The 83806-nt window shown below is 67.4% G+C and carries 76 protein-coding genes and 3 pseudogenes (1 of these 79 only partly in view); 40 read left to right on the top strand and 39 right to left on the bottom strand.

The features are described from left to right. Positions 1-1094: 1094 nt before the first annotated feature. The 4 genes and pseudogenes from N8A90_RS16660 to N8A90_RS16645 form a co-directional block, all read left to right on the top strand. Positions 1095-1493 carry a hypothetical protein gene (locus tag N8A90_RS16660; RefSeq protein WP_262076082.1) on the top strand — a complete coding sequence of 133 codons (399 nt, stop codon included), beginning with the start codon at positions 1095-1097 and terminating at the stop codon, positions 1491-1493. Between the two features lie 193 nt (positions 1494-1686). Then, entirely contained in the window at positions 1687-2604 is a 918-nt protein-coding gene (locus N8A90_RS16655) for a PAS domain-containing protein (RefSeq protein WP_262076081.1), read from the top strand. Between the two features lie 341 nt (positions 2605-2945). Further along, positions 2946-3572, top strand: coding sequence for a chemotaxis protein CheB (locus tag N8A90_RS16650; protein ID WP_262076080.1), 627 nt, complete (start codon positions 2946-2948; stop codon positions 3570-3572). Positions 3573-3727: 155 nt separating this feature from the next. Beyond that, positions 3728-4267, top strand: a pseudogene (locus tag N8A90_RS16645) (MFS transporter); the annotation flags it as partial. Between the two features lie 257 nt (positions 4268-4524). On the opposite strand, the gene N8A90_RS16640 reads toward N8A90_RS16645, so the two are convergent. The 5 genes from N8A90_RS16640 to N8A90_RS16620 all read right to left on the bottom strand — a co-directional run bounded on the left by N8A90_RS16640 (position 4525) and on the right by N8A90_RS16620 (position 9978). Then, entirely contained in the window at positions 4525-5007 is a 483-nt protein-coding gene (locus N8A90_RS16640; RefSeq protein WP_262076079.1) for a GreA/GreB family elongation factor, read from the bottom strand. A gap of 258 nt (positions 5008-5265) precedes the next feature. Then, entirely contained in the window at positions 5266-6711 is a 1446-nt protein-coding gene (locus N8A90_RS16635; RefSeq protein WP_262076078.1) for an IS1182 family transposase, read from the bottom strand. A gap of 363 nt (positions 6712-7074) precedes the next feature. Continuing rightward, the gene (locus N8A90_RS16630; RefSeq protein WP_262076077.1) at positions 7075-8076 is read right to left on the bottom strand and encodes an LLM class flavin-dependent oxidoreductase; all 1002 of its coding nucleotides are present in this window, start codon (positions 8074-8076) and stop codon (positions 7075-7077) included. 59 nt (positions 8077-8135) lie between these two features. After that, positions 8136-8993, bottom strand: a complete 858-nt coding sequence (locus tag N8A90_RS16625; protein ID WP_262076076.1) for a ChbG/HpnK family deacetylase — start codon at positions 8991-8993, stop codon at positions 8136-8138. Further along, complete coding sequence (locus N8A90_RS16620) at positions 8968-9978, bottom strand: glycosyltransferase family 2 protein (RefSeq protein ID WP_262076075.1); 1011 nt, start codon at positions 9976-9978, stop codon at positions 8968-8970. The genes N8A90_RS16625 and N8A90_RS16620 overlap by 26 nt, the downstream gene beginning before the upstream one ends. Before the next feature lie 76 nt (positions 9979-10054). Between N8A90_RS16620 and N8A90_RS16615 the strand changes: the two genes are divergently transcribed. Continuing rightward, entirely contained in the window at positions 10055-11581 is a 1527-nt protein-coding gene (locus N8A90_RS16615) for a glycosyltransferase family 39 protein (RefSeq protein WP_262076074.1), read from the top strand. A gap of 10 nt (positions 11582-11591) precedes the next feature. Here the strand turns inward: N8A90_RS16615 and N8A90_RS16610 are convergent, their stop codons facing one another. Further along, positions 11592-12086 (bottom strand): Lrp/AsnC family transcriptional regulator, encoded by a 495-nt coding sequence (locus N8A90_RS16610; RefSeq protein ID WP_262076073.1) that lies wholly within the window; start codon positions 12084-12086, stop codon positions 11592-11594. A gap of 64 nt (positions 12087-12150) precedes the next feature. On the opposite strand from N8A90_RS16610, the gene ilvB reads away from it, so the two are divergent. Together ilvB and arsA are read left to right on the top strand one after the other, a co-directional pair. Beyond that, positions 12151-13959 (top strand): biosynthetic-type acetolactate synthase large subunit, encoded by a 1809-nt coding sequence (gene ilvB / locus N8A90_RS16605; protein ID WP_262076072.1) that lies wholly within the window; start codon positions 12151-12153, stop codon positions 13957-13959. Between the two features lie 110 nt (positions 13960-14069). Beyond that, positions 14070-15911, top strand: coding sequence for an arsenical pump-driving ATPase (gene arsA, locus N8A90_RS16600; RefSeq protein ID WP_410087695.1), 1842 nt, complete (start codon positions 14070-14072; stop codon positions 15909-15911). 78 nt (positions 15912-15989) lie between these two features. On the opposite strand, the gene ssb is transcribed toward arsA, so the two are convergent. Further along, complete coding sequence (ssb, locus tag N8A90_RS16595; protein ID WP_262076071.1) at positions 15990-16523, bottom strand: single-stranded DNA-binding protein; 534 nt, start codon at positions 16521-16523, stop codon at positions 15990-15992. Positions 16524-16635: 112 nt separating this feature from the next. Here ssb and N8A90_RS16590 point away from each other — a divergent pair. Together N8A90_RS16590 and N8A90_RS16585 are read left to right on the top strand one after the other, a co-directional pair. Continuing rightward, a pseudogene (locus tag N8A90_RS16590) lies at positions 16636-18005 on the top strand (chloride channel protein). Between the two features lie 156 nt (positions 18006-18161). Next, on the top strand, positions 18162-18836 hold the full coding sequence (locus tag N8A90_RS16585; protein ID WP_262076070.1) for a GntR family transcriptional regulator: 675 nt from the start codon (positions 18162-18164) through the stop codon (positions 18834-18836). A gap of 15 nt (positions 18837-18851) precedes the next feature. Here the strand turns inward: N8A90_RS16585 and N8A90_RS16580 are convergent, their stop codons facing one another. Genes N8A90_RS16580 through N8A90_RS16555 form a run of 6 tightly spaced genes read right to left on the bottom strand, consistent with a single transcriptional unit; the run spans position 18852 to position 22245 of the window. Continuing rightward, the gene (locus N8A90_RS16580) at positions 18852-19772 is read right to left on the bottom strand and encodes an ornithine cyclodeaminase family protein (RefSeq protein ID WP_262076069.1); all 921 of its coding nucleotides are present in this window, start codon (positions 19770-19772) and stop codon (positions 18852-18854) included. Between the two features lie 18 nt (positions 19773-19790). Then, positions 19791-20540 (bottom strand): sulfite exporter TauE/SafE family protein, encoded by a 750-nt coding sequence (locus N8A90_RS16575; protein WP_262076068.1) that lies wholly within the window; start codon positions 20538-20540, stop codon positions 19791-19793. Continuing rightward, on the bottom strand, positions 20537-20836 hold the full coding sequence (locus tag N8A90_RS16570; RefSeq protein ID WP_262076088.1) for a 2Fe-2S iron-sulfur cluster-binding protein: 300 nt from the start codon (positions 20834-20836) through the stop codon (positions 20537-20539). The genes N8A90_RS16575 and N8A90_RS16570 overlap by 4 nt, the downstream gene beginning before the upstream one ends. A 32-nt stretch (positions 20837-20868) precedes the next feature. Continuing rightward, entirely contained in the window at positions 20869-21162 is a 294-nt protein-coding gene (locus tag N8A90_RS16565; RefSeq protein WP_262076067.1) for a ferredoxin, read from the bottom strand. A 15-nt stretch (positions 21163-21177) separates the two neighbouring features. Then, positions 21178-21483, bottom strand: a complete 306-nt coding sequence (locus N8A90_RS16560; RefSeq protein WP_262076066.1) for a (2Fe-2S)-binding protein — start codon at positions 21481-21483, stop codon at positions 21178-21180. Positions 21484-21513: 30 nt separating this feature from the next. Beyond that, positions 21514-22245 (bottom strand): TenA family transcriptional regulator, encoded by a 732-nt coding sequence (locus tag N8A90_RS16555; protein ID WP_262076065.1) that lies wholly within the window; start codon positions 22243-22245, stop codon positions 21514-21516. 209 nt (positions 22246-22454) lie between these two features. On the opposite strand from N8A90_RS16555, the gene N8A90_RS16550 reads away from it, so the two are divergent. Genes N8A90_RS16550 through N8A90_RS16535 form a run of 4 tightly spaced genes read left to right on the top strand, consistent with a single transcriptional unit; the run spans position 22455 to position 26267 of the window. After that, a complete protein-coding gene (locus tag N8A90_RS16550; RefSeq protein WP_262076064.1) occupies positions 22455-23915 on the top strand; it encodes an aldehyde dehydrogenase family protein in 1461 nt (486 codons plus the stop codon). A 30-nt stretch (positions 23916-23945) separates the two neighbouring features. Beyond that, complete coding sequence (locus N8A90_RS16545; protein ID WP_262076063.1) at positions 23946-24425, top strand: GlcG/HbpS family heme-binding protein; 480 nt, start codon at positions 23946-23948, stop codon at positions 24423-24425. A 33-nt stretch (positions 24426-24458) separates the two neighbouring features. Continuing rightward, positions 24459-25466, top strand: coding sequence for a 2Fe-2S iron-sulfur cluster-binding protein (locus N8A90_RS16540; RefSeq protein ID WP_262076062.1), 1008 nt, complete (start codon positions 24459-24461; stop codon positions 25464-25466). Between the two features lie 21 nt (positions 25467-25487). Beyond that, positions 25488-26267, top strand: a complete 780-nt coding sequence (locus N8A90_RS16535) for an SDR family oxidoreductase (protein WP_262076061.1) — start codon at positions 25488-25490, stop codon at positions 26265-26267. Between the two features lie 16 nt (positions 26268-26283). On the opposite strand, the gene N8A90_RS16530 is transcribed toward N8A90_RS16535, so the two are convergent. From N8A90_RS16530 to N8A90_RS16515, 4 genes are read right to left on the bottom strand one after another with little or no spacing between them, the layout of a single operon-like run. Continuing rightward, on the bottom strand, positions 26284-26976 hold the full coding sequence (locus N8A90_RS16530; RefSeq protein ID WP_262076060.1) for a cysteine hydrolase family protein: 693 nt from the start codon (positions 26974-26976) through the stop codon (positions 26284-26286). A 23-nt stretch (positions 26977-26999) separates the two neighbouring features. After that, positions 27000-27854: an ABC transporter permease gene (locus tag N8A90_RS16525; protein ID WP_262076059.1), complete on the bottom strand. Its 855-nt coding sequence runs from the start codon at positions 27852-27854 to the stop codon at positions 27000-27002. Between the two features lie 21 nt (positions 27855-27875). Then, on the bottom strand, positions 27876-28682 hold the full coding sequence (locus N8A90_RS16520; protein WP_262076058.1) for an ABC transporter ATP-binding protein: 807 nt from the start codon (positions 28680-28682) through the stop codon (positions 27876-27878). Further along, the gene (locus N8A90_RS16515) at positions 28682-29713 is read right to left on the bottom strand and encodes an ABC transporter substrate-binding protein (RefSeq protein WP_262076057.1); all 1032 of its coding nucleotides are present in this window, start codon (positions 29711-29713) and stop codon (positions 28682-28684) included. Before N8A90_RS16515 ends, N8A90_RS16520 begins: the two co-directional genes overlap by 1 nt. Before the next feature lie 300 nt (positions 29714-30013). Between N8A90_RS16515 and N8A90_RS16510 the strand changes: the two genes are divergently transcribed. The 7 genes from N8A90_RS16510 to N8A90_RS16480 all read left to right on the top strand — a co-directional run bounded on the left by N8A90_RS16510 (position 30014) and on the right by N8A90_RS16480 (position 40064). Continuing rightward, positions 30014-31549 (top strand): hypothetical protein, encoded by a 1536-nt coding sequence (locus N8A90_RS16510; protein ID WP_262076056.1) that lies wholly within the window; start codon positions 30014-30016, stop codon positions 31547-31549. Beyond that, the gene (locus N8A90_RS16505) at positions 31546-32997 is read left to right on the top strand and encodes a gamma-glutamyltransferase family protein (protein WP_262076055.1); all 1452 of its coding nucleotides are present in this window, start codon (positions 31546-31548) and stop codon (positions 32995-32997) included. Before N8A90_RS16510 ends, N8A90_RS16505 begins: the two co-directional genes overlap by 4 nt. Positions 32998-33088: 91 nt before the next feature. After that, complete coding sequence (uvrA, locus tag N8A90_RS16500) at positions 33089-36124, top strand: excinuclease ABC subunit UvrA (protein ID WP_262076054.1); 3036 nt, start codon at positions 33089-33091, stop codon at positions 36122-36124. Between the two features lie 384 nt (positions 36125-36508). Further along, the gene (locus tag N8A90_RS16495) at positions 36509-37543 is read left to right on the top strand and encodes a PDR/VanB family oxidoreductase (RefSeq protein WP_262076053.1); all 1035 of its coding nucleotides are present in this window, start codon (positions 36509-36511) and stop codon (positions 37541-37543) included. Positions 37544-37589: 46 nt separating this feature from the next. Further along, positions 37590-38666: an acetamidase/formamidase family protein gene (locus N8A90_RS16490; RefSeq protein ID WP_262076052.1), complete on the top strand. Its 1077-nt coding sequence runs from the start codon at positions 37590-37592 to the stop codon at positions 38664-38666. 44 nt (positions 38667-38710) lie between these two features. Next, positions 38711-38950 carry a LysR family transcriptional regulator gene (locus tag N8A90_RS16485; RefSeq protein WP_316044023.1) on the top strand — a complete coding sequence of 80 codons (240 nt, stop codon included), beginning with the start codon at positions 38711-38713 and terminating at the stop codon, positions 38948-38950. 127 nt (positions 38951-39077) lie between these two features. Further along, positions 39078-40064, top strand: coding sequence for a helix-turn-helix transcriptional regulator (locus N8A90_RS16480; RefSeq protein WP_262076051.1), 987 nt, complete (start codon positions 39078-39080; stop codon positions 40062-40064). Between the two features lie 142 nt (positions 40065-40206). Here the strand turns inward: N8A90_RS16480 and N8A90_RS16475 are convergent, their stop codons facing one another. The 12 genes from N8A90_RS16475 to mgrA all read right to left on the bottom strand — a co-directional run bounded on the left by N8A90_RS16475 (position 40207) and on the right by mgrA (position 54603). Then, the gene (locus tag N8A90_RS16475; protein WP_262076050.1) at positions 40207-40698 is read right to left on the bottom strand and encodes a VOC family protein; all 492 of its coding nucleotides are present in this window, start codon (positions 40696-40698) and stop codon (positions 40207-40209) included. Positions 40699-40775: 77 nt separating this feature from the next. Further along, complete coding sequence (locus N8A90_RS16470) at positions 40776-41597, bottom strand: DODA-type extradiol aromatic ring-opening family dioxygenase (RefSeq protein ID WP_262076049.1); 822 nt, start codon at positions 41595-41597, stop codon at positions 40776-40778. A gap of 38 nt (positions 41598-41635) precedes the next feature. Continuing rightward, complete coding sequence (locus tag N8A90_RS16465) at positions 41636-43159, bottom strand: ABC transporter substrate-binding protein (protein WP_262076048.1); 1524 nt, start codon at positions 43157-43159, stop codon at positions 41636-41638. Positions 43160-43193: 34 nt separating this feature from the next. After that, positions 43194-44006, bottom strand: coding sequence for a TauD/TfdA dioxygenase family protein (locus N8A90_RS16460; protein WP_262076047.1), 813 nt, complete (start codon positions 44004-44006; stop codon positions 43194-43196). Between the two features lie 129 nt (positions 44007-44135). Next, positions 44136-46040 (bottom strand): ABC transporter ATP-binding protein, encoded by a 1905-nt coding sequence (locus N8A90_RS16455; protein WP_262076046.1) that lies wholly within the window; start codon positions 46038-46040, stop codon positions 44136-44138. A 4-nt stretch (positions 46041-46044) separates the two neighbouring features. Next, the gene (locus N8A90_RS16450) at positions 46045-46926 is read right to left on the bottom strand and encodes an ABC transporter permease (protein ID WP_262076045.1); all 882 of its coding nucleotides are present in this window, start codon (positions 46924-46926) and stop codon (positions 46045-46047) included. Then, positions 46923-47999: an ABC transporter permease gene (locus N8A90_RS16445; RefSeq protein WP_262076044.1), complete on the bottom strand. Its 1077-nt coding sequence runs from the start codon at positions 47997-47999 to the stop codon at positions 46923-46925. The genes N8A90_RS16450 and N8A90_RS16445 overlap by 4 nt, the downstream gene beginning before the upstream one ends. A gap of 32 nt (positions 48000-48031) precedes the next feature. Further along, positions 48032-49270: an aromatic ring-hydroxylating oxygenase subunit alpha gene (locus N8A90_RS16440; RefSeq protein ID WP_262076043.1), complete on the bottom strand. Its 1239-nt coding sequence runs from the start codon at positions 49268-49270 to the stop codon at positions 48032-48034. Between the two features lie 294 nt (positions 49271-49564). Continuing rightward, on the bottom strand, positions 49565-51091 hold the full coding sequence (locus N8A90_RS16435) for an ABC transporter substrate-binding protein (protein ID WP_262076042.1): 1527 nt from the start codon (positions 51089-51091) through the stop codon (positions 49565-49567). A 68-nt stretch (positions 51092-51159) separates the two neighbouring features. Beyond that, the gene (locus N8A90_RS16430) at positions 51160-52014 is read right to left on the bottom strand and encodes a TauD/TfdA dioxygenase family protein (protein WP_262076041.1); all 855 of its coding nucleotides are present in this window, start codon (positions 52012-52014) and stop codon (positions 51160-51162) included. Positions 52015-52187: 173 nt separating this feature from the next. Beyond that, positions 52188-53360 (bottom strand): porin, encoded by a 1173-nt coding sequence (locus tag N8A90_RS16425; protein ID WP_262076040.1) that lies wholly within the window; start codon positions 53358-53360, stop codon positions 52188-52190. Between the two features lie 199 nt (positions 53361-53559). Further along, positions 53560-54603 (bottom strand): L-glyceraldehyde 3-phosphate reductase, encoded by a 1044-nt coding sequence (gene mgrA, locus N8A90_RS16420; RefSeq protein ID WP_262076039.1) that lies wholly within the window; start codon positions 54601-54603, stop codon positions 53560-53562. Positions 54604-54806: 203 nt separating this feature from the next. On the opposite strand from mgrA, the pseudogene N8A90_RS25410 reads away from it, so the two are divergent. The 5 genes and pseudogenes from N8A90_RS25410 to N8A90_RS16395 form a co-directional block, all read left to right on the top strand. Next, a pseudogene (locus N8A90_RS25410) lies at positions 54807-55023 on the top strand (hypothetical protein); the annotation flags it as partial. A 190-nt stretch (positions 55024-55213) separates the two neighbouring features. Next, positions 55214-56209, top strand: coding sequence for a taurine ABC transporter substrate-binding protein (gene tauA / locus N8A90_RS16410; RefSeq protein ID WP_410087694.1), 996 nt, complete (start codon positions 55214-55216; stop codon positions 56207-56209). 29 nt (positions 56210-56238) lie between these two features. Further along, positions 56239-57027, top strand: coding sequence for a taurine ABC transporter ATP-binding protein (locus tag N8A90_RS16405; protein ID WP_262076037.1), 789 nt, complete (start codon positions 56239-56241; stop codon positions 57025-57027). Beyond that, positions 57020-57901, top strand: a complete 882-nt coding sequence (locus N8A90_RS16400) for an ABC transporter permease subunit (protein ID WP_410087693.1) — start codon at positions 57020-57022, stop codon at positions 57899-57901. Before N8A90_RS16405 ends, N8A90_RS16400 begins: the two co-directional genes overlap by 8 nt. A 94-nt stretch (positions 57902-57995) precedes the next feature. Next, positions 57996-58775, top strand: coding sequence for a TerC family protein (locus tag N8A90_RS16395; protein WP_262076036.1), 780 nt, complete (start codon positions 57996-57998; stop codon positions 58773-58775). Between the two features lie 19 nt (positions 58776-58794). Here the strand turns inward: N8A90_RS16395 and N8A90_RS16390 are convergent, their stop codons facing one another. Next, positions 58795-59184 (bottom strand): VOC family protein, encoded by a 390-nt coding sequence (locus N8A90_RS16390; RefSeq protein ID WP_262076035.1) that lies wholly within the window; start codon positions 59182-59184, stop codon positions 58795-58797. Positions 59185-59373: 189 nt separating this feature from the next. On the opposite strand from N8A90_RS16390, the gene N8A90_RS16385 reads away from it, so the two are divergent. Together N8A90_RS16385 and N8A90_RS16380 are read left to right on the top strand one after the other, a co-directional pair. Beyond that, a complete protein-coding gene (locus N8A90_RS16385; protein ID WP_262076034.1) occupies positions 59374-61794 on the top strand; it encodes an McrB family protein in 2421 nt (806 codons plus the stop codon). A gap of 15 nt (positions 61795-61809) precedes the next feature. Next, positions 61810-63129 carry an McrC family protein gene (locus N8A90_RS16380; protein WP_262076033.1) on the top strand — a complete coding sequence of 440 codons (1320 nt, stop codon included), beginning with the start codon at positions 61810-61812 and terminating at the stop codon, positions 63127-63129. Positions 63130-63225: 96 nt separating this feature from the next. Here the strand turns inward: N8A90_RS16380 and N8A90_RS16375 are convergent, their stop codons facing one another. After that, the gene (locus tag N8A90_RS16375; RefSeq protein WP_262076032.1) at positions 63226-64752 is read right to left on the bottom strand and encodes a PLP-dependent aminotransferase family protein; all 1527 of its coding nucleotides are present in this window, start codon (positions 64750-64752) and stop codon (positions 63226-63228) included. Between the two features lie 238 nt (positions 64753-64990). On the opposite strand from N8A90_RS16375, the gene N8A90_RS16370 reads away from it, so the two are divergent. The 13 genes from N8A90_RS16370 (at position 64991) to N8A90_RS16310 (ending at position 75482) form a co-directional block, all read left to right on the top strand. Further along, positions 64991-65356 carry a nuclear transport factor 2 family protein gene (locus tag N8A90_RS16370; protein WP_262076085.1) on the top strand — a complete coding sequence of 122 codons (366 nt, stop codon included), beginning with the start codon at positions 64991-64993 and terminating at the stop codon, positions 65354-65356. 14 nt (positions 65357-65370) lie between these two features. Beyond that, positions 65371-66771, top strand: coding sequence for an NAD(P)/FAD-dependent oxidoreductase (locus tag N8A90_RS16365; protein ID WP_262076031.1), 1401 nt, complete (start codon positions 65371-65373; stop codon positions 66769-66771). Next, positions 66771-67688 carry an EamA family transporter gene (locus tag N8A90_RS16360; protein WP_262076030.1) on the top strand — a complete coding sequence of 306 codons (918 nt, stop codon included), beginning with the start codon at positions 66771-66773 and terminating at the stop codon, positions 67686-67688. Before N8A90_RS16365 ends, N8A90_RS16360 begins: the two co-directional genes overlap by 1 nt. A 37-nt stretch (positions 67689-67725) precedes the next feature. Continuing rightward, a complete protein-coding gene (locus tag N8A90_RS16355) occupies positions 67726-68607 on the top strand; it encodes a DMT family transporter (RefSeq protein WP_262076029.1) in 882 nt (293 codons plus the stop codon). Between the two features lie 180 nt (positions 68608-68787). Next, entirely contained in the window at positions 68788-69999 is a 1212-nt protein-coding gene (locus tag N8A90_RS16350) for an ABC transporter substrate-binding protein (RefSeq protein WP_262076028.1), read from the top strand. Positions 70000-70132: 133 nt separating this feature from the next. Continuing rightward, entirely contained in the window at positions 70133-71053 is a 921-nt protein-coding gene (locus N8A90_RS16345) for a branched-chain amino acid ABC transporter permease (RefSeq protein WP_262076027.1), read from the top strand. Further along, positions 71050-71991 carry a branched-chain amino acid ABC transporter permease gene (locus N8A90_RS16340; protein ID WP_262076026.1) on the top strand — a complete coding sequence of 314 codons (942 nt, stop codon included), beginning with the start codon at positions 71050-71052 and terminating at the stop codon, positions 71989-71991. The genes N8A90_RS16345 and N8A90_RS16340 overlap by 4 nt, the downstream gene beginning before the upstream one ends. After that, positions 71988-72743, top strand: coding sequence for an ABC transporter ATP-binding protein (locus N8A90_RS16335; protein ID WP_262076025.1), 756 nt, complete (start codon positions 71988-71990; stop codon positions 72741-72743). The genes N8A90_RS16340 and N8A90_RS16335 overlap by 4 nt, the downstream gene beginning before the upstream one ends. Next, the gene (locus N8A90_RS16330; RefSeq protein WP_262076024.1) at positions 72740-73450 is read left to right on the top strand and encodes an ABC transporter ATP-binding protein; all 711 of its coding nucleotides are present in this window, start codon (positions 72740-72742) and stop codon (positions 73448-73450) included. The genes N8A90_RS16335 and N8A90_RS16330 overlap by 4 nt, the downstream gene beginning before the upstream one ends. A gap of 109 nt (positions 73451-73559) precedes the next feature. Continuing rightward, positions 73560-73880 carry an ArsR/SmtB family transcription factor gene (locus tag N8A90_RS16325; protein WP_262076023.1) on the top strand — a complete coding sequence of 107 codons (321 nt, stop codon included), beginning with the start codon at positions 73560-73562 and terminating at the stop codon, positions 73878-73880. Between the two features lie 2 nt (positions 73881-73882). After that, positions 73883-74317 carry a YeeE/YedE family protein gene (locus N8A90_RS16320; RefSeq protein WP_262076022.1) on the top strand — a complete coding sequence of 145 codons (435 nt, stop codon included), beginning with the start codon at positions 73883-73885 and terminating at the stop codon, positions 74315-74317. Between the two features lie 13 nt (positions 74318-74330). After that, entirely contained in the window at positions 74331-74768 is a 438-nt protein-coding gene (locus N8A90_RS16315) for a DUF6691 family protein (RefSeq protein WP_262076021.1), read from the top strand. Between the two features lie 9 nt (positions 74769-74777). Then, positions 74778-75482 (top strand): DUF599 domain-containing protein, encoded by a 705-nt coding sequence (locus N8A90_RS16310; RefSeq protein ID WP_262076020.1) that lies wholly within the window; start codon positions 74778-74780, stop codon positions 75480-75482. Here N8A90_RS16310 and N8A90_RS16305 read toward each other — a convergent pair. The 8 genes from N8A90_RS16305 to N8A90_RS16270 form a co-directional block, all read right to left on the bottom strand. After that, entirely contained in the window at positions 75460-76272 is an 813-nt protein-coding gene (locus N8A90_RS16305; RefSeq protein ID WP_262076019.1) for a PPK2 family polyphosphate kinase, read from the bottom strand. The two genes, N8A90_RS16310 and N8A90_RS16305, sit on opposite strands and share 23 nt — an antisense overlap. A 28-nt stretch (positions 76273-76300) precedes the next feature. After that, positions 76301-77428, bottom strand: coding sequence for an NADH:flavin oxidoreductase/NADH oxidase (locus tag N8A90_RS16300; protein WP_262076018.1), 1128 nt, complete (start codon positions 77426-77428; stop codon positions 76301-76303). Continuing rightward, positions 77425-78318 carry an acyl-CoA thioesterase gene (locus N8A90_RS16295; protein ID WP_262076017.1) on the bottom strand — a complete coding sequence of 298 codons (894 nt, stop codon included), beginning with the start codon at positions 78316-78318 and terminating at the stop codon, positions 77425-77427. Before N8A90_RS16295 ends, N8A90_RS16300 begins: the two co-directional genes overlap by 4 nt. A gap of 103 nt (positions 78319-78421) precedes the next feature. Further along, on the bottom strand, positions 78422-79771 hold the full coding sequence (locus N8A90_RS16290) for an FAD-dependent oxidoreductase (RefSeq protein WP_262076016.1): 1350 nt from the start codon (positions 79769-79771) through the stop codon (positions 78422-78424). Next, on the bottom strand, positions 79768-80733 hold the full coding sequence (locus tag N8A90_RS16285) for a Bug family tripartite tricarboxylate transporter substrate binding protein (RefSeq protein ID WP_410087692.1): 966 nt from the start codon (positions 80731-80733) through the stop codon (positions 79768-79770). The genes N8A90_RS16290 and N8A90_RS16285 overlap by 4 nt, the downstream gene beginning before the upstream one ends. 26 nt (positions 80734-80759) lie before the next feature. Then, positions 80760-81752, bottom strand: a complete 993-nt coding sequence (locus tag N8A90_RS16280; RefSeq protein WP_262076014.1) for a Bug family tripartite tricarboxylate transporter substrate binding protein — start codon at positions 81750-81752, stop codon at positions 80760-80762. A 102-nt stretch (positions 81753-81854) separates the two neighbouring features. Continuing rightward, the gene (locus N8A90_RS16275; protein ID WP_262076013.1) at positions 81855-83126 is read right to left on the bottom strand and encodes a 3-hydroxybenzoate 6-monooxygenase; all 1272 of its coding nucleotides are present in this window, start codon (positions 83124-83126) and stop codon (positions 81855-81857) included. 25 nt (positions 83127-83151) lie between these two features. Further along, a protein-coding gene (locus tag N8A90_RS16270; RefSeq protein WP_262076012.1) for a fumarylacetoacetate hydrolase family protein crosses the window boundary here: on the bottom strand, positions 83152-83806 show its 3' portion. Its footprint extends 50 nt past the window's final position; the window shows 655 of its 705 coding nt (coding positions 51-705); its start codon lies off the right edge, out of view; it ends in the stop codon at positions 83152-83154.

The raw sequence follows: 83806 nt of genomic DNA, 5'->3' as shown, positions 1-83806 counted from the left end.
GGCAACTCGCCAGTCAGGCCATCTCGGTGACGGCCTGACTTAAACCAAACAGCCTCCGCGAATGCCGGGGCGATTCATGGCAGCGGGTGTCCAATCCATGATGCAGGTCAATCCTTGATGCTGCGAAGGGCGCCAAATCGCTCCTTATTACACGGAAAATGGGTGGCTCATGAGCCAAGGAATCCTCAAACGTATCCAGGATGGAAAGCTACCGACGCACTTCCTCCTCCGTACGGACGTTGACCAACTTCAAGACTTGAGGGATGCCGGCTATCTCAAGGTCAGCTTTGGACCGCTCGAGCACGAACATCGGACCTCCGCCACGGTGACGGAGGTCACCCCGCTAGGCCGGACAGCGATTCGATATTTCGGGTTTGAGATTGGGTCGCCGAGTTCGAGGCCTAACCAGTGACCGGGCGCAGCGCGCTCTGTGTTGTCGTCCGGAAATTAGGGCTGAGCGACTTCTTGTGGATGCTGATGAGGAAGCAGAGCAGCACCGGCCTTGCTGAATGCGTTGCTGCCGCATCGAACCATTCTCGGACTATGACCAGGCACTTGATGCCGGCTTTGTGGCGCTCCAGGAGTTCTGCGCTTGACCGCTCCTCTCGCTCAAGGTACGGCAGCGTTCAGACCGGCGCCGGGATGGGGAAGCATGCTTCGAGATGCGGGCACCTGTGCTGGCGTCCGGAGGTGTGGAGTTCGGTTGGGTGACCGGCCGAGTCGAGTTTTACCAAGCTGAGGAGCAAGCGATGCCCATGCGACTACTTGAGCGCCTTTGTTGCACGGCCCTTCCGATGAACATCGACGCAGACGACGACATCGAGAAGTGCGCGGTGCTTCGCGCTGCCAGGCTTATAGAGGCTGATATCCCTCCCGTTCTGCATCAGCGAGGGCGGACCACATACGCAGGACACGTCACGGTGATGTGCGTCACCGCGAACGGCAGAGCGGCGTCGGGAATTCGCACTCGTGCGCCGGCGTATTCGGCAGACTACTTCCCGCGCCCAGTCACTTCAGCCGAACCTTCAGGGGGGACCAAGCTGGGGGTTGATGCCGCGCGAGCGGAACACCGCACTGCGGGCCTGGTATGACCGATGGATTCCATCACTCACTTCGAGCCTGAACTGGACCGCTGCTTCGTCAGGCTGGCTCGGTTTGAAGCCAGCGTCCCGGGGGCGCGAGACGTCGTGTCCAGGATGTACGCGAGTCCCATGATGCACGCGTACATGCGCTACTCCTGGTTCAAGGCCTCCACGCCTGGACAACCTGCGCTGTGTCTGACCAATATCATCGTGGCGGACGGCGCCAGAGGCCAAAAGCACTTTGCAGGATTCATCGAGCGATTCCTCGACGGCAACGAGGACTTGGACGCCCGCGTGCTCTATCTTGAGAACATAGTCAGCCCCAGATTCGGGTACTCGCTCCTTCGAGCGGGGTTCCAGCGCTGTGCGCATGGAACGGGCGAATTCCCCACCTACTACCTGGTGCGGTAGTGCAAGCGCTCAGCCCTTGGGACCTCGGCTGCATCGTCCGGAAAACCGGAGACCACTACGCAGCGACGTGCCAGCGACTGTGGGCACCTCCGCGCAGCTTCTCGACAATGGTAAGACTGCTGGCGACCGATGATTCGACCTCGCTCGTTGGCTCTATTTCGCTTTGGTCAACCTGCCAAGTGAGGTGAACACCGTGCGGTACGCCAATGAAGATGAATCAACGGACCCGGTATGGGCAATCCTCAACGAGGTGCCCTCGATGCTCGCATACTGGGACAGCAACCTGTTGTGCAGGTTCGCGAACAGGGCCTACGAGCGTTGGTTTGGAGTCAAAGGTTCGAGCCTCTTCGACACGTCGCTTCAAGACCTGTTGGGGCCTGAGTTGTTCGCTGCAAACGAACCTTTCATCCGTGCAGCGCTACGAGGCGTGCCGCAGGAATTTGAACGCGTCGTCCCGCACCCTGATGGAACGTTGAGGCCGAGTCTGGCTCGCTACCTTCCACATGTGGTGAATGGAAAAGTGCTTGGGTTTGTGGTCGAGGTGACGGAGGTCACCAGCCTCCATGAGGCGAGGGAACAACTCAGACGTCACGTCGAAGACCTCGAACGGACAAATGCACTGCTGTCGAGGAGCCAGGAAGCCTTGCGCCTTGCGCAACGTCTCGGCGGAGTTGGCAGTTGGGAGTTGGAGGTGGCGTCTGGCATCGTCACGTGGTCCGAGCAACTCTACGAAATATTCGGACTCGACCCCCGCATGCCGGCTCCAACGTACGCGGCGCATCACGCGTTCTACACCTCGGAAAGCTGGGAAAGGCTGCAGGGGGCTATCCACCGCGCCATCCAGTTTGGTTCGCCCTACAAACTCGACCTGGAATACATCCATCGCAGCGGCCGGCGCGGTTGGCTGGATGCGCGCGGCAATGTGCAACGCGACGCTCAAGGTCTGGTCACCATGCTCTACGGCACGGCACAGGAAATCTCTGTTCGGCGCGTGGCCAGAGAATCTGCTTGGCAGGCGCAACGCATTGCGGAACTCGAGCAGAGCCTCATGACAGAGAGGGCCATGAATCAACGACTCAAGGACGAATTATCGACGACGCGTCGTTCTTGAAGTCCGATGGCCCGCCCGTCTGGGAGCAGCTTGGGGCTGCCCGGCGAAAACCACGCAGTTGCGGTACGGCCGCGCACGGATGGGGCAGACGGGCAACGCGAAGCCCTTGAACGTGGCTTGCCCGACGTGTCGTCGCTGGCGGCCGGCACGGCGCATCGTCGATGCCATACCTCAAGTTCGCTGCGGGGCTGTGCCGCGGGCCGATGCTCAAGGCGGCTAGGTTGACGCGTGTCAAGAGACGGGCAACGAAAGCCTCGCAGCCCTTGGCATTGCCCCCCACTTGCAGTGCAGAATCAAAAAGCTCTGTCCGGGTCTGACCCGCGCAGTGATTGGAGGTAAAGATGCGAAGCGACGAAGGCAGGCTCCGGCCCGCGATTCACTGGCTCGTGGTGATGGCGGGCGGCAAAGGCGCAGCGCAAGCCGCATCCGCCATTCTTTGCAGTCTGCCCATTGACTTTCCTGCTCCGATTATTCTTGCTCTTTCACTCGAAGAGCGAAGCCGAGAATTCATTCGAACTCTCAAGTACCATAGCGGGCCTCGAATGACCATCGCCCTTCAGGGCTTGACTCCGGCAGCGGCGCACTTCTATGTCGCACCTGCGAACAACAGCATTCTTATCGAGGCTGATGGGACTTTGGGGCTTTCAAAATCGACCCGGGACACCGCCGCCCCCGCCGACCTTGCGCTAGGTTCAGCCGCGGCGGTCTATGCGGAGAGAGTGATTGGGGTAGTGCTCAGTGGCGAAGGCCATGATGGTACCGGAGGCCTCACGGAGGTTACCAGGCACGGTGGTGTACGAATCGTACAGAGTCCCAGTGACTCGCAGCGACCTCAGATGCCGTCCAGTGCCGTGCTGGGTGACCATCCAAACTACGTCGCAATGGTCCACGACATCGCGCCGATTCTGATGCGGCTTGTGCAGTCGCCGATACGTCACCCTATGGGCGATTTTCCCGCAGCGGAGTAGCCGACCCGAAGGTCGGATGCGTTCATGGCGTGGTCCGCGAGCGTCTGAAGCGATGCGATATTGTTGCTGCAACGCGGCACCGAATGGCGCAGTGGAACACGTCGTCGAAGGTCCGCAGTTGGCCGACTGTAGTCGGCCTGCGCAGCGGTCGCCCTTGGCTGATGTTCGCCGTCTTCAACATTTTCTGGAGTGCTCTCGCGTTGCCGCTCACTGCGCCACCGCTCTCGCTGTCACATTCAGCCGTCGGGGCGTTCGGGTTGCTTGGCGCTATCGGCGCCTTCTTCGCGGGGCGCGCAGGACGTTGGGCTGACCAGGGGTGGGGCGAGCGCACGAGCGCTGCTGCGCTGGTCCTGCTGCTTCTGGCATGGCTACCTCTCAGCTTCACGGCGTCGTCGCTGTGGTGGCTGGCTGTCGGCAGCCTGATGCTCGACGCGGGCGGCCAAGCCCTGCATGTCACCAACCAAGCGTTGATTCTCCGAGGACCGGCCGAGTCGCATGGCCGCCTCATCGGGTGCTACATGCTGTTCTATGCGGTGGGCAGCGGAGCGGGGGCACTCGCATCGACAGTGGTGTACGCGCACGTTGGGTGGTCGGGCGTGTGCATCCTGGGCGCATTCGTGAGCTCAATAGCGCTCGTCTTCTGCGCCTCAACGTGGGCGCGTCCTTCCCGTAGCACGACATGGGTGCAGCCGTGAGGAGCAACGTTCCGCGTGGCAGGGCGATGTGGCAGGTCACAGTGGACGCGCCTGCAAGGCGGTGTCGGGAAGCCAGTGACGTACAGCCAGTTTTTGGGGTTGCTGCCGGTGATGGCGGCAACGGTCATTAACGCACCAGTGTCATCTCGGACCCAGTGGCCGGTTTCAAAGTACTGCTGAACTCGCCAGACAGCCGGTACGTTCACGACGCCTGCACTCTGCTGACCTCGGCCTTTCGGCGTGAACTTGCTTGCAGCTTAGTGAACCCGCAGCACCTCAAACTGCTGTCGGGTTGGAGCGACCTGTATCGAAACCTCATCGCCCTCGCATTTGCCCAGCATGGCCCTGCCCAAAGGTGCTTCGCTGCTGACGACCTGAACGAGCTGAGTGCCACTGAGCAACTTCATGCTGCCCCCATCCGGGCCGAGAAAGAGCTGTTGCTGCTTGTCATCGGAATCGACGAGGCAGACCAGCGCGCCAAGCTGTATACCTTTGCTGGCGTCGTAGGGACGCGGGCGGAATTGGCGCCAATTAGCCATTGCTTGGCGGATGGCCTCGGCGCGCCGAGCTTGGCCCGTGGCCAGGTAGGCGGCTTCGAGTCCCAATGTGTCGTATTTGTTTTCGGCGATGTTTTCTTCGTGGGTCGCCGTCTCGTGGGCCGCCCGCACTGCTTCTTCGGCTTGCAGCAGGTCTTCGGCGAGCCGTTCCAGCACCTGCTGTTGCAGCAAGAATTTATCCATGGCGAAAGGTAGGCATCTCGAAAAAGCAGGAGATAGGTCTTGATTATGAAGGGGCCCACCAGCCTTCGACGCCTCTGTTCGCTGCAGGTTGACTTCAGCTATGGGCCGAGGCTGTGTGTAAACACCCTCGGCGCACTTGTACGCCGAGCGCGCACGTTGTGGGTTGTGTGACGGGCCTCACAGGCCATTCAGTAAGCGGTTGATCGCGCCCGGTGTTTCCTATCGCGCTGCACGCTGGCAAGGCCTTACGGAAGAGGCTCACGCCCCCACCGGTCGCATTGCCTTCAATGTTCCCGCAATTCCCAAGATGCTCATCACTCGCTTGAGGTTGTAGGCAAGCACGTGAAGACTCATCTCCGTCCCAACGTGATCCATCGTCTTCATCAGGAAGTGCGTCGAGCCCATCCAATGCTTCAGCGTTCCGAATACATGCTCGATGGTCGCGCGCCGCAACGTCATTGCATCGGGCCTACGGTCCAAGCGCTGCTGCATCCGATCGATCACGGCTTCATGTTCCCAGCGGCGAATGCGTCGGGCGGATGAGGTCGTGCACTGATCCCTCAGCGCGCAACCTGGACAGGCACTGGGCCAGTAGAGACGCAGATCCAGGTTGTCTTCCCATCTACTAAACCGGTAGATGGCTCGCTGCCCGGCGGGGCACAGGTATTCATCGTCCTTTGCGATATAGATGAAGTCGGCCTTGCCGAAGCGGCCGTGCGCCTTCGCATTGGAGGTCATTGGCTTGGGAACGAAGGCAGTGATTCCGGCGTCCTCGCAGGTCTTGATCTCCAAGCTGTTGAAGTAGCCGCGGTCGGCGAACGCCTGCAGCTTGGTCTTGCCCATGGCCTGGCGTGCGGCCACTGCCATCCTAGTGAGCTGAGTTCGATCGTTGCCGATGTTCGTGACCTCGTGGGCGACGATGAGGTGGTGCTTGCCCTCGACTGCCGTCTGGACGTTGTAGCCGACCAAGCCTGTGCTCTTGCCGGACTGAAGCATCGAGCGCGAATCAGGATCGGTCAGTGAGCGCTGTTGGCCTGGCTCGCCTTTGAGCTGCTCCTTGGTCTCGTCAAGTTGCCGCATCCGTTCGCGCAGCTTGCCGATCTTCTCCTGCAGGCGATCGGTCTTGGCTTCGAGGTCAACGGGCTGGACGCGGTCCGCGGTTTCCAGTGCGTCGAGGTAGCGCTGAATGCTTTGCTCGATCTGCTCCTTGCGAGCATCGATCTTGCCCGGCGAGAAGTTGCGATCGCGGCTGTTGACGGCTTTGAACTTGCTGCCATCGATGGCTACCACGGCTTGCGAGAAGAGCTTCATTTGCCGGCACAGCACGATGAAGCTGCGGCACACGTTGCGGATGCCTTTGCCGTTGTCACGACGGAAGGCGGCGATGGTCTTGAAGTCCGGTGTCAGGCGGCCGGTCAGCCACATGAGTTCGACATTGCGCTGCGCCTCGCGTTCCAGCCGGCGACTGGACTGGATGCGGTTGAGATAGCCGTAGATGTACAGCTTGAGCAAGACCGAGGGGTGGTACCCGGGGCGACCTGTGGTTGCGGGGTCCGCGTCGTCGAAGCCGAGGGTGGTTAGATTCAGTTCGTTGATGAACGCATCGACGACGCGCACCGGGTTTTCCTCTCCGACGTAGTCGTCAAGGCACTCGGGCAACAACGTGACCTGGTGTCGGTCCGCGCCTTCGAGGAATCGCTTCATGGGCCACCTCGCTGGAAACGGGTGACCTCCTTTTATTTTTTAGAGAGCGAGTGGGGGAAGCGTTTTCACACAGCCTCGGCCCGGTGCAGACATACACCTCCCCCAAAAGCTGCCGTCCGACCAAGCGACATTCAGCTCTTCATTCTGCAGTTCCATGTCTCTGGCTTCGAGCGTGCTCAAGTGCTCCGCAGCCCACGGTCACTTTGCTGCGCATCCAGGCCGAGGGCGGAGGGTGACCCCTGCAGCGAGGTCAAGGAGGAGGAGCAGCCGAAGGCTGCGACGGGGGACACGAGCGGAAGGGGTCACCCTTCGCCCTCGGCCCGACCACACCGTCAGAGCTTTAGTGCCGGAAACCCACTGCCCTCAGCCCTTGGCCGTCGCAACCTCTTCCTTGAGCGACGCCACGATCTCATACGACCGCAACCGCGTCGCATGGTCATACACCTGCGACGTGATCATCAGCTCGTCCGCACCCGTGCGCTCGATGAACGCCGCGATGCCGGCGCGCACCGTCTCGCGCGAGCCCACGGCCGAACACGACAGCACCGAGTCGAGCAGCGCCCGCTCCGACGGGCCGACATTGGCGTAGTAGTCCTTGACCGGCGGCGGCAGGCGGCCCGGGCGGCCGCTGCGCAGGTTCACGAAGGCCTGCTGCCACGAGCTGGCGCGGAACTGTGCTTCTTCGTCGGTCTCGGCGGCGAACACGTTGAAGCCCAGCATCACGTAGGGCTTGGCCAGTTGGGCCGAGGGCTTGAAGGTCTCGCGGTAGAGGCGGATGGCCTGCATCATCTGCTGCGGCGCGAAGTGCGACGCGAAGGCATAGGGCAGGCCGAGGTGCGCGGCGAGTTGCGCACCGAAGGTGCTGGAGCCGAGGATCCAGATCGGCACCTCGAGCCCGCGGCCCGGCACCGCCATCACCGGCTGGCGCGGCGACTTGCTCATGAAGTCCATCAGCTCGACCACGTCCTGAGGGAACTGGTCCGAGTCGGATTCGAGGTTGCGCCGCAGCGCCTGCGCGGTGCGCTGGTCGGAGCCCGGCGCACGGCCCAGGCCCAGGTCGATGCGGCCGGGGTAGAGCGATTCCAGGGTGCCGAACTGCTCGGCGATCACCAGCGGCGAGTGGTTGGGCAGCATCACGCCGCCGGCGCCGATGCGGATGGTCGAGGTGCCCGCGCCCACATAGGCCAGCAGCACGGCCGTGGCCGCGCTGGCGATGCCCGGCATGCCGTGGTGCTCGGCCAGCCAGTAGCGGCGGTAGCCGTGCTTCTCGCCGTGCTGGGCGAGCGCGAGCGAGTTCTTGAACGACTGCGCGGCATCGCTGCCTTCGCAGATCGGGGACAGGTCGAGGATGGAGAACGCGGTCATGGGCGGATCATCCCCCGCCCGGCGCACCGCCGTTGGTCCGGGGCCTTTTCCCCTGACGCTCAGACGGGCGTTGCGCGGCGCGTCAGGACGCCCACCCGCGCGCCGTGCTTGCGCAGGCTCTCGGCGAAGGCGTCCGACGCGAGGTAGGCGTATTCGACCATCCGCGCGTCCGCGATCGCGTCGCCGTCCACCCGCGCGTTGGCCGGATGGCACATCAGCAGCGTGCCGTCGTGGCTGGCCGTCAGCCACCGGTCCATGTGCCGGCCGTACGCAGCCGGCGTGGCTGCGTCGAAACCGTAGACCCCGGCGAAGTCCGGGTTGTGCGGCACGCCGTGTGCCGCCAGTTGCCGCCGCAGTCGCCACCCGCCCAGCAGCGCCAGCACGCCGGCCTTGCCCGCGCCCCATCGCCAGGTCGCAGGCACGGTCGCGCGCACCCACGGTGCCGCCGGGCCGTAGCGTTCGGCCAGCACATCCAGCAGCACCTCGCGCACGCCCGGCAGCTGGTGCACATGCTGGTGGCCGTCGATGAAGTCGGGCGGCGTGCCGAGCACCTGCTCGAAGTCGTCGAGCTGGCGCGTCAGCTGCGCGCGCACCTGCATCTGCGACAGCTGGCGCGCATAGGCGCCGCGCAGCACCGCGCCCAGCGTCGGCGCCGGCTGGCCGTGGCCTTCGGTCATGTTCAGGTGCAGGCCGCGCGCCAGGGCGGGCACGGCCGCCAGCAGGCGTGCCGCCTCGGCCCAGCGGGGCGAGGTGGTCATGCAGCTGGTGGCGCTGAGCCGGCCCTGCCGTGCCAGGTCCACGACGGCCTCGTCCACCGCGGGATGCAGCGCGTAGTCGTCTGCGCAGAGCAGCACGCGCTTGCCGTCGGTCGCCGCCGCGGGCGTCAGCAGTTCATGCATCGCGTGTCGGCGCGTCATCCGTCGCGGCCTTCAGCGCGCTGTGGTCGAGGTCCTCGGCCACCAGATAGAGCGGCCGCATCTTCACCTCGGTGTAGATGCGGCCGATGTACTCGCCGAGGATGCCGATCGACAGCAGCTGCACGCCCGAGAATAGCATCAGGCCGGCGGCCAGCGTCGGCCAGCCGGCCAGCGAGTTGCCGAACACCATCGCCTCGACCGCGATGAAGAGGCCATAGCAGATGGCCAGGAAGGAGATGATCAAGCCGGCGGCGCTCCACACCCGCAGGGGCAGCGAGCTGAAGGAGGTCAAGCCCTCGAGCGCCAGCATGCTGAGCTTGCGCAGGCTGAAATGCGACTGGCCGCTGCGTCGCTCGTCGGGCGTGAAGGGCAGCGCCACCGAGCGGAAGCCGACCCAGGCATAGAGGCCCTTCATGTAGCGGTTGCGCTCGGGCATCCGGCGCAGGGCTTCGACCACGCGGCCGTCCATCCACCGGAAATCGCCGGCGTGCCGCGGCATGTCGACCGAGCTGCCGGCGCGCAGCAGACCATAGAAGAGCCGGGTGCCGACGCGCTTGGTCCAGGCCTCGCCGGCGCGCTCGGCGATCACGCCGTAGACCATGTCGTAGCCGCTGTGCCACAAGGCAGCCATCTCGGGCACGAGCGACAACGGATGCTGGAAGTCCGAGTCGATCAGCAGCACCGCATTGCCGCGCGCATGGGCAAGGCCGGCCGTCAGTGCGGCCTCCTTGCCGAAGTTGCGCGACAGCTCGATGTAGCGCAGGCCCAGCCGGGGGCCGAGTTCGCGCGCGATCGCCTGCGTCGCGTCGCGGCTGCCGTCGTTGACGACGATGATCTCCACGTCGGGCGTCAGCGCCTTGAGCGTGGCGTGGAGCGCCTCCAGGAAAGGGGCGAGGTGATCGGCCTCGTTGTAGGCCGGCACCACGCAACTCAGGCGAAGCGGCGGCCGCACGACCGGCGCGGCGGCAGGGGTAGGAAGGGTCATGGTCTCGGTCTGAAGGAGGTCGGGGCCGGCGGCGCGCTCCGGGGGACATGTACGCTCGCTACCCATGGACATATCCGTGAATTCTCGCCGCAAGGCCGGCGCGCCGGCCCGGGCCTTCGGCATCTTCGTCGCCCTGCATGTGCTGGTGTGGACCCTGCTGCCGGTGCTGCTGACGTACAACCTCCCGCTCGACACCATCGAGGCCCTGAGCTGGGGCCGTGAGTGGGCCGCCGGCTACGCGAAGCACCCGCCGATGTCCGGCTGGCTGGCCGAGCTGTTCCGCTGGGGCACGGCCGACTGGCCGCTGTTGTTGCTGCCGCAGCTGGCGGTGGGCGTCGCGTTCTGGGCCGTGTGGGACATGATGGGCGACGTGCTGTCGCCCCGGGCGGCGCTGGTTGCCGCGATGGCGCTGGAGGGCGTGCACTACTACAACCTCACCAGCCTGGAGTTCAACGCCAACGTCGTGCAGTACCCGTTCTGGGGGCTCGCGGCCCTGGCCTTCTGGCGCGCCGTGCGCCGCACCGACGGTGCCGGCCTGGGCTGGTGGGCGCTGCTGGGCCTGGCCTGTGGCGGCGGCCTGCTGAGCAAGTACTCCTTCCTGCTGTTGCCGGCCTCGATGGTGCTCGCGCTGATCGCCGTGCCGGCCCTGCGCAACCAGTGGCGCGGCGCCGGTCCCTGGCTCGCGCTGGCGATCGCGGCGGCGATGTTCGCGCCGCATGTGCTCTGGGCACAGGCCCACGACTACCCGACGCTGCGCTACGCCACCGGCCGCGGCGAATCGGCGGTCGCCAACCCGGTGTTGAGCCGCCTCGAGGTGCTGCTGAGCTTCAGCGCTGCGCAACTGGCCGCGCTGGCGCCGATGCTGGTGCTGCTCTGGGCGGCGGGCGGTCGGCCCGGCGCAACCACGGCCGAAGGCGGGGGTCCCTGGCGCCTTCCCGCCCGCGACGGCTGGGTGCTGCTGGCCATGGGCGGCGGGCCGCTGGCGGTGTACCTGGTCGCCGGCGTGGCGGGCGTGCGCCTGCACGACATGTGGGGGTCGCCGGTGCTGCTGGTCGCCGGCCCGGCGCTCGCGATGGCGGGGGGACTGCAGCTGCGGCACCCGAAGCGCTTCGCCCGCGTCTTCGGCGTCTGGGCACTGATCCTGGTCACGCTGTACGGCGCACTGGCCATCGGCGGGCCGCGGCTGCGGGGCAACCTCTCGCGCATCCACTACCCGGGGCGGGAACTGGCCGCGGCGGTGTCGCACGGGTGGCAGCAGGCGCGCGGGGCCGGCGTGCCGGTGCCGATCGTCGCGGGCGACATGTGGGCGGCCGGCAATGTCGCCGCCTACCTGCCGCCGCAAGCCGGCGGCCGCCCCCCGGTGTACATCCAGGTCGACCCCGTGGCCGCGCAATGGCTGGACGACGCGAAGACCCGTGCACGCGGTGGCGTGTTCGTGTGGGAAGCGGCGCCCGGCCGCGCGCTGGACGCGCCGCCGGCCGACTGGCTGGCGCGCTTCCCCGCGCTGCAGGTGCAGCCGCCGCTGACGCTCGACGTGCGCCGCTTCGGCCGCGACTTCACGGTGCGCGCCGGCTGGGCCATCCTGCCGCCGTCGGGGCCTTGATGCCCGGCCATCACCCCAGCGGCACGCTCGCTTCCTTCAGCACGCGCAGCACGAAGTGCGACTGGCTGTGGCGAATGCCGGGGATCTTGTAGAGCTTCTCGCGCAACAGCCGCTCGTAGTCGCGCGTGTCGCGCACGGCGATGCGGATGTAGTAGTCGTAGTCGCCGGACACCAGGTACGCCTCCTGGATCTCCGGGATGGTCGCCAGCACCCGGCCGAAGTCGTAGAGCGTCTCGTCGGTGTGGCTTTCCAGCGTGACCTGCACGATGACCGAATCGTGGTAGCCGAGCTTGGCGGGGTCGATGTCGACCGTGTAGCGCCGGATCACGCCGTGCGCCTCGAGGCGCTTGATGCGGCCCCAGCAGGTGGTGGGCGACAGGCCGACCTCGGTGCCGATGTCCTGCAGGGTGCGGCGCGAGTCCTTCAGCAGGATCGCCAGGATGGCCAGATCGGTCTTGTCGAAAGAATCTTCGGACGATTTGCCTGTTTCTCGATTGGCTTTCAATTTATGCCCCGATTCAGTCGAAAGAATGAAGCACATTCTGCCCCGACACCGGAAGAATCGAGGCATGAACCTCACCGCCACCGCCATGACGGCACCCACGCATGACGCACCCGCCACCGCACACCCCGGCGCACGGCCTCCACCGCCGCGCAACGGCGCCGAGGCCCTGCTCGACACCCTGGTCGCCTGCGGCGTCGACACGCTCTTCGGCTACCCCGGCGGCGCCGCGCTGCCGCTGTACGACGCGCTGCACGGCGAGCCGCGCCTGCGGCATGTGCTGGTGCGCCACGAGCAGGCGGCGGTGCATGCGGCCGAAGGCTATGCGCGCAGCACCGGCCGCGTCGGCGTGGTGCTGGTCACCTCGGGGCCGGGCGTAGGCAACACCATCACCGGCCTGCTCGACGCCATGAGCGACTCGGTGCCGGTGCTGTGCATCAGCGGGCAGGTGGCGACCGCCGTGATCGGTACCAACGCCTTCCAGGAAAGCGACGCGCTGGGCATGTCGCGGTCGGTCACCAAGTGGAACCACCAGCTGCGTGCGCCCGACGACGTCCCGGCCGCTGTGCGGCGCGCGCTGCAGATCGCCACCTCGGGCCGGCCCGGGCCGGTGCTGCTCGACGTGCCGAAGGACGTGCAGCTGATGCCGTTGACCGGCGCCGCACCGGCCGTGCCGACCCGCGCGCGCCGCGACGAGGGCCGCACCGCGCGCGCCCTGCCGCCGCGCGGCAGCCTGCAGCGCGCCGCGGACCTGCTGTCGACCGCGCGCCGGCCGGTGCTCTACGGCGGCGGTGGGCTGGTCAACGCCGGGCCGGCGGCGTGCGAGGCCTTCACGCAGCTGGTGCGGCGCCTCGGCGCGCCCTGCACGCTCACGCTGATGGGCCTGGGCGCCTTCCCCGCGTCCGACCCGCTCTTCATCGGCATGCTCGGCATGCACGGCACGCTCGAGGCCAACCTGGCGATGCACGAGGCCGACCTGGTGGTGTGCGTCGGCGCGCGCTTCGACGACCGCGTGACCGGCAAGCTCGACGAGTTCTGCCCGCACGCGCGCAAGATCCACATCGACATCGACCCGAGCAGTATCAACAAGGTGGTGAAGGTCGACGTGCCGATGGTGGGCGACTGCGGCGTCGTGCTCGACGCGTTGTTGGCCATGCCCGAACTCGACGGCCTCGCGCCCGAGCGGCTCGCGCCCTGGTGGGAACGCATCGCGCGCCGCCGTGCGGTCGACTGCCTGGCCTACGCGCCGCGCGCCGATTCGATCCTGCCGCAGCAGCTCATGGCCACGTTGCAGCAGCAACTCCAGGGCCGCGACGCGATCGTCTCCACCGACGTCGGCCAGCATCAAATGTGGGCCGCGCAGTACCTGCGCTTCGACCGGCCGCGCCGCTGGCTCACCTCCGGCGGCGCCGGCACCATGGGCTACGGGTTGCCCGCCGCGATCGGCGCACAGATCGGCCACCCCGAGGCGCTGGTGGTGTGCGTCAGCGGCGACGCGTCGGTGCTGATGAACATCCAGGAACTGTCGACCGCCGTGCAGCACGGCACCCCCGTCAAGCTGGTGCTGTCGAACAACGGCTACATGGGCATGGTGCGCCAGTGGCAGGAGCTCAAACACGGCAACCGCCTCTCCCACAGCTGGAACGAAGCGCTGCCCGACTTCGTCGCGCTTGCCAAGGCCTTCGGCTGGGGCGCGGCCCGCGTCAGCGACCCGGCCGAGCTCGACGCCGCGCTGGCCACATGCCTGGCCTACGACGGCCCCTTCTTCCTCGACGTGCAGGTGGCCGCGCAGGAGAACTGCTTCCCGATGATGCCGGCGGGCCAGGGCCATCACCGCGTGATGCTCGCCAAGGACCGCTGGCACGAGGAAGGCTGAACGCGCCCGAGCGCATGGGTTGACTCAGCGCAAGCCCCGGCGCCCGGCGCTCCGGCACGCTTGCAGGCATGGCTGCCGTGCAGCCCTCCACCCCGCTCAAGGATGTCTCCATGGAAATCAAGGTTCCCGGTTCGCACGCGGAGGGACGAGGCCGGCCGGCGTCGGCACCGCCGCCGATGGGCTTTCTCGGCCATGCCACGCGGTATCTGTTCTTCACGGGCAAGGGGGGCGTCGGCAAGACCTCGCTGTCGACCGCGGCCGCGCTGACCCTGGCCGATGCCGGCCAGCGTGTGTTGCTGGTCAGTACGGACGCCGCGTCGAACCTCGACGAGATGCTCGGGATCGCGTTGCGCAACATCCCGACCGCCGTGCCCGGCGCGCCGCGTCTGTCGGTCCTGAACATCGACCCCGACACGGCGGCCGAGTCCTACCGGCAGCGTGTCCTGGCGCAGATGGGCGCGGACGCCAGCCCCGCCGAACGGTCGACGGTGCGCGAGCAGCTGTCCGGCGCCTGCACCACGGAGATCGCCTCGTTCGACGAGTTCGCCACCTTGCTGTCCGAAGACGACGCGCGCTTCGACCACATCGTGTTCGACACGGCGCCCACCGGCCACACCTTGCGGCTGCTGAGCCTGCCCAAGGCCTGGAGCGGCTTCCTCGAAGGCAACGACCGCGGCGCCTCCTGCCTCGGCCCGCATTCAGGCCTGAAGATGCAGGAGGAGCGGTTCAAGGCCGCGCTGGCGGCACTGAGCGATCCGGCCCGCACGACCGTGGTCCTGGTGACGCGGCCGGACCAGGGCGCCATGGCCGAGGCAGCGCGCAGTTCCGAAGAGCTGAATGCGCTGGGCCTGCACAACCAGCGTCTCGCGATCAACGGCGTGTTCCATGCCAGCGACCGCAGCGACGCCGTGGCGGGTGCCATCGAGGCGCTGGGACAGCAGGCGTTGAAAGACATGCCCGCGTCCCTGCAGGCCTTGCCCCAGGACACGATCCCGTTGCGGGCCTTCGACACGGTCGGCCTGCCGGCCCTGCGCGCACTGCTTTCACCCCGGCAAGCGGCGGTCGCCGTGGCCCCGCCCGTCGCCCTGGCGCCGATCGCCGCCGACCATGACCTGGCGACATTGGCCGATGCGCTGGCCGCCGTCGGCCATGGGCTGATCATGGTGATGGGCAAGGGCGGCGTGGGCAAGACCACCATTGCTGCGGCACTCGCGCTGGGGCTGGTGCAGCGCGGCAAGACCGTGCACCTGAGCACCACCGATCCGGCGGCGCATCTGGAAAGCACCCTTGGTGGCGCATTGCCCGGTCTGCGCCTGGACCGCATCGACCCCAGGGTGGAGACGCAGCGCTATGTCGACAAGATCATGGCGGCCAGGTCGCCGAGCCTGGACGCCCAGGAGCGCGCGCTGCTGCTGGAAGACCTGCGCTCGCCCTGCACCGAGGAGGTGGCCGTGTTCCACGCCTTCTCGCGCATCGTCAACGAAGCACGCAGCGCCTTCGTGGTGCTGGACACGGCCCCCACGGGGCACTCGCTGCTGCTGATGGACGCCACCGGCGCGTACCACCGCCAGATGATGCGGGAGTTCGAGGGCAAGAATGCCGGGCATGTCGTGACGCCCCTGATGCGGCTGCAGGACGGCAACTACACCCGGATCATTCTGGTGACCCTGCCCGAAGTGACACCGGTGTCGCAGGCCGCTGCACTGCAGGACGATCTGCGTCGCGCCGGCATCGAGCCCTATGCCTGGGTGCTCAACCGGAGCGTGCTGGCGGCCGGCACCCACGACCCTTTGCTGGCCGCGCGGCTGGTCGGCGAGCGCAAGCAGATGGCGCGCATGGCCGATGGGCTGGCCAAGCGCAGCTTCGTCGTGCCGTGGCTGACCAGGCCGCCCATCGGCATCGCAGAACTGACCAGGATGGTGAGCGCGCCGAAAGCCGGTGACGCGGAATGAAGAAGGCCCGTGCTCCAGCGTGGAGCACGGGCCTTCTTCGCGCGACAGGACACTGTCGGCGCAGGTTTTGGGCAAGTTTTAGAACGGAATGTCGTCGTCCATGTCGTCGAAGCCCGACGACGACTTGGCGGGGGCCGGGGCCGGACGCGCGGCCGGTGCGCGCGGCGCCGCGGCGGGGGGGCGCGAGTAACCGCCACCGCCACCGCCACCGCCACCACCTTGCGAATAGCCGCCGTCGTCGTCACCGCCGCCACCGCCCGACGGGCCGCCCATGCCCTGGCGGCTGCCCAGCATCTGCATCTGGTCGACGCGGATGTCGGTGGCGTACTTCTCGACGCCGTCCTTGTCCTGGTACTTGCGGGTGCGGATCTGGCCTTCGACGTAGATCTGCGAGCCCTTGCGCAGGTACTGCGCGGCGATTTCGGCGAGGCGGCCGTTGAACACGAGGCGGTGCCACTCGGTCGCCTCCTTCATCTCGCCGCTCGCCTTGTCCTTCCACTTGTCGGTGGTGGCCAGCGTCACGTTGCAGATCTGGTCGCCGCTCGGGAAGGTTCTGGTTTCTGGGTCGCGACCGAGGTTGCCGACGAGGATGACTTTGTTGACCGATGCCATGTGCACTGCCCCTGATGAAGGAATGGAAGGGAAGGAAAAAGAGAACCGGTGATTATCCACGCCGCGCGCCCGCCAGGGCCGCGGGCGGCGAGGAACATTCAGAATCGACGCGGTGAACCACGAACCCGACTTCTTCCAGAATCTCCGCGCCGAGCTCTCCAGCTTTCGCCTGTGGGTCGACCGCGCCATCGTGCTGGGCTACGCGGTGACGGCCGGGCTGTTCGTGGTCGGCTTCACGATGGCGAGCGAATGGGCCTTCTCGCACTTCCAGTCGCTGTACGGCCGCCATCCCTGGGCCGTGCTGATCTGGACGCCGGCACTCACCGCCGCCATCGTCTGGGCCACGCGCCGGTGGTTTCCCGGCGCCTCGGGCTCGGGCATTCCGCAGGTCAAGGCGGCGCTGGACCCCGACCTGCCGCCCGAGCAGCGCGGCCTGTTCGCCTCGCTGCGCCTCACGGTCGCCAAGATCGGCCTGGGCGCGGCGGGCTTCCTCGCCGGCCTGTCGATCGGCCGCGAAGGCCCGTCGGTGCAGGTGGCGGCGGGGGTGTGCAGCACGCCAGGCGCTGGCTGTCGCCGCACAGCACCATCGACACGCGCTCGCTGCTGGTGGCCGGCGGTGCGGCCGGCATCGCGGCCGGCATCGCGGCCGCCTTCAACGCACCGCTGGCCGGCGTGGTGTTCGCCATCGAAGAACTGAGCGGCCGGCTGGAGGCGCGCTCGAGCGGCGTGATCATCACGGGCATCGTGCTGGCCGGCCTGGTGGCGGTGTCGGCCTTCGGCAACCTGAGCTACTTCGGCGTGATCCGGGTGCCGCCGGTCGGCTGGAACCTGCTCGGCCCCGGCCTGGCGGTCGCCTTCGCCAGCGGCGTGGCGGGCGGGCTGTTCGCCCGGCTGATGATCGCGTCGCTCACCGGCGCCCCGCAGCGCCTGAACCGCTGGCGCGCCCGCTGGCCGGTGCGCTTCGCGGCCGCCGGCGGCCTCGCCATCGCCGTGATCGGCCTGGTCACCGGCGGCGTGACCTTCGGCGCCGGCTCCGAGGCGGTCAAGCAGATGCTGGCCGGCCACGACGAGCTGACGCCGCTCTACACGCTGCTGAAGTTCGTCGTCACCTGGCTCTCGGCCTGGGTCGGCGTGCCGGGCGGCATCTTCGCGCCCGCACTGTCGATCGGCGCGGGCATCGGCGACGGCATCGCGCAACTGGCGGGCGCCGACCTCGGCCCGGCGCTCATCGCCATGGGCATGGCCGGCTTCCTGGCCGCGGTGACGCAGGCGCCGCTCACCGCCTTCATCATCGTCATGGAAATGGTCGACGGCCACTCGATGGTGCTCAGCCTGATGGCCAGCGCCATGCTCGCGAGCCTGGCGTCGCGCATGATCAGCCGGCCGCTGTACGAGGCACTGGCCGAGCACATGGTGGCGGCCGCCGCCGGACGGTGGACCGAGGCGAAAGCCGTCCCGGAAGGCCGCTCGCGCACGGACTGAATCGCGCCTGGGCGCATCGTCCGGCGGACAGTGCGGGCACAATGGGCGCCTGTTCCCTGCGCGGCGAACGAACACAGGCCACACGGAGCGGCCCGACGCCGCGCAATGGACCTCCACCAGCCGGCCCACACCGGGTTCCGGCGACGCATGATGGCTATGGATTCGACGACTGATAGCAAACTGGGAGAGCGCCACGCGCCACTCACCACGCTGGTCCTGACCGCCCTGCGCGAACGCATCCTGAGCGGGGCGCTGGCGCCGGGCGAACGGTTGGTCGAAGGGCGACTCTCCGAGGAGCTGGGTGTCTCGCGCATGCCGGTGCGCGAGGCGCTGCGCGCGCTGGCCGCCGAAGGCATCGTGGCCATCGAACCGCGGCGCGGTGCCACGGTCACCACCTTCACGCAGGCACAGATCAAGGAGATGGTCGAAGTGCGCGCGACGCTCGAGGCGCTCAACGCCAAGCTGGCGGCACGGCGGCACGACCCGGCGCAGATCGCCAGGCTCGAGCGCATCCTGACCGAAGGTTCGCAGCTCACCAGCGACGACGACCTGACGCGGATCTCGGCGCTCAACCTGAGTTTCCACGAGGCGCTGGGCAATGTGGCCGCCAATTCGGTGCTGCAGGAGATCATGCGTTCGCTGCGCGAGCGCACCGCCCTCTTCTTCACGGTGAACAACCGGGAACGCATGCGGCAGAACTGGGAAGAGCATGCCGCCATCCTGCGCGCGGTGGTGGCGGGCGATGCCGAACTCGCCGCCTTGCTGGCGGCGCGCCATGTCTACAGCGCCGCGGAGCTGCCGCCGTCGGTTCAGCCGCCGACGCCGGCTTGAACGCAGCGGCGGCGCTCAGCCGCCGCGCTCGCCGAGCCGGCGCCAGGCCAGGCCGGCCAAGGCGACGTCCTCGAGACCCACGCCCACCGATTTGTAGAGCGTGATCTCCTCGCGGGTGCGGCGGCCCGGCACACGCCCGGCCACCAGTGCCGCCAGTTCGACGATCTTTCCGGGCGGCAGCACCCCTTCACCGGCCTGCACCAGTTCACCGGCTTCGCGCAGCGACTGCACGCGCCATTCGACCGCCACCAGCGAAGCCCGTGCGAGGGCGACATCGTCCAGTTCACGCGTGTGCGGCAGGCTGGAGCCGATGGCGGCGACGAAGACGCCCGCCGGCAGACGTTCGCCAGCGAACAACGGCGTGACGGCACGCGAGGCCGTGACCACGATGTCGGCGCCGTCCAGCGCTTCGTCGACGCCGCACAGCCGCACCGGCACGCCGCATTGCGCCGACAGGCGAGCGGCCAGATCGGGCGCCGGGTTCGGCGTGCAGACGCGGATGTCCTCCAGCGCGAAGGCGGCCGCCATCTGGATGGCGTGCGCCTGCCCCTGCGCGCCCGCCCCGAACAACGCCAGGCGGCGCGCGTCGCCCCGCGCGAGGTGGCGCGCGGCGAGCACCGAGCACGCGGCGGTCCGAAGCCGGGTGATGGCGCCGGCGTCGAAAGAGGCCAGCGGGCGGCCGTCCTCGGTGGAGAACAGCAGGATGACGAAGGAGAACTGGCCCTTGATCGTGGTGTAGACCTTGGCGCCCGCCACGCCCTGGCCCGGGATCACGGCGCCCAGCGTCGACAGCTTGACGCCGCCCGCCTCGGTGCGGATGCGCGCCTGCATGGCGGCCGCGCCTTCGTCGAAGCGCACGAATGCATCACGGAGCACCGCCTGCGCATCGGCCGGGGTGACGAGCGCATCGATCATCGCGTCGGAAATGTGTTGCAAGAAATACTCCTTGGGGAATCAGGCGCCGAAGGCTTCGCGCAACAGCAACGCGGTGGCCCCGAAGGCCGACAGGCCCAGCAGGACGCCGCGCACGGCACGGCGCGAGACGCGGCGGTTGAGCGGCCCCGACAGGGCGAAGCCGGCCACCATGAGCGGCAGCAGCCAAGCACTGAGCCACACCTCATGGCGCCCGAAGCGCCCCACGCTCGCCAGCATCACGAGCGAGAAGGCGGCGCCGACGAAGAACACGCAACCGAGCGTGGCACGCAGCCGGGGCGGCGGCAGGTACTGCATGACCAACGCGAAGGGCGGCGCACCGGCGGACGTGATGGTGCCCATCAGCCCGGACGCGATGCCGGCGCCGACCATGTTGCCGCGCGACGCCTCGATGCGGCGCCCGCTCAGGCTCAGCGCCACGCCGGCGAGGATGAAGAGCGCGAACAGCACCGTCAGCAACTCGCCCGGCAGCAGCAGCAGGCACACGGCTGCGCCGAGCGTGCCGACCACGCGGCCGATCAACGCGACGGCGGCGGCGCCCCAGTCGATCTGGTCGAACTCGCGCAGTGCCGACATCAGGGCCAGCGGCCCGCCGAGCGCGAGCAGCGGGCCGGGTGCGAGCTCGGGATAGAAGAGTGCGGCGATGGGCGCGGAGAACATCGCGAAGCCGACGCCGCCGATCCCCTGAAGGCAGGCACCGACCAGCACCATCGCGGCCATGCCGGCGTAGTGGCCGAGGCTCATGCCGTCCGGCAGCAGCGCGGCGATCATTTCCTGGCGTCGCGCGGTTGCCAGGACACGGCGATGTCGCCGTTGACGAAGGTCTGGCAGGCCATGCGGTAGCCCTGCGTCACCTCGGCCTCGGTGAGGTGCTTCTTTTCCTTGGGCTTGATGGCGTCGGTGTGCTCGATGCCCGTCTCGACGAGGCACTTGCAGGTGCCGCACAGGCCGCCGCCGCACTTGAAGGGGATGCCGCCCTGCTCGCGCAGCGAGATGCGCAGCAGGTTGCCGCCCGCCGCCGCGGACACGACCTTGGCGTCGTTGCTCAGAAAGGTGATCCGGATCATGGAGGCGGGTGCCCCGGGCGTCGCCGCGGTGTTCATGTGCGCACCAGCGTCACGTCGGCATCGCCTTCGCGCACCAGCTGCCGCAACGCATCGCGTGCCAGCGACACGGTGTCGAACTTCTCGAGGAACTTGGTGGGCACGTGGTTCACGACTTCGGGCGGCGTCTCGTCGATCACCGTCACCTTGCACGGCGCCTGAAGCTCGGCGATCACGAAGCGCGCCTTGCAGCGGCCGAAGAAGAGGTACTCGAAGGATTCGACGGGCCGAAGGCCGTCGACGGGTTCCGTGCGGAACTGCCCGGGCTTGCTGGTCAATATCACGTACATGGGGAGGCTTCGATCTCAGGCGGTCACGGCGTCGTCCTGGGCCAGCTCGATGTCCTGCTGCACCCAGAGTTGGCAGGCCAGCCGGTAGCCGGCGGCGAGCCGCTCGCCCAACTGCTTTTTTTCCTTCCAGTTGGGCGGCGGCAGGTGCTCCATGCCCGCGATCACGCGGCAGGCGCACTTGGAGCACTTGCCCATGCCGCACTCGTAGCGCAGGTGCGGATAGGGGAACTGCTTGATGCCCGCGCGCACCACGAGGTTCGTGTTGTCCTTGACCTCGTCGCGGTAGACCTGGCCGCCTTTGTGGAAGGTGATGATCGGCATGCGGGCTCGGCGGCGTGGCGGGGGCGGGGCTCAGGCGGCCTGGAGCACCGGCTGCGCGGCTTCCTCGGCCATCACGTAGTCGTGATAGAGCGCGGTGGTGTAGAGCAGCCGCATCTGGGCGCCGATCTCGCAGATCTTCAGGCAGCGCTGTTGCAGTTCGACCGTGTTGGCGTGTTCCAGCACGATCTGGTAGCCGCGCTCGCCGTGGATCTCGTCCGAGACGATGTGCAGGTCGAAGAACTCGACCTCCTCGTCGCTGAAGCCGTACTTCTCGCGCAGCGTGGGCGTCTGCTTGCGGTAGATGGACGGCACCTGCGATTCCAGGCCGACCACCAGGCCGGCCACGGCGACCACGGGGTCTTCGCGCATCGCCACGGCATAGCACCAGCTTTGCAGGCCGCGGGTGGTGGGCGACATGTTGTCGGGATCGACCACGCGCTCGCGGGTGGTGCCGCAGGCTTCGGCGAAGCGGATCAACAGGTCGGTGTGGCGATCGCCGCCGATTTCCTCTTCATACATGTTGGCCAGCAGGAAGTCCTTGGCCTCGGTCATGTGGTCGGGCGTGCGGGCGTACAGGTAGCCCAGGTAGTCGGCGAAGGGGCCGACGTAGTGGTAGTGGTTCTCGGCCCAGCGGGCCAGATGGGCGCGGCTCAGGGTGCCGCCGGCCCAGGCCAGGCTGAAGGGGGACTTGTTGGCGCTCTTGCCCTTGATGGCGTTTTCGAGGGCGGTGCGGAATTCATCGCGGTTCATGAGTGCGGACATGGCGGAGGCTCCAGGAATGGCGGGAGTGGGTTGGCGGACGAAGTACGGCAAGAGCTCGCATCTCGTTGGTATACTGTATCCCAACATGCCAGCCAGTGCAAGCGCCGCCAACTCCCCCCTCGCTCCGCTACGGGCTTGCCGGCGAGCGGCTTGAAAAGCATATTGGTATACAGTATTCTTCTCGTCGCCTCATCTTAAGCCGACGACCCATGACCCTCGCTCCCGCCCCTCTTTTCCAGAACCACATCGATGGCGCCTGGGTGTCCAGCGCAACCGGCCAGACCTTCGAGAGCACGAACCCGGCCGACGCCCGCGAGGTGGTCGGCCGCTTCCAGTCCTCGTCCGCCGAGGACGCCAGCGCTGCCGTCGCCGCCGCGCAGGCGGCATTCGACGGCTGGAAGAAAACGCCGATCTCCAGGCGGGCCGCGATGCTCAACGCTGCGGCGCTGTACCTGGAGACGCATGCGGCGGCATTCGCGGAAGAACTGACGCGCGAAGAGGGCAAGCCGCTCGCGCAAGCCAAGGACGAGTTCCTGCGCTCGGCCCAGACGATCCGCTTCTATGCGGTGGAGGGCCAATCCTTCTCGGGCGAGACCTTCCCGCAGGACGATCCGGACATGGTGGTCTACAGCCAGCGCGAGCCACTGGGCGTGGTCACCGTCATCAGCCCCTGGAATTTCCCGGTGTCGATCCCGGCGCGCAAGATCGCCCCCGCGCTGATCACCGGCAACACGGTGGTCTTCAAGCCGTCGTCCGATGCGCCGCTCTCGGGCCTGCGTCTGGCCGAAGCCTTCATCCAGGCCGGCCTGCCCAAGGGCGTGCTGAACTTCATCACCGGCCGTGCGTCGGAGGTCGGCCCCGTGATCACCGAGTCGCCGGCGGTGCGCGCCATCTCCTTCACCGGCTCGACCGCCGCCGGCGAACAGATCCATCGCGCCGCCGCCATGACCACGCGCACGCAGATGGAGCTGGGCGGCAAGAATCCGCTGATCGTCATGGACGATGCCGACCTCGACAAGGCCGTCGACCTCGTCATCAAGGGCGGCCTCTCGCTCAGCGGTCAGGCCTGCACCGGCACCAGCCGTGTGCTGGTGATGAAAAGCGTGAAGGCCGCTTTCACCGACAAATTGCTGACGCGGGTGCGCGCGCTCAAGATCGGCAGCGGCATGACGCCCGGCATGGACCTGGGCCCGCTCGCGACGAAGAAGCAGCTGGAGACGGTGCTCCGCTATATCGCCATCGGCCGATCCGAAGCCACGCTGCTGTGCGGCGGCGAGCCGCTCACCGACGGCGACTTCGCCCACGGCTTCTACGTCACACCGGCCGTCTTCACCGATGTGACGCAGCAGATGCGCATCGCGCGCGAAGAGATCTTCGGCCCGGTCATCGCCCTCATCGAAGTCGACGACTACGACGACGCGATCGCCAAGGCCAACGACACCGAGTACGGCCTGTCCGCCGCCATCGCGACCACCAGCCCCGTGGTCGCGCACCGCTTCGCGCACGACATCCAGTCGGGCACGGTGAAGATCAACCGAACCACCACCGGCAACCTGATCAATGCGCCCTTCGGCGGCCTGAAGCGCTCGAGCACCTCGACCTTCCGCGAATCGGGCCGCACCGGCCTGGAGTTCTATACGCAGATCAAGACCGTCTATCGCGGCTGCTGATCCCCCGACCCTCCTCCTGCAAAGACCCGCATGAAAACCGCACTCAAGCTCGAACTCGAAGAAGCCCGACTGATGATCGACGCCGCCATCCGCAAGGCGAAGGAGATCGGCGTGCTCGAGACCATCTGCATCGCCGACGACGGCGGCTTCCCGATCGCCATGGACCGGATGAACGGCGCGCGCATCACCGGCCCGCAGATCGCGTGGAACAAGGCCTTCACCGCGGCCGGCCACAAGCGCTCGACCCACCTGTTCACCACGCCACCCAACGGCCCGGCCCTGCCGGGCAACGAGGCCTTCGGCATCCAGCTGAGCTTCGAGGGGCGCTTCGCCGCCTTCGTGGGCGGGTTCCCGATCGTGGTGGATGGCGAGGTCATCGGCGGCGTGGGCCTGTCCGGCGGCAACGGCGAGCAGGACACGGCGTGCGGGCTGGCCGCGCTGCAGGCGCTGCATGAACGGCTCCAGGGCCAGGGCCACACGGTGACGGTCCAGGCCGACATCAAGAAATAAGGCGCGCGCGCCCCGACGACGAAGGACCGCCCCATGGCCTATCGCATCCGGCTGCTGGAGACGGCAGAGACTTTCGATGCCGAGCCCGGCGAATCGGTGCTGGACGCCGCACTGCGCCAGGACCGGCGGCTGCCCCACGAATGCCGCTTCGGCGGCTGCGGCACCTGCCGCATCCAGCTGGTCGAGGGCTCGGTGACGTATGACGAGTTCCCGCCCGGCCTCACGCCCGAAGAGGCCGCCGAGGGCTACGCGCTGGCCTGTCAGGCGCGGCCGGCGAGCGACCTGGTGATCAGCGCCGCGCGGCGCCTGCCGCCCTGCTCCGAGCCGGCGCGCCACATGGCGACGGTGAAGGCCGTGCGCCCGCTCGGCCACGACGTGCTGCACCTGGCCCTCGAGCTCCCGGCCGAGGCGCAGCTGCTCTATCGGGCCGGCCAGTACATCAACATCCTGCTGCCCGACGGCCAGCACCGCAGCTTCTCGATGGCCTCGCGGCCCCATCCGCAGGCGCTCGACTTCCACATCCGCCGCATTCCCGAAGGCCGCTTCACCAGCGGCCACGCGGCGCGACTTCAGCCCGGCGACCCGTTGCCGGTGGAGCTGCCGCACGGCACCTTCTGCTACCACGCGGAGGACTACCGGCCGTTGATCATGGTCGCGACCGGCACCGGCCTGGCGCCGATCAAGAGCATCCTCGAGTCGCTGATGGACGACGACGACTGCCCGCCGGTGAGTCTCTACTGGGGCATGCGCACCGAGGCCGACCTGTACCTGCACGAAGAGATCGCGTCGTGGGGCGATCGCCTGTGCGACTTCCGCTACGTGCCGGTGCTCTCGCGCGCTGGCGCCGACTGGGAGGGCCGGCGCGGCCATGTGCAGGACGCGGTGCTGGCGGACCTGGACGATCTGTCGGAGCACGCCATCTACCTCTGCGGTTCGCCGACGATGATCGGCGATGCGAAGCGGGCCTTCCTGGCCCACGGCGCGAGCATCGACCACCTGTACAGCGACAGCTTCACCTTCCAATCCCCGCTCGCGGCCTGACGGGCCGCAAGGACACGATCCATGGACCTCGGCATCGCGCAGCGCACGGCACTGATTTTCGGCGGCAGCCGCGGCATGGGGCGCGCCTGCGCACGGCAGCTCGCGCTCGAAGGCGTGCGGGTGACCATCGCCGCACGCACCGAAGCCACGCTGCGCCAGACCGCGGCCGAACTGTCGGCCGAGACCGGCACACCAGTGGCCTTCGCCGTCGCGGACATCACGACCGCGGCAGGGCGCGACGCCGCGCTGGCCGCCTGCGCTGCGCCCGACATCCTGATCAACAACGCCGACGGCAGGCCGCCGGGCGACTTCCGCGACTGGTCGGCGGACGACTGGCACGCGGCCCTCGACGCGATGATGCTGGGGCCCATCGAGATGATCCGCCGCACCGTCGACCCGATGATCGAACGCGGCTTCGGCCGCATCGTCAACATCGTCTCGCGCAGCGTGAAGACGCCGCAGGCCGAACTGGGGCTGTCGAACGGCGCGCGCTCCGGGCTGGTCGGCTTCGTCGCCGGCCTGGCGCGCCAGACGGTGCGGCACAACGTGACGATCAACAACCTCCTGCCGGGCGTGTTCGCGACCGATGCGCAACGCCACCACATCGACGCCCTGGTGAAGACCGAAGGCAAGACCTTCGAGCAGCTGTGGGACGAGCGCGGCCGCAACAACCCGGCCGGCCGCTTCGGCCGTGCCGAGGAAGTCGGCGCGTTGTGCGCCTATGTCTGCTCGGCGCATGCCGGCTACATCACCGGACAGAGCCTGCTGATCGACGGCGGTGCGTATCCAGGCACGTTCTAGGGGGCCGCCGGCCTGCTCAGGCCAGGGCGGTCGCCTGCTCCAGCGCCTCCAGCCGGCTCGCGACCTCGTCCACGCTGAGCACGTCACCGAAGAAGAGCATCCAGTTGTGCAGCGACTGCACATGCTCCTCGGGGGTCACGGCCGAGAGCGCGTCCTCGACCATCACGGTGGCGTAGTTCATCATCATCGCGTCGCGGGCGGTCGACTCGCAGCACACGTTGGTCACGGTGCCCCCGATCAGCACCGTCTCGATGCCGCGCGCCTTCAGCTCGTCGTCGAGCGTCGACGAGCCCGGCACCAGGGCGCTGTAGCAGCGCTTGATCACGCGCGGGTCCCCGGGCTGCGCATCGAGCCCGGGCGCGATCTCGAAGCCCGCATGCGTGCGGCCGAGTTCGAGCAACCGGCGCGCGCTGCGCTCGGGCGTCAGCATGGAGGCGTGGTGATGCGACCAGAAGCGGTCGGCGCCATCGGCGCAGGTCAGCACCCAGATGACCGTGCCGCCCGCCTCGCGCAGGGCCGCGGCCAACTGGTTGACCTTGCCGAAGGTGGCACGCGCCGGCGCGCACTCACCCATGAAGCCCGGCTGCGTGTAGTAGTTCTGGAGGTCGACCACCACGAAGGCCGTGCGACGGGCATCGAAGCGCGGGTACGGGTGCAGGCTTCCCTGCCGCGCCATCACGCGGTCGACGATCCATGCGGGAAATTCCATGTGTTCTTTCGTTCGGGGAGAGATCAGCCGTAGCGGCGCGACAGGGCGTGCTCGACGCGAGCGATGACCAGGTACATCAGGGCCGACATCAACGCCAGCACGACGATCGCGGTCATCACGATGTTGAGCTTGAAGACCTGGCTGCCGTTGACGATGAGGAAGCCCAGGCCCTCGCTGGCGGACTGGAACTCGCCCACGATCACGCCGACGAGCGACAGGCCGATGTTCATCTTCAGCGCCGCGATCAAGGTGGGCACGCTGCCGGGCAGCACCACCATGCGCAGTACCTGTGCACGGCTCGCGCCGAGCGTGGTCGCCAGTTTGATCTTGTTGGGGTCGGTCGACTGGAAGCCTTCGTAGGCCACCATGATGGTCACGAAGATCGCAATGGCCACGGCCATGCCGTACACCGAGTACTCGGAGCCGAGCCAGATGTAGAAGATCGGCACGAAGGCGATCTTGGGCATGGCGTTCGCGACCACCAGGAAGGGGTCGAGCACCTTGTTGGCGAAGCGCGACCACCACAGCCCGGCCGCGATGGCGATGCCGAACACCATGCTCAGGACGAAACCGACCAGGGTCGCCTTGAAGGTCGCCCAGGTGTGCGTCAGCAGGTTGCCGTGCAGCAGCAGGTCGACGAAGGTCGGCCACAGTGCGCTCGGGTAGCTGGTGAGCATCGGGTTGACCATCTTGGTCTTGGCGAGAATTTCCCAGAGGCCGAAGAAGGCGACCAGCAGCAGCAGCCGGCATGCGAGCACCAGCGTCTTTTCGCGGCGCTGGCGCGCAAGCCAGGTCGCATAGGCGGCGCTCGGTGCCTTCACCGGCGCGGCGGCCGATGCCGAAGCGGCCACGTGGGGGATCGTCAGGGTGGGGGGCATGTTCATCTTTGCGCTTGCGTTTCAGCCTTCGACGTGGACGTCGAGTTCGTCCCAGAGCGTGCTGAAGTAGGTGTTGAATTCGGGAAGGCCACGTGCTTCGAAGGGCGTGGGCCGCTTGCCATGGCTGGGGAACTGCATGAGGTGCTCCGACTTGATGCGCCCCGGGCGGCGCGACAGCACCACCACGCGGTCGGTCATGGCGATCGCCTCGCCGATGTCGTGCGTCACCAGCACCACCGACTTGCCTTCGCTGCGCAGCACCTCGACCACCTCGTCGGCGATCGCCAGGCGCGTCTGCGAGTCGAGCGCGGAGAAGGGCTCGTCGAGCAGCACCACGTCGGGGTTGGTCACCAGCGTGCGCGCCAGGGCCACGCGCTGGCGCATGCCGCCGGACAGCTGGCGCGGGTAGTGGTGCAGGAAATCACCCATGCCGCACTTGTGCAGCAGGTGGATGGCGCGCTCGCGCGCCTCGCGCATGTTGCGCTTCTGGATCTGCGCGCCGAGCAGCGCGTTGTCGAGGATGCTGCGCCACTCATAGAGATAGTCCTGCTGCAGCATGTAGCCGATGCTGGGCGATGGCCCCGTCACCGGCCTGCCGTCGACCGCCACGCTGCCGCTCGACGGATCGAGGATGCCCGCGATGATCGACAGCAGCGTGCTCTTGCCGCAGCCCGACTGGCCGATGATGCTGACGAACTCGCCCGGTGCCACGGCCAGCGAGATGTCGTCGAGCGCCTGCGTCTCGCCCTGCAGCGTGAAGTAGCGCAGCGACACGTTGCGCACGTCGATGCGCGGGCGCCCAGGCGCCGGAATGCCTGCCGCCGCCATCACTTGGCCTTGGTGGCGAAGTCGGTCACCACGACCTGCTCGTACTTCACGCGCTTGGCGCTTTCGAGCACCCCGCTGGCCGTGAGCATGTCCTGCAGTTGCTCGACGGCCGCCTTCTCCACCAGCGGCGAGGTCTTCCACAGCTTGTAGCCGCGGTAGCGGTCAATGGCCTTCACCAGCTCGGGCTGCGACATGCCGGGGAAGTACGCCGCGATCTGCCGGGCCAGGTCGGCCGCCGGCGCGGACTGCACGTACTTCTGTGCGCGCGCCACCGCGTTCGTCCAGGCCTGCAGCACCTCGGGGCTCTTCTGCATGAAGGTGTCGGTGGTGGTGAACACCGTGTAGTCGACGGGGCCGACCTCGCTGCCGATCGATGCCATCACGTAACCGTTGCCGTCCTTCTCCAGGTTGCCGGCCTCCGGCTCGAGGAAGATGGCGTAGTCGTTCTGGCCGGCCATCCAGGCGCCGGTGCGCGCAGCCGGGCCGATGTTGTTGACCAGCTTCAAGTCCTTCTTCGGGTCCAGGCCGTGCTTGCGCAGAGCGGCCTCGAGAAAGACGTCCGGGTTGGAGCCCGGGCGGAAGGCCATGACCGATTTCCCCTTGAGCTGGTTCCAGTCGAACGGGCCGGTGACCGGCTTGCGCGCCATCAGCAGGAAGCCGTCGGTGGCGGTCAATCCGGCGAAGATCTTCGGCTTGGTGGGGGATTCGCTGTTGGCCACATAGATGGAGGCCTCCGGCCCGATCAGCACGATGTCGGCACTGCCCGAAAGCAGGGCGGCCATGCCTTTGTCGGTGCCCTGCGATGTCTTCATGCCCACGTCCAGGCCGGCGTCCCTGAAATAGCCCTGGTCGAGGGCGACGTACATCGGCACGTACAACACCGAGCGGATGACCTCCTCGTAACGCACCTTGACGAGCGGCTTGGCCGGCTGGGCCGCGGCTCCGCCCACGCAAGCGAGCAGGCCGGCCACCACCGCAAGGGCGGGCATGAGGCGGGCGAGGGCCGACGGACGGCGCAGAAACAGGGACATGGCGATGACTCCTCAGTTGAATTAGTCAATACAGTATGCAAAACGCGAGCCAGAAAGCAACCTTGCGCTGCAGCACGAAACCCGCCCGGCGCGCCGTCCGACGCACTGAAAGGGCGCCTGTCCACCAAATATTCCCTCTGATAGAGCGTCCCCATGGGGGGAATTTGCACCATCGCGACGCACGCCGGACGGGCTCCACCGTGTTTACCCCGTGGCCTGTTTTTTGCGTACTTGGAATACTGTATACCGTTTGAGTTGCCGTTTTCTACAGAACAATCCACCCCTCACGAGGTCCTTCCCATGGATTCCATCACCATCACCGCTGCCCACTGGGTCTACCTGCTGGGCGTCGGTGCCATCGTCCTGACGATGATCTTCCGCGCCAATGTCGTCGTGCCGTCCATCATCGCCACCTTCTGCGTGGCCCTGGCGTGGACGCACAGCCCCATCGCCGCGCTCGGCAGCATCTTCAATGCGAGCTTCGTCGCCGCGAAAGAACTGTTCAACATCTTTCTGGTCATCGCGCTGATGACCGCGCTGCTGAATGCACTGAAGACACTGCAGTCCGACATTCGCATGGTGGAGCCGTTCCGGGCGATCATGAAGAACGGCCACATCGCCTACTTCGTTCTCGCCGGCATCACGTATGTGATCTCGCTGTTCTTCTGGCCCACCCCCGCCATCCCGCTGGTGTCGGCCGTGCTGCTGCCGGCGGCCATCGCTGCCGGGCTGCCGCCACTGGCCGGGGCTGTCGCGATCGCCATTGCCGGCCAGGGCATGGCGCTGTCGTCGGACTACGTGATCGGCGTCGCACCAGGCATCAGCGCTCGCGCGGCCGGCGCCTCGGCCATCGTGGTGGCCGACCGCGCCCTGGTGCTTTCGCTCATCACCGGCGTCATCGCATTGCTCATCGCCTATTTCACGCTGCGCCGCCAGATCCTGCCGGCGAGCAACGCGCTGCTGGTGAAGTGGCAGGCACAGACCGCCAATGGCGAGACCGTCGCCCTCGAGGCTGCAGGTACCTTCGACAAGGCAGAGATTGCGCGCGGCACCAGCCGTGACGCCCCCTTCCTCAGCGAGGCGCAGATCGAGAAGACGCTGACGACCGTCGACGTCCGCCGCGCCCTGTGGTCCAAGGTCTTCGCCGTGCTCACCCCGCTCGCCTTCCTGGCGGTCATCGCCACCATGGTGCTGCCCAAGTTCATGCCCTCGCTCCCTGAACTCAAGGGCGGCGCCGCTGCAACGCTGGTCGGCGGCATGGCCGCCATGCTGATGATCCTGGCCACACTGGCGGCCGAAGGCCCGCGCCAGATGCTCGACGTCAGCGCCGACCACATCACGGACGGCTTCGTCTTCGCCTTCAAGGCCATGGGCTCGGTGCTGCCGATCGCCGGCTTCTTCTTCATCGGCGCGGGCGAAACGGCCGGCCCGATCCTCGGCATGGCCGCCGACGTGAAGCCACCCCACCTCCTGTTCGAACTGATCCAGAGCGCCCAGCACCTGATTCCCCACAACCATGCCTTCGTCGCCTTCGGCGTGCTGATCGTCGGCATGATCACCGGCATCGACGGCTCGGGCTTCGCAGGCCTTCCGCTCACCGGCACGCTCTCCGGCGCGCTGGCGCCGGCCGCCGGCATGGATCCCGCCACGCTGGCCGCCGTCGGGCAGATGGGCGCGGTGTGGACCGGCGGCGGCACGCTGATCGCCTGGTCGTCGCTCATCGCCGTGGCCGGCTTTGCGCGGGTCCCGGTGCTGGCCGCGGTGCGGGCGCTGCTGTTCCCGGTGGTCACCGGCCTCGTCGTGGCCACGCTGTGCGCGGTGGTGCTCTGGTCGTGACCGACGGGGTCCGCGGCGCGCGCTGCATGGTCGCCACCGGCCACCCGCTGGCGGCCGACGCCGCGCACCGCATGCTGCGCAGCGGCGGCAGCGCGGTCGACGCGGCCATCGCGGCCGACGCCGTGCTCGGCGTCGTCGAGCCGATGGCCACCGGCATCGGCGGCGACCTGCTCGCCATGCTGGTGCGGCCCGAGGGTGGTGCAGAGAGCTACAACGGCACGGGCCGCGCCCCGGCCGCCTTCCACCCCGGACTGCTCGACACGCTGCCCGAAGGGCGCATCCCCCAGCGCCATCCCCTGTCGGTCACCACGCCCGGTGCCGTGCAGGGCTGGTGGGATCTGCACCGCGCGCACGGCCGCCTCGACTGGGCACACCTCCTGATGCCCGCCATGCAGGTGGCCCGCAACGGCTTCGCCGTGGCACCGGTCGCCGCGCGCGAATGGGCGCTGTTCGAGCCGGTGTTGCGGCAAGACCCGGCATGCGCCGCCCTCTACCGTGCCGGCGGCGTGCCGAAGGCGGGCGAACGTTTTGCCAACCCGGCGCTGTCCGATGTGCTGGCCGCGATCGCCCGCGAAGGCCCCGACGCCTTCTACCGCGGCATGCCCGCGCAGGCCGCAGCCGCTGCGGTGCAAGGCATGGGGGGCGTGCTGGACGCCGCGGACTTCGTCGCGCACCGCGGCAACTTCTGCGAACCGCTGTCGCAGGGTTTTCGCGATCTGCAGGTGCTGGCCTGCCCACCCAACACGCACGGCATGGCGGTGCTGGATGCGCTGGCCCGCCTCGACGGCCTGCCCCTCGCGGCGAGCGACCCGCAGGTCTTCGTGCAGGCCGTCGGCGCCATGGGCGCGGCCATGCGCCGCGCCAAGGAGACCGTGGCCGACCCGGCCGGCAACACGGTCTGCACCGTGGTCGTCGATGCCGACGGCCTGGCCATCTCGCTGATGAGCAGCATCTTCAAGCGCTTCGGCTCGGGCATTGCCGTCCCGGGTTGCGGCTTCGTGCTGCAGAACAGAGGCTTCGGCTTCTCGGCGCCCGGGCACATCAACGGCCCGGCCCCGGGCAAGCGCCCGTACCACACCGTGGTGCCCGGCGCGGCCCTGAAGGACGGGCGCTTCTACGCCGCCTTCGGCGTGGTCGGCGGCGCCATGCAGCCGCAGGGCCAGGTGCAGCTGCTGCTGCGCATCGCGGCGTGGGGCGAGGCACCGCAGGCCGCTCTGGACGCGCCGCGCTGGCGGCTCGAGTCCGACACCGCGCTCGCCATCGAGGCCGGCATGCCCTCGCCCGTCGTCGAGGCCCTGCGCGCCGCAGGCTACACGGACCCCGTCGGTTCCGGCGAACTGGGCGGCCGCAGCGATTTCGGTGGCGCCCAGTGGGTGATGCGCGACGTCGACGGCGGCCTGATCGGGGCGTCGGACAAGCGCAAGGACGGCCTGGCCCGCAGCGAATAGACGACCGCAGCATGCGGGCGCGGCCGCGCGCCACCGCCCGAAATCCGCCCGGGCACTATCATGCTCGGTTGCCCCGAACGGACCGCCCCCAGTGAATTCGCCCCCCGATGACGTCTACCTCGGCGCCGTGCTCGCGCAGCAGCGCATCAGCATCCGCGGCGCGCGCACGCACAACCTGAAGAACGTCGACCTCGACATTCCGCGCAACAAGCTGGTGGTGATCACCGGCCTGTCGGGCTCGGGCAAGTCGAGCCTGGCCTTCGACACGCTCTACGCCGAAGGCCAGCGCCGCTACGTCGAGAGCCTGTCGGCCTATGCGCGGCAGTTCCTGCAGCTGATGGACAAGCCCGACGTCGACGTGATCGAGGGCCTGTCGCCCGCGATCAGCATCGAGCAGAAGGCGACCAGCCACAACCCGCGTTCGACCGTGGGCACCGTCACCGAGATCCACGACTACTTGCGCCTGCTGTATGCCCGCGCCGGCACGCCCTTCTGCCCCGAGCACCAGCTGCCGCTGCAGGCGCAGACGGTGTCGCAGATGGTGGATGCGACCCTGGCGATTCCCGATGAACCGCGCCTGATGATCCTGGCGCCGGTGGCGCGCGAGAAGAAGGGCGAGTTCCTCGAACTCTTCGCCGAGATGCAGGCGGCCGGCTACGTGCGCTTCCGCGTCGACGGGCAGACCTACGAATACAACGACCTGCCCAAGCTCAAGAAGACCGAGAAGCACGACATCGACGTGGTGATCGACCGGCTGCGCGCGCGCCCCGACATGCAGCAGCGCCTGGCCGAGAGCTTCGAGGCCGCGCTGCGCCTGGCCGATGGCCGCGCCATCGCGATGGAGATGGGCGACGAGGGCGCGAGCGGCAAGGAACATCTCTTCAACGCCAAGTTCGCCTGCCCGATCTGCCACTACTCGCTGGCCGAGCTGGAGCCGCGCCTCTTCTCCTTCAACTCGCCGGTCGGTGCCTGCCCGAGCTGCGACGGCCTGGGCCACCGCGAATTCTTCGACCCGGCCCGTGTGGTCGCCTTCCCGTCGCTGTCGCTCGCCAGCGGCGCGATCAAGGGCTGGGACCGCCGAAACGGCTACTACTTCAGCATGGTCGAGTGCCTGGCCAGGCACTACAAGTTCGACGTCGACGCGCCCTTCGAGTCGCTCGCGCCCGAAGTGCAGCACGCGCTGCTGCAGGGCTCCGGCGAGGAAGAGATCAAGTTCAGCTACACGATGGAGTCCGGCGCCTCGGCCGGCAAGAAGCTGACGAAGAAGCATCCCTTCGAGGGGATCATCCCGAACATGGCGCGGCGCTACCGCGAGACCGACTCCACGCTGGTCCGCGAAGACCTGGCGCGCTACCGCAACCTGCAGCCCTGCCCCGACTGCGGCGGCTCGCGGCTGCGCATCGAGGTGCGCAACGTGTTCCTGGTGGACGAGACGGTGCAAGCGGACGGCAGCATGCCCGAGCGCAAGGCGATCTACGAAGTGAGCCACCTCACGCTGCGCGACAGCCTCGCCTACTTCAAGACCCTCAAGCTGCGCGGCGCCAAGGCCGACATCGCCGACAAGGTGGTGCGCGAGATCGGCCTGCGGCTGCAGTTCCTCAACGACGTGGGCCTGAACTACCTGAGCCTCGACCGCAGCGCCGAGACGCTGTCGGGCGGCGAATCGCAGCGCATCCGGCTCGCCTCGCAGATCGGCTCAGGCCTGACCGGCGTGATGTACGTGCTCGACGAGCCGAGCATCGGCCTGCACCAGCGCGACAACGACCGGCTCATCGGCACGCTCAAGCACCTGCGCAACATCGGCAACAGCGTGATCGTGGTCGAGCACGACGAAGACATGATCGCCGCCGCCGACCACGTGATCGACATGGGCCCCGGCGCCGGCGTGCATGGCGGCCGCGTGATGGCCGAGGGCACCTACGAAGAGGTCAAGGCCAACCCGAACTCGCTCACCGGCCAGTACCTCTCGGGCGTGAAGAAGATCGAGGTGCCGAAGCACCGCACCGCGTGGCTGCCGGTGGTGGCCAAGCCGGCCTTCAACGAAGGCAAGAAGGCCTCGCGCTTTCCGCAGAGCCCGGCGGCCGAACGCCGCGCCGCGCGCGAAGCCGCGCACCTGGCCACGCAGACCGACCTGCAGGAAATCCGCGTGGTCGGCGCGAGCGGCAACAACCTGAAGAACGTGAGCGTCGCGTTCCCGGTCGGCCTCTTGACCTGCGTGACCGGCGTGTCGGGCTCGGGCAAGTCGACGCTGGTGAACGACACGCTCTACAGCGCGGTCGCACGCACGCTCTACCGCGCACACGACGAGCCCGCCGAGCACGAGGCCATCGAAGGCATCGAGTACTTCGACAAGGTCATCAACGTCGACCAGAGCCCCATCGGCCGCACCCCGCGCAGCAACCCCGCCACCTACACCGGCCTGTTCACACCCATCCGCGAGCTGATGGCCGAGACCAACACCGCGCGCGAGCGCGGCTACGGGCCGGGGCGCTTCAGCTTCAACGTGGCCGGCGGCCGCTGCGAGGCCTGCCAGGGCGACGGCGTGGTGAAGGTCGAGATGCACTTCCTGCCCGACGTGTACGTGCCCTGCGAAGTCTGCCACGGCCAGCGCTACAACCGCGAGACGCTCGAGGTCCAGTACAAGGGCAAGAACATCGCGCAGATCCTCGAGATGACGGTCGAGGCCGCGCACGAATTCCTGAAGGCGGTGCCGACAATCGAGCGCAAACTGCACACGCTGCTCGACGTGGGCCTCTCCTACATCAAGCTCGGCCAGGCCGCGACGACGCTCTCGGGCGGCGAGGCGCAGCGCGTGAAGCTCGCGCTGGAGCTGAGCAAGCGCGACACCGGCCGCACGCTCTACATCCTCGACGAGCCGACCACCGGCCTGCACTTCGCCGACATCGAGCTGCTGCTGAAAGTGCTGCACCAGCTGCGCGACGCGGGCAACACCATCGTCGTGATCGAGCACAACCTCGACGTCATCAAGACGGCCGACTGGCTGATCGACATGGGGCCGGAGGGCGGTGCCGGCGGCGGCATGGTGGTGGGCGAAGGCACGCCGGAAGACATCGCGGCGAACGAGGCGAGTCATACCGGGCGCTACCTCAAGCGCTTGCTGTCATGAAGACGCGGGCGTCTGCGCAGTCAGGGCGTCAGCCGCGCCACCTGCTCGACTGAGCAACCCGCATCGGTCAGTGCCTTGCGCGTGTGCTGCTCCAACGCCGGAGCATCGAGTATCACGCGATCGGGCTCGGTCGCGAACTTGATCGGATTGCCCAGGCTGCATCGTCGCCGGTCTCGGATTCGATGCGCATGTCACGCACCGCGAGTTGCGAGCAGCCTGGGGCTGCTGGGCTTCGTGTACTTGCTGGGCGCCGGACTTCGTTGAGGCCGGCAGCAAATAAGTGGGGCATCAAGACGTGGTGCACCCACGCGCAAGATGGCGCGAAGCCTCCCCCCCTAGGATCACCTCACCGTGATCCAAGCGACCTTCCAGCCCCTTCGCCACATGTCTTTAGCGCCCCACGTCCAGCGCTCCGCCGCGCCCGGATCCCTGATCGATCCGAGCCAATGGTTTGCACTGCAGGTGATGGGCCGGCGCCACGAGACACGTGACATCGTCGTTTTTGACTTGGCGCTGGCCGATGGCGCGACGCTGCCGGACTTCACGGCCGGTGCACACCTCGAAGTGAAGGTCGGCGGGCTGATCCGCCACTACTCGCTATGCAGTTCGCCCGAAGACCGCGCGCACTACCGCATCGCGGTGCAGCGCGAGACGGCCGGGCGCGGTGGCTCGGTGCTGCTGTGCGACACGTTCGGCCCCGGCGACACGCTGGAGGTGCGCGGACCCTTCAACCACTTCGCGCTGCAGTGGTCCGCCGCGCAGCCGCCGCTGTTGCTGGCCGGCGGCATCGGCGTGACGCCCCTGCTGTGCATGGCGCTGGAACTGACGGCTGCGGGGCTCGACTTCGAACTGCACTTCAGCGGTCGCTCGCTGGAGCACATGGCCTTCCTGCCGCTGCTGCGCTCGGGCGTGTTCGGTCACCGCGTACACCTGTACGCCGACGACGGCCGGGGCGTGGCGCCGATCGACCTGCCGACGCTGCTGGGCAGCGGCATGCCCGGACGGCACCTCTACGTGTGCGGGCCGGGCGGGATGATCGATGCGGCCGACCGCATCGCGCGCGCGCAAGGCTGGGTCGGCGACCACATCCATTTCGAGCGCTTCGGCGCACCAGCCGCTCAGCCGCCCGCCGCCGCCGACAGCAAGGCCTGCGAGGCCTTCGAGGTCGAGGTCGCCTCTACCGGCAGGCGCATTCCGATCGCGGCGGACCAGAGCATCGTGCACGCACTGGCCGCGGTCGGCGTGCACATCCCGATGTCGTGCGAGGTCGGTGTCTGCGGCAGTTGCCGCACCCGGGTGCTGGCCGGCGTGCCCGACCACCGCGACCTGCTGCTTAGCCCGGAGGAGCAGGCGGCGAACACCGAATTCACGCCCTGCTGCTCGCGCTCGAAGACACCGCTTTTGGTGCTCGACCTCTGAGAGCGCGAAACCCCTCCTTGATTTTCAACACATCACGAGCATCCCGATGGCCCTGATTTGCGAACACAACCAACGCCGTGCCCACGTCGAACCCACCGCCCTGCACACGCTGCGCGCCACGCCGCAGAACGTGCACTGGGGTTACTTCGACCCAGCCCAGGCGCCGGCCCTGACGGTGAAGAGCGGCGACCTGATCTACGCCGAGGCCATCACGCACCACGCGGGCGACGCACCCGAGCTAATGATGGACGACGCGGTGTGGAAGATCTTCAAGGAGATCCCCGAGGAGGACCGCAACCCCGGCGTGCACATCATGACGGGGCCGATCTTCGTCGAGGGCGCCAAGCCGGGCGACATGCTGGAGGTGCGCTACCACCGCATGACGCCGCGCAACAACTACGGCTCCAACCTCGCGGCCAACTGGGGCTACCTATACAAGGAGTTCGACGAGAAGGAGCGCGTGACCATCTACGAACTGGACCCGAACTCGAACAACGCGCGCGCGATGTATGCCTATGACTTTCCCGGCAAGTACCTAGTGCCGGGCACCGTCACCGAATGCCCGGTGTGCGACCGGCAGGAGGCGCTCAAGGGCGTGCGCGTGCCGGTGCGCCCCCACCTGGGCACGGCGGGCGTGGCACCCAACGTGCACGGCCGCGTCAGCACCATCCCGCCGGGCCTGCACGGCGGCAACATCGACAACTGGCGCATCGGCGCCGGCGCGACCATGTACTACCCGGTGCAGGTCGACGGCGCGCTGTTCTCAATCGGCGACCCGCACGTGTCGCAGGGCGACGGCGAGATCAGCGGAACCGCCATCGAGAGCTCGCTCAACGTGACGATGCAGATCATCCTGCGCAAGGACTTCTTCTTCCCCTCGCCACTGCTGGAGACCGACGACTCCTTCATCGTGCACGGCTTCGACCCCGACCTGAACGTGGCCACGCGCAACGCCGCGCTCGACATGCTCAAGCTGCTCAACGAGCACCACGGCCTGTCGCGCAACGACAGCTATTCGCTGATGAGCGTGGCGGCCGACTTCGGCGTGACGCAGGTGGTCGACGCCACGCAGGGCGCGCACGTGCGCATCCCGCGCGACATCTTCCCGCCCAAGGGCTTCTGAGCTGAACGCGCCCACGCTGTGAGCAACAGGCTGCGCGAGATCGAATGCTCCGTCTCGGTCGCGGCATCGGGCAGCTTCGTGCGCGCGGCCGGCACGCCATCGGCGTGTCGAAGACGGCCGTCTCGCGCAGCGTGATCGAGCTGGAACAGCGCCTGGGCGCGCGGCTGTTCCAGCGCAGCACGCAGCACCTGGCGCCGCTCTGGCCGCAGTTGCTGGCACGCCATCCGGGGTTTGCGGTGCGTCATCTCTCTTTGTGCACAGCCGTGCGCCGCCGGATCGGCTGAAAGCGCACGAACTCTTGCCATTTCGCGAATTCGCGCCCCGGGTGGCCGGGAAATTGCTCTGTTCCTTGACGCAAGTCGAAGACGAGGTGCGCCGCACCTTTTCAGAACCAGCCACCGGAGGTTCATCGTGAACGCATGGAATTTCTCGACCAACGCCTACATCCAGGGCGAGCGCCCCCGCGTGTGGCAGCAGGCCCTCTCGCGCCTGCACCTGCCCACCGTCGACCAGCCGGACGCCGGCGTGCACGGCGATGTGGCCAGCCTGGTGTCGCCGCAGGGCATCGAGTTCGCCCGCATGAGCGCGTCGCCGCAGACCATCTCGGGACGCTCGGCCGATCAGCCCTTCTCGGTGTGGCTGTCGATCCTGATGGAAGGTCGCTTCGCCTTCGGCGGCAGAGCGAGCGAGCCGGTCATCGACCTGATGCCAGGCGACATCATCTACGGGCCCACCGGCGTCGATTCCACGCTCACGCTCAAGAGCGACTTCCGCATGCTCTACGTCAAGATCCCGCAACTGATGCTGCACCCACGCCTCATCAACCTGGGCTCGCTGCGCACCGGCACACTGTCGGGCCACAAGGCGATCAATCGCATCTTCGCGGGCATGCTCACGTCGGTGGCCGAGAACATGGAAGAACTCGACGCCGCCGAACTGCGCCCCATCGAGCTTGCACTGACCGAGTTCGTGGTGGTCAGCCTGGCCGGCAGCACCGCGGTACAGGCCTTCGGCAGCACGGCACGGCTGGTGCACTACCAGCGCATTTGCCAGTCGATCGAGAACCAGCTGGGCGATCCGGAACTCACCGTGGGCAAGATCGCCGCCGAGCAGCACGCGTCGCTGCGCTACATCCAGAAGCTCTTCGAGGCCGCCGGCCACAGCTTCGGCCAGTACCTGCGCCAGCGCCGGCTGGAGCGCTGCCGCTCCGACCTGCAGAGCACGTTGCACCGCCACCTGTCGATCTCCGACATCTGCTTCCGCTGGGGCTTCAGCGACCCGGCGCACTTCAGCCGCACCTTCCGCGCCGAGTTCGGCACCACGCCGCGCGCCTACCGCCAGGCACAGTTGGGGGACACTGATACGGTTGCGGACGTTCTGGAGCCCGACGCCGCCTGAGCGGTACAGACGAGGAGGCATGCGTCTCAGGTTCGAGCCGCTTGTCATAGAAGGTCCGAGACAACGCGCAGCGGATGCCGAGCGTGGCTGGTTTCAAGATGTCTGGACCGTGGGCGCCGTTTGATCAACGGCGCCAGATTCATTATTCGGCTGTGAACGTTTCCGGAATCGAAGGCTTTTCTCCGGCCTTGCCCCAAAGGATGATCTCGGTGCCCCAGGGGTCTCGAAACGCGTGGTTGTAGCCGTTGAATGTCGTCCAGTAATGGTTGCGCCACAAGATCGTCGCGCCGCGCTCGACAGCGGCGGACAAGATGCGATCGGGCGTGTCGCTGTCGCCGATCAGGATCCAGACACGCGCCTTGCGGCCTTCGATACAGAGCACCCGAGGATCGACGCCGGCCGGTTCTGGATGCGGCCGCGCATTCGCGACATCGAAGAGGCCGAGGTGCAAGTTGCCGATGGCACTCTCGGTGCCATCCGGATTCATGAAATTGCCACCCGGAACCATCCGGTGGTAGGCGCCCTCGGGACGCGCGTCGTTTCTCCAGCCGAAAACCTCGGCATAGAAACGGGCCGCGGCTGAGGGATCATTGCTGGGCAGATCAACAAAGATCAGCGTGTTGGGTGTAGTCATCAGTTCTTCGTTCTAGAAATAGAAGTACGCCGTGGGCGAGCTGAAAACTCGCGTGAGGCTCGCGCATGCCTCAAGCCTCAACCGAACTGGAAGGCCGAGATGTCAGCCATCATCACGTTGTCGGTGAACGGCCTGGAACCCGCGGACTCGTACGCTGCGCCAGCGGCGACCATCAACGGCAGCAGATGTTCTTCGCGCGGATGGGACTTCCGCCCGGCAGGCGCATCGCTCCATCGCGTTAGAAATTCCCATCGTGTCTGCGGATCGGACGCCACGGCGTTCGTCAGCCAGGCGTCGAAAATCGCGGAGGGCTCCCGCGCGGCCGGCGTACGGAAGCCGCGCATGTCGTGGTAACTCATGCCCGATCCGACGATCAGTATTCCTTCCTCGCGCAACGACGCCAGCGCCCGGCCCGCGGCGAGATGTTCCTCGGGATCGAGATCCTCTTTGAGCGACAGCGCCACGACCGGAATGCTGGCTTCTGGATCGACCAGCAGGAACGGCACGAAGATGCCGTGGTCGAACCCACGCGTGTGGTCAGTCGCGGCTGGCAACCCTGCCGCCGTTAGCAACGCGACCACCTTTCGGGCCAGTTGTGGAGAGCCGGGCGCCGGATAGTTCAATTGGTAGGTATGCGGCGGGAACCCGGTGTAGTCATAGATCATCTCAGGCTGTTCCGCGGTGGAAGCGGTGAAGGCCTTCTCTTCCCAATGACCGGAAATCACCACAATGCCTTTGGGCTTCCCGGGCAGCCTCGACTGCAGTCCGCGAAGAAAGGCCTCGAGGTCGTTCCAGGTGTCGGCAGGTCCGCCCATCACGGTCCAGTCCATGAAGAAACAGGGCCCGCCACCGTGGGGAATGAAGAAGGTAGGCATCTTGGTTGCAAGGTCTGTGGTCATGGTTGCCTGCGCTTTAGCGTTTTCATGTGAGCGGCCCTTCAGGCCCAGCTGTATGGAATCAGGATGCCGCTCTTGTACGGCTTGAAGCCCAACGACTTCTTCGCGACGATGGTGCTCAGGCCGAGGAACAGCGGGATCGAATAGCCCTGCTCCACCTGCCACATGTCGAAGGCCTTGAAGCCTGCGATGCGCTTGTCGTCATCGGGCTCGCCCATCAGCGGGTAGAGCTTCGGCGGGATGTCCTCGCCCTTCCAGATCGAGAAGCTCATCTTCGGGTCGAGCATGTAGCCCGAGTAGGTGCCCGGATCGCCCGCTGCCGGATTGAAGGGCTTGAGCACCGGGCCGTCGAACTTGCCCGTGCGCTGGTACTCGTAGAGCGTCGGACTGTCTAGCACCTGCAGGTTGACCTCGATGCCGACTTTCTGCCACATCTGCACGATGACCCGCGCGGTGTCGAAGTCGCTCGCGAACACACCCTTGCTCGTGTAGAAGTTCAGCTTCGCCGGGTTGGCTGGGTTGTAGCCCGAGGCCGCCAGCAACGCCTTGGCCTTCTCGGGGTCAAAGGCGATCTTGAAGTCGGGCACATAGGCCGGGAAGCCCGGGCCGGCTGGCATGTAGACGGCCGTGGCGTGGCCGCCGAACAGCGCCTTCGAGATGGCCGCCTTGTCGATCGCATGGTGGCAGGCCAGCCGCACGTTCTTGTCGGTCAGGAGGCCCTTGTTCGCCATCTGCAGGAACACCACGCCGGTGGTCGCGTCCAGGTGCGGCGCCAGGCCCGGCAGCGCGCCCAGGCGCTCGGCCTCGCGCACCGGGATGTTCATCGTCAGGTCGGCCTGGCCGGCCTGCATGGCGGCCGCGCGCGCGGTCGGGTCCTTGGTTACCTGGAACACCAGGCGCTTGACTTTCGCTGCGCCGCGCCAGTAGTTCCCGTAGGCCTCCAGCACGATGCGCTGGTCGCGCTGGTACTCGACCAGCTTGTACGGGCCGGAGCCGATGGGCCTGGCCTCGAAGCCGTCCTTGCCGACCTTCTCGTAGTAGGCCTTGGGCAGGATGTAGGCGGGGATGTCCGCGAACATCACCGGCGCGATCGCCATCGGCGCGCTGAACTTCACCACCGCCTTCAGCGGCGTGGGCGTGTCGATCGCTTCGATGGCCGACCACACGCCAGCCAGCAGCGACGCCTTCTGCGCACGCGGCCGGTCGAAGAACGAGAACTTGAAATCGGCAGAGGTGAGCTTGTCGCCGTTGTGGAAGGTCACGCCGTCGCGAAAGTTCAGCTCCAGCAGCGTGCAGGTGGTGTCGAGCCACTTGAAGTCCGACACCACGCTGGGCGCGAACTTCAGGTCGGGCGCGAGTTCCAGCGGCTGGTCGTACACGCACTTGATGACGGCCGACTGCGTCGGGTTGAGCGACACCGGATCCCAGCTCAGGATGTCCATCGGGAACGCGACCGTCACGGTGCGCGCGTCCTGCGCGAAGGCGCCGGTGCCGAAGGTGGTGGCCATCGACGCGCCGAACAGGGCGAGCGGCAGCTTGGTGACGAAATCTCGGCGGTGGGTCATGGCAGCAAGCGCTCCGTGAAGAAGGTCGAAGGGATCAGAAGGGCTTGTCGCCCTGGATGGTCACGCGATGGCCGGAGCGCGTCTGCGGGAAGTAGTCCCACACGGCGTGGTGCTCGACGCAGCGGTTGTCCCAGAAGGCCACCGAGTGCGGCTGCCAGCGGAAGCGCACCTGGAAGTTCGGGTTCTGGCAATGCGCGAACAGGAACTTCAGGATCGCATCGCTCTCGGGCTTGTCCAGGCCCACGATGTGCGTCGTGTACTGCGCGTCGGCGAACAGGCACTTGCGCTTCGTCACCGGGTGCGTGCGCACGATGGGTTGCGCGGTCGCCGGAAAGCGCTTGTTCGGATCGGTGGTGTACTTGCGGTAGATGTGCTCGGCATCGTGCACCGCGGTCAGGCCTTCGAGATAGCACTTCATGCGCTCGGACAGCGCCTCGTAGGCCGCGTACTGGCTCGAGAAAAGGGTGTCGCCGCCGACCGGCGGCACGATGTGCAGGTGCAGGATGCTGCCCATCGGCGGCTCCTCGTTGCAGCTGAGGTCCGAATGCCAGCTCTCGCCGGCCACCGACTTCGAATTCGCATCGCCATGGATCGGCACCACGTACGGGTACCCCTCGACACCGAAGCCGCCGGTGTGCAGCACCAGATCGCCGTAGTGGCGCGCGAAGCGCTGGTGCGATTCGAAGTCCAGCTTCTGGTCGCGGAAGAACACCACCTGGTGCGTCATCAGCGCCTCGTGGATCTCGTGCACCTGCTGGGGGTGCAGCGGCTGCGTGAGGTCGACGCCGCCGATCTCGGCGCCGATGGTGAGCGTCAAGGGCGCCACCTGGATCGTCTCGTACTGCATGATCAATTCACTCCTGGATGCATCCATTCTTGGCCGGCGAGGCACGATGTCTCTTGCCTCGCGGCGCATGGCGACTTGCGGGAAACGATGCAGCGGAGAACCCCGTGCAGCCTCGTGCGCACGAGCGGGTCATAGCGGCCAGCGCACGCCGAGGTCGCGTGGCGGCACCGCCGCCAGCAGGCTCTTCGTGTAGGCGTGCTGCGGGTCGGCCAGCACCGCCTCGGTGTCGCCGCTTTCCACGACGACGCCCTGGTGCATCACCAGCACGCGGCTGCACAGGTAGCGCACCACCGCGAGGTCGTGCGAGATGAGCAAGAGCGAGATCTTGTGTTCGCGGCGGATGCGCAGCAGCAGGTTGAGGATCTGCGCCTGCACCGAGACGTCGAGGCCGGAGACGATCTCGTCGGCCACCAGCAACTGCGGCAGGTCGCACAGCGCGCGGCCGATGTTCACCCGCTGACGTTGGCCGCCCGACATCTGCGAGGGAAATCGCGTGAGCATGTCGGGAGCGAGGCCGACGTCGGCCACCAGCTCGCGGGCGCGCGCCTGGCGGTCGCTGTGCAGGTTCGGCCGGCTCTCCATCGACTGCGTGACCAGGCTCTGTACGCGGCGGCGCGGGTTGAGCGCCGAGCGCGCGTCCTGGAAGATCATCTGGATCGACGCGATGCGGCGCTCCCAGTCTTGCGCCCTGGCGACCAGCGCCTTGCCGTTGAGCAGGATGCGGCCCTCGCTCGGCGTCTCCAGACCCATCACCAGCCTGGCGAGACTCGACTTGCCGCTGCCGCTTTCGCCCACGATGCCGACGAACTCGCCAGGGGCGATCGAAAGATCGACATCCTTGACCGCATGCACGCCGGTTGAGCGGTGCAGCCAGCCGCCGCGCGGCCTGTAGACCTTCGACAGGCCTTCGAGCTGCAGGAAGGGCGCGTCGCTCATGCGCGGTGCGTGGAAGATCGTCGCGTCGCTGGCATCGGCGGCCAGCAGCGGCTCGGGCGCGGCCGCGCCATGCACGCAGCGCACATGGTGCCCGGGCAACACCTCGCGCATCGCAGGCACGCCGGTGGCGCAGGCCTCGGTCGCCACTGCGCAGCGCGGCTGGAAGCGGCAACCCTGGAGCGACGGGAAGTCGCTGATGCCCGGCATCTGGCCCGGCAGTGAGAACAGCAGCCGGCGCGGGCCGGTGAGGTGCGGGTTGGCGCGCTGCAGCGCCTGGGTGTAGGGGTGCAGCGAGCGCGTGAAGATGCGCTTGGCCGGGCCGCGTTCGGCCATCTCGCCGGCATAGAGCACCACCAGCTCGTCGCACACGTGCGCGGCCAGGCCGAGGTCGTGCGTCACGAAGATCACGCCGGTGCCGCGCCGCTCCTGCAGCCCGCGGATCAGCGTGACGATGTGCGCCTGCGTGCTGGCGTCGAGCGCGGTGGTGGCCTCGTCGGACACCACCAGCTGCGGGTCGCCGGCGAAGGCCATCGCGATCATCACGCGCTGGCACATGCCGCCCGACAGCTGGAAGGCGTACTTGTCGAGCACCTGCGCCGGCTGGTGGATGCGCACCTCGGCCAGCATCGCGGTGGCGCGCTCGCGCCATTCGTCCCTGGCGACGCCCAGGCGCAGCAGATGCTCCTGCAGCTGCTGCCCGATGGTGAGCACCGGGTTCAGCGCAGTCATCGGCTCCTGCGGGATAAAGGCGATGCGCGAGCCCAGCAGGGCGCGGTGCGCGTCGGCGGGCATGCCGAGCAGGTCGTGGTCACCGAAGCGCAGCGTGCCGGCATCGACCGAGAAACCGTCGGGCAGGTGGCGTGCGACGACGCGGCCGAGCATGCTCTTGCCGGCGCCGGATTCGCCGACCAGGCCGAGCGTGGCGCCGGCGCGCAGCGTGAAGCTCACGTCGCGCAGCACCTGCAGGCGCTCGGGCCGGCCGGGCGCGGAGACGGTCAGGCCACGGGCTTCGAGCAGGACGGCGCCAGAGGGCTTCACTTGCACGGGCGGCACCGGCGACAAGGCCGATGCGTGGGGGATGGCGTGGGCAAGGCTCATGGCGTCAGGTCCCCGAACGGTTGAACAGGCGCGGGTCGGTGGTGCGGCGCAGGCCATCGCCCAGGCAGGTGGTCGCAAGCACGGTGAGCACGGTGCACAGCACCGGCGCGATCAGGCCCCAGGGCGAACTGAAGACGCTCTTGAGGCCGTCGGCGATCATCACGCCCCAGGTCGGCACGTTCGGCTCGACCGACATGCCGACGAAGGACAGGATGCTTTCCGCGACCACCGAGATGCCCATCTCCAGACTGATCAGCGAGATCAAGGTCGGCAGGATGCCGGGCACGATGTCCTTCATCACCACCTGCCAGTGGGAGGCGCCAGTGATGCGCGCCGCGGCCACGTAGTCCTTGCGGCGCAGCACCACCACGTCGGCACGGATGACGCGGCAAAAGCGCGTCCAGTCGACCAGGATGATGGCGATGATCACGTTGAGCAGGCCGGGCGACAGCGCGACCATCAGCACCAGTGCGAGCACGATGGCCGGAAAGGACATCCACAGGTCGACCATGCGCAGGATGGCCCACTCGATGCGCCCGCCGCGGTAGCCCGCGATGAGCGCCAGCGTGCAGCCCAGCATCGCAGCCCCCAGCGGGGCGGTGAGCGCGATGATCACGGTGACGCGCGTGCTGTAGATCAGGCGCGAGAGGATGCACTGGCCGAGCGCGTCGGTTCCCAGCGGAAAGGCGCGGTCGCCGCCCGGCGCCCACGCGGGCGGCAGCACGGTGTTGAGCAGGTCCTGCTCGTTGGGCGCATGCGGTGCGAGCCAGGGCGCGAAGATGGCCAGGGCGATCAGCAGCAACAGCAGCGTGGTGCCGATGACGACGCGGGGTTCGCCGAGAACGCGCCGGAGCGGCGCCGGTGCGGACAGTACAAGAGAGCTCATGGCGTGCGCAGTCGGGGGTTGAGCAGCAGCAGGACCGCATCGGTGACCATGTTCACCGCCTGGACGGCGATGGCGTAGGTCAGCGCCAGGCCCTGGATCATCGGCAGGTCGTGCGCGCCGATGGCGCTCACCATCAGACTGCCGATGCCGGGAAAGCCGAAGATGGTCTCGATCAGCAGCGTGCCGCCGATCACCGTGCTGGCCTGGATGCCCAGCATGCTGACGGTCGGCAGCGCCGCGTTCTTGAGCGCATGGCGCACCAGGATGCGGTTCTCGCTCAGGCCGCGCAGGCGGGCAGCCGACACGTAGTCTTCGGTGTAGGCATCGAGCAGGCTCGAGTGCAGGATGCGCATCAAGGGCGGCGCGATGCCCAGCGACAGTGCGAAGGCAGGCAGAGCCAGGTGCTTCAGTGCACTCCACAGCGCGGCGAAGTCGCCGGCCAGCACTGCGTCGACCAACAGGAAGCCGGTCACGTTCGGCACCATCAGGCCGGCGTCGAGCTGACCGAGGAAGGGCAGCAGCTTCAGCCCGATGCCCACGCCGAGGATCAGCAGGATGGCCCAGAGGAACTCGGGCACCGAGATCGAGATGCTGTTGACGACCTCCACCGCGCGCTCGATGCGCGTGCCGCGGTAACGAAAGGCCAGCAGCCCGCCGCCGATGCCGAACACCATGCCCAGCAAGAGGCCGCAGGCGATCAGCTGTAGCGTGGTCGGCAGCGCCTTCAGGATGAGCGGTGTGACCTGCAACCCCGACGTCAGCGTGCGACCGAGGTCGCCGTGCAACGCATTGCCCAGCCAGATGCCGAACTGCACCGGGATCGGCTTGTCGAGACCGAGCGCTTCGGTCAGCGCCTTCACGTCGGCCGGCGTCGCGCTCGGCGGCAGCAGCATGCCCATCGGGTCGGCGGGCAGCACCCGCAGCACGAAGAACACGAGCGCCGCGAGGGCCAGCAGCATCGGAACGCGCCACAGGATGCGCCACACGGTCGGCATCGCGGCGAGGCTGCGCCCGGCGATGGCGCTCAGGCGGCCGGACGATGCCGGCGTGGACAGGGCGGGAGAGGTGAGCATGGCGATGGGTGGGTGACGCGCCCTGTGGGCGATCAGCAGTCGTGGGTGACAGCGTCGGCCTGGGCCTCGGCCTGGTGAATCGGAATGCGTGTGGCCTTCTTGCCGCTGGCTTTCCAGGCGGCCTGGTAGCGCGGCACCAGCCAGTTGTTGAACTCGCGCTGCGCCTGCTCCTGCCACGAATAGCGGCCGCGCGTGGCGAAGCGCGAACGCAGGCCCACCTGCACTAGCTCATCGACATGCAGGTCCTGCGCGATGATCTCGTTGGCCGCGTGCATGTTCATCGCCATGCGCTGCTGGAACAGCGGGTCCTTCATGGCCCCCGGCGCGAACAGCAGGCCGGTGTCCATCTCGTGCGTCTCGGGGCCGTCGGCGCGCAGGATCATGTAGATGACCATGTCGCTCATCATCACCAGCGACAGCGTGGGCGGGATGTTGGCGAACATCATGCGGTTGCGCTCTTCGGTGTTGAGCTTGGGGAACACCGGCAGGATGGCCTTCTGCGTGGCGTTGAAGCTGGCGTCCTGGTGCAGCGTGCCGTTGAAGCGGTAGTAGCCGGCGGTGGTCTCGGGCAGGTCCGGAAAGCTCGCCATCGCGCTCGGCACGAAGTCGTGAAGCGGGCCGTGGTGCAGCCGGTTGGCGTGGTAGCCGTCGTTGTTGTTCTCGAACATGACCTTCCAGTTCCACGCGAAGTGGGCTGGCTTGTCGGGCCGCGGGCCGTCGAGATGGGCCAGGTCGAAGTTGGCCAGCGCCTGCGTCACTTCCGCAAGGCGCGGTGCCAGCGGCTCGGCCATGGGATCGAAGTTCACGAAGACGAAGCCCTGCCAGACCTCGACCTTCAGCGTCGGCAGGCAGAAGGCCTTCTTGTCGAAGCCCAGGGTCTGCTCCATGGCGGGCGCGCCGATCAGGTCGCCGTCGAGCGAGTAGGCCCAGTGGTGATACGGGCAGAGAAAGGCGTTGGTGTTGCCGTGGCCCTCGGCCACCAGCATGGCGCGGTGCTGGCACACCGACGACATCGCCTTGATCTCGCCGGCGCGATTACGCGCGATGACGAGTGGCTCGCCGATGATCTTCGTGGTGAAGTAATCGCCGGGCTTGGTCACCCACGACTCGCGGCCGACGCACAGCCATTCGTGGTTGAAGACCGCCTCTTTCTCGAATTCGTAGAAATTGCGATCCGTGTAGCAAACTGGGGGAAGTGCCTGCGCTTTTTGAACGGACAAGACCGAGCTGTCGAGTTCTTCAAAGAATTGGTCCGTGGGAGAAAAAGTCATTGCTGCGCCTTCGAGATGAATTCTTTTCGCGGGAGTCTCATTCCCCGAAAAGGCCTTGAGTGCAAACGATCTTAGGACCCGCCACCCGCACGGGTCTTGCCATCAGGCGCACGACCAATGGCCTGGGGGCGCACCATCTTGGGCCGTGGGAGATCGAACGCGAAAGCAGCAAAAACATGACGTCCGATCTCATAGCGAGAACCGCGCCATCAGTGCGCGCGGATGTGAAAAGGCCGCGGTCCGGCGTGCACCGGAACCGCGGCCTTCCGCGACACGTTCAGATCGATTTCGTGCTCAAGCGCTCCAGTAGTACGGCAGGATCCACCCGTTGCGGAACGGCTTGTAGCCGGCCTCGGCCTTGGCATAGGCCACGGTGGACACACCCTGCACCAGCGGCAGCGAATAGCCTTGCTCCACCGCCCAGACGTGAAACTTCTTGTAGCCCTCGATGCGTTTCTCCAGGTTGAGTTCGACCAGCAGCGGATCGAGTTGCGTCGAGACATCCGGGCTACGCCAGACCGAGAAGCTTTTCTTCGGGTCCAGGTAGTAGCCGGCAGACAGTTCCGGGTCGCCAGTGGCGTTGGTCCAGAACCAGAGCGTCGGGCCCTCGAGCTTGCCGGCCTGCACCTTGGTGTAGTACTGGGCCGGCTCGATCACCTCCAGCGCAGCGTCGATGCCGACCTTCTTCCACATCTGCACGAGGGCGCGGGCCATCTCGAAGTCGTTGGGGTAGATGCCGTTGGTGGCGAAGAAGCGGAACTGCACGGGCTTGCCGGGGCCATACCCGGACTCCTTCAGCAGCGCCTGCGAGCGGGCCGGGTCGAAGGCGAACGCGTAGTCGGGTGCATAGGCCGGGGTGCCCGGCGCCGCTGCGGTCGAGAGCGGCGCCGCGATGCTGTTGAAGAAGGCCTTGGAGAGGGCCTGCTTGTCGATCGCGTGGTGCATCGCGAGGCGCACGTTCCTGTCGACCAGCGGGCCGCTGTTGACCATCTGCACGAGATAGGTGTCGACCGTGGGCGTGAGGCTGTTGGCCAGGCCCGGGCTCTGACCCAGGCGCAGCGCCTCGCGCATCGGCAGCGCAGCGGCCAGCTGCACCTGGCCGGACTGCACGGCCGAGACGCGCGTGGTCGGGTCCTTCACGACCTGGAACACGATCTTGCGAATCTTCGCCGGGCCGCGCCAGTATCGGTCGAAGGCCTCGAGCGTGATGCTCGAGTCGCGCTGGTAGTCGACCAGCTTGTACGGCCCCGAACCGATGGGCTTGGCGAGGAAGCCGTCGAGCCCGACCTTCTCGAAGTAGGCCTTGGGCAAGATGAAGGCCGCGCTGTAGCCGAGGAACTGCGGCGCCGTGACCATGGGCTTGCCGAAGCGGATGATCGCGCGCGTGGGCGACGGCGTCTCGATGGCGGTGATGCCGCCCCAGATGAAGCTCAGCTGCAGCCCCTTTTCGGCGCGCAGACGGTCGAAGAAGGTGAACTTGAAATCTTCCGACGTGAGCTTGTCGCCGTTGTGAAAGAACACGTCGTCGCGCAGGTCGACCTGCAGCACCAGGCCTTCCTTGTCGAGCCACTCGTAGTGCTTGACCACTCCGGGCTGCAGCTTGGAGTCGGGCGTGTATTCAAGCGGCTGGTCGAACACGCACTTGAAGAGCGCGGTCGGGTTGGGCGCAGCGCTCTTGCTCGGGTCCCAGCTCGGCACGTCGATCGGATAGGCGATGCGCACCTGCTCCGTCGCGGCGTTGGCGTCGATGCCCCATTGCGCGAGCAGCAGGCCAGCGATGCCGACGGGAACGGACTGCGTGAAATTGCGGCGATTGATCATGGCGGTTCCTCAGCGGAAAGAGAAAACCTCCGGCGTGACGAGCACGGCGGAGGTTGCGATGGAGCAGGTCAGAAGGGGCGATCGCCCTTGACCCAGAGGCGGTGCGCTTCGCGGATGTATTTCTTGTCGTCGAACAGCGAGCCCGTGTGCAGCGAGCAGCGGTTGTCCCAGACCAGCAGGTCGCCGACCTGCCACTTGTGGCGGTAGACGAACTGATCCTGCGTGCCGTACTCGACCAGCGAATCGACCAGGTCGACGCCCGCGGGGTTCTCCATGCCGATCACACCCTTGACGGTGCCGCTGCTGGGCCACAGCGCCTTGCGGCCGTTGGCCGGGTGCGTGCGGATCAGCGGATGGATCACGTCGGGGTTCTCGGCCTTGAGTTCGGGCGAGAGTTCCCGCTTGGCGTAGAGCCGCGTGGTCATCAGATGCTCGTAGCTGTGGTGCACCTTCAGGCCGTCGAGCTCGGCGCGCTTGGCTTCGGGCAGCGCGTCGTAGGCCGCGCACATGTCGGCCAGCAGCGTGTCGCCACCCTCGGCCGGCACTTCGACCGCGTAGAGCATCGTGCACATCACCGGCTTCTCCTTGTACGAAAAGTCGGTGTGCCAGCCCACGCCGTCGCGGTGGCTGCCGATCGGCTTTCCGTTGACTTCGCGGTTGGAGAGCATGTAGATCTCCGGGAAGCCCGGCATCGTGTGCTCCTGGATGGTGTGGTCTTCGGGCTCGCCGAAGGCGCGCGCGAAGTTCACCAGTTGCTCGGGCGTGAGCGACTGGCCGCGCAGCAGCACGGCGCCGTGCAGGTTGAAGGTGTTGACCACCTCCTGCAGCGTGTCGACGTCGCCGGCGGACACGTCGACGCCGAGCACTTCGGCGCCGTAGTTGTCCTTGAGTTTGCGGATGGAAAGGGTCTCTGCGATGGTCATGGGATTCTCTCGGGCATTCGTTCAGAAAAGGGGGGGCGTCCGGCAGCGAGGTGCACCGACGGGGCTGCAAGTCACATGCCGGCCAGGCGGAACATGCTCGACCGCTCGAAACAGGCAAAGCCACCAGTAGCGCAGCAGCATCGATGGATTCATGTGCGCTCCCCTCCTCGTCGTCAGAAGGTATGGACCAGCGCGACGCGGTAGGTCGTCTGCGAGTTGTCGTTCGAGGGCAGCGTGTAGAAGCCGGCGCCTTGCGAGGCATCGACATTCGACGACGCATGCAGATAGGACGCCGATGCATAGATCGTCGTGCGCTTGGACAGGCTGTAGCGCACCGCACCGGTGTATTGGTTCCACCTGTCGTCGGCCATGGTCACGTGCTGGTAGCCGCCGACGAGCGCCCACGGGCCTCCCAGGAAATACATCCCGCCGAGCTCGTACACGTGCTGTGTCGTGCTGTTGTCGCCCTTGGTGAACTTGGTGGCCGTGGTGTTGGCCGCGAGCAGGAACTTCTCGAAGTTGTAGCTGATGCCGATGCCGGCGATTTCCTGCTTGTCCACGAGGAAGCCCGAACCCGTCGTCCCGTAGAGATCGGTCACGGTGTTCGTTGCGGGATCGGCGACCGCCGCGGGAACCCCCATGAACGAGAACACGCCGGTCTGCGCGTAGGGATAGACGTTGGTGTCGTTGAGCCGCACATAGGCGGCGCCGACGCTCAGCGGGCCGTTCTTGTAGCCACTGCCTAGGCTGAAGGCCGTCTTGGTGTTGAAGGCGTCGATCTGCTCGCCGAACGCGAACATCGCGCCCGCCGTGAAACCACCGAAACTGGGCGTCACGTACTTGACGGTGTTGTCCATCTGCTTGCCGGAAATACGGTCGTAATCGCCCTGGTGGCCGGCGTAGACGCTCGCGAAGCCGCCGTAGTTGAACTGGGTGAGATAGTCCCGCACGAAGTCGTACTGGCGGCCCATGGTCACAGTGCCGAGCGAGGCGCTTTCCAGCCCGACCCACGATTGCCGGCCGAAGCCGCGACCGCCCTGGGCCAGGGTTCCGTTGCGCAGGTTGAAGCCCATTTCGAGGTTGAACAGCGCACGCAAGCCGCCGCCCAGGTCTTCCGCGCCGCGAAATCCGAGCCGATTTCCGTAATTGACGCCGTCGGCGAATTTGTATTGCTTCCCGCCGCCCTGATTGTCGATATAGGTGATGCCCGCATCGATGATGCCGTAGATGGTGACCGAACTCTGCGCATTGGCCGACAAGGACAAGGCGGCGATCGCACCCCAAAGACAACGCTTGATCATTTCAATATCCTCAGTGTTCCGAGATGAAGAACCTTGCGCTTTCAACGTGGGAAAACGCAGCTCCGACAGACAATTGGAATTACTTCCCACATGCCGCATCAGTTCTTTCAGGTTATTTCAGAGCACTGCACTCCTTCTTGTTCGAGAATGTTAAGGAACTTGCAGATAACCGCATTGGCGTCTTTTGGCGGTTCCTGGTTCATTTGCGATCAAGTCCTTCATCCGGGCGACATGTCGCCAGAGCTCAGATCCGCTGATCCGTCGAGGGCTTTTCCCAGAGATTCACGCCGCCATCGATCAGGTGACGATCGATCTTGGCCAATTCCTCTGCGGTGAAATCGAGGCGCTCCAGCGCCTTGACGTTTTCGCGGATCTGTCGGGCGCTGCTGGCGCCGATGAGCACGGAAGTCATGCGCGGGTCCCGCAGGATCCACGCCACTGCCATCTGCGCGAGCGTCTGGCCGCGGCCCTGCGCCAGCTCGTTGAGCATGCGCACCGCGGCCAGGTTGCGCTCGCTCAGGTGCGAGGCCGGCAGCGAATCGCCACCCGGCTGATTGATCCGTGCATCGGCCGGAATGCCGCTCAGGTACTTGTCAGTCAAGAGGCCCTGCGCCAACGGCGTGAAGGCGATGCAGCCGGCGCCCAGCGTCTCGAGCGTGCCGGTCAGCTCCGACTCGATCCAGCGGTTGAGCATGTTGTAGGCCGGTTGGTGGATCAGCAGCGGCACCTGGTGTGCGGCCAGCAGACGTGCGAATTCGCGCGTCTTGTTGGCCGAGTACGACGAAATGCCGACGTACAGCGCCTTGCCCTGCTGCACAGCGCTGGCGTACGCCGCAGCGGTTTCCTCCAGCGGCGTGTCGGCGTCGAAGCGGTGCGAATAGAAGATATCGACGTAGTCGAGCCCCAGGCGGCTGAGCGACTGGCCGAGGCTGGCGAGGATGTGCTTGCGCGAACCGCCGCCACGCCCGTACGGGCCCTGCCACATGCTCCAGCCGGCCTTGGTCGAGATCACCAGCTCGTCGCGGTGCGCCTTGAAGTCTTCCTTCAGGTGGCGGCCGAAGTTGCGCTCGGCGCTGCCGAAGGGCGGGCCGTAGTTGTTGGCCAGGTCGAAGTGCGTGATGCCCAGGTCGAATGCGGTGCGCAACATGTCGCGCTGGCGCTCGAAAGGCGTGGTGTCACCGAAGTTGTGCCAGAGGCCCAGCGACAGCACGGGCAGCTTGAGCCCGCTGCGGCCGGTGTGGCGGTATTGCATCTGCTGGTAGCGCTCGGGCGCGGCAACGTAGGTCATGCTGTGTTCTGTTCAGGTTCTATGGAAGTAGCAAAGTTACGCGCAATGCCCCCGCACTTCTTGTTCCAGTGCGTCCGGTTTTTTGCACCACGGCACCGCCCGGATTGCTGGTGCGGCACAGCCATGAAGGCGCCCTTGCCCGCATGCGTCAGATAGGGCGCGCCGAATCGAAACCATGAAGGGCGACAGCGTGACCGCGTCGGCACGGCCAGCGCTACAACCGCGAGACGCTCGAAGTCCAGTACAAGGGCAAGAACATCGCGCAGATCCTCAAGATGACGGTCGAGGCCGCGCATGAATTCCTGAAGGCGGTGCCGACCATCGAGCGCAAGCTGCACACGCTGCTCGACGCGGGCAACACCATCGTGCTGATCGAGCACAACCTCGACGTCCATCAAGGCCGCCGACTGGCTCATCGAGCGCCAGAATGATGCGCACCGCCTGAGTGCGACCGGCCGGCCACGCACCAGAACGAAAGCGCGGCGGCCGGCACTGGCCCCAAACGCGACGGGGCGCTGGCACTTACCGGGCGCGGGGCTTGCCTGCACAGTCGGCATCGGCGCGGCATCGTGGAGATGCTGCATTCCAGATGTCGATCTCAGGAGCTCCCATGAAATTCATCCCCTATCTGTCGATGGCCTTCGCGGCCTGCCTGTTGAGCGGCGCGGCCGCGGCGCAAACCAAGGAACTGACCTTTGCCCACCAGGACATGCTGGTGCCGCTGCGCCTGGTCATGGAATCGGGCGAGGTCGAGAAGGCCACGGGCTACAAGATCAACTGGCGCATGTTCTCGGGCGGCGGCGACGTGATCCGCGCCATGGCCTCGGGCGACGTGCAGATGGGCGAAGCCGGCTCCAGCCCGCTGACCGCCGCGGCCAGCCAGGGCCAGGACATCCAGCTGTTCTGGATCTCGGCCGACATCGCCGACGCCGAGGCCCTGGTGGCGCGCAACGGCAGCAACATCACCAGCCTGAAGGACTTGAAGGGCAAGAAGGTGGCGACGCCCTTCGTCTCGACCGCGCACTACCAGTTGATGGCCGCGATGAAGATGGACGGCGTGGCCGGCCGCGACGTCAACGTGATGAACATGCGGCCACCCGAGATCGCCGCCGCCTGGGAGCGCGGCGACATCGACGCCACCTTCATCTGGGACCCGGTGCTCTCGAAGATCAAGACCAACGGCAAGGTGATCGCCACGTCGGGCAGCATCGGCAAGAAGGGCGCGCCGACCTTCGAGGGCATCATCGTCAACAAGCAATGGGCCGCCGCCAACGAGCCCTTCATGGTCGCTTTCGTGAAGGCGCTGAACCGCGCCAACGACGAGTACAAGGCCTCGGGCAAAAGCTGGACGGCCGACTCGCCGCAGACCAAGGCGATGGCCAAGTGGACCAAGGCCAACCCGGCCGACGTCGGACCGGCCATGGCGCTGTACACCTTCCCCACGCTGGCCGAGCAGGTGTCGCCGGCCTGGCTGGGCGGCGGTGCGGCCAAGGCCATGGCCAACACCGCGGCCTTCCTGAAGGAACAGGGCCGCGTGCAGGAGGTCAAGCCCGACTACAGCGCGTTCGTGACCACGGCCTACGTGCAGAAGGCGATGGCGAAGTAGCCCGCATCCACCCGCAATCAAGGCACGCCATGCCCACGCTCGACATCCGCGACCTCGAGGTCCACTACGCCGTCAAGGGCGGCTCGCTGCAGGCGCTGGCGCCTGTGAACCTGACGATGCACGACGGCGACTTCGTCGTCGCGCTCGGTGCATCGGGCTGCGGCAAGAGCACGCTGCTCAACTGCATCGCGGGCTTCCTGCCGCCATCGAGCGGGCAGGTGCTGCTCGACGGCCAGCCCGTGACCGGCCCCGGCGCCGACCGCGGCGTGGTCTTTCAGAAGCATGCGCTGATGCCTTGGTTGAACGTGCGCGACAACGTGGCGCTGGGCCTGCGGCTCGCCGGCATGGACAAGCCCACGCGCGACGCCATCGCCGAACAGAAGCTCGCGCTGGTCGGCCTCGAGAAGTACGCCGACCGCGCGGTGTACGAGCTGTCGGGCGGCATGCAGCAGCGCGTGGGCATCGCCCGTGCGCTCGCCAGCGACCCGGCCGTGCTGCTCATGGACGAACCCATGGGCGCGCTCGACGCCTTCACCCGCGAGACGGTGCAGGAGATTCTTCTGCACGCGTGGAACCAGTCGAACAAGATGGTCTTCTTCATCACGCACTCGGTCGAAGAGGCGCTGTTCCTCGGCACGCGGCTGATCGTGATGAGCCCGAGCCCCGGCCGCATCTCGCATGTCTACGACGACGTGCCCTTCTCGCGGCAGTTCCTGGCGCACGGCGACGCGCGCAAGGTCAAGTCGGAGCCGGCCTTCATCCGCATGCGCGAGGAAGTGCTCGCCATCATTCACCAGCGCGAGGCCGCCCATGCCTGACATCGCCATCGACGCACCCGCCGCGGCCATGCCTGCATCGGCGCCCGCTGCACCTGTGACACCGGCCACCACCGCCACCCCCAAGACCACGCGCTTCAAGGTGCCCGGTGAGGGCAACAGCGCGGGCATCAGCGTGCTGACCGTGGCCGTGCTCATCGCCGTGTGGTTCGGCGTGACCAACCTCGGGCTGGTCAAGCCGATCTTCCTGCCCACACCGCAGGCCGTGTTCCAGCAGTTCTACGAATACCTCACCGGCCAGGCCAACGACAAGCCGCTGTGGCAGCACTTCCTCGCGAGCATGCTGCGCGTGTTCTCGGCCTTCGTGCTGGCCTGCGTGACGGCGATTCCCATCGGCATCGCGATGGGCATGTCGCGCACGGTGCGCGGCATCTTCGACCCGCCGCTGGAGTTCTACCGGCCGCTGCCGCCGCTGGCCTACCTGCCGCTGATCATCATCTGGTTCGGCATCGACGAAGTGCCCAAGGTGCTGCTGATCTTTTTGAGCTGCTTCGCACCGCTGGCGCTCGCCGCGCGCTCGGGCATGCGCAGCGCGTCGCAGGAGCAGATCAACGCCGCGTACTCGATGGGCGCGAGCTACCTGCAGGTGATCCGCCACGTCATCCTGCCCTCGGCCATGCCCGACATCCTGATCGGCATGCGCATCGCCATCGGCTTCGGCTGGACCACGCTGGTCGCCGCCGAGATGGTCGCCGCCAACGTCGGCCTGGGCCAGATGGTGCTGAACGCATCGAACTTCCTGCGCACCGACATCGTGATCATGGGGATCATCGTGATCGGCGTGGTGGCCTATCTGTTCGACCTGCTGATGCGATGGGTCGAGCGCAGGGTGGTGCCGTGGAAGGGGCGGATGTAGCCCGCCGCCGAAGGGCCTGGTCGAAGACCGGACATCGCCAAAGGCGGCCGTGGCAGCGGGCATCATCCGGCCATTTCCACTCTGCCCGAACAACGTGCAAAGCCTCCAAGCCCTGTTCTCCGACCCGACCGCCTGGGCGGCGCTGGTCGCCCTGGTGATCATGGAAGTCGTCCTCGGCATCGACAACCTGATCTTCATCTCGATCCTGTCGAACAAGCTGCCGGCGCACCAGCGCATGCGGGCACGCCGCATCGGCATCGGGCTCGCGCTGATCATGCGGCTCGGCCTGCTGTCGATGATCGCGTGGCTGGTCGGGCTCACGGCGCCGGTCTTCGATCTCGGCCTGAATGGCACGCTGGACGCCAACGGGGCGCCGAGCTTCGAAACCCTGTTCTCGTGGCGGGACCTGATCCTGATCGCCGGCGGCCTCTTCCTGATCTGGAAGGCCACGAAGGAAATCCACCACCACGTCGATCCGCCGCCCACGGCGGGAACGGCCGGTGCCGGCGCCGCCGCATCGATCGCGTTCTCGTCGGTGCTGGTCCAGATCGTGCTGCTGGACATGGTGTTTTCCGTGGACTCCATCCTCACGGCCGTCGGCATGACCGACAACCTGGCCGTGATGGTGATCGCCGTGATCGCGGCCGTCACCGTCATGCTGATCGCCGCCGAGCCGCTGGCCAACTTCATCCACCACAACCCGACCGTCGTGATGCTCGCGCTCGGGTTCCTGCTGATGATCGGCGCCGTGCTGATCGCGGACGGCTTCGGCGTGCATGTGCCCAAGGGCTACATCTACGCCGCGATGGCCTTCTCCACGCTGGTCGAAGTGCTCAACATGCTGTCGCGGCGCGCCAAGAGCCGGTCGGCCTGACCGCGCGCCACGCGGGCATTCAGCCCGGGGGCGCGTGGCAGACCGCCTCGACGTTGTAGCCGTCGGGGTCCAGCACGAAGCAGGCGTAGTAGTGCGGGTGGTAGACCAGACGCAGGCCGGGCGCGCCGTTGTCCGTGCCGCCGGCCGCCAGTGCGGCGCGATAGAACGCATCCACGCTCTCCCTGTTTCGTGCGCGAAAAGCGACGTGGCTTCGGGGCACGAGCGGTGTGCCTTCGGTGAGCCAGAACTCACCGGCCGGATCATCGAACGGCCCCGGCGCCGCCTTGCCATAGCCGACGGCATCGCCCAGGTCGCGCCGGGGCACATGGCCCAGGGTTGCGAGTACGGGTTCGTAGAAGCGCTTGCTGCGCGACAGGTCCGAGACGTGGATGCCCGTGTGGTCGATCATGGCGGCAGTATCTCCCCGACCATCAGGCGATGGCCGTCTGGTGTGGCGACGCGAACGCACGCGGTCTAATCGTGTTGACGACTCTTGCGATGGCGAAAGGCATGGCGCCGACCGCACGAGGCAACGGCGAAGTTTCTCGTACCATGACCAAAATAAACATGAAACTGATGTCGAAGGAGTTTGAGCGCGATGACGGACTATTTCACGAGTAGCCATTTCGATCTGCTTAATAAATGGAAAGGGACGACCTACAACAAGTCCATTCCGGAGCAGAAGACGGTCTACGAAAAACTCTATGAAGCGTTCGACGTAACGAAGCGATGGGCCGAAGCGGTTCAACAGTCCTTCTTTCCGATGGGCAGCAACAAGACAGTCCGAAAACCGACCGATCAATGGCAGAAGAGATTCATCCCGTATAACTGGGGAAGAATCTACCCTTCGGCCGATGCTCCGCGGGAGTTGGCGTATACCGTCGGAATAGACGTTGATGGTTTCACCGTCAAGATCGACGTCATCAATAACCTCTCGAAAAGTGATCCAGATCTGCGCAAAAGATACGACGATCTCAGTCAGCAGTACCCGAAATCGCCTTTTAGGGCGACTCTGTCAGTGCCCGAAGGACTGAACATGTCGTTCGTAGAATTAATGGAATGGACTGTCAAAGCCATTCAAGGCTTCGAGCTTCGCTATGAGGACGTCGTTTCCAAGCTCGACCTTCGCAAGGCCATCAGCGATCAGGATTTGCTCAAACACTTCGACAGCAAACCCGCGTTCCAGACTTTCCGTGCGTCGTGGTCACCGGAAGACACTGCGCTCTTCTGCCGCTTGGCACGTGCCGTTCACGATGCCGGTCTGGATTGGTGGCACATGAGTAAAGACATTCAGGTGCGCTTCGGGCGGAAAGATCCGGGCAGGGAGCGCGCCACAGGCGTACTTGGCGTGATCAGAGGCACGCGGAACCGTACCTTGTCCTGGACCCGCGCATTGGATCCAGTGACAAAGCTCAATCGTGCAACGCTGACGCCTGCATTGGTGGCGCAAATCGAAATCGGCTTGTCGAAAGAAGGAGACTCACTTGACGACTGGCTGGTGCTGGAGGCCGAGCGGCCGGGTCTTTGGCCCGATCAACTGCGTGACGACCCTGTCGAAACCGGCGAGGAACGCGACGAGCTTTACGACGAACCGCCCGACGAGCTGTCCATTGAGGATGAAGCAAGCGATGAAGATTTGGCAAGGCATCCTGTCAACCGCATCTACTACGGTCCACCCGGCACCGGCAAAACCTACGAACTGTCGAGACTGCTGAAGCGCCAGTACGAGCAGGCCACATCTTCCTTATCTGAGGAGGAATGGCGCGGTCAGTTCATTGCTCAATCCATCGCAAGACTGACATGGTGGGAGGGTGCCGCGGCAACGCTGTTCGACCTGGGCGGTACCGCAGAAGTCGATGCCATGCTTGCACATCCATTCATGAAGGCGATCGCCGCCACCAAGAGTGCGAACAAGACGCCACGCAATACGTTGTGGGGAGCATTGCAATACCACTCCATTCTGGAGTCGAGCACCGTGAAGATGAGCAAGCGCATGGCGCCTGCCGTGTTCGACAAGAACAAGGATTCGACCTGGTTTTTAACTGGCGACTGGGATCAGGCAGGCGCAGACCTAAAGAAGCTCGCAAGCGACTACAAGGCCGGACCACCCGCTAGCCAAAGCATCCAGCGCTATCACTTCGTGACCTTCCACCAGTCCTACGGGTACGAAGATTTCGTCGAGGGCTTGAGGCCCGTACTGGAAGGAGAGATGGAGACCGGCGACGTCCAGTATGAAATCCGCCCAGGTGTCTTCAAGGACCTGTGCCGCCGAGCAAGGTCGGCTCCCGGACAGCAGTTCGCCATGGTGATCGACGAGATCAACAGAGGCAACATCAGCAAAATCTTCGGCGAACTGATCACGTTGATCGAACCGGACAAGCGGGACGGCGCCGAAAACGCCCTGCATGTGACGCTCCCCTATTCCGGGGACCACTTCTCAGTCCCAGCCAATGTCGACATCATCGGCACGATGAACACCGCAGACCGATCACTTGCACTTCTCGATACCGCATTGCGGCGACGTTTCGAGTTCGTTTCGGTCATGCCGGATGCGCGCGACGAGCCAGGTGCGCCGCTGGCGGGTTTGCGAGTCAACATCGGCGGCCAGTCGATTCACGTGCCCCGGATGCTGGACGCGATCAACCAGCGCATCCAGATGCTTTTCGATCGCGACCATTGCATTGGTCATGCCTACTTCACACCGCTTGCCAGAATCCCTGACGGAGATGAACGGTTGGTCGCGTTGCAACAGGTATTCAGGATTCGAATCCTTCCGTTGCTGGAAGAATATTTCTTCGAAGACTGGCAGAAGATTCGGCTTGTGCTAGGAGATAACCAGAAGCAAGAGGCAGCTCAATTCGTTTCCGAGAGCGATGATCACGAAGATGACCTGGCACGTCTGTTCGGCGGAAATCATGGAATGGAAAGCTACTCAATCAGGCGCCGCTACGGCGTACAGGAAGCTGCGTTCTCGAATCCGAACGCCTACATTGGCGTTTACCAAACCATGCCGACCTGAGTGCTGGAGAAATCGGTGGAAGGCATCACGATCTACGAGTTCGACGCCCTGGCGGCTGAAAACCCGGAGGACACCAAGGTCAGCGTCGTCGACGGCTTGCATAGCATTCCGCCAAACGTCTATGGGTGGCTGGAAGATGAATGCCGGCGAGCGGCCGACGAAGGCGGGTCGACTTGGCTGCGACTCGCGCAGCGCCGGGGCCAGCGTGTCGTGCAGGTCAAGAGCTTTGTGGGCGTGATCAACGCGCCGGGCGGCTACCAGATCGAGGTGCTACCCAAGGTTGGCAAGATGCTTGATGGGGGTGCCGTGGAAGCGCGCCAACTCTTGATCGAGATGCTGGGCTGCCTGAGAGAATTCCGGCACATCAAGACGGACAGCGCCAGGATTTCGGCAACTCGCATGCCATTGTGGGAGGTCTTCATCGCGGAGTTTCTCGGCTCTGTTGAGCGGGTCGTCAAACGCGGATTGCGGAGCAACTATTCCAGCAGGCAGGCAAATCTGTTTGCCCTGAGGGGCAGGCTGGTGGTGGCGTCGCATTTGCGACAGAACCTGTTTCGCGCCGATCGGTTCTTCACCGAGCACGACGAGTTTTCGATCGACAGGCCGGAGAACCGCCTATTGCATTCGGCGTTGCGGCGCGTACTCGCGCTGTCGAGATCGCAGGTCAACCAACAGTTTGCGCGTGAACTTGGGTTCGTGTTTGCGGATATTCCGCTTTCCGCGCAACCTAGGATCGACTTTCAACGCGTGCGTCTGGATCGAGGCATGGGGCACTACGCAGATGCGTTGGCCTGGTCCAGAATCATCCTCGAAGAGCAGTCGCCATTGACAGGCAAGGGCAAGCACCGTGCGCCGTCGTTGCTGTTTCCGATGGAAGCCGTATTCGAAGCCTTCGTCGCCAGGAATCTGTCGAGGCAACTGGCCCGGCCGCTCCAGTTGAAAACGCAAGCGAGCGATCATCATCTTGTCCATCATCTCGAGCAGAACTGGTTCAGGATGAAACCTGATCTTCTGGTACGCGACACCGGCAAGAACAAACTGGTTCTGGATACCAAGTGGAAGCTCCTGGACGGACTCAAGTCGAACGGCACGGACAAATACGGGCTATCGCAGGAAGATTTCTATCAACTGCAGGCCTATGGTCGAAGCTATCTCGACGGCCGGGGCGACCTGGTATTGATTTTTCCGAAGACCGACTCGTTCGCTCGGCCACTACCTGTATTCAAGTTCCCCGATGGCGGTGATCTGCAGCTTTGGGTATTGCCGTTCTGCTTGAAATCGCGACGTCTTTCTGTGCCCGACGACGCGTCGTTCGTGGACGATTTTTCACTCTGAGGCTGCCAAGCCGATCGACCCCGACCTTGCAAACACCACGCGCCGTAGATCGAGTGGCATCGACCAGTTGAATCCGCCGCCTGATGCAGACCCAGCCTATCCCCGCTCCCGCCCCATCCCCCGCACCGCCTCCCGCAACGCCCGAACCCCCGCCTCGATTTGTCCCACATCGATCGACGACAGCCTCAACCTGAAATACGGACACGGCCGCGGCGGCTGGGCGAAGAACACGTCGCCGGGTTCGATGAGCACGCCATGCTCACGCGCCCGCACGGCCAGCTCACCGCCATCCAACCAATCGGGCGTCTTCACCCACAGCGACGCGCCGCCCTGCGCGGGCGTGCATTCGAATTCGGGGATGTGTTCGGCCAGCGCCTTCATGGCGGCGTCCATGCGCTGTGCCAGCACCTGGTTCACGCGGCGCGCGTGCGAGTCGTGGTGGCCGAGCGAGAGGAACAGCGCATACGCATGCTGCAGGAAGGCGCTGGGGTGCCGCACCATGGCGTGGCGCAGCACGCGCAGTTCGCTCACCAGTTCCTTCTGCGCCACGATGAAGCCGAGCCGCATGGCGGGCGAGAGGCTCTTGCTGAGTGAGCCGATGTAGATCACGCGGCCGGTCTTGTCCAGGCTCTTGAGGGCGGGCGTGGGTTCGCCGGCGTAGAGGTTCTCGGCCTCGTAGTCGTCTTCGATGACGACGAAGTCCTGCAGCGCGGCCTTGCGCAGCAGCCACTGGCGGCGCTCCAGGCTCAGCGTGTGCGTGGTCGGGCTCTGGTGCGACGGCGTGACGAAGACGTAGTCGAGCGCGGGCAGCGATTCGACCACCAGCCCCTGCTCGTCGACCGGCACGCCGATGATCTGCGACGTGCGCAGCGAGAAGGTGTTGCGCGCATGCGGGTAGCCGGGCTCCTCGAAGCCGACGCGCGTGTGGCGGTCGAACAGGGCCTCGGCGATGAGGTAGCAGGCGTGCTGCGCGCCGACGGTGACCAAGATCTCTTCGGGCCGCGCGAACACGCCGCGCTTGGGCAGCAGGCGCGTGCGGATCTGCTCGATGAGGTCGGGCACATCGTCGGTCTCGAAGTCGGGCGTCCAGTGGGGCAACTGCGAGCGCGCGAGGCTGCGCACGCAGCATTCGCGGAAGTCTTCGGTGGGAAACAGCTGCGCGTCGTGCGTGCCGTAGACGAAGGGGTAGGGCACCTCGCGCCAGCGGTCGGGCTTCGACAGGGTGGGCTGGTCGGTCAGCGAGCGCAGCACGCGCGTGTGCCATTGCGTCGGCGTGCCGCTCGCGGCGCCTTCGCGGCTGAAGGGGTCGACGATGCGCGCGGGGTCGCCGATGGTGGCGGGTCGTGCGCCCTGGCGCACGAACACGCCCGAGCGCGGGCGCGCTTCGAGGTAGGCCTCGTCCACCAGCTGCTGGTACACGGCGGTCACGGTGTTGCGGCTCAGGCCCAGCGCCTGTGCGAGGTCGCGCGACGACGGCAGCGCCGCACCGGGGGCCAGCCGGCCGTCGAGGATGACCTGCACCACCTTGAGCCGCAGCCGCGCTTGCAGCGGCAGGCGGGTGTTGTCGTCGAGCATGAAGAGCTGGGCCCACAGCGGGCTCGACGCGGGCGGCAACGCGCTCATGCCGCCGATCGCTCCGCGCGTCGGCACGCACCCGAAAAGGGCGCGCGGACGTCGATGGTGCATGCGGTGGCGGGTCTGGCTTTCACGATGGGGGCGGACTGGCTCTATGGGGCAGAAGGGGCGGAGCTTAACCTTTGCTCACCCGCACACAGACGCAGTTTGCGTGCCGTTCGCCACACCGATCCGCCCCCGCCAAGGAAGCCTCTTGACCACCGCCACCCCTGCCGTCACCACCGACATGCTCGCTGCGTTTTCCGACGCGTGGAACCGCCACGACCTGCCCGCGCTGATGTCCTTCATGCACGCCGACTGCGTGTTCGACACCGCCGCCGGCCCCGAGGCTTTCGGCACGCGCCACACCGGGCACGAGGCCGTGTCCGCCGCCTTCGCATCGGCGTGGAAGAACTTCCCCGATGCGCAGTGGCGCAACGGCAAGCACCTGGTGATGGGCGACCGCGGCCTGTCCGAATGGACCTTCACCGGCACGGCGCTCGACGGCACGCGCAGCGAGTCCGACGGCGTCGACCTCTTCACCTTCAAGGACGGGAAGATCCTCGTCAAGAACGTGTTCCGCAAGGCCCGCCCCGCCCTGCCGCCGCTCTGACCCCGGACACCGCCATGAGCATCACCACGCCCCGCGAACTCTTCGCGCCCTACGACCCGGCCTACGACCCGCTGGTGTCCGACGGACCCGGCCACAACCTCGACTACGCCCCCACCTACTGGGCCGCCACCGCCGGCCCCGCGCCCGACGACGACGGCCCGGTGGCGGGCGATGTCGATGCCGACGTGGTCATCATCGGCTCGGGCTTCACGGGCCTCGCGACGGCACTGTTTCTCGCGGAGGAACACGGCATCAAGGCGGTGGTGCTCGAAGCCAACCGCGTGGCCTGGGGCTGCACCAGCCGCAACGGCGGGCAGGGCCAGAACGCCAGCGGGCGGCTGTACCGCTCGCAGTGGATCGAGCGCTGGGGCCTGGCCACGGCCAAGCGGCTCGACGCCGAGATCCGCTACGGCTTCCAGACCTTCAAGGACCTGGTCGCCACGTCCGACTGCGAGCCGCAGGGTGGCGGACACCTGTACATCGCGCACCGCGCGAAGAAGATGGCCTTCCTCGAGAACGAGACGCGCGTGATGCGCGACCACTTCGGCTACGACGCGCGCATGCTCAGCGCCGACGAAGTGCGCAGCCGCTACTGCGACGACCGCGACGCGCACGGCGCCATGCACGAGCCCGAGGGCATCTGCGTGCACCCGCTCAAGCTGGCCTACAGCTACCTGAAGCGCGCACGCGCCGGCGGCGCCCGCGTGCACCCGTCGAGCCCGGTGATCGGCTGGGAGACGAAGAACGGCGTGCATCACCTGAAGACGCCCGGCGGCACGGTGCGCGCCCGCGCGGTGGGCATTGCCACCGGCGCGTACACCGCACCCGGCCTGCACCCGACGTTGAAGAACCGCCTGTTCCCGGTGCTGTCGAACTCGATCGTCACGCGGCCGCTCACCGACGCGGAGCTGAAGGCGACCAACTTCCTCACGCACGAAGCCATCACCGACACGCGCACGCTGCGCTTCTACTACCGCCTGCTGCCCGACCGGCGCGTGCAGATCGGCAGCCGCAGCGCCATCACCGGCGCCGACGCGCACCGCGACGTGCACTACCGGCTGCTGGTCGACGGCCTCGAGCGCAAGTTCCCGGCGCTCAAGGGCATCCAGATCGACTACTCGTGGTGGGGCTGGGTCGATGTGGCACACGACATGATGCCGCGCATCGTGCAGCCCGACGCGAAGCAGAGCGTGTTCTATGCGCTGGGCTACGGCGGCAACGGCGTGTCGTTCTCGGCGCATGCGGGAAGGCGGCTGGCGCAGCGCATGGCGGGGCATGATGACGCGATGTTCGACCTCCCCATCTACGACAGTCCCTTGCCGTTCCCGGCCCAGGGCGAGTGGGCCGCGCCCTTTCGCCGTTTCGGCCAGCGCATGCTGTACCGCTGGTACCAACTGCGCGACGAAGTGCTCTGATGAGCGCACAGCCATCGGCGAATTCACAAGCGCCCCTGATGGGCCTCGACCTCCTCGCCGCACTCGGCGTCGTCGTCATCTGGGGCCTCAACTTCGTGGCGATGAAGTTCTCGCTGCGCGACTTCACGCCCTTCCAGCTCGGCACCTTCCGCTACGTGTTCGCGGTGCTGCCGCTGCTGTTCTTCATCAAGAAGCCCAAGCTGTCATGGCGCTGGCTGCTGCCGGCCGGGCTGGCGCAGCTCGGGCAGTTCGGCCTGCTGTTCGTGGCGCTACAGGTGGGCATGACGGCCGCCCTGGCCTCGGTGCTGATGCAGACGCAGGTGTTCTTCACCACGCTGCTGGGTATGGTGCTGCTGCACGAGCGGCTCAACGGGCCGCTGCGCGCAGGGCTGGTGCTTGCCGCGGCAGGGCTGGCCTGCTTCGCGCTGAACCTTGGCGGCGCCAGCGGGGGCATCACGCTGCTGAGCCTGCTGCTGAACCTGGGCGCCGCTGCGATGTGGGCGGTGTCGAACATCATCGTGCGGCGCGCCCAGCAGTCGCAGCCGGGCTACGACCCGCTGGGCTTCGTGGTGTGGATGTCGCTGGTGCCGATCCTGCCCTTCGCGGTGATGGCGTGGTGCTTCGAGCCCGCCGCCACGCGCTGGCAATGGACCCACGCGAGCTTCGGCGCCTGGGCCGGTGTGGCCTACCTCGGCTGGTTCGCGACCATCGCGGCCTACGCGATGTGGACCTGGCTGCTCAAGCGCCACGCCGCCAACCGGGTCGCGCCCTTCAGCCTGGGCGTGCCGGTGATCGGGCTCGCGGCAGGCATGCTCGCGCTGGGCGAGACGGTGTCGGGTTGGCAATGGGCCGGCAGCGCGTGCGTGGTGATGGCGCTGGCCGTCGTGATGTTCGGCGGGCGGTGGCGCCGGGGCTGACAGCGCGCCGGCGCGCCACCCGCCACAATTCGCGCCCATGGAGACATTGACCCGCCGCCAGCTCGCGCTGCTCGTTCCCCTCACGCTGGTGTGGGGCCTCAACTGGCCGGTGATGAAGCTGGGCGTGACGGACTTTCCGCCGCTGAGCTTCCGCGCGCTGTCGCTGTGGCTCGGCCTGCCGGTGCTCGGCCTGGCGCTGGTGGCGATGAAGGTGCCCTTCCGCGTGCCGCGCCGCCACTGGCCGGAGCTGCTGTGGCTGGCGGCCACCAACATGTTCGTCTGGCACGCCTGCATGATGCTGGCGGTCAAGGAGCTGTCGAGCGGGCGCTCGGCCATCCTCGGCTACACCATGCCGATCTTCTCGGCCGTAATCGGCGCATGGCTCTTCTCCAACCGCCTGAGCGCGCGCGCCTGGATGGGCGTGGGCGCCGCGGCTTTGGGCGTCGCGCTGCTGCTGTGGCACGAACTCGTCGGGATGGCCGGCAAGCCCGGCTACATGGCGCTGGCGCTGCTGGCCGCGGCGACCTGGGCGCTGGGCACGCAGCTGCTGCGCCGCACGACGATGGCGGTGCCCACGCTGACCATCTCGTTCTGGATGACCGCGCTCACCGCCGTCGTGATCACGGTACTGGGCGCGTTGTTCGAGCGGCCGCAGTGGAAGATGCCCGGCACCGTGACCTGGGGCGCCGTCCTCTACAACGCGGCGCTGATCTTCGGCTTCGCGCATGCGGCCTGGTTCTCGCTGGCCCGCGGGCTGCCGCCCATCGCCTCGACGCTGAGCGTGATGCTGATCCCGGTGCTCGGCGTCTTCAGCGGCGCGGTCTGGCTGGGCGAGGTGCTGCACTGGCAGGACTGGGCCGCCGTGGTGCTGATGGTGGTGGCGATCGCGGCGGTGCTGGCGCCGGCGCGCACGCGCTGAGCGCACCCACGGGGGCGGACCGGCGGCCTAGCAGGTATTCGGGCTGGCACTGTTCGTGCAAGCCCGATTGACACCAGATGCTTCAGACATAAAGTATTTACCTATGAATGAAGTGGCCCGCACAATGCCGGGGCACATGCATCGAAGTGGTGCCAACCTGACCTAACCGGAGTCTTCCCAATGCGCTCGAAGTCCACCAAGCCACCCGTCGCGACCGCCCTGTCCCGCACGCTGCGCTCCCTGATGCTCGCGTCCGCCTTCGGCGTGGCCGGCGCGGCGCTGGCCGCCCCTGTGAAGGTGGGCCTGGCGCTCGACATCTCCGGCCCCTTCGCCGCGCTGGGCGCCGAGGCGCGTGACGGCTTCGCGCTGGGCATCAAGCAGCTGGGCGGCAAGCTGGGCGGCCAGCCGGTGGAATTCGTCCAGGCCGACATGGCCGGCAGCCCCGACCAGGCCAAGCAACTGGTCGACCGCATGATTCAGCGCGACAAGATCGACCTGTTCTCGGGCCCGATCGGCTCGAACATCGCGCTGGCCGTCGGCCCGACGCTGTTCGCCGCCAAGGTGCCCTACCTGTCGTCCAACGCCGGCCCCAGCCAGTTCGCCGGCGCCCAGTGCAATGCCTACTTCTTCGGCACGGCCTACCAGAACGACCAGTTCCACGAAGCTGCCGGCAAGTTCGCGCAGGAACGCGGCTTCAAGAAGATGGTGCTGATCGCCCCGAACTACCCCGCCGGCAAGGACGCGCTGGGCGGCGTCAAGCGCCAGTTCAAGGGCCAGGTGGCCGACGAGCTCTACACCAAGCTCGGCCAGATCGACTACGCCGCCGAACTCGCGCAGATCCGCGCGGCCAAGCCCGACTCGATCTACTTCTTCCTGCCCGGCGCGATGGGCATCAACTTCATCAAACAGTTCGTGGGTGCGGGCCTGTCGAAGGACATCACGCTGGTCACCAGCGGCTTCTCGGCCGACGAGGACGTGATCGGCGCCGTGGGCGAGCCGATGCTGGGCCTGTTCAACACCTCGCATTGGGCGCACGACCTGGACAACCCGGCCAACAAGGCCTTCGTCGAAGCCTTCAAGAAGGAATACAACGGCCGCTACCCCTCGCTGTACGCCGCCCAGGCCTACGACGTGATCCTGGCGATGGACGCCGCCGTGAAGCAGGCCGGCGGCAACGCGCAGAACCGCGAAGCCGTGATCGCCGCGCTGAAGAAGGCCAACTACGCATCGACGCGCGGCAGCTTCAAGTACGCGAACAACCACTACCCCATCGAGAACTTCTACCTGCGCGTGATCGGCAAGAACGCGCAAGGCAAGATCACGAACAAGACGGTGAGCACCTTGTTGACCAACTACGGCGACACCTACGCTGCCAACTGCCCGCTGAAATAGGCTCTCCCCCGGGGCTTTGCGCACTTCGTGTCGCTTCGCCTTCCCCCTTCCGGGGGCAACACCAGCGGCCCGGCAAAGCCGGTTCCGCGGTGTTCCACGAACAAACCGAATCGTTCAACGGCCGTCAGGATTCATGACCGGTATTCTTTTTCTTGAGCAGTTGCTCAACGGCCTCGGCTTCGGCCTGATGCTGTTCCTGCTGGCCGCGGGTCTGACGCTGGTGTTCGGCATCATGGACGTGCTGAACCTGGCGCATGGCTCGCTGTTCATGTCGGGCGCGTACGTGGCGGCGCAGGCGCACCAGCAGAGCGGCTCCTTCGTCGCGGCAATCTTGTTGGCGGTGCTCGTCACCGTCGTCGTCGCGGCGCTGCTCGAAGTGCTGCTGATGCGCCAGCTCTACAAGCGCGATCACCTCGCGCAGGTGCTGGCGACCTTCGGCGTGATCCTGGTGGCCGACGACGTCGTCAAGATGATCTGGGGCCCGTCGCCGGTGATGGCGCCCACGCCCGCTGCGCTGAGCGGCCCGATCGAGATCATCGACGGCCTGCCCTACCCGGCCTACCGCCTGGTCATCCTCGGCGCGGGCGTGCTGGTCGCGCTGGCGCTCTACCTGCTGGTGAACCACACGCGCATCGGCATGCGGGTGCGCGCGGGTGCGTCGGACCGGCCGATGGCCGAGCTGATGGGCGTGCACGTGGGCCGCATCTTCAACGGCGTGTTCCTGCTGGGTGCGGCGCTGGCCGCGCTGGCCGGTGCGCTGATGGGGCCGATCGTCGCGGTGCAGGTCGGCATGGGCGAGCAGATCCTGATTCCCGCGCTGGTGGTGCTGGTCATCGGCGGCATCGGCTCGGTGCGCGGCGCCTTCGTGGCCGCGCTGCTGGTGGGCCTGGTCGACACCATCGGCCGCGCCTTCCTGCCGATGCTGCTGCGCGCCACGCTGCCGCCAGCCACCGCGGCCGACCTCGGCCCGCTCTTCGCCGAAGTCGCGATGTACGCGCTGATGGTGGTGGTGTTGATCTTCCGGCCCTCGGGCCTCTTTTCCGCCCGCGCATGAAAGCACGCTTCGTTCTTCCGCTGGTGCCGCTCGTCGCACTGGCCGCCTTCCCGCTGGTCGCGCCGCTCCTGGGCATGGAGTTCTACATCGGCTTCGTGCGGCGCGTGCTGATCATGGCGCTGGCCGCGGCCAGCCTCAACTTCATCCTCGGCTTCGGCGGCATGGTGGCGCTGGGGCACGCGGGCTTCATCGGTGTCGGTGCCTACACGGTGGTCGCCTTCGCCGATGCCGGCGTGACCTCGGCCTGGGTCCTGTGGCCGATGGCCGCGCTGGTCGCCGGCCTCGTCGCCGCGTTGATCGGCACGGTGGCCCTGCGCACCCGCGGCGTGTACTTCATCATGACCACGCTGGCCTTCGCGCAGATGCTGTACTTCATCGCCGTGTCGCTGCGCAAATACGGCGGCGACGACGGCTACACGCTGCCGGCACGGCCCGAACTGGGCCTGGGCTTCGACCTGGGCAACGAGTCGGCCTTCTACTGGGTGGTGCTGGTGCTGGTGGCGCTGGCGCTGGGCTGGATGCACCGCGCCACGCGCTCGCGCTTCGGCCATGCGCTGAGGGGCATCCGCGACAACGAGACGCGCATGCGCGCCCTGGGCTACCCGGTGTTCCGCATCCAGCTGGTGGCCTTCGCCATCGCCGGTGCGGTGGCGGGCCTGGCCGGCGCGCTGCTGGCCGGCGGCAACGGCTTCATCAGCCCGGGTGCGATGCACTGGACGCAATCGGCCACGCTGGTGGTGATGGTCGTCATCGGCGGCCTGGGCCGCAGCTGGGGCGGGCCGGTGGGTGCGGCCGTGTGGCTGCTGCTCGAAGAGGTGCTCAAGCAGTACAGCGAGTACTGGCATCTGCCGCTGGGGCTGCTGCTGATTGCGGTCGCACTGTGGGCGCCCAAGGGTCTCGCGGCGCTGTCGCGCAAGAAGAAGGCGGTGACGGCATGAGCCTGTTCCGCATCGAAGGACTGGTCAAGCGCTTCGGCGGCCTGCTGGCGACCGACCACGTGAACCTCACGGTCGACGCCGGCGAGGTGCATGCGCTCATCGGCCCCAACGGCGCCGGCAAGACCACGCTGGTCAACCTGATCTCCGGCCTGCTCAAGGCCGACGCCGGCCGCATCTGGCTCGGCGAGCACGACATCACGCCGCTGAAGGACCACCAGCGCGTGGGCGCCGGCCTGTCGCGCTGCTTCCAGGTGACGCGCGTCTTCGCGAAGGAGACGGTGCACGACAACCTGATGCTCGCGGTGCAGGCGCATGCGGGCAGCAGCCTGCGCTTCATGGCGCCGCGCGCGAACGAAAGCGAACTGGTTTCCAAGGCAGAAGCCCTGGCCGAGCGCGTGGGCCTGGCGAGCGAGCGCCACCGCATCGCGGGCACGCTGCCGCACGGCGCGCAGCGCGCGCTCGACGTGGCGCTGGCCCTGGCCGCGAATCCGAAGCTGCTGCTGCTCGACGAGCCGATGGCCGGCATGGGGCCGGACGAGTCGGCGCGCATGGTGGCGCTGATCGAATCGCTGCGCAACGAGATGGCGATCCTGCTGATCGAACACGACATGGACGCGGTGTTCCGCCTGGCCGACCGCCTGACCGTGCTGGTGCAGGGCAAGGTCCTGATGACCGGTACCGCCGACGAGGTGCGCGGCCACCCCGACGTGCAGGCCGTGTACCTGGGCACCGAAGCAGAGGGACATTCATGAGCAAGCTGCTCGAAGCGACCGGCATCGAGGCCGGCTACGGCGCGAGCCAGGTGCTGTTCGGCGTCGACATCGACGTGAAGCCCGGCGAAGTGATGGCGCTGCTCGGGCGCAACGGCATGGGCAAGAGCACGCTGCTGAAGGTGCTGACCGGCACGCTCAAGCCGATGCGCGGCAGCGTGCGTTTCGAGGGCGCCGAGATCGGCGGCACGCGGCCCGACGCCATCGGCCGCCGCGGGGTGGCCATCGTGCCCGAGGGCCGGCACGTGTTCCCGAACCTGAGCGTCGACGAGCACCTGCGCGCCTTCGCGCGGCCCCGGGCCGGGCAGGCGCCGCGCTGGACGGTCGATGCGCTCTACGGCCTGTTCCCGCGCCTGGGCGAACGCAAGGCCAACGCGGGCAACCAGCTCTCGGGCGGCGAGCAGCAGATGCTGGCCATCGCGCGTGCGCTGTCGACGCACCCGAAGCTGCTGATCCTCGACGAGGCGACCGAGGGCCTGGCGCCCCTGATCCGCGAAGAGATCTGGCGCTGCCTGGCCACGCTGAAGGCCGAGGGCGAGGCGATCCTGGTGGTCGACAAGTACGTGCAGCGCCTGCTGCCGCTGGCCGACCGGCACCTCATCCTCGAACGCGGCCGCGCGGTGTGGCAGGGCGACTCCGCCGCGCTCGACGCCGACCGCGGTCTCTGGACGCGCTACCTGGGCGTCTGAGGCTCCGCCCCGTTGCGGTTCCTGCGGCGCCGCCGGGCGAAGCGATTTCAATCGATTGACTAATATTATATTTTTCAACATAATATCGAAATCGAATTTGAAAGCACCCATGTCAACGACCCCCACCGTCATCGATCCCGAATTGCTCCGCGGCGCCGCCGGCCAGGCCGTCGGCGTGCTCAAGCTGCTGGCCAACCCCGAGCGTCTGCTGCTGCTGTGCCAGCTCTCGCAAGGCGAGATGTGCGTGAGCGACCTGGAGCAGACGCTGGGCATCCACCAGCCCACCCTGTCGCAGCAACTGGGCGTGCTGCGCGGCGACGGCGTGGTGCAGACGCGCCGCGAAGGCAAGAACATCTTCTACAGCGTGGCCGACCCGGCCATCCTCGAGATCATCACGCTGCTCTACCGCCTCTACTGTCCAAAGGAATGACCATGACGATCGACTGGCAGAACTTCACGCCCCTGTCCGCGCTGGCCGGCGGTGCACTCATCGGCCTCGCGGCGGCGATGTTCGTGCTGCTCAACGGCCGCATCGCCGGCATCAGCGGGGTGCTGGGCGGGCTGCTGAACCCGACTCGCGGCGACACGGCCTGGCGCGTCGTCTTCGTGGCGGGCCTGGTCGCCGCGCCGCTGGCCTACCGGCTGTTCGGCGCCCTGCCGGTGCCGCGCATCGACGCGGGCACCGGCGCGCTGGTGTTGGCCGGCCTGCTGGTCGGCGTGGGCACGCGCTACGGCGCGGGCTGCACCAGCGGCCACGGCGTCTGCGGGCTGTCGCGCCTGTCGCCGCGCTCGCTGGCGGCAACGCTGGCCTTCATGGGCGCGGGCTTCGCGACGGTGTTCGTGACACGGCACGTGTTCAACTTCTGAAAGGCGCATCCCCATGCAGATCCTGACCTCTTTGCTGGCTGGCCTGGTCTTCGGCTTCGGCCTGATCCTCTCGGGCATGGCCGATCCCGCCAAGGTGCTCGGCTTCCTCGACCTCGCTGGCGCCTGGGACCCCTCGCTGGCCCTGGTCATGGGCGGCGCGATCGCCGTCGGCCTGCCGGCCTTCGCGCTGGCCCGCCGGCGCAAGCTGTCGCTGATCGGCGCGCCGATGCGCCTGCCGACGCTGCGCCAGATCGACCGGCGTCTGGTCGGCGGCAGCGTTCTCTTCGGCATCGGCTGGGGCATCGCCGGGTTCTGCCCCGGCCCCGCGCTGGTCGCGCTCGGCATGGGCAAGACGCAGGCGCTGGTCTTCGTGGCCGCCATGCTGGCCGGCATGCTCGTCTTCGAGCTGCTCGAGCGGCGCCGCCGCGCGGCGCTGGCGCTCGCCGGCTGAGATCGACCCATGTCGAGCACCGTCAGCTGGGTCGCCGCATGGGCCACGATGGGCCTGCTGGGCGTCTACGAATCGGCCCTGGCGTGGGGCCACCGCCGGCACGGCGAGCCATCGGCCGCGCTGGCGCGCAACGGGCATGCCGTGCTGCGGGAGGACTGGTTCACGGCCGTGTCCGCCCACCCGGGGTCGGAGATCCTCGCCGTGCAGACGCTGCGCAATTCGCTGATGTCGGCCACGATGACCGCATCGACGGCGGCACTGGCCCTGATGGGCACGGCGACGCTGGCCGCGCCGTCGCTGCACTCGGCCCTCGACCCGGCGTCCAGCGCCGCACAGATCACCCCGCGCTTCATGCTCGAGCTGCTGCTGATGGCGCAACTGTTCGCGTCCCTCGTGCTGTCGGTGATGGCGGTGCGCTACTACAACCACGCCGGCTTCGTGAGCGCCATGCCGGTCGGCTCCGACGCGCGTCGGCGCTGGAACGATGCCGGCCGGGTCTACGTCCGGCGCGCCGGCATTCTCTACAGCTGGGGCCTGCGCCACCTGGTCCTGATCACGCCGGTGCTGGCCGGCATCGTCCATCCGCTGGCCGGGCCGGCGACGGCCGTCGTGGTGGTGCTGGTCCTGGCGGGCTTCGACCGCTTCGGCAGCGCGGAGCGATTGACGGCCACGCGGGCCGCCCCGCCCGGCGTCAGCGAACCACCAGCCCCTTGAGCGCCGGGTCGGCCGGCGGCACGCTGAGCTTCATGTCCTTGAGCGTCTTGACCAGCAGCTGCGCGATCATGAGGTTGCGGTGCGTCTTGTTGTTCGCGGGGACCACGTACCAGGGCGCCGCGTCGGTCGACGTGGCCTCGAGCGCCAGCGCATAGGCGCGCTGGTAGAGGCCCCACTTCTTGCGGGCGTCGAGGTCGCCCATGCTGAACTTCCAGTTCTTCGCGGGTTCGTCGATGCGCGCCTGCAGGCGCTCGCGCTGCTCGTCGGCGCCGATGTGCAGCATGCACTTGAGCACCACCGTGCCGGTCTCGGTCAGCAGGCGCTCGAAGTCGTTGATGTGCGCATAGCGACGCTGCGTCGCGGCCTTGTCGATCCAGCCTTCGACCACCGGCACCAGCACGTCTTCGTAGTGGCTGCGGTTCCACACCGAGATCTCGCCGCTGCGCGGCACCACCGCATGGCAGCGCCACAGAAAGTCGTGGGCCAGTTCGTCGAGCGAGGGCGCCTTGAAGGCCGCCACGCGCACGCCCAGCGGCGAGGTGCGCGAGAACACCCAGCGGATGGTGCCGTCCTTGCCGCTGGTGTCCATGCCCTGCAGCACCAGCAGGAGCTTGCGCCGGCCTTCGGCGTGCAGCAGGTTCTGCAGCTCGTCGAGCGTCTCCGCGAGCGCATCGAGCCGCACCCGCTGCTCGCCCTCGTTCCCGCAGTCCTTCAGGAAACGCACGTCGCCCGGGTCGATGTCGGCCAGGCGCACCTTGGCGCCGACACGGTACTTCTTGAAGCTGGTCATGGTCGTCTCCCCGGGTGCTTGAAGTGAATCAGCGTGCGCCGATGCGCGTGTCGCCGAACAGGGCCTTGAGCTCGCGCGGCTGCGAGCGCCAGTACTGCGGCGGCGCCTCGACCTGCGCGCCCAGCTCGGCGGCGGCGCGCCACGGCCAGTGCGGCTCGAACAGCGCGGCGCGCGCGATGGCCACCGCATCGGCCTGGCCCGCGGCGATCACGGCCTCGGCCTGCTTCGGTTCGGTGATGAGGCCGACCGCGAAGACCGGCACGTCGACCTCGGCCTTGATGCGCTCGGCCAGCGGCACCTGGTAGCCCGGCGACAGCGGGATCTTCTGCTGCGGCGAGACGCCGCCCGACGACACATGCACGAAGTCGCAGCCGCGCGCCGCGAGTGCCTTCGAGAAGGCGACGCTGCCCTCGATGTCCCAGCCGCCCTCGACCCAGTCGGTGGCCGAGAGGCGCATGCCCACCGGCATCGACGCCGGCACCGCGGCACGCACCGCCTCGGCCACCTCGAGCGGGAAGCGCATGCGGTTTTCGAGCGAACCGCCGTAGCCGTCGGTGCGCTGGTTGGACAGCGGCGAGAGGAACTGATGCAGCAGGTAGCCATGCGCGCCGTGCAGCTCGATGGCGTCCAGGCCCAGCGCCTGCGCGCGCTTCGCGGCCTGCACGAAGGCCGCCTTCACGCGCGCCAGGCCGGCGGCGTCGAGCGCCAGCGGAGCCGGCTCGCCGGCAGCATGCGGCAGGGCCGACGCCGACACCGTCTGCCATGCGCCCTCGTCCGGCCCGAGCGCCTGGCCGCCTTCCCACGGGATGTGGCTCGACGCCTTGCGCCCGGCGTGGCCGAGCTGGATCGCGATGGGCATGCGCGAGTGGCGGCGCACCGCCTTCAGCACGCGCGCCATCGCGGCCTCGGTCGCGTCGTCGTACAGGCCCACGTCCTTCGGCGTGATGCGGCCGATGGCCTCGACCGCCGTGGCCTCGATGATCAGCAGGCCCGCGCCCGACAGCGCGAGCTGGCCGAGATGGATCAGATGCCAGTCGGTCATGCAGCCGTCCTCGGCCGAGTACTGGCACATCGGGGCGATCACGATGCGGTTGGGCAGCGTCAGGGCGCCGACCTGCAGCGGGGAGAAGAGCAATGGGGAGAGGGGCGAGCTCATGACGTCCTTGGGTCTGGGTTGCGGGCGCGCACCATGCCTTCCTGCGCGGTCGATGCGACGAGTTGTCCGTCGCGCGTGTAGACGCTGCCGCGCGCGAGCCCGCGCGCGCCGCTGGCGCTGGGCGAGTCGAGCTGGTAGAGCAGCCAGTCGTCCAGGCGGAAATCGCGGTGGAACCACATCGCGTGGTCGAGGCTCGCCATGCGCACGCCGGGCTGCATGTAGCTCAGGCCATGCGGCAGCAGGGCCGCGCCGAGCAGGCCGTGGTCGGACGCGTAGGCCAGCAGCGCGCGGTGGATGAGCGGGTCGTCCGGCAGCGGCGCGACCGTACGCATCCAGATCGAGCGCGTGGCCGCGCGCCGCGCCGGCGCCAGCAGGTCGTCGGCCTCGACGGCGCGGAACTCGATGCCGTGCGGCTGCACGCCCTTGATGCGTGCGCGCTCGGGCAGGCGGTCGCCGAGGTCGATGCGCCGCTGCAGGTCGCTCTTGAGCCCCTCGGGGCCGGGCACGGCGGGCATCGGCAGCTGGTGCTCGACGCCCGGGTCCACCGTCTGGAACGAGGCCGACATCTCGAAGATGATGCGGTCGCCCTGGCGCGCCACCACGTGGCGTGTGGTGAAGCTGCGGCCGTCGCGCACCCGGTCGACGGTGTATTCGATCGGCGCGTGCTCGCCCGGCAGCAGGAAGTAGGCATGCATCGAATGCACCGGCCGGTCGGGCGCCACCGTGCGGCTGGCGGCCATCAGCGACTGGCCGAGCACCTGCCCGCCGAACACGGCAGGCGTGCCCAGGTCTTCGCTCTGCGCGCGGAAGCGGTCGTCGCCCAGCGGCTCGAGTTGCATGAGGTCGACGAGGTCGTCGACGAGACGGGCGGCGGTGGCGGGTTCGGTCATCGTGCGGGCAGGAGAAGGCGAAGAGCCTTGCACGATAGCAAAGGCGGCGGCGCCGCGCTGACGCCAGGACGTCGGCAGCAGCGGCGCCTGGCCCGCGCCGGGCTCAGCGATCGAGGTCGGCGCCGTCCGCCGCCAACGTCTTCTGCAATGCCACGGTGTCGATGTCCGCGAAGCGGCCAGCCCCCAGCGCCGCCGCGGCCGTGCCCGCGGCCTGCCCCATCACGAAGCAGCCGCCGCTCGCGCGCGCGGCCGACTGGCCCTCGTGCGTCATGGCGGCGCAGCGGCCGGCCACCAGCAGGTTGTCGACCGTCCTGGGCACCAGCATGCGCCAGGGCAGGTGGTTGTAGGTGTTGGCATCGTCGCGCGGAAAGGCCCACTGGATGCGGCCGTCGGCGTGCATCTCCATCGGCCAGCCGTTGAGGCCGATCACGTCGTCGAATTTCGCCGACGAGAGGATGTCCTCGCCGGTCAGCGCATAGACGCCCTCGATGCGGCGCGTCTCGCGCAGGCCCACCTGCGGCGCGATCTCGACGATGGCCGACTGCTCGAAGCCGGGCACCTCGGCCCGCAGGAAGCGGAAGTACTCGGCGATCTGGCGGCGGCCCTCGAGTTCGCCGTCGCTCAGCTCGCGTGCGTCGACGCCGTTCATCGCGGTGCCCTGCGCATTGCGGATCTGCGTGACGTTGGCGCGCCATTCGCGCGGGTCGATGTTGGGCCGCAGGATGGCGCCGTCGCGCGGGAAGCGGTAGGCGTCGGGGCTGCGCTCGCGCACCGCGTTCATCACGTCGTTGATGGCCTTGAACTCGCCCACCGCGGCCAGCGCGCGCGGCGCGTCGACCTGGCCGATGCGGAACATCGTGGTCGGGAACAGGCCGCTTCCGTGGCCGTCGCCCACCTCGAAGGGCACGCCGGCGAAGGCGGCCACGTCGGCGTCGCCGCTGCCGTCGACGAAGGCGTTGGCGCGGATCGCCTGGCGGCCGGACTTGGTCTCGACCACCAGCGCGGCGATGCGCGCGCCGTCCATCAGCACGGCAGCAGCGTAGGCATGGAACAGCAGCTCGACGCCCGCATCGAGCAGCAGCTGGTCGGCCGCGCACTTGTAGACCGAGGTGTCGTAGGAGCGCACGCGGATGCGGCCCTGCATGCCGTCCTGCGGTTTGTTCAGGCCGCCCATGGCGTCCATGCGCGCGAGCAGGTCGTCGGCCACGCCGTGCACCAACTGTGTCATCTCGCCGAGGCGCTTGCCGTACAGGCCGGCAAAGTTGGTCACGCCGCCGGCGGTGCCCATGCCGCCGAGGAAGCCGTAGCGCTCGACCAGCAGCGTGCGCGCGCCGTGGCGTGCGGCGCTCACCGCCGCGGCCAGGCCGGCCGGCCCGCCGCCGACCACCACGACGTCGTAGTCGCCGTACACCGGCAGTTCGCGCGCCGGCTCCTGCATCGGTGCGGCGCTCATTGCAGCTTGATGCCTTGCGACTGGATGATGCGGCTCATGATGGCCGCCTCTTCCTTCACGCGCAGCTGCATGCCCTCGGGCGAGGTGCCGACCGCCTGCCAGCCCTGCTCGAAGAGCTTCTGGCGCACCTCCGGCGCCTTCATGATCACCGCCAGTTCCTTCGTGATGCGCGCCTGCGCGACCGTCGAGAGCTTCGCCGGGCCGAGCAGCGCGACCCACACCTCGAGGGCGAGGTCCTTCACGCCGGCATCGGCCAGCGGCGGAATCTCGGGGGCCAGCAGGCTGCGGCCGCTGGTCAGGCCGATGGCCTTGAGCTTGCCCGCACGGATCTGCGGCAGCGCGATGCCCGGCGGGATGAGGGCGAACTGGATCTGGTTGCCGATCAGGTCGGTCACGACCTGCGGGTTGCCCTGGTAGGGCACGTGCACGGCCTTCATGCCGGGCACCTTGCTCTTGAGCAGCTCGGTGCCGAGGTGGCCGACCGAGCCCACGCCGACCGAGCCGTAGCTCCAGGTGTCGCCCGCCTTGCGCGCGGCATCGAAGAAGGCGGTGCCGCTGGGCAGGCTGTTCTGCGCGACCAGCACGAGCGGCGCCGTGGCGATGAGCGAGAGGTAGGCGAAGTCCTTGGCCGGGTCGTAGGGCAGCTTCGGGTACAGCATCTTCGACGAGGTGAGGTTGCCGTTGATGACGATCCCGATCGTGTGGTCGTCGCTCGCCTTGGCCACGAGGTCGGCCGCGATGTTGCCCGATGCGCCGGCCCGGTTGTCCACCACCACCGGCTGGCCCAATGCGCGCGACAGCGGCTCGGCGATGGCGCGCGCCGCGATGTCGGGCGTCGACCCGCCGGGGAAGCCGACCAGCAGGCGGATCGGCTTGGTGGGCCATGCGGCACCCTGTGCCGACGCGGCCAGGGGCAGTGCCGTGGCGGCGCCCAGGGCGAGAACGAGAAGGGAGCGACGCATGGAATTCACTTTCTTCAAATGGACGACTATTCGAGGCTGATGTTGCCGATGCGCACCAGTTCGCCGTAGACCTTCGACTTCGCTTCGGCTTGGCGTTCGATCTCTTCCGGCGACCAGGCCAGGGGCTCGAAGGCAAAGGTGTCGAAGCGCGCACGGATCTCCGGATCGGCGATGACCTTCGCGACATCGGCGTTGATTTTCGCCTTGATGGCGGCCGGCACGCCCTTCGGCGCGAGCAGTGAGACGAAGGAATTCACTTCGAGCGAGGGCGGCCCACCGGCCTCGGCCATGGTGGGCACGTCGGGCATCTGCGGAACGCGCTTGGCCGCCGCGACCGCGATGTAGCGCAGCTTGCCGGCCTTGTAGATGCCCTGGCTCGACGGAATGCTCGCGAAGCTCCACGGCACCTCGCCCGTGCCCACGTTGGCGAACAGCTGCGACACCTCGCGGTAGGGCACGTGCTGCATGCGCGTGCCGGTCAGCGCGTCGAGCTGCTGCCCGCCGAGGTGGCCCGGGCTGCCCACGCCCCAGGAGCCGTAGCTGATCTGGCCCGGATGCGCCTTGGCATCGGCGATCAGGTCGCTCATGGTCTTGTACTTGGAGTCGGCGCCCACGGCCACGAAGAAGGGCGTTCGGAACAGCGAGGCCACCGGGTCGAAGTGCTGCAGCGTCACGAAGTGGCGCGACTTGTACAGGTGCGGCAGCGCGGCGATGTGCTCGCTGTCGAGCTGCAGCAGGGTGTAGCCGTCGGGCGCCGCGCGGCGCGCCTGCTCGATGGCGATGAAGCCGCCGCCGCCGGGCTTGTTGTCGATCACCACGCGCTGGTTCCACAGGCGCGACAGCTTGTCCGAGACCAGGCGCAGCACCGCGTCGGGGCCGCTGCCCGCGGCGAAGGGCGTGACCAGCGTCACCGGCTTGCTGGGGAAGTCGGCGGCGGCGGGCTGCGCGTGCGCGCCGGCACCCGCCAGCAGGGCGGTGGCCGTGGCGGCTGCGGCGAACAGTCGGGGGATCGATGGCATGGTTTGTCTCCGGGTGGTTGGTATTGGTTTTGTCGTGATGGCCGCAGGGCGCGATCATGCCGTGCCCGTGTGTCCGGACATCGGCGCGAGGCGCCCGAATGGTCAGTGCGCCGCGTGCAAGTCGCGTGCCGACGGCCGCAGGGCCGGGTCCGCATCGTCGAGGCAGCGCTCCGGCCGCCAGGCGTAGAGCCACTCGACCGCGTCGTAGAAACGCTCGGGCGTGCGGCCGACCCACAGGCTGTTGCGCACCAGGCGCTCGACACCCTTCGCGTGGTAGAGCCGGCCCATCTCGCGCACCGACAGCACGACGCGCGCGGTGCGCGGCACGCGGGCCGAGGCATAGAGCCGAAAGGCGGCGGGCAGGTCGAAACGGCCGTCTTCCCTGCGGCAGGCCCGCACCGCGGCGCCGAGCGTCACCGCGTCTTCCAGCGCCATGCAGGCGCCCTGCGCGAGGTACTGCATCATGGGATGCGCGGCGTCGCCCAGCAGCGTCGCGTTCCCCTCGCTCCAGTTCGCGACCGGGTCGCGGTCGGCGGTGCTCCAGCGGCGCCAGCTGCTCGGCCGGTCGAGCAGCTGGCGCGGGCGCGCATGCACGCCGTCGAAGTACGACAGCACCTCGGCCTGGCTGCCCTCGCTCACGCCCCACACTTCCTGGTCGCGGCTGTGGAAGGTCACGACCAGGTTGTACAGCTCGCCATGGCGCAGCGGGTAGTGCACCAGGTGGCAGTTGGGGCCGGCCCACACCACCGGCGCGTTCCAGCGCAGGTCGGCCGGCATGTCCTCGGCCGGCACCACCGCGCGGTACACCACGTGGCCGGACACGCGCGGCGCATCGCCGATGAGCTGCGCGCGCACGATCGACTTCACGCCGTCGCAGCCGACCACCGCGTCAGCGCCGAAGTGCCGCCCGTCGCGCGTGTGCGCCTGCACGCGCGCACCGCCGAGTTCGAGCACGTCGACCTGCGCGCCGGTGTGCACGCGGATCAGTGGCTGCCGCTGCACCGCGTCGAACAGCGCGCCGTGCAGGTCGGCGCGGTGGCTCACCGCGTACGGGTTGCGAAAGCGCGCGCGGAAGGCTTCGCCCACCGGCACCGAGGCGATCTCGCCGCAGTCGACGGCGTCCATCATCACCAGCCGGTCGGTGAAGACCGAGCCGCTGCGCACGGCCTCGCCCACGCCCAGCGCATCGAGCGCGGCGAAGGCGTTGGGGCCGAGCTGCAGGCCGGCACCGATCTCGCCGATGTGGCTGCTCTGCTCCAGCAGCTCGACCGAGAGGCCGAGCCGTGCCAGCGACAGGGCCGCGGCCATGCCGCCGATGCCGCCGCCGATCAGCAGGACGCGGGGCGTGTCGTTGTTCATGGGGGATGCATTCATCGTGGCGCTCCTGGAACCGGGCCGGTCATTCGATGCGGACCGACAGCGACGGCAGCCCGTCGATGCGCACCACCATGGCCTGGCCGCGCTGCACCGCGCCCACGCCCTCGGGCGTGCCGGTGAAGATCAGGTCGCCCGGCTGCAGCGTGAAGAGCGTCGAGAGGTTCGCGATGACCTCGTCGACCGACCAGATCAGGTGGGCGATGGTGGCCTGCTGGCGCACCGTGCCGTCGACCTCGAGCACGATGCCCGCGCTGTCGACGCCGGCCGCATCGGCGCGGCGCACGATCGGCGCGATGGGCGCGGAGAAGTCGAAGGCCTTGCCCACTTCCCACGGCCGGCCCTTCTCGCGAGCGGCGATCTGCAGGTCGCGCCGCGTCATGTCCAGGCCCACCGCATAGCCGAAGATGTGCGCGGCGGCATCGGCCTGCGCGATGTCGCGGCCGCCCTGGCCGATGGCGACGACCAGCTCGGCCTCGTAGTGGTAGTTCTTCGTCAGCGGCGGGTAGGGCAGCGTGGCCGTCGCGCCTTCGGCCACCGGCACCACCGACGCATCGTCGTTGGGCTTGCAGAAGAAGAAGGGCGGCTCGCGCTCCGGGTCGAAGCCCATCTCGCGGGCATGCGCTGCGTAGTTGCGGCCGACACAGTAGACGCGGCGCACGGGAAAAAGATCGTCGCTG

Source organism: Variovorax sp. N23 (assembly GCF_025486315.1).
Classification (GTDB): Bacteria; Pseudomonadota; Gammaproteobacteria; order Burkholderiales; family Burkholderiaceae_C; genus Variovorax.
Note: the sequence above shows the minus strand (reverse complement) of the source record. Positions and strands in the feature narration are given on the sequence as shown.

Excerpts from the sequence above, each read along its gene's own strand:
- N8A90_RS16465 (WP_262076048.1), bottom strand. The coding sequence starts at position 43,159 with ATGACCCACCGCCGAGATTTCGTCACCAAGCTGCCGCTCGCCCTGTTC.
- N8A90_RS16405 (WP_262076037.1), top strand. The coding sequence starts at position 56,239 with ATGCCCACGCTCGACATCCGCGACCTCGAGGTCCACTACGCCGTCAAG.
- N8A90_RS16450 (WP_262076045.1), bottom strand. The coding sequence starts at position 46,926 with ATGAGCTCTCTTGTACTGTCCGCACCGGCGCCGCTCCGGCGCGTTCTC.
- N8A90_RS16570 (WP_262076088.1), bottom strand. The coding sequence starts at position 20,836 with ATGATCCGGATCACCTTTCTGAGCAACGACGCCAAGGTCGTGTCCGCG.
- N8A90_RS16290 (WP_262076016.1), bottom strand. The coding sequence starts at position 79,771 with ATGAGCGCCGCACCGATGCAGGAGCCGGCGCGCGAACTGCCGGTGTAC.
- N8A90_RS16520 (WP_262076058.1), bottom strand. The coding sequence starts at position 28,682 with ATGGCGGCGGCAGGCATTCCGGCGCCTGGGCGCCCGCGCATCGACGTG.
- N8A90_RS16635 (WP_262076078.1), bottom strand. The coding sequence starts at position 6,711 with ATGAAGCGATTCCTCGAAGGCGCGGACCGACACCAGGTCACGTTGTTG.
- N8A90_RS16490 (WP_262076052.1), top strand. The coding sequence starts at position 37,590 with ATGGCCCTGATTTGCGAACACAACCAACGCCGTGCCCACGTCGAACCC.
- N8A90_RS16620 (WP_262076075.1), bottom strand. The coding sequence starts at position 9,978 with ATGACCCTTCCTACCCCTGCCGCCGCGCCGGTCGTGCGGCCGCCGCTT.
- N8A90_RS16305 (WP_262076019.1), bottom strand. The coding sequence starts at position 76,272 with ATGACCAGCTTCAAGAAGTACCGTGTCGGCGCCAAGGTGCGCCTGGCC.
- N8A90_RS16525 (WP_262076059.1), bottom strand. The coding sequence starts at position 27,854 with ATGCCCCCCACCCTGACGATCCCCCACGTGGCCGCTTCGGCATCGGCC.
- N8A90_RS16565 (WP_262076067.1), bottom strand. The coding sequence starts at position 21,162 with ATGTACGTGATATTGACCAGCAAGCCCGGGCAGTTCCGCACGGAACCC.
- N8A90_RS16310 (WP_262076020.1), top strand. The coding sequence starts at position 74,778 with ATGTCGAGCACCGTCAGCTGGGTCGCCGCATGGGCCACGATGGGCCTG.
- N8A90_RS16435 (WP_262076042.1), bottom strand. The coding sequence starts at position 51,091 with ATGATCAATCGCCGCAATTTCACGCAGTCCGTTCCCGTCGGCATCGCT.
- N8A90_RS16295 (WP_262076017.1), bottom strand. The coding sequence starts at position 78,318 with ATGACCGAACCCGCCACCGCCGCCCGTCTCGTCGACGACCTCGTCGAC.
- mgrA (WP_262076039.1), bottom strand. The coding sequence starts at position 54,603 with ATGACCTACGTTGCCGCGCCCGAGCGCTACCAGCAGATGCAATACCGC.
- N8A90_RS16530 (WP_262076060.1), bottom strand. The coding sequence starts at position 26,976 with ATGGAATTTCCCGCATGGATCGTCGACCGCGTGATGGCGCGGCAGGGA.
- N8A90_RS16430 (WP_262076041.1), bottom strand. The coding sequence starts at position 52,014 with ATGACCATCGCAGAGACCCTTTCCATCCGCAAACTCAAGGACAACTAC.
- N8A90_RS16280 (WP_262076014.1), bottom strand. The coding sequence starts at position 81,752 with ATGCCATCGATCCCCCGACTGTTCGCCGCAGCCGCCACGGCCACCGCC.
- N8A90_RS16510 (WP_262076056.1), top strand. The coding sequence starts at position 30,014 with ATGGATTCCATCACCATCACCGCTGCCCACTGGGTCTACCTGCTGGGC.
- N8A90_RS16625 (WP_262076076.1), bottom strand. The coding sequence starts at position 8,993 with ATGACGCGCCGACACGCGATGCATGAACTGCTGACGCCCGCGGCGGCG.
- N8A90_RS16485 (WP_316044023.1), top strand. The coding sequence starts at position 38,711 with ATGCTCCGTCTCGGTCGCGGCATCGGGCAGCTTCGTGCGCGCGGCCGG.
- N8A90_RS16275 (WP_262076013.1), bottom strand. The coding sequence starts at position 83,126 with ATGAATGCATCCCCCATGAACAACGACACGCCCCGCGTCCTGCTGATC.
- N8A90_RS16640 (WP_262076079.1), bottom strand. The coding sequence starts at position 5,007 with ATGGATAAATTCTTGCTGCAACAGCAGGTGCTGGAACGGCTCGCCGAA.
- N8A90_RS16355 (WP_262076029.1), top strand. The coding sequence starts at position 67,726 with ATGGAGACATTGACCCGCCGCCAGCTCGCGCTGCTCGTTCCCCTCACG.
- N8A90_RS16390 (WP_262076035.1), bottom strand. The coding sequence starts at position 59,184 with ATGATCGACCACACGGGCATCCACGTCTCGGACCTGTCGCGCAGCAAG.
- N8A90_RS16350 (WP_262076028.1), top strand. The coding sequence starts at position 68,788 with ATGCGCTCGAAGTCCACCAAGCCACCCGTCGCGACCGCCCTGTCCCGC.
- N8A90_RS16440 (WP_262076043.1), bottom strand. The coding sequence starts at position 49,270 with ATGACTTTTTCTCCCACGGACCAATTCTTTGAAGAACTCGACAGCTCG.
- N8A90_RS16470 (WP_262076049.1), bottom strand. The coding sequence starts at position 41,597 with ATGACCACAGACCTTGCAACCAAGATGCCTACCTTCTTCATTCCCCAC.
- N8A90_RS16345 (WP_262076027.1), top strand. The coding sequence starts at position 70,133 with ATGACCGGTATTCTTTTTCTTGAGCAGTTGCTCAACGGCCTCGGCTTC.
- ssb (WP_262076071.1), bottom strand. The coding sequence starts at position 16,523 with ATGGCATCGGTCAACAAAGTCATCCTCGTCGGCAACCTCGGTCGCGAC.
- tauA (WP_410087694.1), top strand. The coding sequence starts at position 55,214 with ATGAAATTCATCCCCTATCTGTCGATGGCCTTCGCGGCCTGCCTGTTG.
- N8A90_RS16460 (WP_262076047.1), bottom strand. The coding sequence starts at position 44,006 with ATGCAGTACGAGACGATCCAGGTGGCGCCCTTGACGCTCACCATCGGC.
- N8A90_RS16515 (WP_262076057.1), bottom strand. The coding sequence starts at position 29,713 with ATGTCCCTGTTTCTGCGCCGTCCGTCGGCCCTCGCCCGCCTCATGCCC.
- N8A90_RS16340 (WP_262076026.1), top strand. The coding sequence starts at position 71,050 with ATGAAAGCACGCTTCGTTCTTCCGCTGGTGCCGCTCGTCGCACTGGCC.
- N8A90_RS16475 (WP_262076050.1), bottom strand. The coding sequence starts at position 40,698 with ATGACTACACCCAACACGCTGATCTTTGTTGATCTGCCCAGCAATGAT.
- N8A90_RS16325 (WP_262076023.1), top strand. The coding sequence starts at position 73,560 with ATGTCAACGACCCCCACCGTCATCGATCCCGAATTGCTCCGCGGCGCC.
- N8A90_RS16660 (WP_262076082.1), top strand. The coding sequence starts at position 1,095 with ATGGATTCCATCACTCACTTCGAGCCTGAACTGGACCGCTGCTTCGTC.
- N8A90_RS16375 (WP_262076032.1), bottom strand. The coding sequence starts at position 64,752 with ATGAGCGCGTTGCCGCCCGCGTCGAGCCCGCTGTGGGCCCAGCTCTTC.
- N8A90_RS16285 (WP_410087692.1), bottom strand. The coding sequence starts at position 80,733 with ATGCGTCGCTCCCTTCTCGTTCTCGCCCTGGGCGCCGCCACGGCACTG.
- N8A90_RS16560 (WP_262076066.1), bottom strand. The coding sequence starts at position 21,483 with ATGCCGATCATCACCTTCCACAAAGGCGGCCAGGTCTACCGCGACGAG.
- N8A90_RS16545 (WP_262076063.1), top strand. The coding sequence starts at position 23,946 with ATGAAAACCGCACTCAAGCTCGAACTCGAAGAAGCCCGACTGATGATC.
- N8A90_RS16315 (WP_262076021.1), top strand. The coding sequence starts at position 74,331 with ATGCAGATCCTGACCTCTTTGCTGGCTGGCCTGGTCTTCGGCTTCGGC.
- N8A90_RS16650 (WP_262076080.1), top strand. The coding sequence starts at position 2,946 with ATGCGAAGCGACGAAGGCAGGCTCCGGCCCGCGATTCACTGGCTCGTG.
- N8A90_RS16400 (WP_410087693.1), top strand. The coding sequence starts at position 57,020 with ATGCCTGACATCGCCATCGACGCACCCGCCGCGGCCATGCCTGCATCG.
- N8A90_RS16630 (WP_262076077.1), bottom strand. The coding sequence starts at position 8,076 with ATGACCGCGTTCTCCATCCTCGACCTGTCCCCGATCTGCGAAGGCAGC.
- N8A90_RS16320 (WP_262076022.1), top strand. The coding sequence starts at position 73,883 with ATGACGATCGACTGGCAGAACTTCACGCCCCTGTCCGCGCTGGCCGGC.
- N8A90_RS16575 (WP_262076068.1), bottom strand. The coding sequence starts at position 20,540 with ATGATCGCCGCGCTGCTGCCGGACGGCATGAGCCTCGGCCACTACGCC.
- N8A90_RS16550 (WP_262076064.1), top strand. The coding sequence starts at position 22,455 with ATGACCCTCGCTCCCGCCCCTCTTTTCCAGAACCACATCGATGGCGCC.
- N8A90_RS16300 (WP_262076018.1), bottom strand. The coding sequence starts at position 77,428 with ATGAGCTCGCCCCTCTCCCCATTGCTCTTCTCCCCGCTGCAGGTCGGC.
- N8A90_RS16385 (WP_262076034.1), top strand. The coding sequence starts at position 59,374 with ATGACGGACTATTTCACGAGTAGCCATTTCGATCTGCTTAATAAATGG.
- N8A90_RS16370 (WP_262076085.1), top strand. The coding sequence starts at position 64,991 with ATGCTCGCTGCGTTTTCCGACGCGTGGAACCGCCACGACCTGCCCGCG.
- N8A90_RS16540 (WP_262076062.1), top strand. The coding sequence starts at position 24,459 with ATGGCCTATCGCATCCGGCTGCTGGAGACGGCAGAGACTTTCGATGCC.
- N8A90_RS16555 (WP_262076065.1), bottom strand. The coding sequence starts at position 22,245 with ATGTCCGCACTCATGAACCGCGATGAATTCCGCACCGCCCTCGAAAAC.
- N8A90_RS16495 (WP_262076053.1), top strand. The coding sequence starts at position 36,509 with ATGTCTTTAGCGCCCCACGTCCAGCGCTCCGCCGCGCCCGGATCCCTG.
- N8A90_RS16445 (WP_262076044.1), bottom strand. The coding sequence starts at position 47,999 with ATGCTCACCTCTCCCGCCCTGTCCACGCCGGCATCGTCCGGCCGCCTG.
- N8A90_RS16455 (WP_262076046.1), bottom strand. The coding sequence starts at position 46,040 with ATGAGCCTTGCCCACGCCATCCCCCACGCATCGGCCTTGTCGCCGGTG.
- N8A90_RS16330 (WP_262076024.1), top strand. The coding sequence starts at position 72,740 with ATGAGCAAGCTGCTCGAAGCGACCGGCATCGAGGCCGGCTACGGCGCG.
- N8A90_RS16535 (WP_262076061.1), top strand. The coding sequence starts at position 25,488 with ATGGACCTCGGCATCGCGCAGCGCACGGCACTGATTTTCGGCGGCAGC.
- arsA (WP_410087695.1), top strand. The coding sequence starts at position 14,070 with ATGGAAATCAAGGTTCCCGGTTCGCACGCGGAGGGACGAGGCCGGCCG.
- ilvB (WP_262076072.1), top strand. The coding sequence starts at position 12,151 with ATGAACCTCACCGCCACCGCCATGACGGCACCCACGCATGACGCACCC.
- N8A90_RS16365 (WP_262076031.1), top strand. The coding sequence starts at position 65,371 with ATGAGCATCACCACGCCCCGCGAACTCTTCGCGCCCTACGACCCGGCC.
- N8A90_RS16335 (WP_262076025.1), top strand. The coding sequence starts at position 71,988 with ATGAGCCTGTTCCGCATCGAAGGACTGGTCAAGCGCTTCGGCGGCCTG.
- N8A90_RS16360 (WP_262076030.1), top strand. The coding sequence starts at position 66,771 with ATGAGCGCACAGCCATCGGCGAATTCACAAGCGCCCCTGATGGGCCTC.
- N8A90_RS16585 (WP_262076070.1), top strand. The coding sequence starts at position 18,162 with ATGGATTCGACGACTGATAGCAAACTGGGAGAGCGCCACGCGCCACTC.